The sequence below is a fragment of the Mycobacterium ulcerans subsp. shinshuense genome (assembly GCF_002355775.1).
GTDB classification, from domain to species: domain Bacteria; phylum Actinomycetota; class Actinomycetes; order Mycobacteriales; family Mycobacteriaceae; genus Mycobacterium; species Mycobacterium marinum.
Genome location: NZ_AP017624.1, coordinates 2,766,689 through 2,881,681 on the forward strand (window position 1 = coordinate 2,766,689; position 114,993 = coordinate 2,881,681).

97 protein-coding genes, 16 pseudogenes and 1 riboswitch (2 of these 114 only partly in view) are annotated in these 114,993 nt (G+C 64.3%); of the genes and pseudogenes, 50 read left to right on the plus strand and 63 right to left on the minus strand.

Annotated elements, in window-relative coordinates; all coding sequences use genetic code 11:
* Positions 1-411, plus strand: partial view of a sulfurtransferase gene (locus SHTP_RS12325; RefSeq protein WP_096370742.1) — the 3' portion only. The gene continues 444 nt to the left of window position 1, outside the view; 411 of the gene's 855 nt are visible here — the last part of the coding sequence; the start codon falls outside the window, past its left edge; its stop codon occupies positions 409-411.
* A gap of 33 nt (positions 412-444) precedes the next feature.
* Here SHTP_RS12325 and SHTP_RS12330 read toward each other — a convergent pair.
* Together SHTP_RS12330 and SHTP_RS12335 are read right to left on the minus strand one after the other, a co-directional pair.
* Positions 445-1,260: pseudogene (locus SHTP_RS12330) on the minus strand (DUF1906 domain-containing protein).
* A gap of 221 nt (positions 1,261-1,481) precedes the next feature.
* Positions 1,482-1,931 carry a nitroreductase family deazaflavin-dependent oxidoreductase gene (locus SHTP_RS12335; RefSeq protein ID WP_096370743.1) on the minus strand — a complete coding sequence of 150 codons (450 nt, stop codon included), beginning with the start codon at positions 1,929-1,931 and terminating at the stop codon, positions 1,482-1,484.
* 329 nt (positions 1,932-2,260) lie between these two features.
* Between SHTP_RS12335 and SHTP_RS12340 the strand changes: the two genes are divergently transcribed.
* Both SHTP_RS12340 and katG read left to right on the plus strand, forming a co-directional pair.
* Entirely contained in the window at positions 2,261-2,713 is a 453-nt protein-coding gene (locus SHTP_RS12340; RefSeq protein WP_036426550.1) for a Fur family transcriptional regulator, read from the plus strand.
* A gap of 36 nt (positions 2,714-2,749) precedes the next feature.
* Positions 2,750-4,981, plus strand: a complete 2,232-nt coding sequence (katG, locus tag SHTP_RS12345) for a catalase/peroxidase HPI (protein WP_096370744.1) — start codon at positions 2,750-2,752, stop codon at positions 4,979-4,981.
* A 94-nt stretch (positions 4,982-5,075) separates the two neighbouring features.
* On the opposite strand, the gene SHTP_RS12350 is transcribed toward katG, so the two are convergent.
* A complete protein-coding gene (locus tag SHTP_RS12350) occupies positions 5,076-6,887 on the minus strand; it encodes a BCCT family transporter (protein WP_096370745.1) in 1,812 nt (603 codons plus the stop codon).
* Between the two features lie 303 nt (positions 6,888-7,190).
* Here SHTP_RS12350 and SHTP_RS12355 point away from each other — a divergent pair, with 303 nt between their 5' ends.
* Positions 7,191-8,393, plus strand: coding sequence for an ISAs1-like element IS2404/ISMul1 family transposase (locus SHTP_RS12355; protein WP_420873000.1), 1,203 nt, complete (start codon positions 7,191-7,193; stop codon positions 8,391-8,393).
* Here the strand turns inward: SHTP_RS12355 and SHTP_RS12360 are convergent.
* Together SHTP_RS12360 and SHTP_RS12365 are read right to left on the minus strand one after the other, a co-directional pair.
* Positions 8,390-8,620, minus strand: a complete 231-nt coding sequence (locus SHTP_RS12360; protein ID WP_096370747.1) for a hypothetical protein — start codon at positions 8,618-8,620, stop codon at positions 8,390-8,392. The genes SHTP_RS12355 and SHTP_RS12360 overlap by 4 nt on opposite strands.
* 309 nt (positions 8,621-8,929) lie before the next feature.
* Positions 8,930-9,787, minus strand: coding sequence for a class I SAM-dependent methyltransferase (locus SHTP_RS12365; RefSeq protein ID WP_096370748.1), 858 nt, complete (start codon positions 9,785-9,787; stop codon positions 8,930-8,932).
* 98 nt (positions 9,788-9,885) lie between these two features.
* On the opposite strand from SHTP_RS12365, the pseudogene SHTP_RS30695 reads away from it, so the two are divergent.
* From SHTP_RS30695 to SHTP_RS12375, 3 genes and pseudogenes are all read left to right on the plus strand, one after another.
* Positions 9,886-10,148, plus strand: a pseudogene (locus SHTP_RS30695) (NADP-dependent oxidoreductase); the annotation flags it as partial.
* Between the two features lie 153 nt (positions 10,149-10,301).
* Positions 10,302-10,898, plus strand: a complete 597-nt coding sequence (locus tag SHTP_RS30700) for a zinc-binding dehydrogenase (RefSeq protein WP_231991797.1) — start codon at positions 10,302-10,304, stop codon at positions 10,896-10,898.
* A 68-nt stretch (positions 10,899-10,966) separates the two neighbouring features.
* Positions 10,967-11,800 (plus strand): annotated as a pseudogene (locus tag SHTP_RS12375) (glycoside hydrolase family 16 protein).
* A gap of 31 nt (positions 11,801-11,831) precedes the next feature.
* Here the strand turns inward: SHTP_RS12375 and SHTP_RS12380 are convergent.
* Complete coding sequence (locus tag SHTP_RS12380) at positions 11,832-12,200, minus strand: hypothetical protein (protein ID WP_096370749.1); 369 nt, start codon at positions 12,198-12,200, stop codon at positions 11,832-11,834.
* A 64-nt stretch (positions 12,201-12,264) separates the two neighbouring features.
* Between SHTP_RS12380 and SHTP_RS12385 the strand changes: the two genes are divergently transcribed.
* Together SHTP_RS12385 and SHTP_RS12390 are read left to right on the plus strand one after the other, a co-directional pair.
* Positions 12,265-12,534, plus strand: coding sequence for an EF-Tu/IF-2/RF-3 family GTPase (locus SHTP_RS12385; protein ID WP_011740756.1), 270 nt, complete (start codon positions 12,265-12,267; stop codon positions 12,532-12,534).
* A 159-nt stretch (positions 12,535-12,693) separates the two neighbouring features.
* On the plus strand, positions 12,694-12,960 hold the full coding sequence (locus SHTP_RS12390) for a hypothetical protein (RefSeq protein WP_015355636.1): 267 nt from the start codon (positions 12,694-12,696) through the stop codon (positions 12,958-12,960).
* A gap of 71 nt (positions 12,961-13,031) precedes the next feature.
* On the opposite strand, the gene SHTP_RS28950 is transcribed toward SHTP_RS12390, so the two are convergent.
* The 3 genes from SHTP_RS28950 to SHTP_RS12400 all read right to left on the minus strand — a co-directional run bounded on the left by SHTP_RS28950 (position 13,032) and on the right by SHTP_RS12400 (position 14,668).
* Positions 13,032-13,607 carry a PPW family C-terminal domain-containing PPE protein gene (locus SHTP_RS28950; RefSeq protein WP_231991420.1) on the minus strand — a complete coding sequence of 192 codons (576 nt, stop codon included), beginning with the start codon at positions 13,605-13,607 and terminating at the stop codon, positions 13,032-13,034.
* Positions 13,529-14,146, minus strand: coding sequence for a PPE family protein (locus SHTP_RS28955; RefSeq protein ID WP_231991769.1), 618 nt, complete (start codon positions 14,144-14,146; stop codon positions 13,529-13,531). The genes SHTP_RS28950 and SHTP_RS28955 overlap by 79 nt, the downstream gene beginning before the upstream one ends.
* Positions 14,147-14,512: 366 nt before the next feature.
* Positions 14,513-14,668: a PPW family C-terminal domain-containing PPE protein gene (locus tag SHTP_RS12400; protein WP_157756323.1), complete on the minus strand. Its 156-nt coding sequence runs from the start codon at positions 14,666-14,668 to the stop codon at positions 14,513-14,515.
* A gap of 1,191 nt (positions 14,669-15,859) precedes the next feature.
* On the opposite strand from SHTP_RS12400, the gene SHTP_RS12405 reads away from it, so the two are divergent.
* The 3 genes from SHTP_RS12405 to SHTP_RS12420 all read left to right on the plus strand — a co-directional run bounded on the left by SHTP_RS12405 (position 15,860) and on the right by SHTP_RS12420 (position 17,952).
* The gene (locus SHTP_RS12405) at positions 15,860-16,549 is read left to right on the plus strand and encodes a type VII secretion system ESX-1 target, MMAR_2894 family (protein ID WP_015355632.1); all 690 of its coding nucleotides are present in this window, start codon (positions 15,860-15,862) and stop codon (positions 16,547-16,549) included.
* Positions 16,550-17,080: 531 nt separating this feature from the next.
* On the plus strand, positions 17,081-17,491 hold the full coding sequence (locus SHTP_RS12415; protein WP_096370751.1) for an NYN domain-containing protein: 411 nt from the start codon (positions 17,081-17,083) through the stop codon (positions 17,489-17,491).
* Between the two features lie 92 nt (positions 17,492-17,583).
* A complete protein-coding gene (locus SHTP_RS12420) occupies positions 17,584-17,952 on the plus strand; it encodes a DUF732 domain-containing protein (protein WP_096370752.1) in 369 nt (122 codons plus the stop codon).
* Between the two features lie 80 nt (positions 17,953-18,032).
* Here the strand turns inward: SHTP_RS12420 and SHTP_RS12425 are convergent, their stop codons facing one another.
* From SHTP_RS12425 to SHTP_RS12490, 14 genes and pseudogenes are all read right to left on the minus strand, one after another.
* Positions 18,033-18,698, minus strand: coding sequence for a CAP domain-containing protein (locus SHTP_RS12425; protein WP_096370753.1), 666 nt, complete (start codon positions 18,696-18,698; stop codon positions 18,033-18,035).
* 61 nt (positions 18,699-18,759) lie between these two features.
* On the minus strand, positions 18,760-19,332 hold the full coding sequence (locus tag SHTP_RS12430) for a hypothetical protein (RefSeq protein WP_011740761.1): 573 nt from the start codon (positions 19,330-19,332) through the stop codon (positions 18,760-18,762).
* Positions 19,329-19,892 carry an Rv1363c family protein gene (locus SHTP_RS12435; RefSeq protein WP_096370754.1) on the minus strand — a complete coding sequence of 188 codons (564 nt, stop codon included), beginning with the start codon at positions 19,890-19,892 and terminating at the stop codon, positions 19,329-19,331. Before SHTP_RS12435 ends, SHTP_RS12430 begins: the two co-directional genes overlap by 4 nt.
* A 43-nt stretch (positions 19,893-19,935) precedes the next feature.
* Complete coding sequence (locus SHTP_RS12440; RefSeq protein WP_096370755.1) at positions 19,936-21,399, minus strand: MCE family protein; 1,464 nt, start codon at positions 21,397-21,399, stop codon at positions 19,936-19,938.
* On the minus strand, positions 21,400-22,569 hold the full coding sequence (locus tag SHTP_RS12445; RefSeq protein ID WP_096370756.1) for a virulence factor Mce family protein: 1,170 nt from the start codon (positions 22,567-22,569) through the stop codon (positions 21,400-21,402).
* Positions 22,569-23,852: an MCE family protein gene (locus tag SHTP_RS12450; RefSeq protein WP_096370757.1), complete on the minus strand. Its 1,284-nt coding sequence runs from the start codon at positions 23,850-23,852 to the stop codon at positions 22,569-22,571. The genes SHTP_RS12445 and SHTP_RS12450 overlap by 1 nt, the downstream gene beginning before the upstream one ends.
* Positions 23,849-25,132, minus strand: a pseudogene (locus tag SHTP_RS12455) (virulence factor Mce family protein). Before SHTP_RS12455 ends, SHTP_RS12450 begins: the two are co-directional and overlap by 4 nt.
* A pseudogene (locus tag SHTP_RS12460) lies at positions 25,129-26,157 on the minus strand (virulence factor Mce family protein). Before SHTP_RS12460 ends, SHTP_RS12455 begins: the two co-directional pseudogenes overlap by 4 nt.
* Positions 26,158-26,232: 75 nt before the next feature.
* Positions 26,233-27,618 (minus strand): MCE family protein, encoded by a 1,386-nt coding sequence (locus SHTP_RS12465; RefSeq protein ID WP_096370758.1) that lies wholly within the window; start codon positions 27,616-27,618, stop codon positions 26,233-26,235.
* Between the two features lie 4 nt (positions 27,619-27,622).
* Positions 27,623-28,477, minus strand: a complete 855-nt coding sequence (locus SHTP_RS12470; RefSeq protein WP_096370759.1) for an ABC transporter permease — start codon at positions 28,475-28,477, stop codon at positions 27,623-27,625.
* A 9-nt stretch (positions 28,478-28,486) separates the two neighbouring features.
* Positions 28,487-29,320 carry an MlaE family ABC transporter permease gene (locus tag SHTP_RS12475; RefSeq protein WP_085981917.1) on the minus strand — a complete coding sequence of 278 codons (834 nt, stop codon included), beginning with the start codon at positions 29,318-29,320 and terminating at the stop codon, positions 28,487-28,489.
* A gap of 324 nt (positions 29,321-29,644) precedes the next feature.
* Positions 29,645-29,839, minus strand: coding sequence for a ferredoxin (locus SHTP_RS12480; RefSeq protein WP_096370760.1), 195 nt, complete (start codon positions 29,837-29,839; stop codon positions 29,645-29,647).
* Complete coding sequence (locus tag SHTP_RS12485; RefSeq protein WP_096370761.1) at positions 29,836-30,252, minus strand: nuclear transport factor 2 family protein; 417 nt, start codon at positions 30,250-30,252, stop codon at positions 29,836-29,838. The genes SHTP_RS12480 and SHTP_RS12485 overlap by 4 nt, the downstream gene beginning before the upstream one ends.
* Positions 30,249-31,532, minus strand: coding sequence for a cytochrome P450 (locus tag SHTP_RS12490; protein WP_096370762.1), 1,284 nt, complete (start codon positions 31,530-31,532; stop codon positions 30,249-30,251). The genes SHTP_RS12485 and SHTP_RS12490 overlap by 4 nt, the downstream gene beginning before the upstream one ends.
* A 116-nt stretch (positions 31,533-31,648) precedes the next feature.
* Between SHTP_RS12490 and SHTP_RS12495 the strand changes: the two genes are divergently transcribed.
* Positions 31,649-32,845 carry a helix-turn-helix transcriptional regulator gene (locus SHTP_RS12495; RefSeq protein WP_096370763.1) on the plus strand — a complete coding sequence of 399 codons (1,197 nt, stop codon included), beginning with the start codon at positions 31,649-31,651 and terminating at the stop codon, positions 32,843-32,845.
* A 2-nt stretch (positions 32,846-32,847) separates the two neighbouring features.
* On the opposite strand, the gene SHTP_RS12500 is transcribed toward SHTP_RS12495, so the two are convergent.
* Together SHTP_RS12500 and SHTP_RS12505 are read right to left on the minus strand one after the other, a co-directional pair.
* On the minus strand, positions 32,848-34,371 hold the full coding sequence (locus tag SHTP_RS12500) for an aldehyde dehydrogenase family protein (protein ID WP_096370764.1): 1,524 nt from the start codon (positions 34,369-34,371) through the stop codon (positions 32,848-32,850).
* Positions 34,368-34,787 carry an SCP2 sterol-binding domain-containing protein gene (locus SHTP_RS12505; protein WP_011740773.1) on the minus strand — a complete coding sequence of 140 codons (420 nt, stop codon included), beginning with the start codon at positions 34,785-34,787 and terminating at the stop codon, positions 34,368-34,370. Before SHTP_RS12505 ends, SHTP_RS12500 begins: the two co-directional genes overlap by 4 nt.
* Before the next feature lie 482 nt (positions 34,788-35,269).
* Between SHTP_RS12505 and SHTP_RS12510 the strand changes: the two genes are divergently transcribed.
* Positions 35,270-36,472, plus strand: coding sequence for a TetR/AcrR family transcriptional regulator (locus tag SHTP_RS12510; protein ID WP_096370765.1), 1,203 nt, complete (start codon positions 35,270-35,272; stop codon positions 36,470-36,472).
* Positions 36,473-36,798: 326 nt separating this feature from the next.
* Here SHTP_RS12510 and SHTP_RS12515 read toward each other — a convergent pair whose 3' ends face one another.
* Entirely contained in the window at positions 36,799-37,113 is a 315-nt protein-coding gene (locus SHTP_RS12515; RefSeq protein WP_012394573.1) for a DMT family transporter, read from the minus strand.
* 10 nt (positions 37,114-37,123) lie between these two features.
* A riboswitch (guanidine-III (ykkC-III) riboswitch) is annotated at positions 37,124-37,189 on the minus strand.
* Between the two features lie 306 nt (positions 37,190-37,495).
* Positions 37,496-37,846: a helix-turn-helix transcriptional regulator gene (locus tag SHTP_RS12520; RefSeq protein ID WP_012394572.1), complete on the minus strand. Its 351-nt coding sequence runs from the start codon at positions 37,844-37,846 to the stop codon at positions 37,496-37,498.
* A 140-nt stretch (positions 37,847-37,986) separates the two neighbouring features.
* Here SHTP_RS12520 and SHTP_RS12525 point away from each other — a divergent pair, with 140 nt between their 5' ends.
* Positions 37,987-38,904: a YoaK family protein gene (locus SHTP_RS12525; RefSeq protein ID WP_172900542.1), complete on the plus strand. Its 918-nt coding sequence runs from the start codon at positions 37,987-37,989 to the stop codon at positions 38,902-38,904.
* An 18-nt stretch (positions 38,905-38,922) separates the two neighbouring features.
* Here the strand turns inward: SHTP_RS12525 and SHTP_RS12530 are convergent, their stop codons facing one another.
* Genes SHTP_RS12530 through SHTP_RS12555 form a run of 6 tightly spaced genes read right to left on the minus strand, consistent with a single transcriptional unit; the run spans position 38,923 to position 46,074 of the window.
* Complete coding sequence (locus tag SHTP_RS12530) at positions 38,923-39,693, minus strand: SDR family oxidoreductase (RefSeq protein ID WP_096370766.1); 771 nt, start codon at positions 39,691-39,693, stop codon at positions 38,923-38,925.
* A 3-nt stretch (positions 39,694-39,696) separates the two neighbouring features.
* Entirely contained in the window at positions 39,697-40,794 is a 1,098-nt protein-coding gene (locus SHTP_RS12535; RefSeq protein WP_096370767.1) for a 3,4-dihydroxy-2-butanone-4-phosphate synthase, read from the minus strand.
* Positions 40,791-41,324 (minus strand): flavin reductase family protein, encoded by a 534-nt coding sequence (locus SHTP_RS12540; protein WP_096370768.1) that lies wholly within the window; start codon positions 41,322-41,324, stop codon positions 40,791-40,793. Before SHTP_RS12540 ends, SHTP_RS12535 begins: the two co-directional genes overlap by 4 nt.
* A complete protein-coding gene (locus SHTP_RS12545) occupies positions 41,321-42,379 on the minus strand; it encodes an alpha/beta fold hydrolase (RefSeq protein WP_096370769.1) in 1,059 nt (352 codons plus the stop codon). Before SHTP_RS12545 ends, SHTP_RS12540 begins: the two co-directional genes overlap by 4 nt.
* 11 nt (positions 42,380-42,390) lie before the next feature.
* Positions 42,391-44,910 carry an FAD-binding oxidoreductase gene (locus SHTP_RS12550; RefSeq protein WP_096370770.1) on the minus strand — a complete coding sequence of 840 codons (2,520 nt, stop codon included), beginning with the start codon at positions 44,908-44,910 and terminating at the stop codon, positions 42,391-42,393.
* A 27-nt stretch (positions 44,911-44,937) separates the two neighbouring features.
* Positions 44,938-46,074 (minus strand): LLM class flavin-dependent oxidoreductase, encoded by a 1,137-nt coding sequence (locus SHTP_RS12555; protein WP_096372445.1) that lies wholly within the window; start codon positions 46,072-46,074, stop codon positions 44,938-44,940.
* Between the two features lie 234 nt (positions 46,075-46,308).
* On the opposite strand from SHTP_RS12555, the pseudogene SHTP_RS12560 reads away from it, so the two are divergent.
* The 3 genes and pseudogenes from SHTP_RS12560 to SHTP_RS12570 all read left to right on the plus strand — a co-directional run bounded on the left by SHTP_RS12560 (position 46,309) and on the right by SHTP_RS12570 (position 49,596).
* Positions 46,309-47,259 (plus strand): annotated as a pseudogene (locus SHTP_RS12560) (enoyl-CoA hydratase).
* A gap of 17 nt (positions 47,260-47,276) precedes the next feature.
* Positions 47,277-48,506, plus strand: a pseudogene (locus tag SHTP_RS12565) (acyl-CoA dehydrogenase).
* A gap of 1 nt (position 48,507) precedes the next feature.
* Entirely contained in the window at positions 48,508-49,596 is a 1,089-nt protein-coding gene (locus tag SHTP_RS12570; RefSeq protein ID WP_096370771.1) for an acyl-CoA dehydrogenase family protein, read from the plus strand.
* Positions 49,597-49,617: 21 nt separating this feature from the next.
* On the opposite strand, the gene tpx is transcribed toward SHTP_RS12570, so the two are convergent.
* The 4 genes from tpx to SHTP_RS12590 all read right to left on the minus strand — a co-directional run bounded on the left by tpx (position 49,618) and on the right by SHTP_RS12590 (position 53,465).
* Positions 49,618-50,115 carry a thiol peroxidase gene (gene tpx / locus SHTP_RS12575; protein ID WP_096370772.1) on the minus strand — a complete coding sequence of 166 codons (498 nt, stop codon included), beginning with the start codon at positions 50,113-50,115 and terminating at the stop codon, positions 49,618-49,620.
* Positions 50,116-50,202: 87 nt separating this feature from the next.
* The gene (locus SHTP_RS12580) at positions 50,203-51,285 is read right to left on the minus strand and encodes a radical SAM protein (protein WP_096370773.1); all 1,083 of its coding nucleotides are present in this window, start codon (positions 51,283-51,285) and stop codon (positions 50,203-50,205) included.
* A 43-nt stretch (positions 51,286-51,328) separates the two neighbouring features.
* Complete coding sequence (locus SHTP_RS12585) at positions 51,329-52,531, minus strand: ISAs1-like element IS2404/ISMul1 family transposase (RefSeq protein WP_420811867.1); 1,203 nt, start codon at positions 52,529-52,531, stop codon at positions 51,329-51,331.
* A gap of 61 nt (positions 52,532-52,592) precedes the next feature.
* Entirely contained in the window at positions 52,593-53,465 is an 873-nt protein-coding gene (locus tag SHTP_RS12590; protein ID WP_231991423.1) for an alpha-L-fucosidase, read from the minus strand.
* A gap of 177 nt (positions 53,466-53,642) precedes the next feature.
* Here SHTP_RS12590 and SHTP_RS12595 point away from each other — a divergent pair, with 177 nt between their 5' ends.
* The gene (locus tag SHTP_RS12595) at positions 53,643-54,374 is read left to right on the plus strand and encodes a peroxiredoxin (RefSeq protein ID WP_020725361.1); all 732 of its coding nucleotides are present in this window, start codon (positions 53,643-53,645) and stop codon (positions 54,372-54,374) included.
* Between the two features lie 421 nt (positions 54,375-54,795).
* On the opposite strand, the gene SHTP_RS12605 is transcribed toward SHTP_RS12595, so the two are convergent.
* Complete coding sequence (locus tag SHTP_RS12605; protein ID WP_172900543.1) at positions 54,796-56,184, minus strand: 8-oxoguanine deaminase; 1,389 nt, start codon at positions 56,182-56,184, stop codon at positions 54,796-54,798.
* A 350-nt stretch (positions 56,185-56,534) separates the two neighbouring features.
* On the opposite strand from SHTP_RS12605, the pseudogene SHTP_RS12610 reads away from it, so the two are divergent.
* A pseudogene (locus SHTP_RS12610) lies at positions 56,535-57,533 on the plus strand (antibiotic biosynthesis monooxygenase).
* 75 nt (positions 57,534-57,608) lie between these two features.
* Positions 57,609-58,460 (plus strand): bile acid:sodium symporter family protein, encoded by an 852-nt coding sequence (locus SHTP_RS12615; RefSeq protein WP_231991607.1) that lies wholly within the window; start codon positions 57,609-57,611, stop codon positions 58,458-58,460.
* 36 nt (positions 58,461-58,496) lie between these two features.
* Here the strand turns inward: SHTP_RS12615 and SHTP_RS12620 are convergent, their stop codons facing one another.
* Entirely contained in the window at positions 58,497-59,168 is a 672-nt protein-coding gene (locus SHTP_RS12620) for a GAP family protein (RefSeq protein WP_231991608.1), read from the minus strand.
* 184 nt (positions 59,169-59,352) lie between these two features.
* Positions 59,353-60,786, minus strand: coding sequence for a sulfatase-like hydrolase/transferase (locus tag SHTP_RS12625; protein ID WP_231991425.1), 1,434 nt, complete (start codon positions 60,784-60,786; stop codon positions 59,353-59,355).
* A gap of 155 nt (positions 60,787-60,941) precedes the next feature.
* Between SHTP_RS12625 and SHTP_RS12630 the strand changes: the two genes are divergently transcribed.
* From SHTP_RS12630 to SHTP_RS12640, 4 genes and pseudogenes are all read left to right on the plus strand, one after another.
* Positions 60,942-61,466, plus strand: a complete 525-nt coding sequence (locus SHTP_RS12630; protein ID WP_231991427.1) for a hypothetical protein — start codon at positions 60,942-60,944, stop codon at positions 61,464-61,466.
* Positions 61,467-61,556: 90 nt separating this feature from the next.
* Positions 61,557-62,162 carry a hypothetical protein gene (locus SHTP_RS12635; RefSeq protein WP_096370776.1) on the plus strand — a complete coding sequence of 202 codons (606 nt, stop codon included), beginning with the start codon at positions 61,557-61,559 and terminating at the stop codon, positions 62,160-62,162.
* An 80-nt stretch (positions 62,163-62,242) separates the two neighbouring features.
* A pseudogene (locus SHTP_RS30130) lies at positions 62,243-62,677 on the plus strand (GNAT family N-acetyltransferase); the annotation flags it as partial.
* Positions 62,678-62,800: 123 nt separating this feature from the next.
* Positions 62,801-64,105, plus strand: coding sequence for a GNAT family N-acetyltransferase (locus SHTP_RS12640; protein ID WP_338101610.1), 1,305 nt, complete (start codon positions 62,801-62,803; stop codon positions 64,103-64,105).
* A 3-nt stretch (positions 64,106-64,108) separates the two neighbouring features.
* Here the strand turns inward: SHTP_RS12640 and SHTP_RS12645 are convergent, their stop codons facing one another.
* On the minus strand, positions 64,109-65,983 hold the full coding sequence (locus SHTP_RS12645; RefSeq protein WP_096370777.1) for a fatty acyl-AMP ligase: 1,875 nt from the start codon (positions 65,981-65,983) through the stop codon (positions 64,109-64,111).
* Between the two features lie 154 nt (positions 65,984-66,137).
* Between SHTP_RS12645 and SHTP_RS12650 the strand changes: the two genes are divergently transcribed.
* From SHTP_RS12650 to SHTP_RS12660, 3 genes are all read left to right on the plus strand, one after another.
* Positions 66,138-66,518, plus strand: a complete 381-nt coding sequence (locus SHTP_RS12650; RefSeq protein ID WP_015355582.1) for a hypothetical protein — start codon at positions 66,138-66,140, stop codon at positions 66,516-66,518.
* Positions 66,519-67,124: 606 nt separating this feature from the next.
* Positions 67,125-69,743 (plus strand): TetR family transcriptional regulator, encoded by a 2,619-nt coding sequence (locus SHTP_RS12655; protein ID WP_096370778.1) that lies wholly within the window; start codon positions 67,125-67,127, stop codon positions 69,741-69,743.
* A gap of 215 nt (positions 69,744-69,958) precedes the next feature.
* On the plus strand, positions 69,959-70,708 hold the full coding sequence (locus SHTP_RS12660; RefSeq protein WP_172900544.1) for a maleylpyruvate isomerase family mycothiol-dependent enzyme: 750 nt from the start codon (positions 69,959-69,961) through the stop codon (positions 70,706-70,708).
* Between the two features lie 20 nt (positions 70,709-70,728).
* Here SHTP_RS12660 and lipD read toward each other — a convergent pair.
* The 3 genes and pseudogenes from lipD to SHTP_RS12675 form a co-directional block, all read right to left on the minus strand.
* Positions 70,729-72,012: pseudogene (gene lipD / locus SHTP_RS12665) on the minus strand (lipase LipD).
* Positions 72,013-72,133: 121 nt separating this feature from the next.
* The gene (locus SHTP_RS12670) at positions 72,134-73,327 is read right to left on the minus strand and encodes a serine hydrolase domain-containing protein (RefSeq protein ID WP_096370780.1); all 1,194 of its coding nucleotides are present in this window, start codon (positions 73,325-73,327) and stop codon (positions 72,134-72,136) included.
* A 266-nt stretch (positions 73,328-73,593) separates the two neighbouring features.
* The gene (locus tag SHTP_RS12675) at positions 73,594-74,418 is read right to left on the minus strand and encodes a lysophospholipid acyltransferase family protein (protein WP_231991430.1); all 825 of its coding nucleotides are present in this window, start codon (positions 74,416-74,418) and stop codon (positions 73,594-73,596) included.
* A 137-nt stretch (positions 74,419-74,555) separates the two neighbouring features.
* Between SHTP_RS12675 and SHTP_RS12680 the strand changes: the two genes are divergently transcribed.
* Entirely contained in the window at positions 74,556-75,023 is a 468-nt protein-coding gene (locus SHTP_RS12680) for an SRPBCC family protein (protein WP_096370782.1), read from the plus strand.
* 58 nt (positions 75,024-75,081) lie between these two features.
* Here SHTP_RS12680 and SHTP_RS12685 read toward each other — a convergent pair whose 3' ends face one another.
* The 3 genes from SHTP_RS12685 to SHTP_RS12695 all read right to left on the minus strand — a co-directional run bounded on the left by SHTP_RS12685 (position 75,082) and on the right by SHTP_RS12695 (position 78,715).
* Entirely contained in the window at positions 75,082-76,245 is a 1,164-nt protein-coding gene (locus SHTP_RS12685; protein ID WP_096370783.1) for an LLM class flavin-dependent oxidoreductase, read from the minus strand.
* A gap of 144 nt (positions 76,246-76,389) precedes the next feature.
* A complete protein-coding gene (locus SHTP_RS28170; protein ID WP_041299155.1) occupies positions 76,390-76,800 on the minus strand; it encodes a hypothetical protein in 411 nt (136 codons plus the stop codon).
* A gap of 712 nt (positions 76,801-77,512) precedes the next feature.
* On the minus strand, positions 77,513-78,715 hold the full coding sequence (locus SHTP_RS12695) for an ISAs1-like element IS2404/ISMul1 family transposase (RefSeq protein ID WP_420811867.1): 1,203 nt from the start codon (positions 78,713-78,715) through the stop codon (positions 77,513-77,515).
* Between the two features lie 166 nt (positions 78,716-78,881).
* Here SHTP_RS12695 and SHTP_RS12700 point away from each other — a divergent pair.
* Positions 78,882-79,514, plus strand: a pseudogene (locus SHTP_RS12700) (PPE family protein); the annotation flags it as partial.
* A 95-nt stretch (positions 79,515-79,609) separates the two neighbouring features.
* Here the strand turns inward: SHTP_RS12700 and aceA are convergent.
* A complete protein-coding gene (gene aceA, locus SHTP_RS12705; protein ID WP_096370784.1) occupies positions 79,610-81,898 on the minus strand; it encodes an isocitrate lyase ICL2 in 2,289 nt (762 codons plus the stop codon).
* A 134-nt stretch (positions 81,899-82,032) separates the two neighbouring features.
* Between aceA and SHTP_RS12710 the strand changes: the two genes are divergently transcribed.
* Positions 82,033-82,401 (plus strand): hypothetical protein, encoded by a 369-nt coding sequence (locus SHTP_RS12710; RefSeq protein WP_011740823.1) that lies wholly within the window; start codon positions 82,033-82,035, stop codon positions 82,399-82,401.
* 6 nt (positions 82,402-82,407) lie between these two features.
* Here SHTP_RS12710 and SHTP_RS12715 read toward each other — a convergent pair whose 3' ends face one another.
* Positions 82,408-83,130 carry an MBL fold metallo-hydrolase gene (locus SHTP_RS12715; protein ID WP_041299148.1) on the minus strand — a complete coding sequence of 241 codons (723 nt, stop codon included), beginning with the start codon at positions 83,128-83,130 and terminating at the stop codon, positions 82,408-82,410.
* A 115-nt stretch (positions 83,131-83,245) separates the two neighbouring features.
* Here SHTP_RS12715 and SHTP_RS12720 point away from each other — a divergent pair, with 115 nt between their 5' ends.
* Genes SHTP_RS12720 through SHTP_RS12735 form a run of 4 tightly spaced genes read left to right on the plus strand, consistent with a single transcriptional unit; the run spans position 83,246 to position 86,161 of the window.
* Positions 83,246-84,304 carry a hypothetical protein gene (locus SHTP_RS12720; RefSeq protein WP_231991773.1) on the plus strand — a complete coding sequence of 353 codons (1,059 nt, stop codon included), beginning with the start codon at positions 83,246-83,248 and terminating at the stop codon, positions 84,302-84,304.
* A 58-nt stretch (positions 84,305-84,362) separates the two neighbouring features.
* The gene (locus SHTP_RS12725; RefSeq protein WP_015355573.1) at positions 84,363-84,689 is read left to right on the plus strand and encodes an ArsR/SmtB family transcription factor; all 327 of its coding nucleotides are present in this window, start codon (positions 84,363-84,365) and stop codon (positions 84,687-84,689) included.
* The gene (locus SHTP_RS12730; protein WP_011740819.1) at positions 84,686-85,114 is read left to right on the plus strand and encodes an SRPBCC family protein; all 429 of its coding nucleotides are present in this window, start codon (positions 84,686-84,688) and stop codon (positions 85,112-85,114) included. The genes SHTP_RS12725 and SHTP_RS12730 overlap by 4 nt, the downstream gene beginning before the upstream one ends.
* A gap of 42 nt (positions 85,115-85,156) precedes the next feature.
* Positions 85,157-86,161, plus strand: coding sequence for a zinc-binding dehydrogenase (locus tag SHTP_RS12735; RefSeq protein WP_096370786.1), 1,005 nt, complete (start codon positions 85,157-85,159; stop codon positions 86,159-86,161).
* Between the two features lie 50 nt (positions 86,162-86,211).
* On the opposite strand, the gene SHTP_RS12740 is transcribed toward SHTP_RS12735, so the two are convergent.
* The gene (locus SHTP_RS12740) at positions 86,212-87,792 is read right to left on the minus strand and encodes a phytoene desaturase family protein (protein WP_096370787.1); all 1,581 of its coding nucleotides are present in this window, start codon (positions 87,790-87,792) and stop codon (positions 86,212-86,214) included.
* A 114-nt stretch (positions 87,793-87,906) separates the two neighbouring features.
* On the opposite strand from SHTP_RS12740, the gene SHTP_RS12745 reads away from it, so the two are divergent.
* Both SHTP_RS12745 and SHTP_RS12750 read left to right on the plus strand, forming a co-directional pair.
* Entirely contained in the window at positions 87,907-88,506 is a 600-nt protein-coding gene (locus tag SHTP_RS12745) for a TetR/AcrR family transcriptional regulator (protein ID WP_096370788.1), read from the plus strand.
* 334 nt (positions 88,507-88,840) lie between these two features.
* A complete protein-coding gene (locus tag SHTP_RS12750; RefSeq protein ID WP_015355570.1) occupies positions 88,841-90,082 on the plus strand; it encodes a PPE family protein in 1,242 nt (413 codons plus the stop codon).
* Positions 90,083-90,665: 583 nt separating this feature from the next.
* Here SHTP_RS12750 and SHTP_RS12760 read toward each other — a convergent pair.
* Positions 90,666-91,868 (minus strand): ISAs1-like element IS2404/ISMul1 family transposase, encoded by a 1,203-nt coding sequence (locus SHTP_RS12760; RefSeq protein WP_420873001.1) that lies wholly within the window; start codon positions 91,866-91,868, stop codon positions 90,666-90,668.
* Between the two features lie 172 nt (positions 91,869-92,040).
* Between SHTP_RS12760 and SHTP_RS12765 the strand changes: the two genes are divergently transcribed.
* From SHTP_RS12765 to SHTP_RS12775, 3 genes and pseudogenes are all read left to right on the plus strand, one after another.
* A complete protein-coding gene (locus SHTP_RS12765) occupies positions 92,041-92,466 on the plus strand; it encodes a hypothetical protein (RefSeq protein WP_020725328.1) in 426 nt (141 codons plus the stop codon).
* Positions 92,467-92,529: 63 nt separating this feature from the next.
* Positions 92,530-92,985 carry an Rv1352/Rv1906c domain-containing protein gene (locus SHTP_RS12770; RefSeq protein ID WP_096372450.1) on the plus strand — a complete coding sequence of 152 codons (456 nt, stop codon included), beginning with the start codon at positions 92,530-92,532 and terminating at the stop codon, positions 92,983-92,985.
* Positions 92,986-92,997: 12 nt separating this feature from the next.
* Positions 92,998-93,789, plus strand: a pseudogene (locus tag SHTP_RS12775) (FAD-dependent oxidoreductase); the annotation flags it as partial.
* A 17-nt stretch (positions 93,790-93,806) separates the two neighbouring features.
* On the opposite strand, the gene SHTP_RS12780 reads toward SHTP_RS12775, so the two are convergent.
* Positions 93,807-95,009: an ISAs1-like element IS2404/ISMul1 family transposase gene (locus SHTP_RS12780; protein ID WP_420873002.1), complete on the minus strand. Its 1,203-nt coding sequence runs from the start codon at positions 95,007-95,009 to the stop codon at positions 93,807-93,809.
* A gap of 129 nt (positions 95,010-95,138) precedes the next feature.
* Here SHTP_RS12780 and SHTP_RS12785 point away from each other — a divergent pair.
* A pseudogene (locus SHTP_RS12785) lies at positions 95,139-95,357 on the plus strand (FAD-dependent oxidoreductase); the annotation flags it as partial.
* Positions 95,358-95,371: 14 nt separating this feature from the next.
* Here the strand turns inward: SHTP_RS12785 and SHTP_RS12790 are convergent.
* The 3 genes from SHTP_RS12790 to SHTP_RS12800 all read right to left on the minus strand — a co-directional run bounded on the left by SHTP_RS12790 (position 95,372) and on the right by SHTP_RS12800 (position 97,582).
* Entirely contained in the window at positions 95,372-95,803 is a 432-nt protein-coding gene (locus tag SHTP_RS12790; RefSeq protein ID WP_011740808.1) for an anti-sigma factor antagonist, read from the minus strand.
* A gap of 293 nt (positions 95,804-96,096) precedes the next feature.
* On the minus strand, positions 96,097-96,498 hold the full coding sequence (locus SHTP_RS12795) for a phage holin family protein (protein WP_015355564.1): 402 nt from the start codon (positions 96,496-96,498) through the stop codon (positions 96,097-96,099).
* A 16-nt stretch (positions 96,499-96,514) separates the two neighbouring features.
* Positions 96,515-97,582: an amidohydrolase family protein gene (locus SHTP_RS12800; RefSeq protein WP_096370791.1), complete on the minus strand. Its 1,068-nt coding sequence runs from the start codon at positions 97,580-97,582 to the stop codon at positions 96,515-96,517.
* Between the two features lie 66 nt (positions 97,583-97,648).
* Here SHTP_RS12800 and SHTP_RS12805 point away from each other — a divergent pair, with 66 nt between their 5' ends.
* A complete protein-coding gene (locus tag SHTP_RS12805; RefSeq protein WP_096372451.1) occupies positions 97,649-98,917 on the plus strand; it encodes a sialate:H+ symport family MFS transporter in 1,269 nt (422 codons plus the stop codon).
* Positions 98,918-99,012: 95 nt separating this feature from the next.
* On the opposite strand, the gene SHTP_RS12810 is transcribed toward SHTP_RS12805, so the two are convergent.
* Positions 99,013-100,284: a competence/damage-inducible protein A gene (locus SHTP_RS12810; RefSeq protein ID WP_096370792.1), complete on the minus strand. Its 1,272-nt coding sequence runs from the start codon at positions 100,282-100,284 to the stop codon at positions 99,013-99,015.
* 125 nt (positions 100,285-100,409) lie between these two features.
* On the opposite strand from SHTP_RS12810, the gene SHTP_RS27190 reads away from it, so the two are divergent.
* Together SHTP_RS27190 and SHTP_RS12820 are read left to right on the plus strand one after the other, a co-directional pair.
* Positions 100,410-100,778, plus strand: a complete 369-nt coding sequence (locus SHTP_RS27190; RefSeq protein WP_157756329.1) for a hypothetical protein — start codon at positions 100,410-100,412, stop codon at positions 100,776-100,778.
* Between the two features lie 199 nt (positions 100,779-100,977).
* On the plus strand, positions 100,978-101,472 hold the full coding sequence (locus tag SHTP_RS12820) for a macro domain-containing protein (RefSeq protein ID WP_096370794.1): 495 nt from the start codon (positions 100,978-100,980) through the stop codon (positions 101,470-101,472).
* Here SHTP_RS12820 and SHTP_RS12825 read toward each other — a convergent pair.
* Positions 101,469-101,795, minus strand: a complete 327-nt coding sequence (locus SHTP_RS12825) for an MTH1187 family thiamine-binding protein (RefSeq protein ID WP_012394498.1) — start codon at positions 101,793-101,795, stop codon at positions 101,469-101,471. The genes SHTP_RS12820 and SHTP_RS12825 overlap by 4 nt on opposite strands.
* 296 nt (positions 101,796-102,091) lie before the next feature.
* On the opposite strand from SHTP_RS12825, the gene dtd reads away from it, so the two are divergent.
* Both dtd and SHTP_RS12840 read left to right on the plus strand, forming a co-directional pair.
* Complete coding sequence (dtd, locus tag SHTP_RS12835) at positions 102,092-102,523, plus strand: D-aminoacyl-tRNA deacylase (RefSeq protein ID WP_011740834.1); 432 nt, start codon at positions 102,092-102,094, stop codon at positions 102,521-102,523.
* A gap of 41 nt (positions 102,524-102,564) precedes the next feature.
* Positions 102,565-103,470 (plus strand): annotated as a pseudogene (locus SHTP_RS12840) (class I SAM-dependent methyltransferase); the annotation flags it as partial.
* On the opposite strand, the pseudogene SHTP_RS12845 reads toward SHTP_RS12840, so the two are convergent.
* From SHTP_RS12845 to SHTP_RS30420, 3 genes and pseudogenes are all read right to left on the minus strand, one after another.
* Positions 103,351-104,491, minus strand: a pseudogene (locus SHTP_RS12845) (zinc-binding dehydrogenase); the annotation flags it as partial. The pseudogenes SHTP_RS12840 and SHTP_RS12845 overlap by 120 nt on opposite strands.
* Before the next feature lie 10 nt (positions 104,492-104,501).
* Positions 104,502-106,433 carry a flavin-containing monooxygenase gene (locus SHTP_RS12850; RefSeq protein ID WP_096370797.1) on the minus strand — a complete coding sequence of 644 codons (1,932 nt, stop codon included), beginning with the start codon at positions 106,431-106,433 and terminating at the stop codon, positions 104,502-104,504.
* A 164-nt stretch (positions 106,434-106,597) separates the two neighbouring features.
* Positions 106,598-109,334, minus strand: a pseudogene (locus SHTP_RS30420) (PE family protein).
* Between the two features lie 264 nt (positions 109,335-109,598).
* On the opposite strand from SHTP_RS30420, the gene SHTP_RS12860 reads away from it, so the two are divergent.
* Both SHTP_RS12860 and SHTP_RS12865 read left to right on the plus strand, forming a co-directional pair.
* Entirely contained in the window at positions 109,599-110,060 is a 462-nt protein-coding gene (locus SHTP_RS12860) for a hypothetical protein (RefSeq protein WP_096370798.1), read from the plus strand.
* A 149-nt stretch (positions 110,061-110,209) separates the two neighbouring features.
* Positions 110,210-111,337 carry a nitronate monooxygenase gene (locus SHTP_RS12865; RefSeq protein ID WP_096370799.1) on the plus strand — a complete coding sequence of 376 codons (1,128 nt, stop codon included), beginning with the start codon at positions 110,210-110,212 and terminating at the stop codon, positions 111,335-111,337.
* A gap of 50 nt (positions 111,338-111,387) precedes the next feature.
* On the opposite strand, the gene SHTP_RS12870 is transcribed toward SHTP_RS12865, so the two are convergent.
* The 3 genes from SHTP_RS12870 to SHTP_RS12880 form a co-directional block, all read right to left on the minus strand.
* On the minus strand, positions 111,388-111,606 hold the full coding sequence (locus SHTP_RS12870) for an Rv1893 family protein (protein WP_011739344.1): 219 nt from the start codon (positions 111,604-111,606) through the stop codon (positions 111,388-111,390).
* Between the two features lie 73 nt (positions 111,607-111,679).
* Entirely contained in the window at positions 111,680-111,973 is a 294-nt protein-coding gene (locus tag SHTP_RS12875; RefSeq protein ID WP_036449915.1) for a hypothetical protein, read from the minus strand.
* Positions 111,974-111,990: 17 nt separating this feature from the next.
* On the minus strand, positions 111,991-112,395 hold the full coding sequence (locus SHTP_RS12880) for a hypothetical protein (protein ID WP_020725313.1): 405 nt from the start codon (positions 112,393-112,395) through the stop codon (positions 111,991-111,993).
* 453 nt (positions 112,396-112,848) lie between these two features.
* Here SHTP_RS12880 and SHTP_RS12885 point away from each other — a divergent pair, with 453 nt between their 5' ends.
* Together SHTP_RS12885 and SHTP_RS12890 are read left to right on the plus strand one after the other, a co-directional pair.
* Complete coding sequence (locus SHTP_RS12885) at positions 112,849-114,135, plus strand: cytochrome P450 (protein WP_096370800.1); 1,287 nt, start codon at positions 112,849-112,851, stop codon at positions 114,133-114,135.
* Positions 114,136-114,159: 24 nt separating this feature from the next.
* A protein-coding gene (locus tag SHTP_RS12890) for an alcohol dehydrogenase catalytic domain-containing protein (RefSeq protein ID WP_015355549.1) crosses the window boundary here: on the plus strand, positions 114,160-114,993 show its 5' portion. The gene runs 180 nt beyond the window's last position; the window shows 834 of its 1,014 coding nt (coding positions 1-834); its start codon is at positions 114,160-114,162; its stop codon lies beyond the right edge, outside the window.

Genomic DNA, 114,993 nt, shown 5'->3' on the forward strand with positions numbered 1-114,993 from the left:
TCTGTGCTGCATGAGGATTTGTACGTCGGAAGCCGTCCGACATTGGCGGCGAGCCAAGTTGGCGCAGGAGTCACGACACTGCTCGATGCCCGCGCGCCCGAGCGCTTCCGTGGTGATGTCGAGCCGATCGACCCGGTCGGCGGCCACATTCCCGGCGCGAAGAACCTTCCCAGCGGCGCCGTCCTGACCGCGGACGGAACGTTTGTGGACACCGGCGCGCTCGACGAACTCCTGTCCGGATGTGGCATTGATCGGGACGGCGCCATGGGCGCCTACTGCGGCTCGGGCATCACCGCCGCAGTCACCGTGGCGGCCTTGGTCGCCGCGGGCGGCGACGCGGCGCTGTACCCGGGTTCATGGTCGGAGTGGTGTTCGGATCCCAATCGTCCCGTGGAACGCAGTACCGAATGAACCCACGGCCACCCCGCAGGTTCCGCTAGCCGATCACCGCGCCAGATCCCACTGCCCGAAGTCGGCGGCGAGGACCTCGTTCACGTCCACACGTATCTCGCCTAACAGCGGACTTGGGTGTGTGGGACTGTTGACGACCTCTTGATACAGCACCGCGGCGGGCTCGCGCTGACCATGCGACCAGGACCTGGTCTGCTATGCCCACCGATGCTCCGGCGTGGTCGAGCTTCCGATCACCCCGTCTCTGACCGCCCACGCGCAGGCCCGGTAATGTCCATAGATACCGGTGCGCTCGACGCCGAGTACCGAGTTGATTCCCCGGAACCACTCCACGGCAGCGGTGTCCCAGGTGTGCGAGTCGATGTCTTCATCGACACTGAAGAAGATCGGGGCCGACGCTGTGCCCCCTGCCGCGCTGTGCAGGCGTAGGGCAGTCTGGGCGTCTTGCACACCACCGGAACGGCCGCGGGTGAAATCCGACGGCGCTGAGCCACCGGGCTTGCCGTACTGGTAGTTGCTGACGATGTGCAGGTCCGCCGCTCGCAATTCGTCGGCGTATTCGCGGGTGATGGGTTTTGCTTGGAAGTTCGCTCCCGGGCGCGATTCGGATACGTAGTCCACGATGCCGTCATAGCTTGCCGATTTGATCAGCTCTGGTGAGATGCGCTGCTTGGCAAAGTCGATCAACCTCACGCTGGTGGCGCCGGCCCGGGGTGCGTCGACGCTTTCGGCGAGTGTCCCGAGGCCGAACAAAGCCGGTGCCAAGGCAAACTTGCAGACCTTGAGGACGTCGCGCCGGGACACCGATTGCGCTCCGATGCGGCTACTCGGTGCAGCCGGCTTGTGCACCGCGCGATGGTACCAAATTCCGGTTCCCTCGGTGTCGTGCCGCGGCGACCGCATTCCGTTCGGGTGCATTTGCCGGGGCAGTCGAACTGGATCGAAAGGTTAATCAGTCCAGAATATTTCGTGCGGGAAGCGAGACTCGCTGCGCGGACTTCCGGGCGGATCTTGGTCGACATCGCCCGAAGCCGGCACCACGGTGGCGGCGACGAGGCTCGTGGATCGGGCTAGTTCTGCGCGGTGGGGTCGAGCCGGAAGACGCCGCACTGCCCGGCCAGTGCGGCAAACTCTTCGGCCGTTCCTTGCCGCACCAAGCCGGAGCGCTTGAAGAAGCCGACGCCCCGAGGAACTTTGTGCGGAAACGCGGCCAGCACGGGAACCGCCTGGGCTGCGGTGAGTTCGGTGAAGACCACCTGTTGCTTCTTGCGTCCCCGGGTAACGGTTCCGCTGCCGGCCGCGCGAGCGTTGCGCACCCAGTCCGCACCTGGATATCCGCCGACCACATACACGCAGTCATCGAGTACGAACGGGGTTGCCGGGGTGCTGCGCGGCAGCCCCGTCTTGCGGCCGGTCACGGTGAGTACCCGTACCGGGCCCGCGACGACGCCGATCTTCTGCAGGGTCACCATGGCTTTGTTCATCGGCTTGAGCCAAGCCGGTGGCTTCGGATTGGACATTTCAGATCCCGTCTCTGAACATTGCGGCCCCAGCTATATCAGGGTGTCTGATATCAATCTACCTGATAGATGGCCGGTGTTCGGAGTGGCTTGACGGTGTTGTCGTCAACCCTGCCGGCGCGTGACCGCGTGGCGGCACCGGTGTCTGAGTGTGCTTGTTGTGCAATCGTTTTCAACTGGCAAACGGCCGCGGGCGCGACCGTCGCAGGGCGCGATGTGATGCGGGCCCGAAGGTGTCGGAGCAAGGGGCTGAGCGCGCCGGCCCAATTGTGCGTTGATGGCGAGCGGAAACTCTTGACCGATTCAAGATAGTGAGTCATAGTGGCGAAGTGGGGTCAACGGCGGACTACACAGAGAAGCTGCGTATGGCCGATCTGCGCGTCACCCGGCCGAGGCTTGCTGTGCTCGAGGCCGTGGGCGATCACCCACACGCCGACACCGAAACGATCTACTCGGCGGTTCGCGAAATCCTGCCCGACGTGTCCCGGCAGGCCGTATATGACGTGCTCGGCGCACTTACCTCGGTGGGCCTGGTCCGTCGCATCCAGCCGTCGGGATCGGTCGCCCGCTATGAATCCCGCGTCGGCGATAACCACCACCATGTCGTCTGCCGATCCTGCGGAGCGATTGCCGACATCGATTGTGCCGTCGGTGAGGCTCCGTGTCTGGCCCCCTCGGACGACAGCAATGTGCTGGATGGCTTCGTTGTCGACGAGGCCGAAGTCATTTTTTGGGGCATGTGCCCCGATTGTTCAACCGCAATGCCCCGGTCACAGCCGTGATCGCAGCCCGATTCACCCACCCCTGAAAGGAATGCTGTGTCATCCGATAGCCGCCCACCTCAACCCGACACCTCGACCCAGAGCAATAGCGAAAGCGAAAGCCCCGCAATCTCCTCCCCCACCCCGCAGGATCACGCGCCGATGACCAACCGGGACTGGTGGCCCAACCAGATCGACGTGTCGATGCTGCATCCGCACCCGTCTCAGGCCAGCCCGCTCGGTGCTGATTTCGACTACCCGAAAGAGTTCGCCAAGCTCGACGTCGATGCGCTCAAGGCCGACGTCATGTCGGTGATGACCACCTCGCAGGACTGGTGGCCCGCCGACTATGGCCACTACGGTGGCCTGTTCATCCGGATGAGCTGGCACGCCGCCGGTACCTACCGCATCCAAGATGGTCGCGGCGGCGGTGGCCAGGGCATGCAGCGATTCGCTCCGCTCAACAGCTGGCCGGACAACGTCAGCCTGGACAAGGCACGCCGACTGCTGTGGCCGGTCAAGCAGAAGTACGGCAGCGAGATCTCCTGGGCGGACCTGATTATCTTCGCCGGGAACTGTGCCTTGGATTCGATGGGATTCAAGACCTTCGGCTTTGGGTTCGGTCGTGAGGACGTCTGGCAGCCCGAAGAGGTCATGTGGGGCGAAGAGGACGTCTGGCTGGGCACCGATAAGCGCTACTCGGGCAAGCGCGACCTCGCCCAACCCTACGGCGCGACCACCATGGGTTTGATCTACGTCAACCCCGAGGGGCCCGAGGGCAAGCCCGATCCGGTTGCCGCCGCGCACGACATTCGGGAAACCTTCGCCCGCATGGCGATGAACGACGAGGAGACCGCCGCACTGATCGTCGGCGGCCACAGCTTCGGCAAGACCCACGGTGCCGGCGACGCCGACCTGGTCGGTCCCGAGCCGGAGGCCGCCCCGATCGAACAGCAGGGGTTTGGCTGGAAGAGCTCGTTTGGTAGCGGCAAGGGCAAGGACGCGATCACCAGCGGTCTCGAAGTGGTCTGGACCCCGACCCCCACCCAGTGGGGTAACGGATTCCTGGAGCTGCTCTACGGCTACGAGTGGGAGCTCACCAAGAGTCCGGCCGGCGCGTGGCAGTTCACGGCCAAGGATGGTGCCGGCGCAGGCACGATCCCCGATCCGTTCGGCGGGCCGGGGCGCGCCCCGACGATGCTGGTCACCGACATATCGATGCGCGAGGACCCGATCTATCGGCGGATCACCCAGCGCTGGCTGGAACATCCGGAGGAGCTGACCGAGGCGTTCGCCAAGGCCTGGTACAAGCTGTTGCACCGGGACATGGGACCGGTCAGCCGCTACCTCGGACCCTGGGTTGCCGAGCCGCAGCTCTGGCAAGACCCGGTGCCCGACGTTGACCACGAGCTGGTTGACGCCAAGGACGTTGCGGCGCTGAAGAGCAAGGTGCTCGCGTCCGGCCTGACGGCTGCGCAGCTGGTCAAGACGGCATGGTCGGCGGCGAGCAGCTTCCGGCGCACCGACAAGCGCGGCGGTGCCAATGGAGGGCGGTTGCGTCTGGAACCGCAGAAGAGCTGGGAATCCAACGAGCCCGCAGACCTCGACCAGGTGCTGTCTGTGCTGGAGGGAATCCAGCAGGACTTCAACAGCTCGGCGGCCGGCGGCAAGAAGATTTCGCTTGCCGACCTGATCGTGTTGGCTGGCTCGGCAGCGGTCGAGAAGGCGGCCAAGGATGGCGGTCACGAGGTCTCGGTGCCGTTCTCCCCCGGGCGCACCGACGCATCGCAGGAGAACACCGACGTGGAGTCGTTCGCGGTGCTCGAACCGCGCGCGGACGGATTCCGCAACTATGTCCGGGTCGGTGAGAAGGCTCCGCTGGAGCACCTGCTGATCGAACGGGCGTATCGGCTCGGGGTGACGGCTCCGGAGATGACGGTGCTGGTTGGTGGGTTGCGTGCGCTGGGCGCCAATCACGGCGGCTCCAAGCATGGCGTGTTCACCGACAAGCCGGGCGTGCTGTCCAATGATTTCTTCGTGAACCTGCTCGATATGGGCACGGAGTGGAAGGCCTCGGACGCGGCGGAGAACGTCTACGAAGGGTGCGACCGCTCCTCGGGGCAGCTCAAGTGGACGGCCACCGCCAACGATCTGGTGTTCGGTTCGAACTCGGTGCTGCGCGCACTGGCCGAGGTCTATGCCCAAAGCGACGCCAAGCAGAAGTTCGCTGAGGACTTCGCCGCGGCGTGGGCCAAGGTCATGAACAACGACCGGTTCGATCTCGAGTAGTCCGGTATCGATTGCTGACTCGTAGTGACCCCCGTGAACCAATAGCTCGCGGGGGCCACTGCGAGGAGCGGCGTCGGCCGGTTGGCTTCGCGGCCTACGCCGACGATGTTGGATTTCTTTGGCCGTCTTGCTCGCTGGTGTCAAACATGTGCCCGCCCAACGGATCTGGTGGAGTTATGACGGTTAGCGCGCCGGTGTCGGGGTGCACGCTGCAGGTACCGCTATCGACGTCGCGAACCGCGATAAGCCCGGCCAGGGTCGCGGAGATGTCGCGGCGCTGCCGGTTGCCGTCCGATACCACGTCGGGCACGGTGACATGCAGCAGCCTGGGCGTGGTGAGTAGATCGAAGCGGAACGCTTTTAGCATGGCGTAACACGCCACCACCATGACGATGGAGAACGGCAGGGCGGTGGCAATGGAAGCGGTCTGCAACGCGGTCAGCGACCCGGAGCCGCCAACCAGCAGCAATATCGCGGCGGCGGTCCCCTCGAGCACCGCCCAGTACACCCGGGTCAGCTTGGGCGGATCCAGCTCGCCACCCGCGGACAAGATGTCGATCACGAGCGAACCCGAGTCCGACGACGTGATGAAGAAGAACACGATCACTAGCACCGCAAGCACTAGCACCGCAAGAACGCTGGTGATGACGCCGATGGGCAGATCGCCGAGCAATCGGAACAGCGACGTGTTGGTGTCCACGGCGCCGTTGACCAGCATGTCGCCGTCGTTTCGCTGGCGCAACAGCGCGGCGTCACCAAAGATGGTGAACCACAGCGAGGCAATCACGGTGGGTACCAGCAGCACCGCCCCAATGAACTCTCGGATCGTGCGCCCGCGCGATATCCGCGCGATGAACATCCCGACAAACGGCGCCCAGCTGATCCACCAGCCCCAGTAGAAAATGGTCCAGTTGCCGAGCCGGCTGTCGTGCGAGAACGGCGCGGTGCGCAGCATGAACTGTGGCAGGGACTGGGCGTAGCCGCCCAAGTTCTGCACCCACGACTGCAGCAAGAAAAGTGTCGGTCCGAGTAACAGCACGAACAGGGCCAATAGGGCCGCCAATGCCATGTTGATGTTTGACAGCCACTTCAAACCCTTGCTGACACCGCTGACCACCGATGCCGTCGCGGCGGCGGTGGTCGCGCCGATCATGGCGATGATCCACCAGTTGTTCGTCTCGATCCAGCCGAGATACTCCAGGCCGGAGGCAATCTGGGTGATGCCAAAGCCCAGTGATGTGGCGACACCGAACAGTGTTCCCACGATGGCAACGACATCGACCGCGTGTCCCAGCACGCCTTCGACTCGGCGCCGCCCCAAGACCGGCTCCAGCAGCCACCGCACCGACAAGGGGCGTCCCCGCCGATAGGTCATGTAGGCCATGCCGAGGCCAGCCACCACGTAGATCGCCCACGCGTGCAGACCCCAGTGGAACAGGGTCAGTGCCATCGCCTGGTTGGCCGCCGCATCGGTGAGTGCGGGCACGCCGCGGGACTGAGGTGGATGGGCGTAGTGGCTGAGCGGCTCGGCCACACCGTAGAACACCAAACCGATGCCCATACCCGCGCTGAACAGCATCGCCAGCCATGCCCAAAAGCCGTACTCGGGTACCTCGTCGTCGCTGCCGAGCCGGATGGTGCCGATCTGCGAGATACCGCAGTAGAGCGCGAACACGACAAAAGCCGTGGCGACCAGGATGTACCACCACCCGACCCCAGCGGTGATTGCGGCGTTGAGCTTCACGAATGCATTGGCGGCGGTCTGCGCGTAGACGACTGAAACAACGATCATGGTCACGATCACCAATGACGCCGGAACGAAGACCGAGGGTTTGATACTTCGCCAAGCCTCGGCAACCACATTCGGGCGACCCGGATCGCTATCGGGCAGGTCGGGCAACGCCATCACACTCCCTTCTAGGCACGTCCTGGTCACCGACGTCGCTTCGCGGCTAACGCGAACGACCGTGACGAACGTGCGTGTCGAGTGGCCTCCGGCCGGAGCTCGCGAGCCTGATCTGTCACCGCCGTTCGAGCGGCCACGCGAGTAGGGAGACCCTCTTGGTCAGGGCTCCGGCGTTGTTGATTAGCAGGCTTGTGAGCTGGGTTGATGATCTTTGGTGCCGCGCTATTGGGGCCGGAGTGTAGGCACGGGCTATCTGGAGAACGATCGAGTTGGTTACTGTTCGTCGTTGGTCTGGAGTTGCCCGTGCCTACCGTTTCAGTATTGCCTGTGTCGTCGGTTCCAGAGGTGTTCGACCGCTGGAGTCCTGGTGAGCGCAGCGAGCTCATCGGATCGGAGTTTCTCGATGTGTTGGCCTCGGTGCCAGACCCGAGGGACCCACGCGGTCGGAGGTATTCGCTGATGGCTTTGTTGGCGATCGCGGTTCTGGCCACTGCCGCGGGGATGCGCGGCTATGCTGGTTTTGCCACATGGGCGGCCACCGCTCCCGATGATGTGTTGGCCCAATTAGGGGTCCGGTTCCGGCGGCCCAGTGAGAAGACCTTCCGCGCTGTTTTGTCTCGGCTAGACCCCGCCGACCTCAACGCCAGGATGGGCAGTTACTTCACTGCACACGTGGCCAGCAGCGACCCCAGCGGATTGGTGCCGATCGCGTTGGACGGCAAGATGCTGCGTGGTGCTTTACGCGCCAAAGCGACAGCCACGCATCTCGTGTCGGTGTTCGCCCACCGTGCCCGATTGGTGCTCGGTCAACTCGCTGTCGCCGAGAAAAGCAATGAAATTCCCTGCGTACGTGCCCTGCTCACGCTGCTGCCGGGTAGCTTGCGGTGGCTGGTCACCGTGGATGCGATGCATACCCAGGTCGTCACCGCGAAGTTGATCTGCGCCACCTTGAAGTCGCACTACCTGATGATCGTCAAGTCCAACCAAGCCAAAATACTTGCGCGTATCACCGCGCTGCCCTGGGCCGAGGTGCCCGCAGCCGCTACCGACGACTCCCGCGGCCACGGCCGTGTCGAGACCCGCACCCTGCAAATCATCACCGCTGCACGAGGAATCGGCTTCCCCTACGCAAAACAAATCATCCGGATCACTCGTGAACGCTTGATCACCGCCACCGACCAGCGCAGCGTGGAGGTGGTCTATGCCATCTGCAGCCTGCCGTTCGAGCACGCCCACCCTACCGCGATCATGACCTGGATGCGTCAACACTGGGGAATCGAGAACAGCCTGCACTGGATACGCGACGTCACCTTCGACGAAGACCGTCAAAGGGCACATACCGGAAACGGCGCACAGGTCCTAGCAACGCTACGCAACACCGCGATCAATCTGCACCGCCTCAACGGCGCCGACAACATCGCCGAAGCCTGCCGGATCACCGCTTTGACCACCAACCGCCGCCTAGACCTCCTCAATCCACAATTCCCCAGCTCACAAGCCTGCTAATCAACAACGCCGGAGCCCTGCCAGGCCGGCGAATCCGCGCTGAGCCATGCCCGGGCGGCGCTACCCATGTTGCTGACGTCGACTCCCATCGCGGCAGCACGCTGACGGCCCAGGTAGGCGGGGTGTCGGCGCATCTCTTCACGGCGCTGATTTTCGCGCTGCCGAGCTGCAAGCCACATCGGATGTGACTGCAGATAAATGACCTCCGCCTCTGGTGCATTCGTCACTGCTCGTCAACTCCTCTCGTTCAACCCGAGTTCGGTACATACGCCGCGAACACCTGTCCGTTAAGGATTGACAGCAAACCTGTGATCAAACCGTGTCTTAATGTAAGAATTAGCCGTGAATTCCACGCATTCCTGACGGTTCCGTCAAACCGTCGGGGTCTGGGCGAGCGCCCGAAATTCTCTGGAAAACGCGAATGACCTGCTTGTTTAGGGTCGGGTAACGGTTCGGGCCGGGCAGCGGCGGATCACTGCGAAATGCACGCAGGCGTTAATTGACAGTTCTCCGAACTCAACGAGTCTCTCAGGTACTCATTGAGTAAGGAGCGTAACCGCGCTCCAGGGCCTGCGGCCCGGATGGCGCGGATTCGGCTGCGGAAGCCACCCGAGTGAGCGCATTGATATCGGCAGGCGGCGGAACCGCTGCGCGGCCGTAAACAGGGATTCCGCCTCTGCTACGTGCCAACCCAGTCCTTCAAAGAAGGCCAAACCGTTGTCGGGTGCAAACTTGAACGGCGCGTTCTGCAGCATGCCGGCCATCTTCTTGTTCATCATTTTCTTGAGGGCAGGGCCGGCTAAATCAAGCATCCACCAACCCACTTGGGGTTGTCGTATCGCCTCAGAGAGGGCAATCACATCCGGTTCGTCGAGGTACATCAGCAGGCCCTCGGTCAGGACAAGTGCCTTGGCGGCACCGGCCAGTGCCTCGGTGCAGAAGGCATCGCGAGCGGCTGGATCGGCTAGATCCACGGCGCTGCGGGTCAGCTGGCATCGCGGGGTTTCGCCGCTGAGCAGCTGTGTTTTTTCCGCCAACAGCAGCGGTAGATCCGCTTCGATCCAGGTCAATTCGGCGGGCAGATCCATCCGGTACGGCCGGGTATCCAGGCCGGCAGCCAAGTTCAAAACTCGGTCACAACCGTTGGCGATCGCGCGGGCAATGGCGTCGTCAATGATTTTCGTCCGCGCGACGAGCCACCAACCGTTACGGGTGGTGCGCGGAACTGTGGCGACGATAGCGCGGCCATGCTCTCCGGCAAGCCGATTGGCGAGGGGGTCGCTGAACAATGCATCCGGACGCGCCGATTCGGTGGCCCGATATAGGGCCGTCCATCGGGCCGTATCGGAGACGTGGGTAATCACTTGCCCTTCGCCGGAATCCAAGCCTGCCATGTATGCGTTATAGCACCGGCAGACGAAACCACCCACCGCCCCAATCGGAATGGTGCCGATCGCGATGTCGCACTATCGGTCTGGGGTAGCGTGCGCTCATGCCCGATCGAAACCGCCGATTCCTTCTTCGCGAACGTCCCACTGGGCGCATCGGTCCGAATACTTTCGAGCTCAGCGAAGCCCCGATCCCCGAAATCGGCGATGGCGAGGCGCTGGTACGCGTCACCTGGATATCCCTGGATCCGACCAACCGCGGCTGGATCAACGACATGCCGTCGTATCTGCCCCGGTTGGCATTGGCGAGGTCATGCGCGCGGCCGGGCTCGGCGAGGTTGTCGAGTCGAGGAATCCGAATTATCCGGTGGGTTTGACCGTGCAAGGTCTGGTCGGTTGGCAGGACTACGCGGTGGTCTCGGACACGACGCCGCTCTTTCCGGTCGAGGTCGCCGACGGCGTCTCCCCCAGCGCCTACCTCGGCGCACTCGGGATGACCGGGCTCACGGCATGGATCGGGATGCGCGAGATCGCCAAACCACGGCCCGGCGAAATAGTCGTCGTATCCGCCGCGGCCGGCGCCGTCGGTTCGGTGGCGGGCCAGCTCGCCAAGGCGGATGGTGCGCGGGTAGTCGGGATCGCCGGTGGGCCGCAAAAGTGCGCTTTGCTCACTGAGCAGCTCGGTTTCGACGCGGCCGTCGACCATCGGGCCGACGACTGGGCAGCTCAGCTTGTCGCCGCGACACCCAACGGCATCGACGTCGACTTCGAGAACGTCGGTGGCGACATCATGGACGCGATCTTCGCGCGGCTCAACGTCCGCGCGCGGGTAGCGCTGTGCGGCCTGATTTCGGGATACAACTCCGCCGATCCGCCACCCGGACCGCGAGCGTTCGGAAACCTGCTGGTCCAACGCGCCACACTGCAGGGCTTCATCATTCTTGATCACCTGGGCCGCGCGGCCGAGGCGACCGCGGAGATCGCCGGTCTGATCGCGCAGGGCAAGCTCACGCCGCTGGAAACGGTGGTGACCGGCTTCGAACAATTGCCCACGGCGATCAACATGCTCTTCGACGGCACCAACGTGGGCAAGCTCGTCGTGCGGACCTCCGAGTAGTCGGCTGAGCGGTTGACGCCGTTCGTGCTTTAGCGCAGCAGGTGCCGGGCTGCTATCGTCGCTGGCTTATGCCCGAGATGGACCGTCGTCGGATGATGCTGATGACCGGATTTGGTGTGCTCGGGGCGGCACTGCCCGTCCCGGCGGCCAGCGCCGACTCGTCTCGACGGGACATGCCTCTGGCGCCGGCGCCCAATGGCCAATCGGGCCCCTACCTGTTTCACGACGAATTCGATGGTCCGGCCGGCTCTGCCCCCGACTCGTCGAAGTGGACGGTGGCGCGAGCCCGCGAGGAGATGAAGGACCCGACGTACTGGGAACGGCCCGAGAACGTCGGCCAGTACCGCGACGACCGGCAGAACGTCTTCCTGGACGGTAAGTCGAATCTGGTCATCCGAGCCGCGAAGGACGGCGGCACCTAATACGCCGGCAAGATCCAAAGTCCGTGGCGGGGCGGCATCGGCCATACCTGGGAAGCCCGTATCAAATTCGACTGTCTGACCGCCGGCTGCTGGCCGGCCTGGTGGCTGGGTAACCAGGATCGCGGCGAAATCGACATCATCGAGTGGTACGGCAACGGGAGCTGGCCGTCGGCCACCACTGTCCACGCGAAAGCAAACGGTTCGGAGTGGAAGACCCGCAACGTCGCGTTGGACAGCGGGTGGCACACCTGGCGATGCCAATGGGGCGAGACCGGTATGCGGTTCTGGCAGGACTACGCCGAGGGGGCGCAGCCCTACTTCACCGTCGCGGCGCATTCGCTACCCGACTGGCCGTTCAACGATCCCGGCTACACCGTGTTCCCCGTCCTCAACCTCGCGGTTGCCGGATCCGGCGGCGGGGATCCCAGACCGGGCAGCTATCCGGCACAGATGCTGGTCGACTGGGTACGCGTCTGGTGACCGCGCCGGGAACCTGAGTATCTTCGGGAGCCTAAAGCGGCGCGACGATCAGGACCTTGGAATGGTCCGTGGGGTCAACCCGGACCGGTAGGTCCAGACCAACCCTGAGGTGTGGAGCGCTCGACAGTTCGAGCGCGATGCGCCGAATGGCGCGGTATGGGTCCTGCTGCGGCAGTGTCACGTCCAATTCGAGCTCGTGCCAAGAACCCAACGTCGTGCTCGCGACATTGCGCCGAATGCTGACGATGGTTGCTACGTCTTCCAGCCCCTCGCGCAGCAGTCGCTCGCGCTCGGTGGTGAGTGCGCTGAGTTCGGCGGCCGCGTTATGAGCCGCGGCCTTGTCCGCGCGCGTCACCCGTTGTCCGACGCTGGCTCTGCGCACTCGCTGCAGCCAACCCATGCGGGTCAGCGTACGGCGGCCAGCCGACACCCGTCGATGGCGTCGGGCGGGTAGCGTGCCGCACATGTTTCGCATGACTGTTCAGGACGTGTTCTTCATCCGGGGGCGGGGCATCGTGGCTACCGGGCGCGTGGAACACGGCGAGTTGCGGGTCGGCGACGAGGTACGAATCAACGATGGTTCAGGCGTGCGAGTCGACGCCATCGAGGCATTCCGCAAGAAGCTGGACACGGCGAAAGCCGGGGACAACGTCGGCCTGCTGTTCAAGAAGCTCACCAAGAGCGATCTGGCCGCGGGAGACGTCATCACCGCGGCGGGTGCATTCCTGGCCTAGCGCCGAACCTGCGCTGCTGGGCAGCCCCGCCCCGCTCCCCTGGCCTGGGGCGATGCCCTCGCGGGCCGACGTTGTTGGGATCGGTAGCTACCCCGTCGATCTGTACTTGTGCCAACGACGACGCCACCGAGGCGGCGCTCCACGGAAGGAATAGCGCAGATGAACATCGTCCCCGCCAGCATCGAGGAGAAGATCAGCCGGGTCGATCGGCAACGAAGCCTGGCGATCGGAATCAGCTGTGGAGTCTTGGCGGCGTGGTCCTTCTTCCGGTTGGTATGGCTGCTCTACGTGTCGATGACGTTTGGTTGGTTCATGGGGGCGGTGGCCTTCCAGTTCGTGCTGTGGGCAGTCGTCGGCTCCGTGGCCACCATCGCCGCAGCCGGGTTCTTGGCCCGCTACTTCAAGGACTCTGACCCGGATCTCTGACAGCCGGGTTGGGCGAATCGTTTCGGACCGGGTTCACGCTGGTACCCCCGTGGACACCCGCCCTTAGCGGGTCACACAGGATGTGGTGCCCAGGTGGCCGGCAGCATCGGCACACGTGGATCGCCATCGCACTGATCGCCAGCCAGGGTGATCAACCCGCCAGGTCGCGGGAGTGTTTCCTGGCCGGCGGTCCCGGAAAATCCCATCGACTCCGCTCCCCTGTCGCTCACCTCTACGGCGGCCGGCGACAGTGCATGCACTTCCCGGACCAGTGAAGATGCGACCGCCCGCCGGGCCGGTTCGCCATCGGATGCCTTCTTGGCCTCCTCCGCCAGCCGCGCGTCATGAACCACCCGATCAACACCAAGTGGCACGCTGACCGGGACGGCGATGGCGGTCGCCACTTCGGGCGCCAGCGCCGGAGGAAGGGCGAATAGCGCCAGCAGGCCGGCCGGCACGAGCCACGGATTCGCGATGATAAAACCAATAAAGGTGAAGAAAGCGATGAACACTTCGACGTAAATGGCGAATAGCGCTACCTGGATTGCAAGTATGATTCCGGAAAGGCTTAAGGAAAACGCTGCAATAACGATGCCGATAATCGCCTCGATAATGCGCCAAACGATGTTGAACAGCGCGGTGAGCAAGACGGTGAGTATGCCCCCAGCGTGCCGACGGCCGCCGCTTCGGCGCCGTCGACTGCGGCGGCGGCTTCGCCGGCGCCGGGGGCCAGCAGCATCGGTGCGGGGGTGTTGGGTGGTGCCGAGAGCACCGCCGCGTCACAGGCCGCGCCGTAAGCGATCATCGCGAGCGCGGTCCGGATCCACTGCGCGGCATACCATGCCTCATTGACGGCGGTCGGGATTGTGTTGATCCCGAAGAAGTTTGTCGCGATCAGTACGCCGCGAAGAGTGCGGTTGGCGATCAGCTCGGCCGAGGTGGGCGTGGTGGCCAAGGTGAGTTCATAGGCCGCAACGGCACTTTCGTATGCGACGGCTGTTTGCGCGCAGTCGGCGCTGGTCTTTTCCAGCCGCGCCACATACGGCAGGTGCGCGGCTTGATACCGCCCTGCGCTTGGGCCCTGCCAGGTGTCGGCCTGCACCTGGGCCAAGAGGGCGGTCAGTTCCGTGGCCGCGGCGGCGTGTTCTGCGCTCAACGCGGTGTAGGCCCCGGCGGCGGCGAGCATCGGGCTAGGGCCCACACCGCTTTCCAGTTGCAATCGGTGCAACTCCGGCGGCAAGGCCATCGCATAAAGCGCTGTCACCGACATCTGGCTGCCCCCGATCCACATCGAGCCGTCGTCTCCAAGAGGACGGCAAGCCCCAACCGCAACGTCACTTCGCAATCCCCCTCTGTGGCTCAGCTGCTACGCCATCGAAAACTTGCTGTCCCGACTCGTTGCCCATCGGGCATCCTCGGCAGAAGGCTAATATACAGTACGGTAGCGTTCCTTCGGGTCGCATTTGCTGCGGCGCGTCTCCGGCGAGGGGAATTCGGGACGCAATGGCGTGTCCCGGTTGGCGTGGCGGTAGCGATACGCACCGTTAGCGCGTCAGGCGGGAGGTGCGGCCCGGCTCGCCGGAAGCATCGGCATATTTGGATCGCCATCGTGGTTGGCGGCCACCGCGACCAACCCGCCGGGATGGGCGAGATCCGCCCCGTCGGCAATGCCGGTGAGCCCCATCGTGCCGGCACCCCTATCGCTCACCCCGGCCGACGCCGGCCGGGTTGTGGGCACTTGTCGAACCGTCGGAGATCCAACCGATCGCCGGGCCGGCGTGTCTTTGGACGCCTTTGGATCTTCGTCCGTGCGCGACACGGCGGCCGCGTCCTGGACTACGCGCTCTTGGTCGCCGACCCCATCGGAACGGAGTGAATGTACACGACAGGAGGGGTTCTCCTGGGGGCTGTCTTGTCACCCCGTAGCACCGCTCTGAACAGTCGGTTTGCCTCGCTTGCGAATCTGACCGGCGATGCTCGCAACCGGTGGCGTGACTGTCGGGCTGCGCTACGGCACCGGCAGATCGCCCGGGCAAGAACCTGTCGGGATCAACGACCAAACACCTCGGTGGGCCGTCGAATTGTGTCCGTGATCGCCACGACTATTTGCGCCCGTTGATTTTCCCGGAGGATTCCGCGGGTGCCGGTGAAGTGAACCCAGTCGTGGCCGGTTCCGATTACCGGAAAAGGCCGGGAACCCGTTATCGGAAAGCGGGTGAATGGGCCATTGCCGACGGCGAGCTGGTCGGATTCGGGGCACCCGCGGGCGATGCGTGCAACGGCCATTGAGCTGGCCGCACGCTGGTCGGCAGCCGGTACCGTCCGCGCGACGTCCGCAAAGCCGGACGAGCGCAAGGCCGGTGCGACGATTTCGTCCCGGGCCGGGCGGAATGACCGCCATCGTCTCTACCACGCGAAGCCGGCATTTGATATGGGAGAGAAACTTGCAGGTTGCGAGGTTCTTGGTGGGGTCTTGGGCCACCACATATGGTTCGGTCGCACACCCGCAGCGCCTGTGAGTGGATAGTCGGAGTAAGCAGTGGCTTCCTGGTTCTGTGCATTGCGCTCACCCGCGAACCCGCCGGTGCCGGCGGCGCCGATCGTCCTCGTTGGCGAGGGCGGGCACTCGGCGGTGATTTACACGACAATTCGCCCGTAATTGCGGGAGCGGTCACACTTGGCACAGTGAATTTCCTGCATGTTCTCAGGTGTTGGCCCTGGTAATCGTCCTGATCCAGAAAACCTGCTGGCTAGTGGTCCAGTCCGTCGTAGAATTGAGCAATCGTCCAGCAAAGCTGGGACGGTGTGTGCGGCGACAGTCGCGCGACGGATAAGTTGGTCGTTGGACTGCAAGGGCACGAACGATTCGTGCAGCGCACAATTACACAGGAGCGTGCAAATGGATCCCATGTCACACGACCCGGCCGCAGGCGACATTGGCTCTCAGCTGGTCGACATCGGTACCCAGGGCATCAGTGCTGGTACCACGGCAGCGATGACTGTGCTGACCGGTTTGATCCCGGCGGGAGCTGAAGAAGTCTCGGCGCAGGCCGTCCTGGCCTTTGCTCAGGAGGCGGCCACGATGTTGGCGTCCAATGTGGCGGCTCAAGAAGAGTTGATGCGGACCGGCACGGCGCTCAGCGACATCGCGCGCATGTACGGAGACGCCGATGATGTTGCCGCGGACGCGTTGACCTTCCGTGGCGCGGCAATGTCGAACCCCGCTGCCGCGGGCAGCTCTGGTTTTGCGACTGGTGCGGGCCTGCGCGCCGGCGCGTTTGCCACCGAAGCGGGACCCGCGGCCCAGCCGCTGGTGTCCCAACTGATTGGGTCGCAGTCCTCGCCGATGGCGGCCGCGGCCGCCAACGCGGGATCATCGGCGATGAGTGGTGCCGCGCCGATGGGAAGCGGGATGGGCGCGGGCTCGTCGGCAGGCGGCGCATCCAAGCCAGGGCTGGTATCAGCCACCGGGCCCGCCGATGAGGAAGAACGTAAGGACTCCGCGGCTGCGGGCGAACAAAACGGGCTGGCGGACGTGGGCCAGCGAGAGGACGCGAGCGGCTCTCACCCGGTCGAACGCTTGATGTAGCGGGCCTTCGGCAACCAGCGCGGGGCCGGCGCACTGTTGTGCGCTGCGGTGGTGGGTTCAAGACCGTCGCCAAGCCGTCGAGAATGCTGCGCTGCCCCACAGACACTTCGGGGCGCCGGTCTCCTACGCTTGCGCTGTGACGTGCTAGTCCCGGAAGCGAAAGAGAGGCTGTTGTGACCGACCCCGACATGGCCACAGTCCTGCGGAACATGAAAGTCCCGGTGCGGATGACCGGCAGCCAGGCGCTTCGTGACTTCTTGCTCATCTACGTCGACGACGAAGAGTCGCTGGCGACCCCAGAACGGCTCAAGCAGTTGAACGGCCTGCTGATCCTGTCCCACCTCGAGGTCGTCAATGCCCCCTCGGTGCGATGGAAGCGGCGGCCACCGAGCAGCATGTTGAGCGATTCCGCAACGAGATCAACAGGAAGTTCCGCAAACGCAGATGGTGGTAACGGGCTCGGCGCCGCCGCGAGATCGCTAGGCGAGGATTCGGCGGACGCGTCCCACGCTCGTCGTCGTACGGTGAAGTGTGCATTGGATCATCGACGGCATGAACGTAATCGGCTCGCGGCCGGACGGATGGTGGAAGGACCGCCACGGCGCGATGGTCGCGCTTGTGCACAGACTCGAGCGTTGGGCATCGGAGCAGGACGGAGCCGGCGGAAAGGACGTCACCGTGATATTCGAGCGGCCTCCGTCAGCGCCGATCTGCTCGTCGGTTCTCGAGGTAGCGCATGCGCCCAAGGCGGCGGCCAACTCGGCTGACGACGAGATCGTGCGCCGGGTCGCAGCGGAACCGCAACCGCGCGACGTTCGGGTGGTGACGTCGGACAAGCTATTGGTCGAGCGGGTCACAAACCTGGGTGCATCAACCTATCGGGCGGAACGTTTTCGTGACCTCATCGATCCGCGTGGTGCCAAGCATGGGGGCGAGCGCTGAGGCCGCGTTCGCCAGCGGCCCGGGTGGTCAGCGCCAAATTGGCCTGCTAGATCCTGTTTATCCGCCGGTCGTTGCTGGATAGGATGGCAGCCATGGCGCATCGCAGTTGGCCGATTGCCTTGGCAGCCGCCACAGTTGCCCTGGGCGCGATCCCCATGGGTATGGCCACGCGAGCATATGCCGCGCCGGCTCCAGAAGTGGAATACGTCTACAACGTGATGGTGCGGCGCTACTACGATTTTCCGAACAATGACGCGATCGGCTACGGACACGGGATCTGCGGCAAGGTCAGTGGCGGTCAAAGTTACGCCCAGGTGATGGGTGACGTAAAGAATGATGTGACCCCTAACGACGAGTTCGCGGCCAACTACCTGGTGTCCTACGCGGTCAATCTCCTTTGCCCCGAGCAAGTCTGGCAGCTGCGGAACTCGGCGGCGAACTACCGGCCACCGGCGGAGTAACTCGAGACCCAACGTTGGCGCCGGTACGGCAGCCGTGGGCAGAAGTGCGAGTCAACTTCTGAAGGTGTTGCACCCCTAGCCTATTCGGGTGGCATGGCGGGCGGCGGGTAGACGCCGCGCAGAATCCAGGGAAGCCAATTGATCCCGTATTCGATCTCGTCGCTGGCATCGTAGTCAGGGCTGGGGTCGATCGGAACGTTCTCGGGCAAAGCCACCGGTGGCGGCGGCTCGGTTGGCGCTGTAACCGGTGGTGTCGCCACCGGGCGGTCGAGCTGTCCGTACATAGCCACCACGACCGTGCGATCCGGGCTGTTCTCTGACCACACCCCGATTTCGGTGTTGGCGCAATCCGACATGATCGCGAAATACGCCGGGTTGTAATACCACTGGTTGAGCAACTCCACGCCGCTGATCGCCAGGGCAGGATTGATGGCCACGGTTTCGGCGACTTGGCCGTGGAAGCCGGCGGCGCTGGCGCGGTCGGAAGGTGCGGATCCGTCAGAACCAATGCCGCCACCGAGGTCGCGGTTGTTCAACACATCGAGGGTGTGCCATTGCGCGGCCAGCTGCAGCTGCGGGTTGATTCTCACGTCATTGGTGCAGCCGGCTTGATGCTGGACGGTGTAGACATTGGCGAACACTCCGTCATTGAGGCGCTTGTTGTCGGCGCGCGCCGCGGGCATGCCCAGCGCAGCGCCGGACACCATGGCGACCGATGCGGACAGAATCAGGTATCGGTGTCGCATTGTCGTCTTCCTTCCCATACTGGCCCTTCGTGACCGGTCCGCCCCCTCGTGTCTGGCCGACTCACACCGGGTCAAATCGCGAAATCAGCCACCGCCCGTCGACCTTGTCGAGGGTGACCCGAACGCTGGATGCGGTGCTGGTGGGCGGGTCCTGGCTCACGATGATGGTCTGGTTCACAAACAGCAGAACGATCGCGTGCTCGCCGGTTGCCGACACCGAGGCCGCGGCTGGCACGGTGGCCACCGCCGAAATATCCTTCTGTTTGGCCCCCGGGATGACCACATCGCGGGTCAGCGATGTGTAGTCGCTCAGGAATGCGCCGGTCAATTTGGCTCGTGCGGCCTCGAGGTCACTGCGCACGGTGTCAGGCCGGTAGGACAGCAGCGCGATGGTCCCCGCGGTGGCGGCCTGGACGGATTCCGCACGTGCCTGTGCCGCATCGCGAACGGCGCAATCCTGCCACTTCGCAAACCCGGTTCCGCCTGCCAGCAGGAGCGCCAGGGCGGGCAGCAGGCCGTAGGCGATCACCGGCCACCAGCGAAGTCGACGCCGCACCACCGCCGGTGGTTCGCCGCTGCCCGCGGTGTCGGTGTCGCCGCACTCGCCCGCGCCGGGCCGGCTGACGGCGGTCACGGTACGAATCCGACCTTGGCGGCTTTGAATCCGTCGTCGACCCTCTCGAGGGTGATGCGTATCCGCCATATTCGCGGCATCGGGTCGGGTTCACCGCCATTTGAGGTCTGCACCGAAACCGCCACCAGCGCCTGGGCCGTGTCGGCTGTCTCCGACTCCAGTCCGGCCTCGGTTACGGTGCCCACCGTGGTGGCCTTGGCCTGCCGCAGGACCTCGATGAAAGGCTTTGAGCGTTCGGCGAAATCGTTGTAGAATTTCCCCGTCGCGCTGTCCAGAATGCGGTGCACGTCGGAATCGCCATGTTGCCAGTCGATGGTCGTCAGGTTCAGCGCAACCTGCCTGGCGACTCGCAGAGCTTGGCCTTGTCGGGCTTGCGCCTGACCGGCTAGATGAACGCGAAATCCAAACCACTCCAGTGGCGCTGCCAATGCAACAACCACGGCCAGGCCGAAGAGCGTGGCGCGCAGCGGCGCGGACCGGTGTTTCTCGGCGGCGGAGTCCGCGCATCGGTGTTCGAGTGCTACGGCTGGGGGCGGTCCGGGACTGGTCACCACGCTCATGAGGCCCTCCGTTCTATCGGGGTGATCGTGTGCACCCTTGGCTTCAGGGCACCGGTGGTGGCAACAGCATCGATTGCCATGTCTGGTCTTTCGGAGCGGTTTGGGCCAGTTCGGACCGGGTGTACTGGCGGCCGTCCGGTCCCGTGTAGGTGCCGGTGGCCGGGTCGTACTCGGCGGCGGCGATGGGCGGCGGAGGAGCCTCCCCGGGCCCAGCGGCGGCAGGCGGCGGCGGGCCGGGTGGGAGTTGTGGGATGTCTTGGCCGGAAAGGGTGGAGTTGGGGTCGCCCTTCCAGTTGTAGCCGTCATTGAGCGGCACGTATTGTTCGTTGCTCTCGCACAACTTCACCGTTGGTGCACGCTTGCTGGGAACGGTTTCGCACGGGATATTGCGCGCCCCACGCACATTGAGCGGCGAATCCTGCGGCACCCGGCAGTACAGGTCGCCGGCCGGACGGTTCGGGTAGTCCTCGAAGGTGGGGACTCGCTGCTGCTGGGCTGGCAGGAATCCGGTGGAGCACGGCGGTGGCAGGTTGAGGTTGAGGTTAAAGCTCAGATACTGGCCGTGGTAGGCCTGTTTGGTGTTGACGTTGGCCAGGATTCCGGCTTGTTCGGCGCTGATGGCCATCGGGAACACCACCAGCAGCTGCTCGATGTCGTTCTGGTAGGCCAGCGCGACCTGGCCGACGCTGACGAGGTTGGCAAGCAGGATCGGCAAGGTGGGTTGCACCCGTTCGAGCAGTGAGTTCACCTCGTCCAATGCTGGGCCGCCATTGTCGATGGTTGCGGCGACGGCTTGGTCGTGGGTCTGCAGTTCGGTGGTGACCGCGGCCAGGTGCGACGCCCATCCGGCTATCGCATCCGAGCTATGGGTTTGTGAATCCAGCACCGGCGGGGTCTGGTCGATCAGTGCGATCAGCGGGTCGAGGTTCTTGCGCGCGTCGATCGCCAGGTTGGAGGTGCCCGTGATCAGACGGGAGAGTTCGGGACCGAGGCCGCCGACGGCTGTGTACGACTCATTGATGACGGTTTGCAGGTTCTCGTGCGGGATGGCTCCCAGGGCGGTGTTGGCCGCGCTGAGCAGGGTGTTGATGTCGGGCGGAACCGAGGTGTTGACCAGTCTGATCACGTCGCCGTCCTTGAGCGGGGGCGAGGTGGCGTTGCGGGGCAATAACTCGACATAGGTTTCGCCGATGGCGGTTTGGCTATGCACTTCGGCTTTGAGGTCGGACGGAATGTCGATGCCCGACTTCAGCGGTAGGACGGCCACGACCCCGGTGTCGGTCAGCTGCACCGACTCCACCCGGCCCACTTCGGAGCCGCGATAGGTGACATTGCCGGAGGTGTACAGCCCACCGGACTTCGTCAGCTCCATTGTCACCGTGTAGGGGCCGACGCCGAAGAGCATGGCCGGCAGTTTGGCGAAGTGCAGGAACGTGATCGCCAGTACGCTCAGCGCGATGACGGCGAAGATGGTCAGCTGAATCATGACGCGGCGCTCTAGATGCATCTAGGGCCCCTGGTCCCAGTGGTACGGCACGGTGAGTGGATTGCCTGGGGTTCCGCGGTATCCGGCGGTGCACGGGCTCGGGAACTGACCGATGGTGCGTCCCCACTGCAGTTCGAGTTCGGTGAGGTGGCATGCCCAGCGGGTGCCGGTCAGTAGCCCTTGGTCTATTCGACTCAGCGTGAGGTCGACGATCGCCGTCAAGTTGGCGTAATCACCACGCTGGAAGTTCTGGAACGTTTCGTTCGGAAAGGGAAAGGTCGCCAGCAGTGATAGCGACCGGGTCAGGCTGGGTCCGGCGTTGGCCAACGATTTCAAAACCGGTCCGAGCTGCCGCAGTTCGCTGACCAGGTTGGCCTTGGTCTTGTTCACCGAGTCGGCGGTTAGGGCGCTGAACTTGCTGAGCTGGTCGGCTGCCGTAACGAGCTTGTCCCGCTCGTCATTGAGCACGGCTAGGGCGTCCGGAATGGTGGCCAGCGCCCGATCCAGGACGGGCTGCTGTTGGGCGAACTTTCCCACCAACCGGTTCAAGCTCTCAGTGGCTTCGATGATGTCATCGGATTGGTCGTCGAGGGTCGCGGTGAAGCTATCCAGCTGTGCGATCAGGCTGCGCACATCGTGCTCGCGCCCGCGGAATGCGGTGCTCAATGCCTCGGTGATGTCTTGGACTTGGCCCAACCCGCCCCCGTTGAGCACCAGCGACAGCGCCGCCAGGGTCTGCTCGGCGCTCGGGTAGGCTCCGCCGCGGGACAGCGGAATCAGCGATCCCTCGCGCAGCCTGCCTTGCGGTGCATCATGTTTCGGGGCAGCCAGCTCGATGTGATAAGAGCCGAGCAGGCTGGTGGTCCCGATCCGGGCGGTCGCGTTGGCCGGCAGCGCGACGCCGGCATCCAGCCGGATCGTCACCAGCGCGTGCCAGCCCTGGCGCTCGATTCTTGCCACATGGCCGACCGTCACGTCGGCAACCCGCACCCTCGAGTTCGGCTGGATGTTGTTGACGTCCGGCATCTGCGCCTGGATGACAAACGAACCCGGCCCGTTGCCCTCGGTGCCCGGCAGTGGTAGCGAATTCAGACCGCGCCAGCCGCAGCCGGATACTGCGGCCAAGGTAACCATCGTCACCAGGACTGTGGCCAGACGCGACGCCACCCGGCGCCGGTGGCGGACGCGCATCAGCCACCTCCCGGCGGGACCATCATGCCGCGTAGCCCGGCGGCGGGGTCGGGTTCCACAGTCACATCTGCTGGCGGTTCCGCAGGCGGCATATCCGGCTGTGGCGGAACGTAGTCCGGTCTCATCCAGTCTTCGCTGTAGGTGACTTCGTTGGGCCGGGCCTGGGCGCCGACGAACAGGTTCTCCCCGAGCGGGGGAAAGTTGTATTGGCGGTTCTTCAGGATCGGAGCCAGATATTGCACGCAGAGTTTGGCTGCCTGTTCGCCGCCCAAGCGGGAGGCGGACTGAATTGCACCGCACAAAAACGAGATTGGGTTGGCGAAGTCGTTGGCGGCCAGCGCGCCGGTGAGCGCCCCGTTGGCCGGTTCGAAGATGTTGTTGAAGTTCTGCAGCACCGTGGGCCCGATGTGCAGGGTCTGCTTGATGTCGTCGAGGCTGGCCACCAGCGCGTTGCTGATCGACGCCAGCTTGTCTGAGGCGGTGTCGACCGCCTCCCGGTTCTCGGCGGCGAAGCTCTGCACATCGGCGACCACCGCGTTGATGTCTTTCACGGCCTGACCGACCTTGTTCGGATCTGTGGCCAGCAGCGAGGAAACCGCGGAGAGGTTGTGGTTGAGTTGCTCGAGCAGGTCGGCACTGTCGTGCAGTGCAGACACCAGCGTGGACAGGTTTCGTACGGTGGAGAAGATGTCATTCCGGTGATCGCTGAGAGTCGAAACCGTCTGTGAAAGTTCGACAATCGCGTCACGAATGGTGGATCCCTGGCCACGTAGATTGTCCGCGGCGGTATTGATGAGGGCACCCAACGTGCTGACGCCGCCCGGCTCGGTGGGCTTGAGCAACTCGGTCAGTCGTTGTAGCTGGTTGCGTAGGTCATCCCACTCCACCGGCACCGCGGTGCGCTGCTGCGAGATGATCGCGCCGCTGGCCGTGGTGGGTCCACCTGAGTAGGGCGGGGTGAGCTGGATCGCCCGACCCGTCACCAATTGTGGCGACAGGATCGCCGCCTTGGCGTCGGCGGGAACCTTGTACTTGCGGTCGAACCAGAACGAGATCTTGGACCGCAGCGGCTGCGGCTCGATCTTGACTATCTTGCCTACTGGCACGCCCCGGATGAGGACGTCGTCACCGGCGAACACCCCGTTGCTGTTGTCGAAGTAGGCGACCACGAGCGTTCGGGTCGCGTCCCCGGCGGTGCGCATTGCCGCGATCACTCCGGCGACCAACACCAGGATGAGTGTGGTTGCCAGCACCGAGCGGGTCCGCCGCAACCTCGTGGTCATGACGCACCACCCGGCTGCGGGCCCGGCACCTGGACCGGTCCCGGGGTGGACGCCAAGCCCGGCGGTGCGACCGCGGGCGGCCCCGGTGGTGGGCCCCCGGGCGGTGGAGCCGGCGGTGGCTCCCGGTATGGGTAGCGCGGATCGCCGGGGTTGCCGGTAATCGCGTCCGGCAGCGTCAACCGCGGCTCGCCGCCCTGACCGGTGCGCGGGTAGGGCATCGGCAACGGCGGGATGCCGGGTTGCCCAGTGGGCGGATCGGTCAGCTGCGAGGGCAGCAAGGTGGCCGGGTTCAGCCCCAGATCGGAGAATGCGGCGCCGATGAACGGTTGCACGAACTGGCCCGGTAGCAGGTTGACCACGTAGGCCTTGAAGAAGGGACCCGAGGACACCGATTCGCCGAGTGACATGACGTAGGTGTTGATCAACGGAATCGCTTGCTGCAGGCGCTCTTTGCGACTCTCGACAATGTCGAGCACCCCGTTGAGTTTGTCCAGCGCCGGCCGTAGCTCCTGGCGGTTGTCGGCGATGAAGCCCTTCAATTGCCGTGCTACCGCGGAGATGTTCGCCCAGATCTGGTCCAGGGCCGCACTTTGGGTCCGAAGCTGCACCAGCAGTGCATTGGTGTCGCGTACCAGGCCCGCGATCTGATCGGTGCGCTTGGCCAGCACGCCAGTGGCTCTGGCCGCGTTGTCCAGCAGGCTGCGCAGTTGCACGTCACGCTGGTTGAGTGTTCGTGCGAGGCGGGCCACTCCCTGTACCGCGTTGCGGAAATCGGCCGGGGTGTCGGCAAAGGTCTGCGCCAGGGTGTCCAGTGATTCGGACAGCTGACCGGTGTTCAATCCGCTGATGGTGCTGGCCAGGTCGCCCAGCGCGTCGGGCAGCTGGTAGGGCGACATGGTCCGCTCGACGGGGATCGGGCCGGTGAGATGGCCCTCTCCACGCGGCATCACCTCGACGAACTTGCTACCCAGCAGGCCTTTGGTCTTGATAGCCGCCTCGGTGCGCTCACCGAGGCGGATGTTCTTGTCGACCTTGAACGTGACCCGGACGCCGGGCTCGTCGAGCTCGATGCTGGACACCTTCCCGACGGGATAGCCGGAGACCTCCACCGTGTTGCCGGTCCGCAACCCACCCACATCGGCGAAGTATGCGCAGACGCTGGTGCCCTGGTCGAAGAACGGGAGCTTCTGATATTACAGGGCACCCCCCACGACGCCAGCGGCGGTAAGGATGCCCACGGTGCCGACCAGCAGCAGGTTGCGTTCAGCGAATGACTTCATTTCGGTGTGCACCGACCTGTGGCCTGACCGGCGACCTTGATGTACACCGGCTGCCCACCTTTGCCGTTGACCTTCAGCACGACGTCACACAGGTAGAAGGCGAAGAAGTCGCCGTACATGCCCTGCCGTACCAGCGCCTGGTATCTGTCCGGCAACGTGTTGAGCAGATTGTCGAGGTAGTCATGATCGGCCAGCGCGATGGTCGCGACCCGGTCGGTCTCGTGCAGCGCCTTCGAAAACGGTGCGCGGGCCTGCGAGAGCAAGTCGGCGACCGATCCGGCCGCGGCGTTGGTGTATGCCACCGCGTTGGATATGTCGGTTCGGCGTTCGGAGAGCCCCGCAATCAGCTGCGACAGCGACGCCACGGCCTTGTCCAGCCGGTCGCTTTGACCCCCCAGCGAACCAAGCACCACGTTGAGATTGGTGACCACCTGACCGATCAGCTGATCCCGATCGGCCAATGTGTTGGTCACGGCCGCAGCCTGGTCCAGAAAAGTTCAGATGGTGGGGCCCTGGCCCTGAAATGCTTGCAGCAGTTGGTCGCTCAGCGCATTGACCTGGTGGGGGTCCAGGGCGCGAAACAGTGGCCGGAAGCCGCCGATCAAGGCGTCGAGATCCAGTGCCGGTTTGGTGTTGGCCAACGGAATTGTCTGACCGGGCTTGAGGATCGTGAGCCCGCCGGCTCCTTCCTCGAGTGCCAGATAGCGGTCGCCGAAGAGATTGTCGTAGCGGATCACCGCCTGGGTCCCCTGGGTGAGGGTGACCGAATTGTCGGCGGTGAACTCGACTTTCACGGTCGCATCGGGATTGATGGAGATCTTCTCGACCTTGCCGACCTCACCCCCTGCGATGCGGACCAGCTTGCCTTCTCTGAGGTTGGAGACATTGCTGAACTCGGCGTAGTAGGTGTTGCCGTCGCCGAAGCGCACCTGACCGAAGACAGCGACCAGCAGAAAGACGGTCAGCGCGCAGACCGTCAGGAACACGCCGAGGCGGATCACGACGCCTCTGAGGTCTTCCCGCATTGCTACTCCCCTGCTTGTCTTGACCGGCACGCACCGGCGCCGCCCTGGTGCCGTCCCGGTGCCGTCATGGGTCTGTCATGGTGATGGAGTCCCCGTCTCCTGCTGGGGTGCAGGGGGTTCGGGTATCGATGCGGGCTCAGTGGGAGCCGGCGGGACCCCCGGCCATAGCGGCACCCCGCCAGGGCCGTACAGCGCGGCCCCATACGGCGGCCCCCCGGGGTTGGGGCCGATCGCCGGCCCCGGCAGGCAGGGGCGCACCGAAGGAGGCTGGGGCACAGCGCGGGTCACGGGCAAGTAGTCGGCCCAGCAAGGATGCCCGATTCCGGGGTTGGGCCGGATGTCGAGTCCGGTTCCCCAACCGGTGTCGGTGACGAGCTGACGCACTGGGAAGTTCTTGGTCGCATCTGGCAATGATCCGCAGCCCGGCGCACCGCCGGGGCCGCCTTTTGCGGCGACGAGCGGCAGGTTGTCGGGAAAGACATAGGGGTCATTGCCCAGCAGCAGTGCGACATCGAGCTGCAGGGTGCGTCCGTCGGCGCCACCCCAGGCCGCATAGCCGCCATTGTCGAGGTACCACTTGGTGCCCTGTAGCAAGCAGGTGTATTCGGGGTTGTACTTGAGTAGCAGATTCGTGGTCGGCTCGAGGATATTGATCGATGTGGTCAGGTTCTCTCGGTTGTTGGCGTGCAGATTGGTCCCGGTGTCGGCCAAGCCGATCACGTTGAGCAGCAGGGAATGCAGCGACCTCGCGTGGTCCACCACGGTGGTGCTGGTGGTGCTGGCCGCATCGAGGATCGTCAAGATGTCGCGCGCGGCCGTGTCATAGGTGTTGCTGAAATCTCGCAGCGACCGCCAGTTCTGGCGCAGCGTGTCCCGACGTGCATTGAGTCCCTGCAACACCTGGTTCAGATCGGTGGTTGCCTGACCGATGCGTTCCCCCTGTCCGCGAACGCCTTCGGCCACCGCGCTCAGCACGGCGTTGAGCTTCAGCGGATCGATCATGTTGAGCAGGTCGACGACGTTCTCGAAAACGGTGTTGATCTCGGTGCTGACGTTCTTGGAATGCAATACCGCCCCGGCAGCCAGCCGAGCGCGACTCGGGGTCGGCGGTATCACCAGGTCGACGAACTTCGCGCCGAACGCGGTGGTGGCGCTGATCTGCGCCTCCACATTGGCAGGGATGTAACGGATCTGGTCGGGGTCGATTTCCAGTTCGAGACTGGCGCCATGGTTGCTGTCGATCTGACGGACCCGGCCGACCTGCACCCCACGCAACATGACCTTGGCGCCGGCGTCCATCACCAGCCCGGATCGTTCCGAAGTCAGGGTGACCGCAACATACGGTCGCAAGGTGCCGGTGAAGGACACGGTCGTCACGAGGATGGCCGCGACGATCGCCGCGAACAGGATCACGGTCCACCAAGCATCGTGCAGACGGTGTTTTCCTGGCCCGCGACCCATGCCACTAGCTCGCCAGGTGGAAGTTGGGTGACTGGCCGTAGATGGCCAGCGTCATGATGACGATTGCTATCGAGGCGACGACCATTGACGCGCGTACGGCCCGGCCGACGGCCTCGCCGACCCCGGCCGACCCGCCGTGCGCGTTGTACCCGTAGTAGGTGCAGACCAACATGATCATGAGTGCCACCACGACGACTTCGAAGGACGACCAGAGCACGTCGGTGGGGCGCAGGAACGTATTGAAGTAATGGTCGTACACACCGGACCCCTGGCCGTAGATGGCGGTGGTGCCAGCCCGCGCGGCCAGATATGCGGTGATGAGTCCGACGCAGAACAACGGGATGGCCACCACCACTCCGGCCAGCACCCGGGTGCTGGCCAAGTAGCTGACGCTGCGGATACCGATCACCTCGAGCGCGTCGATCTCTTCGTTGATCCGCATCGCACCCAGCTGCGCGGTGGCGCCGGCGCCGACGGTTGCGGTCAGCGCGACCATGACGGTGCCCGGCTGAATTTCGCGAGTATTGAAGAAGGCCGACGCAAAGCCCGTCAGTGCTTCCACACCCACCGACGCAAACTGGTTGTAGCCCTGCACCGCCACGATTGCGCCGGTCGTCATCGCCAAGAACCCGACGATGACGACCGTCCCGCCGATCACCGCGAGCGTCCCCGCGCCAAAACCCATCTGCGCGATCACCCGCAGCAGCTCGCTGCGATAGTGCATGACCGCATCGGGGATCCGGGTCAGCGTGGTGACATAGAACCGCATCTGTGAACCCAGCCGATTCCACTCGCGCACCAGGCTTTTCGCCGTGCGTCGCAGGCGATGGCGGGAGCTTCTCGAAGCGCTGACTGTCATGGTTTCACCTCACGACACCATGAACGGGATGCCGACGGCGGTCACGACGATGTTGATGACGAACAGCACCACGAACGCGAAGACCACGGTCTCGTTGACCGCTCTGCCGACGCCCGCCGGACCGCCGCCCACCGATATGCCCTTGTAGCAGGCGATCAGCCCGGCCATCAGCCCGAAAAGGGTCGCCTTGATCATCGAGATGACGACGTCGACCGTGTGAGTGAGTGTGGTGAGTCCGGTGACCCACGCACCTGCCGAAACATGCATGAGGAACACCGAACACAAGAATGCCCCGATGAGTCCCGTCGCGATCACCAGCGAACTCAGCGCCAGGGAGACGGTGGTGGCGGCCAGCACTCGGGGAACCACCAGAGCCTGGATCGGGTTGATTCCCATCACCCGTAGCGCATCGAGTTCCTCGCGGATGGTCCGCGCACCCAGATCGGCGCACATTGCGGTGGCGCCCGCGCCCGCGACCACCAGGACGGTGACGATGGGAGCGCTCTGGTCCACGGTGAAGATCGCGCAGCCGGTGCCGGAGAAGTCCGCGGCGCCGATATCGGTGAGCAGCACGTTGAAGAGGAACCCCGAGATCACCGCCCACGGGATTGTCATCAAAACCCCGGGCAGCGTGGATACCCGCGCCACGAACCAGCATTGGAGTAGATATTCACGCCATGCGAACGGCGGCCGGAACATCGACACGAACGTGTCGAGCGTCATGGCGAAGAAGTCGCCGAGCGCTCGGACCGGCTTGGTGACCGATCCGGCCAGCGGGCGTGCGACCGGGTCGGCTACCGGATCTGCTACCGGGCTGGCCGCCCGATCGGTCAGAGTCACCATGGTGTCGCGCACCATCTGGCATTGATGCCGAGGCCTCGGGTGGGGTTGCTCACGCTGACCATCCGGACAGGTCGAGTTGGACGGGTGACATCGGTGAGGGTACGCGGCGCAAGCTGCACATGTCCATAGACAATACGCGCTATTGAAGCCTCGGTATCTGTAAATATCGAAGCAAGATGCCAGTTATGGCTACTGATGTATCTTGCTAGTACCCTAATGATAGGCGCGCTTGAGGGAGATCGAGTGTGGCGGATGTCCGCGGCGTTCGCGCGCTCTGGGCCGGTGCTGACTTCGCCGTCGAATGCGGCGCCGGGCCACATCCCCTCAGTCCGACATCAGCTCGAGCGCCCCCGACGGGCACAGTTTGACCGCATTGCGCACCCGGCGTTCTTCGTCGGCGGGCACCTCATGGGCGGCCAGTACCACGATGCCGTCGGCGTCCTGATCGAAGAAGGCGTCGGCCGCCATTACGCACATGCCGGTCGCCATGCAGATCTCCCGGTCGGCGGCGACCCTCATGAGAAGGCCTGCAGGGTGAGGGCGGAATTCATGAAGTCCCGGAAGTGCAACCAGTGACCGTCGCGCAACGTGATGATGTGCGCGAACTCCGATTCCCATTCGTGTCCGGTGGCCAGCCGCCGGAACCGCTGCCGGCCCCAGGTCGCGAGATCGTCACCTTGCGCGATGAACTTCCACGGCTCCATCTCGACGATCTCGATCGCCTGGCCAACCTTGGCGAAGAATGTCATCGCCTCGTCGATGCCGCGGTAATCGCCCGCGTAGGGGATCTTTTCGGTCCCGTAGTAGGTGATGCGCACGTCGGGGTCGAGGTGGTGCAGCGCGGTATCCAGGTCGCCGGCCGGCACCGCGGCATAGATGGCCTTGGTTGCCTCGATGTTGCGCGACTCCCGTGACTCGGTGGTGACCGTCATGACAGGTGCAGGGGTAGCCGGACAAATGCGTGGGTCAGCAGGCTGGCCGTCTGCTTGGTGCCGGGGTCGTCGGTTAGCGCGATCTTCTGATAGCGATCCAGCACGGCGTTGAGGACGGCGAGCACCTCCAGTCGGGCCAGTGAGGCACCGAGGCAGAAGTGCAGGCCATGCCCCAGCGAGAGCTGCTGGCGAATGTTCGGCCGGTCGATGTCCAATCGTCCCGGGTCGGGGAACACGGCGGGGTCGCGGTTGGCCGAGCCGAAGAACAACGCGACCCACTCCCCCTTGCGGATCAGCTTGTCGCCGACCTCGACGTCGCGCGTGGCGATGCGGAACAGGCGCTGTGGCGGCCCGTCGAGCCGAAGCGTCTCCTCTACGAAAATGTTCAGCAAGGTCCGATCGGCGCGGACGCGTGCCTGCACCTCGGGCTCTCGGGCCAGCGCGTGCAGCAGATTTCCGATCAGGAATGTCGTTGTTTCGCTGCCGGCTACCACCAGCGTCACACAGAACCGGACGATCTCTTCGGGGGTGAGCCGCTGCCCGTCGACCTCGGCGCGCAACACCGCCGAGATGAGATCTTCGGCATCCTCAACGTCATCGCTGGCTTCGCGTTCGGCCAGCCGGGCGGTGTGTTCGGCGAGCCGGGTGGCGAAGGTGCCCACCATCTCCTGGTTGCTCGCCATGCGTTCTTCGGGGGTGAGCGACGAGGACAGCATGAAGGCGTTGGCCCACCGTCGGAACCGCACGTGGTCGCCATCGGGCAGGCCCAGCAATCGCACCATCGCCCGGGTGGGAATCTCGGCGGCGAAGCCCATGACTTCTACGACCCCGTCCGGTGAGCCGTCTTCGGCCCCATCCCGAGAATCCTTTTCGAGATCGTTGAGCAGCTGCGGGATCAGGTCATTGAGCCACCCCTCCAGTCGTTTGACCCGGCGCGGCGAAAACGCCTGGCTGACCAGTTTGCGTTCGACTTCGTGCTTGGGCGGATCGGTGTTGACCAGCATCAGGCTCGGCGCCGACGACGCCTCCTGCAAGGGATCGCGGGACGAGAAGGTTGCCGCGTCGCGCGCCGCGGCAAAGACCTGGTTGTAGCGGAACAGCGCCCAGGCGGTAACCGGTTCGTCGGCGCCCGGGACGGTTCCAGGGGGCCAGTCCCGATACCCCGCAACGGGCGAGAGCCCTCTGAGTTCGTCATAGAGCGGATAGGGATTGGCGATGCCTTGCGGGGTAGTCAGAAGTTCGACGGCTGGCACCGTCCCTGAAACGGTCTCTGTTGACATGTCATCCAGCCTCTGACAACCCCGGTGGCAGGTCGATCCCCCGTTGGGGAGGACTCTTGCCCCCGTAGGAGGGGAGTTTGGGCTTTTCGCCGCGACGGGCCATCCCGGAGAGGACAGTGGGAGGGGTGATCGATGTGGTCGATATGCCCGATCCCCCCGCATTCCCCACGTTGGCCGACGACGAGCACCCCGGCTGGGCGTCGCGTCCGATACGGGAAAGCGATGCCACTCGTCACTATCGGGAAGTGTTCGGCGATTGCAACGTCGATCCCACCGACGACCCCATGGCGGTGGTTGCCGAGGCCATCGACGTCAACGCCGCCGCGGTGCGCCACGCCCTGGAGTCCCTCGGTGACGTGCATGCGGTCAACGCCCTCGAAACGCTGTTGGATTTGTCCTCGCTGGAACGGGAGATGATCGAGGACGGTGCCGCACGCCGCACGCTGGCGCTGTTGCAGGTGCAGGAGGCCTTGAGCAAGCTGCGCGCCGTGGACGACGTCGCGATGATTGTCGACCGGGCGCCGCGTGAACTGGTGGAGTCGTGCGGGTTCGATCGTGCTGTGCTGTTTCGAGTGCACGAAGGCCGAATGGTGATGGAATCGGCCTACTTTGGGGAAGACCGTGAAGGTGCGGAGAAGATGGTCGCCTTCGCGCAATCGGTGGCACCGCTGTTGGATCACATGCTGATCGAAACCCAGATGATTCGCCGGCACGCGCCCGCGATCGTGCGCGATGCCCGCAATGATCCGCGGGTGAATCGACCGATCGTGGACTTTTCGCTGACGCATTCCTATGTGGCGGCCCCGGTGATGCCGACCGGCAAAGTGATCGGTTTCCTGCACTCCGATCGGTTGTACTCCGGGCGCATAGTCGACGAGATCGACCGAGACACGGTGTGGGCGTTCGTCGAAGGCTTCGGATATGCCTATGAGCGAACGGTTCTGCTGGAGCGCATGCGGCGCCAGCACGCCGAGGTGCGCAGTGCGCTTGCGTCCGCGGACGAGGCGGCGCGCGCTCTGCAGGATGCCGATCTGGACCTGCGCAAGATCGAGCCGGTCGAACGTAGCCCCGCGGCAAGGTCGTTGGCCGAGGTGCAGACGCGAGTGATGGCCATGCTGACCCGCCGGGAAGTGGAGGTGCTGCGGCTGATGGCGGCCGGCCGCACCAATCAGCAGATCGCCGACGAACTGGTGATCTCGGCCGGCACGGTGAAATCTCATGTCAAAAGGGTGCTGCGGAAGCTGCATGCGACGAATCGGGCCGAGGCGGCCTCGGCGTACGTCCGGTTGGCCAGCGTTCCCGAAGTTGGTTGACGTCAACCGGTTTCGGGGTGTCCGAGTAGGACGTCGTAGGGTTTTGCTTCGCGTCCGCCGGACAGGTCCAGATGGATCGTCTTGACCTCCGTGTAAGCATCGAGCGCATCGGGGCCCAGTTCGCGACCGACGCCGCTCTGCTTGTAACCGCCGAACGGGAGACGACAGTCGATCTGGTGGGCATCGTTGATCCACACGCTGCCGGATTGGATGCGTTCGGCCATCGCCAGTCCCCTGGCGTTGTCGGACGTCCAGATGCTGGCGGCCAGTCCGTAGTCACTGTCGTTGGCGATCGCGATGGCCTGTTCGTCCCCGTCGTAGCCGATGACCACCAATACCGGGCCGAAGACTTCCTCCCGGGCGATCGCCATGTCGTTGTGCACGCCGGTCAGGATCGTCGGCGCCACCCAGAACCCCTTGTCGAACATTCCGCCCGTCAGTGCCTCTCCCCCGAGCGCCACGGTCGCTCCGTCGGTCTGCGCACCACGGATGTAGTTCAGGATGCGAGTGCGTTGTGCGGCGTCGATGACCGGCCTCAGGTCGGTGTCCCAGTCCCTGGTCGGGCCTACCACGATGGTGGCGGCGCGCTTGACCAGCCGATCGACGAATTCCTGGTAGAGCGTCGTGGGGACCAGTGCGCGGGTGCCGGACTCGCAGACCTGACCCGAATAGGCGAAGCATCCGTAGAGCACACCTTCGACGGCCATCTCGAGATCGGCGTCGTCGAGGACGATCGTCGGGCCCTTACCGCCGAGTTCGAGGGTCACCTGTTTGACGGTGCCGGATGCCAGCCGCATGATCTCGCGTCCGACCGCGGTGGAGCCGGTGAACGCAATCTTGCCCACGTCGGGATGCGAGGCCAGTCTGGCGCCGGCCTCGGGCCCCTCGCCGGGGACTACGTTGATCACTCCGGGCGGTAGTCCGCTGCGTTCGGCGATACGGGCGAACTCGAGTATCGACAGCGGTGTGTGCTCGTCGGGTTTGACCACCACGCTGTTTCCCGCCGCAATCGCAGGTCCGACCTTCCACAGGGTCAGTAGTAGCGGAAAGTTCCATGGCGTGACCGCGCCTACCACCCCGATCGGCTCGCGGTGCACGACACTTTGACTGAGCACCGGGAAGGTCTCGATCGGTGCCGGACGCTGGTAGGCGTAGCTCTCGGCAAGGTCTGCAAAATAGCTGAAATGACTTAGTGCGTGACCGATATGGAATCCAGTGGCCAGCCGGATGGTCGCGCCGTTGCACGCCATCTCCAGCTCGATCAGCTCATCGGTGACCTGGTCGGCCGCGGCGACGATGCGGCGCATCACGGCGGCGCGCTCCTGTGGCGTGGCCCGCGACCAGCTACCGTCCTCGAAGCCGGCTTTTGCGGCCGCCACGGCGGCATCGACGTGCGATGCATCACCGCAGGCCACCGTGGCGACCGGGCTCTCGTCGCCGGGGTCGACCAGCGACAGCCGCCGATCGGAGTCCACCGACTCGCCGCCGATTAACATCGCATGATGCGGAACAGTCACCGTCGTCATCGGGTCAGGCCACCTCGGGACTGTTCGCGATCTTTCTCGGCGATCTTTTCGCGGTAGCTGCCGAACAGCGGTTTGGTCAACGGGATCAGCCGCAGGATCTTTCCGATCGGCCCCTTGGCCTTGACCTGGCCCTTGGCCAGGCCAATGGTGAGATTGTAGTTACCGCGCCAGAATTGGTCGGCGACATCGGCGGGCATGGTCATCGTGACGTCGGGTGTGAGATTGCTCGGGCCGCAGACGACTCGGAAATCGTCGCGCAGTGCGACGGTGAGTTCGCAGTCGGGATTTGTGTAGACCACCCGCATGACGATGTTGGCGGCGCGGAATTTCGGCCCCGACTGTGGGTGGTCGCCGGCATCGCGAAAGACCCCGCCGATGTACTTGTCGATCTCGCTGCAATCCTTGAAGAAGCCCATGATTGGTCCTGCTCCTGCGCGATGTGCGGTGCTCGATGGCACCGGATGCTGCCTGGATGGTGCGTGGATGGTGCTCACGCAATGCAATCACCGGGTCGAGGCCGTGGTCAGCCCCCAACGGAGAAGTCTTGGTGCCCCGAAGGGGGGAAAGCGCGGATTGGCAGCTCTTGGCCGACACCGGTGCAAGTGGGCCGCGCAGTCCCATGGATAGCCGGCATGTCTATAACCGATACGCAATATTAGCCAAGGCGTGGACGTTAAACATCCATGTAATGTCGTTTTAGTATCGGATGATGTATCTTGATAATCCGATGTTATCTGTCGCGACCGGGGTGTTGCGGCCACGACCGGAGGAGCTATCCACATGATCGATGCCAGGCGAGCTGACAACAAGTTTGTCCTGACCCGGCGCGGGACGAAGCCCTAGGCGGTGCTTCTGGCAGGATTTGTAACCCCGATGCGCAAGAAGGGAGTTCGAGTCGATGGACTCCGTCGTCGCGCCCGTTAGGCGCCGGCCGAAGGATCGAAAGCAGCAAATTCTGGAGCAGGCCGTTGGGCTCTTCATCGACCGTGGCTTTCATTCGGTCAAGTTGGAGGACATCGCCGAGGCGGCGGGAGTCACCGCGCGTGCGCTCTATCGCCACTACGACAACAAGCACGCGTTGCTCGCCGAAGCCATCCGGACCGGTCAGGATCAGTACCAAAGTGCGCGCCGACTCACCGAGGGCGAGCAAGAGCCGACACCTCGCCCGTTGAGTGTTGATCTTCCGGACCTGATTGCCGCGGCTGTTGCGTCGCGGTCCTTGACGGTGCTGTCGCAGCGCGAGGCGCGCTATCTCAATGACGCCGACCGTATCGAGGTCCGGCGCCGCATCAACGCGATCGTCGCCGGCATGCGCGAAAGCGTCTTGCTGGAGGTGCCCGGTCTGAGCCCGGCGCACTCGGAGTTGCGGGCATGGGCGGTGTCCAGCACGCTGACCAGCCTCGGTAGACATAGTCTGACGCTTCCCGCCGAGGAGCTCAAAGAGCGCCTGTACCAGGCGTGTATGGCCGCTGCCAGGACGCCCCCGGTGTGCGAGCTGGAGCCACTTGGAACGGCCGCTGGCGGGCGCGACGGGCAGGACGTGCTGTTCTCCCGCTATGAAACCCTGTTGGCCACGGGTGCACGGCTATTCCGTGCGCAGGGCTATCCGGCCGTTAGCACCAGTGAAATCGGCAAGGGCGCCGGAATCGCGGGACCCGGGTTGTATCGCTCGTTCTCGTCCAAGCAGGCGATCCTGGACGCGCTCATCCGCCGCCTTGATGAGTGGCGAAGCCTGGAGTGCATCCGCGCCTTACGCGCGAATCGGCAAGCGGCGCAGCGGCTACGCGGGCTGGTCGAGGGACACGTCCGGATCAGCTTGGACGCACCGGATCTGGTTGCGGTGTGCGTGACCGAGCTGAACCACGCCTCCGGCGACGTGCGGGACGGATATCTTCGGAATCAAGCCGACCGTGACACCCTCTGGATTGATCTCATCGGCGAGCTGGTTCCACAGACCAGTTCGGTCGAAGCGCGACTTTTGGTCGCGGCGGCCATCAGCTTTATCGAGGATGTGGCGCGTACCTGGCATCTCACGCGCTACGCCGCGGTGGCAGACGAAATCACCGAGATCGCACTATCAATCCTGACCAGCCGGTCCTGACTTCGAACTTGGTAGCGCACTGTTTGCGCGGTGGAACGGGAGTGTCGCGACCCTCATCGGATCGGATTCTCTTCGGGTGATGTTTTGGATTGGGTTGGGGTCCTTCGCGATCCAAGTGCACAGGTGGGATCCACACGGTCTCACGAACAATTCGGTCGGCGGGTACAGCTCGGTGCCCTGGTGCATTTCGTGCCTGCCGATCGCCCTGGCCGCGCGGTAGCAACGAGAACACGAACGGGCCAGATGATTCCAGAGGGAGCCGCCCGCCGGGGCCAGACGTCGCGTTGGGTGAATGGCGAGCAGACCCCGGTCAGGCTCGAACGGAATCAGTGTGCGAGCTTGAGGCCGATCACGCTTCCAATGATCATTGCCAAGAACGCCACCTTGAGAAGCGACGCCGGCTCATCCCCGGTGGCCATCGCGTAGACCACGGTGAGAACTGCCCCAATGCCCACCCAGACGGCGTATGCGGTCCCGACCGACAGGTCCCGCATGGCGTAGGCCAACCCGGCCATGCTGACGATGAAGGCCACCAGAAACACCACGCTCGGCGCGGGCTTGCTGAACCCTTCGGACCTGCCAAGGGCCGTTGCCCACACAGCTTCTAGAACACCAGACATGACCAGCACGATCCACGACACGGCGTTTCACCCCGGGCCGTCTTGTCGCACACCGGGTACGGCACCCATCGTCCGGAAGCCTTGATCAAGGCTCTGTCACGAACTTCTCACACCCGCGGTCGGGTGGCAATGTTAGCCCAGTCACCACAGCGGCCCGCGGAACCTGTCAACCGGAATCAGGCACCGTTTCGGGTATTGACAGGGCATCCCGCGCTGGTTGCTTGGGGGCCAGCCACTCGACCGTGAGGTGGTGAACACGCCAAAAGTCAACTCGCACAGGCGCTCCAGACTCACACCGAGAACTGCCTTGTTGTGACCTCTGAAGCCACAGTGGCACAAGGAATTACAGTGACCTGTAGGCGCGCGGCGGTAACGTTGGCCGAGCGGTGGAGGTGCAAACGAACTATGACAACGCTTCTATGAGTTCGCCCACGGTGTGGCTGGCTTCCAGGGGGTGGCGCAGTCTGCCCTTGGGATTGAGGGTGTAGACATTGCGTCTGCCGTCCTTGGACTTGATCAGGTAACCCTCATCGGTCAAGTCCGCCAGGATCGTCTGTACTGACCGCTCGGTGATGCCGATTCGCATCGAGAGTTCACGGGCGGTCAAATGTTCACTGACTGATACGCACAGCAGTACATGTCCGTGGTTGGTCAGGAATGTCCATCCGCGTTCGGAGTCGCTATTGCGCGGTCGGCTTTGCTTCCCGGCCCTGGCAGCGCTCACAATTTCGATGTTACTACACCGAGCTTTCATGTAAATTACTTCGCTAATTCAAATAGACGAAAGATTGCGCGACTTTGCTGTCACGATCACCCTGGCGCGCCCGCGCCGTCTCGCGGCCCGCTCGGCGCCAAGGCTGAAGTCGGCGATCCCGGGTTGGCGGCGCGTCATCGGTGTGGGCGCTCTGGCCAAACTCATACGAAGAACTATTGGCGAAGATGATTTCGTCATATTACCTTCGTAGTAGTCCGATGATGCTCCAGCCCGGAAAGCGAAGCCTCATGAAACCCCACCCCGGCACACGACCGCAGTCGTTGGCCACGGGACACGACGGCCACCCCTCCTCCAAGAGGGTCCTGCTCAGCTACAGTGGCTCACTGGCCTTCATCGCAGGCTTTGTCAATGCGGTTGGCCTGCTGCTGCTGGCCTTCCCGGTCGGCAACCTCACGGGAGTGACAACCCAGCTTGGCATGAACACAGCCAATCCCTGGCTGTATGAGGGTCACATCCTGGCCGCGATCTTGATGGGGTTTTGGATTGGCGCGATCACGGCCGGAGCGATTCTCGGCAATAACCAGCATCCCCGGGGGTCGCACCACGCCATCGTGCTGACCGTGGAGGCGATATTGCTGATGCTCGCCTCGCTCGGTGTGGAGGAAACTCAGGTCAAGGCGGGCATTCAGGCGCTGGGCGTCGAGGAACCCGTCGTGCAGGCCCTGTTTATCGCGGCGGCCCTTGGAATGCAGAACGGCCTGACGTCAAGCTTCCGCGGGATGGCGGTTCGCACCACCCACTTCACCGGCACGGTGACCGATCTCGGCTTGATGCTTGGCCGCGCCCGTCGGGAAGGAATCGAGAGCTGGAAGGCCGCAGTCCTTGCGCTGACCTTGGTGCTCTTCTTGGTGGGTGGCGCCGCCGGCCTGCTGATCGGAACCCGGCTTGGCGGATATGCGCTGCTTCTTCCGGCGGCGGCGTGTGCGGTCTTTGCGGCGACGTATTTGCTGCGTAGCCGGAAGACCAAAGTGGCCACGGCGACAACGGCCGAGAACCCAGCGCGAGACGTCGGCGAAACCGCAACAGTGACCGTGTGAGTGCTGGGCGAGCGACGCTCACCACAGTGCGGCGTTGGTTCCGCCGTCCGCGATCTGGGTTGTTCCGGTAATCATCGACGAATCGTCGGACAGCAGGAACGCCATGATGCTAGCCATCTCCTCGGGTCTGGCCATGCGGCCCTGCAGCCTGGCAATCATGGTGTTCGCGCCCCCCGTTCCTAGGGCCTCGTCGAACATCGCCATCGCACTCTGTTGCATGGGGGTATCCACGAACGCGGGCAACAACGCATTGGAGCGCACATTGGCCGAGCGCAGTTCGGCGGCAGTGACTCGGCTGAGGTGGCTGATCCCGGCCTTCGACATGCCGTACGCCGCGGTTCCGCCCACCCCGATATGGCCCGCCAGTGACGACATGTTGACGATCGCTCCCCCGCCGCGCTCGACCATCTTGGGTGCCGCATGCTTGGTGCACAACCAGGCTCCACGCAGGTTGATGCCGATGACCCGATCAAAGTCCTCGACCGCGGTGTCGAGGATCGGGGCCAGATGAACGACTCCGGCATTGGCGACGAGCTTGTCGAGCCCGCCGAACGATGTGACGCAGGCTTCGACCATGCCGGCGACCTGTTCCTCGGCACTGACATCGACCTGATACCCGACTGCGCCGGAGCCGATTTTTGCCGCTGCTTGCTCGGCCGAAGCGCCGTCGATGTCCGCGCAGAGTACCGCGGCGCCTTCGGCGGCCAGCCGCTCGGCGATCGCGAGGCCGATCCCGGCCCCGGCCCCGGTCACGATCGTGGCTTTGCCGGCCAGGTCCGGGTACCTCACGGGCTAGCCCGCGGCCGCGAGTGGCGTGTCTGCAGGCCCGGCGGCCGCACCAGCCTCGCGAATGGCTCCGAACATCACAAGGCCAAATCCTGGCATGTCGTCGGAGAGTTTGATCGCATACACCCCAAGATCGCGCAGCATCCAGGTCACGGTCTCGGACATGAAGTCAGCGGGGGTCTCCTCGTCAGAGGCGAACAGGCCGCATGCGCGCGGCGGTCCCGGGGGCCGCAGGTATAGGACCACGCCGCTGCCCTGGGCTGACATTGCGCTGAGTGCGCCGTTGAGTTCCCCGCCGCATCGGCACCCGGTCGACCCGAAGACGTCGCCGGTCAGACACTCGATGTGGACGTGCAGTGCCACGGGCACGCCGGAGTCGGGGGCACCGATGATCACCGCCAAATGCTCGCCTCCGGGGTTGGCTGGCCCCAGATCACGAAAGCCGATGACGCGGGAATTGCCGGCCCACGTGGGTAGGGTTGTCTCGGTCAGCCGGATGACCTGCGGTTCGGTCCGTTGCCGATAAGCCAGGAGTTCGGCGATGGACACGACGGCCAATCCGTGTTCCACGGCGAATTCGACCAACTCGGCGCCGTGCGCCATCAGAGTGGGGTTACGGCGAGAGACAATCTCACACAATGCGGCGGCCGGCCGGTGTCCGGCTAAGCGGGCAAGGTCTACGGCGGCTTCGGCGGGCTCGCACTTGGCGAGCACCCCGTGCGGCTCGGCCAGTAGTGGGGCCACGTGCCCGGGCCGGAGAAAATCCGCAGCTTGCGAGCCCGCCGACGCGAGAGCCGCGATGGTGCGGGCGCGGTCGCGCGCCGAGATGCCGGTGCCGGTTGCTCGCACATCGACCGATACCCGATGTGTCGGGTTGTGATGGCACATCGGCGGTAGGTTCAACCGCGCACACTCGGCGCCCGGCAGCGCGACGCGGACATATCCCGTCGTGTGCCGGACGGTGAAAGCGACCAGAGACGAGGTCGCGGCCTCGGCCGCGAAGACCAGATATCCCTGGGCGGCGTGATCGTGGGTGACAACGACGGGGCGTCCCGCCGCTATCGCGGTGATCGCCCGGCGCACCCGGACATCGGTGGTTTTCATCCAGGCTCCGTTACAGGGTGAGCGGCCAACCGGCGGAACCGGCTGCCATGAAAAACCAGTGGCGGTGTCTCGGGATCGGCTCCCAGCGAGCAGATTTCGAGCAATGCGATGGTGTGATCCCCCGCCGGGACCTCGGAGTGCAGCCGGCACTCCAGCCAGGCGCTGGCTCCGAGAACGACCACGCCCCCGCCGGGCAGCTCGCTGTGGAACACCCCGGCGAATCGGTCACCTTCCTTGCGCGAGAGGCTGATACATGCCTCGTCGTGGCCCTCGGCAATTACGCTGACGCCGAGGCGCGGACGGTTGCGCAACTTCGGCCACGTCGTGGAAGTGTTCTGCACGCAGATCGACACCAGCGGCGGGTCGATCGAAACGGAAGTGAACGAGCTCGCCGCCATCCCGACCGGGGCATCGCCGACCATCGCACAGACAGCAATCACACCGGAGGGGAAGCAGCCGAAGGCGTAGCGCAACGCGGCGCCGTCGAGAGGGTCGACGGTCTGCGGAATCATGTCGAAGGTGCAACTCACTGCCGCAGCCCCCCAAGGAATTCGAGTAGCAGCCGGTTGGTCTCATCGGGCGCTTCCTGCTGAATCCAGTGCCCGACGTCGGCCACCATGTGGGTGCCGCGGTAGTCGGACATGACCTCGTGTGCCCGCGCTATGGCCTCGGCTCCCCAGGTGGTGCCGACATCGTATTGACCACCGATGAACAGCGCGGGCGCAGACAGCGGCTTGCCTTCCTGGTCGGCGAGGTCGTGCCAGTCGTTGTCGATGTTGTGATAGAAACTCAGCGGTCCACCGAAGCCGGAGCGTTCGAACTCGCCAGTGTAGAAGTCAAGATCGGCATCGGTGAACCAAGCGGGCATCGTCTCCGGGTAGACGAACGCGTCCTTGAGCCGCGCCCCATCGGCCATGCACAAGGGGCCGGCCCGGATAACGTCGATCGGATCCATGGATGCCAGATCGACACCCGCATCGGCGGCCGCCTTGGTGGCCGCGATCATGCCGTCGCCGGACACCGTGTAGGTCAGCCCGAGTAGCCAGGTCCGCACATCTTCCTCGATCTCGGCGATGATGCCATCCTGAGCGGAGAAGTAGTCCTGATACCAAACCCGGCCTTCGCCCGCCAGCTCGAGGTGGTAGTCATTGGGCCGATGCTCGCCAAAGGGGCTGCCCGGCAAGCCGATCACACCACGCCCGGCGAATGGAACGCTGATCCCCACCACCCCGGCGCATCTTTGCGGATATAACCAGGCGAAGGTCCAAGCGACCGGCGCGCCCCAGTCGTGACCGATAACGAATGCCTTGTCCGCACCATAGGCATCGACGACACCAAGCACGTCACCGACTAATTCTTTGATGCGGTAGGCCTTTTGCACCCGGTACTTCGACGATCTGCCATAGCCACGCTGATCGACGGCCACCACCCGGTAACCCGCGGCGGCCAGCGCCGGAATCTGATGGCGCCACGAGTACCAGGATTCTGGAAACCCGTGCAGCAGTATCACCAGCGGTCCCTCGCCGTCTTCGACGGCATGGATGCGGGTGCCCCGGCAGTTCAAGATCCGATGAGCCTGCGCCATGGTCGCCTTCCTTATCTCAGATCACTCACGGTCACCAGCTGGTCCGCGGGTTCGGCAGGTGCGGTGTGGTTTTCGTAGTTGCGGGCGATCAACGTCTTCTGGCCGGACAGCCTGGTTCGCGCCCATTTACCGATGACGCGGCTGGCGATTCCGGGCTTCATGAACGCCAGCGGCGGTTTGACCAGGTGGACGACGGCCAGAAACTCGCGGTAGGCGTCGAGGTCGTCGTGCACCAGCTCCAACAGCCGATCCATGTACCAGGTGAGCGCACCGAAATAGAACGGGCGTTTCTTGTCGACGTCCTTGAGCCAGTTGAAGCGCAGGTTCTGCTCGCGGATCACGAACCAGGCGGTGTCGGCCATCTTGGCGATCGTTCGGTAGTACTTGCGCGGTAGCTCCCGGTGCGTGGGACCGTATTTGGACAGCGGCAACTGCATCTCCCGAACTTCCTTGAGCGCCAGACTCATGCCCAGCCCGGAAACGGGGTCCGCACTGGTGTAGGCGTCGCCCACCGCCAACAGAGCGCGCGGCAGGTTGCGCTTCTTTTCGTAGTGCAGCCGCAGCATGTTGGGATATCGGAAGTTGTAGATCGGCGAGGCCGGCTGAAGTCCGTCGATGTTCTCTCCGATGACCGGTGACGGCATCAGATCGGCGAACTCGCGAAATTCTCGGACGGTGCGTGGCGGCGAGTAGCAGTTGTAGGCCACCAGTGAGGTGGACAGGATGGTCCGGGAGCTGTCGGTGTAGTACTGCGCGGCGTAGGTGTCTTCGTAGGGCCGGTACGCATAACAGATCACCATCACCTTGTCTTGCCACTGCCGCTCCGGCGGCACCTGGTGTTGCATGGTGGAGTAGAAGCAGTTGATGATGTCCTGCTCGACCTCGGGGGCTCCAATGCCGATGCGCTCCAAGAACTCCGGCACGTGGGTGTTCTTTCCCGAGGCATCCAGGACGAACTCCGCGGGAATCACCTCCGGTTCGCCGCCGTCACCCGGGACGGCAACCCCGATGACGGCGTTGGTGGCGCGATCGAACACCAGGTCGGTGACCTCTGACTCGTAGCGGAAGTCGATGCGCGGTTCGTCGTCGAGTCGACGGCGCACGCACCATTCCAGCAGCGGCCGCCCGGCGCACACGATCTCGATGTCGCTCGTACCGGGTTTCTTCCAGGTTCCGCCCAGCCGAATCCGGTACTGGGCTGCCATGTCGACCTTGAATGCGCCCTCGCGCACCATGTCGTCGACGATGCCGGGGAAGAAACGTTCGAGTTCGATCTGCCCGGCGGTGAGGAGGTGGTGCAGGTGCCAGCCCTGCGCAGCGCCCGGTCTGCCCTCGCGGCGGCGGTGGGCGTCGTCCTTCTCGAGCACGATGACGCGGTCAAAGGTGTCGCTGCAGACCTTGGCCGCGGCGATGCCCGCGATGCTGCCGCCGATGACCACAGCAATACCGCGACCGCTGCGCCGCACCGCGGCGAGATCCAGGGCCGAGTAGTCCAGGCGCGCCGGCGTGCGGCGGCGCGCCGCCCCGCTGGCCGCGAACTTTTCGTGGTAGAGCCCAGCTCGGTGAAAGCCATTGGCCGACAACCAGGTGCGGGTAGCCTCGACCATCGCAGCGGGGCCGCACAGGTACGCGTCGGCGTCGCCGCCGGCCAGCATCGCCTCGTCGAGCAAGTCGGTGACCAGCCCGGTGCGCCCGGACCAGTCGTCGTCGCGGCGCGCCACGGTGACGTGCACCTGCAAGCCCGCAACACGGTGCTCGAGCTGTTCGAGTTCGTCGAGCTTGCACAGATCTTCGGCCGAGGTCACTCCATAGAGCAGACTTACCGGTTGGCCGGGATCGGCCGGCAGACTCTGGGCCATGGCCAGGATTGCTGACAGGCCGGTACCGCCGGCGACCAGCACCACCGGCCGTACAATCGGGCGAAGATAGAAGTTTCCCTTGCTGCCCCGCAACGCAATTCGATCACCCTGTTTGGCGTGGTCCCGCAGATAGTTCGACATCGCGCCGTCGGGCAACAATCGGATGATGAACTCGAGCTCACCACCTCCGTCGGCCGGATGCGCATAAGAGTAGTTGCGCCACTGGTCGCTACCGGGAACCTGCAGCTGGGCGAACTGGCCCGCTCGATATCCGATCGTGCCGGCCATGGCCGAGACATCGACACGCAGGACGGCGGTGCCCGGTGACACCATGTCAACACCGGTCACCACGCCGTCGCCGCTTACCAGCAACGCCGCGTTGTCGTCGACGGGGTACTGCAGTTCGATCTCGCAATCGGACTCGGCAAAGGTCTGGCAGGTGAGGATCTTTCGGGCCGCTCGCTCCACATCGGAGAGGCCCTCGGTACGTCCCATGTCGTACCGGCCGGCGGTGCAGGTGGCCACGCAGGTGCCGCAGATTCCGCTTTGGCATTCGTTGACGATGGCGACACCGTGTTCTTCGGCGACCTCCAGTATCGACTGGTCGGGCCGCACCGGCATGGTCTTGTGCGTTCCGTCCGAGTAGCCGACGGTAACGTGCCGAACTGTCATGGCGGTGCCCTTCTCGCCTTTGGTTCGCTAGACGATCGCGGCTTCGGGCTTTGGAGGTTTGTGGGGTCCCCCCGGCTTCTTGGCGATGCGAGCATTGAGCCGGGGCATGACTTCCTCGGCGAGCAGCCGTAGTGACTCTTTCCATGGCCCCGGGTTCTCCCGGTAGTCGAATCCGAGAACCAACAGGTGACCGAATCCGCCGACCTGGTCGTAGGTGGCTTCGAGTTTGTCGACCACGGTGTCCACCGAGCCGACCACGAAGGTGTTTTCGGCGAGGTACTCCGGGGTCACGTCGTCGTCGGGCACCGAGGGGTTGTGCTTGTAGAACTTGGTCATGCCGAACATTCGGAAGGTCGGCAGGACGTACTCGCGCATGGCTCGCCCCATGGTCCCGTCGACGGCGTACCGGAATGCTTGCTCATCGGTCTCCGCCACCAACACCTCACGCACGAGTCGCCAGTCGCGGCGGTCGGGCGTCCGGCCGCTGCGGGCGGCGCCTTCGAGGACCGCATCCCAGTGGGTCGCGACATACTCGGTGTTCAGGTCCAGGCTCATCGGAAGGTAGCCCCGCTCGCCGGCCAGTTTGAGGGTTTCCGAGCCGGCGCTGAACCCGGTTACTCCGATCGGTGGGTGGGGTTTTTGGTAGGGCTTGATGTGGCGCCTCATCAGACCTTCGAACATCGGCGCAATACCGTTGGCGTTCCAGTACTTTCCGCGATGTTCCCAGGGTTGGTCTTCGGTCCAGATCCGCAACATGATTTCGAGGGCTTCGCGGGTCATCTCGCGATGCTCGCCATTCTTGCCGTCCACGTCATAGAGCGCCCAGTCTCCTGGGATACCGCTGGCTCCAACGCCCAGCATGAAGCGGCCCTGTGCCAGGTGATCGAAATACGCTACGCGATGGGCAAGTTCGACCGGGTGATGATAGGGCAGCAGGTGCGCGCCGGGTGCGAGCTTGATCTGCTTGGTACGCAGCAGCGCCTGGGCCAACAGTAGATCCGGGGCGCAGATCGGCTCCCACGGCACGGTGAAGTGTTCGCCGACCCAGGCTTCGACGTAGCCGAGTTGGTCGGCCAGTTCGATGACGTCGAGGTCCCACTGGGTGGCGTCGTAGAGAGTGCGTTCCGGCGGATGGGCCGGCATGAGGAATATTCCGATCTCCATCATTAACCCTTCTGGTCTGTCCCCGGCCCTGATGTGTGGCGCCGTGATCGCGTCTTCTGTAGGTATACCACAGTACTAGCAAGATACTTGACTGCGCATAAGACCCAATTTGCATGCGAGTTTATGTGTCATGGATCCCCGATAGGCCGTATTGGCTATGGACATACTGGTCCGTAGCCGCGTAACCTCGCACAGATCACCCGTTCAGCGCCCAGTGAGCAGTAAGGAGCCGCCATGAACGTCGCCGGTGTCAGTCCAGTCGATCGCCGGTCCAACGGGGAGCGTGCGGCGCCGGACTTCACATACGTCCGGTACGAAACGATCGACGACGGCCGTATCGCGACGATCACCCTGAATCGTCCGAAACAGCGCAACGCGCAAACGCGCGGAATGCTGGTGGAGTTGGGTGCCGCCTTCGAACTTGCCGAAGCTGACGACACCGTCCGGGTGGTCATCCTGCGCGGCGAGGGGCCCGCCTTTTCCGCCGGGCACGACCTGGGCTCGGCCGATGATGTCCGGGAACGCGCCCCGGGGCCCGACCAGCACCCCACCTATCAGTGCAATGGCGGCACCTATGGCGGGGTGGAGTCACGCAACCGCCAGGAGTGGCACTACTACTTCGAGAACACGAAGAGGTGGCGCAATCTGCGCAAGATCACCGTCGCCCAGGTGCACGGGACGGTGCTGTCGGCGGGTTTGATGTTGGCCTGGTGCTGTGACTTGATCGTCGCTGCCGATGACACCGTATTCGCCGATGTCGTGGGCACCCGTCTCGGCATGTGTGGAGTCGAGTACTTCGGCCACCCGTGGGAGTTCGGCCCGCGCAAGGCCTAGGAGCTCTTGCTTACCGGCGACTCGATCGGCGCGGACGAAGCCCACGCGTTGGGCATGGTGAGCAAGGTATTTCCGGGCGAGGATCTAGCCGATAGCGCGATCGAATTTGCGCGCCGCATCGCCAAGCTACCGACGATGGCTGCGCTGCTCATCAAGGAATCGGTGAACCAGACCGTGGACGCCATGGGTTTCACCACGGCGCTGGACGGGTGCTTCAAGATCCATCAGCTCAATCATGCGCACTGGGCCGAGGTCACCGGCGGAAAGCTGTGCTACGGCACCGTCGAGTATGGACTCGACGACTGGCGGGCCGGTCCGGAGATTCTGCCCGCGACCAAGCGGCGGCCCTGAGCAAGGGAGCGCCGCACGTGGACGTCGCTTACCCGCCCGAGGCGGAAGAGTTTCGCGAGCGGGTCCGCGCGTTCTTGGACGAGCACCTGCCGTGCGGCTGGTCGGGGCCCGGCGCTCTGGCGGTGCAGGACCGCAAGGCCTTCGCTGCGAGGTGGCGCCAACTCCTGGTGGCGGCCGGGTTGATCGCGGTGTCCTGGCCCAAGGAGTACGGCGGGGGCGGTTACTCCCCCGTCGAGCAGGTGGTGGTCGCCGAAGAGTTCGCCCGCGCGGGAGCACCCGAGCGCGAGGAGAACGATCTGTTCGGGCTCGATCTGCTGGGCAACACGTTGATCGCCCTGGGAACCGAAGCGCAGAAGCGGCATTTCCTGCCGCGCATCCTCACCGGCGACGATCGCTGGTGTCAGGGTTTCTCTGAGCCCGAGGCCGGCTCGGATCTGGCCTCCGTGCGGACCCCAGCCGTACTCGATGGTGACTAGTGGGTGATCAACGGTCAGAAAATCTGGACATCGGCCGGATCCACCGCCAATTGGATCTTTGTCTTGGCGCGAACGGATCCCGTTGCGCCCAAGCACCAGGGGCTGTCGTTGTTGTTGGTGCCGATGGACCAGCCCGCCGTGGTAGTTCGGCCGATCGTCAATGCCGCCGGACATTCCCTGTTCAATGAGGTCTTCTTCGCCGACGCCCGAACCGGCGTTGCCAATGTAGTGGGCGAAGTCGGCAGCGGCTGGACGGCCGCCATGAGCCTGCTGGGTTTCGAACGCGGCGCGCAGGCGACCACGGGGGCGATCGACTTCGCCCGTGACCTGTCGCGGTTGTGCGATCTGGCCCGAGCGCGGGGCCTGGACAGCGACCCGCGCATCCGAGACCGGCTGGCGTGGTGTTATTCCCGCACCCAGATCATGCGCTACCGCGGCTACCGCAGCCTTACCTGGGCACTGAACGGGGTGTTGCCAGGCGCTGAAGCGGCGATCAGCAAGGTCATCTGGAGTGAATACTTCCAGCGCTATACCGAGCTTGCCGTGGAAATCCTCGGGTTGGACGCGCTCTGCCCCAGCGGCCCGGGCAATGGTGAGGCGCGCGTTGTTCCGCAGGCCGGTACCGCCAACTCCCCTGCCTGCTGGATGGACGAGTTGTTATACGCGCGCGCCGCGACGATCTATGCCGGCAGTTCGCAGATCCAGGGCAATGTGATCGGCGAGCAATTGCTCGGGCTCCCCAAGGAACCACGCCGAGAAGCCGTGCACTGACATGGATTTCCGCTATAGCACCGAGCAGGACGACTTCCGCGAGTCGTTGCGGGGCTTTCTTCGCGATCAGGCCCCACCGGCGCGGGTACGTCAGGTTGCCGCCGTGGGTGGCCATGACAAAAAACTGTGGCACCGGCTTTGCGCCGAACTGGAACTGCCCGCGCTACACGCCCCGCCGGAGTACGGCGGAGCGGGCGGCACGCTGGTGGAGACCGCGATCGCATTCGGTGAACTCGGCCGGGCACTGACCCCGGTTCCCTTCGCCGCAACGATCTTCGCGATCGAGGCGATACTGCGCATGGGTGATAGCGAGCAGCGCAAGGGCCTGCTCAGCGGTCTGCTCTCCGGCGATCGGATCGGGGCGCTGGCGGCGGCCGGACCCGACCTATCGGTGACCTCGGTGCGAGCCGGCCGGCGCGACGGTCGCCCGGTACTCACCGGCGAGTGCGCCCCGGTGTTGTATGGCCATGTCGCGGACCTGTCCGTCGTCCCGGCCGAATCCGACGGTGCGGTGATCCTCTACGTGGTGGACGCCGCTGCCCCAGGGGTCGCCGTCGTCGGACTCCCCTCGTTCGACATCACCCGTCCGGTCGCCAAGCTGCGACTGGTTCGGGCCCGGGCGGAAGCCTTGGCCGCGAGCTCAGCCGACGAGGTAGCCCGACTACTGGACGTGGCCCGGGTGCTGCTGGCCGCTGAGATGCTCGGTGGTGCCGAGGCATGCCTGGATCTGGCGATCGAATACGCCTGCAGTCGCAAGCAATTCGATCGGCCGATGGGCTCGTTTCAGGCCGTCAAGCACCGCTGCGCCGACATGATGATCGAGATTGATGCCACCCGCGCTGCGGTGATGTTTGCGCAGCTGTGCGCGGCCGGCGGGGACGAACTGCACGCCACCGCCCCGCTGGCGAAGGCGCAGGCCGCGGACACCTACGTATTGTGTGCGGGCTCGGCTATCCAGGTTCACGGCGGGATCGCCTTCACCTGGGAACACGACCTGCATCTGTATTTCCGCCGGGCCAAGACGACCGAAGCCTTGTTCGGCAGCAGTGCGCATCACCGGTCGCTGTTGGCCGATCGTGTCGGCCTCTAGCCGGTGAGCGACGGTGCCGATCTAGGTGCCGACTGCTGCCAGCGCCGCTTCGTAGTTGGGCTCTTGCGCGATTTCCGGCACCAGTTCGGTGTAGGAAACTTTGCCGTCGGCGCCGATGACCACGATGGCCCGGGCAAGGAGTCCGGCCATCGGGCCGTCGGTGATGGTGACGCCGTAGGCCTCACCGAAGCCGTCGCGGAACGCCGAGGCGTTTGTCACGTTCTCGATCCCCTCCGCCCCACAGAATCGCTTCTGCGCAAACGGCAGGTCTTTCGACACGCAGAGCACGTTCACTCCGCTGGCGGCGGCACGCTCGTTGAAGGTCCGAACACTGGTTGCGCACACCGGTGTATCGATGGACGGGAAGATATTCAGCACGACGGCCTTGCCGCGGAACTGGTCGCTGCTCACCGTTCCCAGGTCATCACCGGTAAGGGCGAATGCCGGGGCAGGAGATCCGACGACGGGCAGTTCGCCGACAGTGTTGATCGCATTTCCACGCAGGGTTATCTGTGCCATGGGCACAGTCTGCCAAGACCGTCAAAGCGACCCACGATCAGGTCCAGACCGGGCTGACCCGCCGCTGTTGGTGCCCAAAGGACACCTTCAGCATGAATACGAAACCCGCGCTCCGAACGCCTCGACCACATGGGTCGCTGTGACCTCATGGACCATGGTGCTGAACTGTTCGTCGAAGAAGCCCCGATCCTCGAGGTGGGCCTCGATGCGCGGCAAGATATATCGATCGATCGGGCAGTCTTGCAGGATGTGGCTGTCGAAATTGCGTGCGATCGGGCTGGTGTCGCAGGCGCCGAGGAACGGGCACTGCGTGCAGACCGAATCCTTCAGTGCTGTCTCTTCCGCGACAAGGTAGCCGTAGGTGGCGCCATCCACGATGTCCTCGATGGTCGTCTCGGTGATATTGCCGAGGTCCCCATGTTCACGGTAGGCGTCGCAGCTGAGTCTGCCGTCACGGTCGATGACGAGGACGTCGTTACCCAACAGCGCACGGTCTTGGCCCGGGCGCTCCAAGCCCATGCGCTTGAGGATCACGGTGCGCAGATACTGATCAAGAGGATCGACCCGCGGGGTCATACCGGCCGAGACCCACAGGTCGAAGAACACCATCAACGCGTCGAGGATGTCGGACTTGTCGACGGTGACGCCGTTCATCGGACGCGCCGCGGGACCGCTGAACAGTGGGAGCAGTCGTGTCGGCTTCTGGAGCTGGCTGATCTCCTCGAATACGCGCTGAATCTGGCTGACGGTGTGCCCAGCCAACACCGTGATGATGCTGAAGGGTAAGCCCCGGTCCTGCAGACGGCGGATGTTCGAACGTACCGCCGCCTCTGTCCGCTTGCCTCCCGCCGTCAACCGCACGCCTTCGGCGAAATCTACCGAGATACCCAGTTCAACGTCATGTTCTTCGAAGACGTCGAGGTGCTCGTCGCGAACGGAATACAGGTTCGTTTGCAGGACATTTCTGACCCGGCGGCTTTGTAGCCAGTCGCTGGGGAAAACCTCTCTCTGCAATGCGAACACTCGTTCAAAGTATTCACGCGGCAACAGTGTGGGCTCGCCCCCGTGCCAAATGATGTCCACGGGGATGTCGTAGCCGCAGCGCCGGGTCGTCAGATCGGCGTAGTCCCGGATGGCGACTAAAGCGTCCCGCCAGACCGACTCTGACATCCTTGTCGGGTCCGATAGGTGCTCAGGGCTCCGGCGTTGTTGATTAGCAGGCTTGTGAGCTGGGGAATTGTGGATTGAGGAGGTCTAGGCGGCGGTTGGCGGTCAAAGCGGTGATCCGGCAGGCTTCGGCGATGTTGTCGGCGCCGTTGAGGCGGTGCAGATTGATCGCGGTGTTGCGTAGCGTTGCTAGGACCTGTGCGCCGTTTCCGGTATGTGCCCTTTGACGGTCTTCGTCGAAGGTGACGTCGCGTATCCAGTGCAGGCTGTTCTCGATTCCCCAGTGTTGACGCATCCAGGTCATGATCGCGGTAGGGCGGGCGTGCTCGAACGGCAGGCTGCAGATGGCATAGACCACCTCCACGCTGCGCTGGTCGGTGGCGGTGATCAAGCGTTCACGAGTGATCCGGATGATTTGTTTTGCGTAGGGGAAGCCGATTCCTCGTGCAGCGGTGATGATTTGCAGGGTGCGGGTCTCGACACGGCCGTGGCCGCGGGAGTCGTCGGTAGCGGCTGCGGGCACCTCGGCCCAGGGCAGCGCGGTGATACGCGCAAGTATTTTGGCTTGGTTGGACTTGACGATCATCAGGTAGTGCGACTTCAAGGTGGCGCAGATCAACTTCGCGGTGACGACCTGGGTATGCATCGCATCCACGGTGACCAGCCACCGCAAGCTACCCGGCAGCAGCGTGAGCAGGGCACGTACGCAGGGAATTTCATTGCTTTTCTCGGCGACAGCGAGTTGACCGAGCACCAATCGGGCACGGTGGGCGAACACCGACACGAGATGCGTGGCTGTCGCTTTGGCGCGTAAAGCACCACGCAGCATCTTGCCGTCCAACGCGATCGGCACCAATCCACTGGGGTCGCTGCTGGCCACGTGTGCAGTGAAGTAACTGCCCATCCTGGCGTTGAGGTCGGCGGGGTCTAGCCGAGACAAAACAGCGCGGAAGGTCTTCTCACTGGGCCGCCGGAACCGGACCCCTAATTGGGCCAACACATCATCGGGAGCGGTGGCCGCCCATGTGGCAAAACCAGCATAGCCGCGCATCCCCGCGGCAGTGGCCAGAACCGCGATCGCCAACAAAGCCATCAGCGAATACCTCCGACCGCGTGGGTCCCTCGGGTCTGGCACCGAGGCCAACACATCGAGAAACTCCGATCCGATGAGCTCGCTGCGCTCACCAGGACTCCAGCGGTCGAACACCTCTGGAACCGACGACACAGGCAATACTGAAACGGTAGGCACGGGCAACTCCAGACCAACGACGAACAGTAACCAACTCGATCGTTCTCCAGATAGCCCGTGCCTACACTCCGGCCCCAATAGCGCGGCACCAAAGATCATCAACCCAGCTCACAAGCCTGCTAATCAACAACGCCGGAGCCCTGGGGACCCTGGGGAGCTGCAACTGCGCCCACCGGTCGTTGATGACACCGTCGGGCACCTGGTTGTAGTAATGCGCGAACAACTCGGCCAGGTTCGACTTGGGTGGGTAGCCGATGTCGTTCCACAGCACAGACGGCTGGTACCGGTTGATGAGCTCGCGGATGTGATTGTCGGCGTACTGCGCATACTCGTCGGTCTGTACGAGCGAGGATGCCATCCCCGGTAGGTCGGTGATGACGGTCGGGTTGAACGTCCAGTCGTAGCCACCCGAGTAATAAAGGCCCATCTTCATGCCCCGGTCGCGGACCGCGCTGGTCAGGTCTCCGACCAGATCGCGGCCGGCATGCCAGGAGTCCTTGTGCGGGTAGGGATGCCGGCTGGGCCACATGGTGAATCCGTCGTGGTGCTTGGTGGTGAGCACCACGTAGCGGGCGTTGGCCCGGACAAAGAAATCGGCCCAGGAGTCGGGATCGAACTGCTTGACCGCCTTGATGAACATCGGCTTGAAGTCGTCGTAGGTGAAGTTGGAGCCGTAGGTCTTGAGGTGGTACTGCTGCGACGGGCTGCCGGGGATTCCGATGGTGTTCTGGTACCACTCGGCATAGGGGTTGTGCTTGAGCCAGTACGCCGGCCCCCTGGTGGCCATCAACTCTTGGGTGTCGGCCTCGAGTGGGGCCCACCCCGGCACCGAATAAAGACCCCAGTGGATGAAGATGCCAAACTTCGCGTTCTCAAACCAGTCGGGCACACGATGGGTGGCGACCGAGTCTTTGGTCGGCTGGTATTCGGGCACTCCCGCACCCTACTAGCACTATCGGCATCGTGCCTGGTCCCATCGTGGTTGTCGGCGGTCACCCCGCGCTGCGGCGCCGGCCATCAACAACCCCGATGTGTGGAAACTCGGAGGGCTTGAAATATACCCCTATGGGTATTTGTTGAACGGGCTGAGATACGCGAAAGGATCATCACGATGACCATCCCCGACACCCCGGCCCCAGCCGCAGTCATGCCACGAATCGGCGATCCGGCTCCGGAGTTCACCGCTGTCACCACACAGGGGCCCATCAATTTTCCGGCCGACTATGCGGGCAAGTGGGTCATCTTCTTCTCTCATCCGGCCGACTTCACCCCCGTATGCACAAGCGAGTTCATCACGTTCGCGTCGATGCAGCAGCAGTTCGCGGCCTACAACACCGAGTTGGTCGGACTGTCCGTGGACGGGCTCTATAGCCACATCGCATGGTTGCGAACGATCAAGGACAAGATCAGTTTTCGCGACATGCACGATGTGCAGGTCAACTTCCCGCTCATCGAGGACGTCTCGATGGAGATCGCCGGCAAGTACGGGATGATCATGCCTGGTGAGGACTCGACCAAGGCCGTACGAGCGGTGTTTGTCATCGATCCCACCGGCACGATCCGGGCCATCATCTACTACCCGCTCAGCCTCGGCCGCAATTTCGACGAGCTCCTTCGTGTGATCAAGGCCCTGCAGACTGCCGATCACTACGACGTCGCGACACCGGCGGACTGGCGCCCGGGTGACCCGGTGATCGTGCCCCCCGCGGGCTCGTGCGGCACGGCGAAAGAGCGCATGGAAGGTCAGGTCGACGGCGTTGAATGCGAAGACTGGTTCTTCTGCACCAAGGAACTCAGTGCTGAGACCGTCGAGTCGGCGATCACAGCCGGCGCCCAACCGTGACGGGCGCCGGCATCGGTTCCGAAAAAGCCGCGGGCCAGATGGGTGAGACGACCATGGACGAGTCAGCGAAATGCCGAGAGCCAGCCGGCCCGCGCCGGAGCGGGAGCGCTGCGGCCCCCGCGAACGCAACGACCCCCCCCGCGCGCGCCGAGTCGGCCAACATGTCGGGAAGTACCCGACGATGACCCCTATGACTTGGGGTGCCAACCCGCTGCCGAGCTGGGTCCTGCGCCGTCCGTCGCCGACTGAGCACCAAGCGGCCCTAACTCGGCATTGGCGGCGTTCCTCATTCGGCGACGGGCACGGGCTGCGGCTAGCCGGATCCCCCGGATCCCACAGCTCCCAATGGATTTGCGTCAAAAGGGATCTGAGGGCTACTGGCAGGTCCGCCGAGGGGCTCAGTGGCCGGCGCCGGCCAGGCCTAGCCGCGTTCCCGCAGAGTCACCGCGGCGTTCTTGGCGTCTGTTGCCAAGGTCTCGGTGTCGGCGGTGCGCAACTCGCCGTCTTCGACGACGGTGTTTCCACCCACCAGGAGTAGCCGCAACGGCGCAGGCGGACCATAGATCAGCGCCCATACCGGGTCTTCGACATCGGAATGGCCGAGCCCGTCCAGCTGCCAGAGTGCGATGTCGGCCAGCTTGCCGACCTCGAGGGACCCGAGGTCTTGGTCGCGGCCCAGGCACCGGGCGCCGCCAACGGTCGCCATCCACAAGGCCTCGCGCGCGTCGAGCGCCTGCGGGCCCAGTCGGAATCTGGCCGCCAGCGCGGCCTGGCGCATTTCGTTGGCCAGCCCACGGTGTTCGGCGCCGGCGCCGTCCACGCCCAATCCGACCGCGACATCGGCGGCCAGCAGTTCGGGGATCGGGGCGATCCCCGCGCCAAAGCGGCCATTGGAGGTCGGGCAGTGGGCTACCCCGGTTCCGGTAGCGGCGAGCTTGGCGATGTCGCCCTTGGACAGGTGCACGCAGTGCGCCATCCAGACGTCACTTCCCAGCCAGCCCAGCGATTCCACGTAATCAATTGGCCGGGAACCGAATTGGGCGAGACAAAACTCGTCTTCTTCGACGGTCTCCGAAAGATGAGTGTGCAGCCGCACCCCAAGGTCGCGGGCCGGCAGCGCGGACTGCTTCATCAATTCACCGGTGACCGAAAACGGTGAGCAGGGAGCAAGGGAGATCTGCACCATCGAGCCCTTCGTGGGGTCGTGGTGCTCGCGTACGGCGTCTTGGCAGGTGGTCAGGATCGTGTCGATGTCTTCGACGGTGTGCTCCGGCGGGAGTCCCCCCGATGCGACGCCGAGGTCCATCGAGCCGCGGGTCGGATGAAAGCGGACGCCGATGCGCTTTGCTGCGGCGATCTCCGCGCCCAGCATGTCTCCCCCGGCATGCGGGAAGACATAGTGATGATCCATGGTCGTGGTGCAACCGGTCAGGGCGAGCCCGGCCAGCCCCGCGCTGGCGGCAGCGAACTCCAGCTCAGCGTCCAGGCGTCCCCACACCGGATACATCTCGGTCAGCCACTGAAACAAGGTCCCCTTCTGGGTGTAACCACGGGTGATCCACTGATAGAGGTGCTCGTGGGTGTTGACCAATCCGGGAGTTGTCAGGCAACCGCGTCCATCGATGACAGTTGCGCCGGGGACCTCGGGCGCGGGTCCATCGCCAACCGCGACGATCAGATCGTCCTCGACGATGATGTGGCCTTCGGAGAACTCGGCGGCCTTGGGGTCAACGGTTGCTATGGATACGCGGTCGATCACGAGTTTGGGTACGCGACACTCTAACATCAGCGTGAGCAAAATGGTTGACATGGGAGGGGTCTACGTAACGTTGACACGACCAGCTCGAACATGCTCCAGCGGTGCACAATTGGTTCGGCCGTACCAATTTGGATTCCAATTTCGGATTGTTTTCCGGTCGTCGTGGCGCCATCGCGCTAGGGTTGAGCCGAAGTTCACCGGCCTGAACCGATTGTTGTTGGCGGGAACAGTTGTTGACGGGAACAAACGATGACACCTGAGCGGTCCGTGGCCATGGCGATTCGGCTGGGCGGTGTATCGGTTGGCGCCGGCCGGGCAGGCGGGCACAACCACGAGTTGCGATATTCCGACTCAACCCCAGGCGATGTCCGGGGCCGTAGCGCGAACGAAGGCAGCTGTTGATGGGACAGAAGGCGCCCGGCGGCGACCGGTCGGGGTCCTACCGTGCGGTCGCGCCACGTGACAACGCGGTGACCGTGATCATCGGTCAGGCAATACATTCCGGTCGCGAAGACGACTACGTCGCTTGGCAGCAGAAGCTTCACAAGGGGCTTTCGCACTATCCGGGCTACCTCGGCTCCGAGCTGCGGCCACCCGGCGGGGCGCAGTCCGAGTGGATTGCCGTCTATCGCTTCGATTCGGCTCCAAACGCGAAAAGTTGGTTGGACAGTTCCAGCCGCCAGCTCATGGTCAGTGAGGCGGCGGGGATTTTTGCCGGACCAGCCAGCTGTCAGGTGATCGCACGCAGTACCGAGGCTGATGACGCGCTGATGACCGTCGTTGTGTCGCACCGGGTTCCCGAAGAACGGGTGGATGAGTTCCTGGCTTGACAGAAGGACATCGTGGCAGCCGAAAGCAAGTTCGCGGGCTTTCGCGGTGCCGAGATGTTCCGCCCGGCCGCTGGCATCCAAGACGAGTGGACAATCTGCTATCGATTCGACACCGCCGAGCATCTGGATGCCTGGCTGACGTCGGAGGCGCGCAAGCAGCTCATGCACCACCCGCACTTCCGGGACTACAAGATGCGCAAGATCGATCAGTCATTCGGCAGCTGGTTCGTACTCGGTGACGAGACAGCCCCGCCACCTTCGGATTTCAAGACTTCGGTGGCGGTGTGGTTAGGGCTCTACCCCACCGTGGTGTTGTTGACGATGCTGCTCAGTTCGCTGCGCATGCCACTGTGGTTGGGGATGCTGGTGGGCAACCTGTTGTCGAGCTTTGTGATGAGCTACATCACCATGCCCTACTACAGCATGCCGATCATCGGGTGGTGGCTCAGGCCGAAGGCCAGCGCTCGTCAGCCGCGTACCAACGTCGGCGGAATGCTGTTGGTGGTGCTGGTCAACGGGGCCTGGGCCGTGGTGTTCTACCTGGTTACGGTCCGGCTTTGGCACCCATAGGCTCGCTATTGCTTTAGCCGGCAACGCATTCAGGTCTCACCGATCTGCCGGTCGTGGCAAGCTGGCGCGGTGACGATGGTCGAAGCGGCGAAGATCGCCTTTCAGTTGAGCCTGTTCGTGGTGATCCTCGGCTACGGGTTGACAGCACACTTTTCCGACGTGCTTTATGTGCTGAGACGCCCGGGTCTGCTGGCCCGTTCGGTGTTGGCCGTGCTGATCGTTGCACCCGTGCTAGCAATACTGCTCGTTCGCTTGCTGGAGCTGCGTCCACAAATTGCGATTGCGCTTGTCACACTGTCGTTGTCACCGCTGCCCCCGTTGTTGCCGCGTCGCGGAGAAAAAGCGGGCGGGCACGTTCAGTACGCCCTGGGTCTGGTCATCATCCTCGCCGTCCTCGTCGTTCCCGTGCTAACCGTGGCCGCGATGTTGCTCGATGACATCTTCGGGCGCCAACTCGTCTCCAGACCCGGGGCCATCGGAGAGCTGATGGCCATATCTGTGCTGGTCCCGCTGGGCGCCGGGATGGCGATCAGAGCGCGCTGGCCGGATGCGGCAACCCGCATCGCGCCACCCATCCAGCGCGCGCAGAAGTGGGTGCTGCCGATCGCAATGATTGCGCTGCTGATCTCAGCTGCGCCCGAGATGTGGAAGCTCATCGGTGAATCGACCTTGGTGGCCATGTTGGCATTCATCGCTGGCACCTTCGCCATTGGTCATCTCTTGGGCGGCCCCGACCGGGAATCGTCGACGGTGTTGGCGTTCGCCAGCAGCTGCCGCCATCCCGCGACCGCGTTGGCGATCGCGTCGGCCAATTTTCCCAACGCTGACGAGCGCGCCGCCGTGGCGCTCTACGGTTTGCTCACCGCGGTGTTGGGGATGCTCTATACGTTGTGGACGCGCCGACGCGCGGTCACCTCACCATCGTGACTGGCCGTCCGTTGGCGCATCGCTGGGCTGCGGGATCTAGATCACCCCGAGGCCGTGCAGGGCCTTGAATCCGAACCAGATCCCAAACCCCAATCCCACCACGATCATGATCGGTCTGTCGTTGTCCTGCAGCCAGCGCTGGATCCGGTCCAGCAGGGCGCGCGACTGATCAGGGAACAGTGCGGCCATGGCTACCACGAGCAGATTTGTACTCAGGGCAAGCAACACGAAAAGCACGTAGGAAGCCATGTTGCCGACTCGTGGCAGTCCCGCGTTGCCGATCACGCTGATCGCCGCCAGCGTGAAGACCCACGATTTCACCGATACGGTCACCAGGCCCGCGCCGATGAGAAACGCCCTGGTGGGTGTCGCCGACATCAGCATCGCCATCCACTTGGGCGGTGGCGCCTCCGGGTCGTTATCGTCGAAGAACTCTCGGGCCGCGGTGACCAGAAATATCAGCGCCACGATCAGAAGGACGGTCGACACAATCCAGTGGTGCGCGTGGTTGGGTGCAGAGCGGCGAGCTCCCCAGTGCAGGATGGTGCCGAAGACCAGGCCCTGCAGTAGACGTGTGCAGCCATGGCCGGCGATCCAAGCGCCGGCGGTTCGAGTACGCGCGGGCGTGCCCAGCAGCATGATGGTTATGGCAAGTTCGATCGGTTCCAGCAGACTGCCAAGAATCAACGGCAGCAGGCTGCTCCACATGGCGGACACCGGGTGAGAATAACCAGCCGGCGCGCCGATGGGGCCAAACCTGGCGCCGGTGTCCACGTTCGGTTGTGAAACTTGAGCCACTAACGATGCGAGCGCTTCAGGCAGCACGGCAACGCGGTGGGTGCGTTGCCGCTGATCACCGACGGGTGCGGTGTAGGCCACCGACCAGCGCGATCTATTGGGAGCCCAGTGCCGCGCGCATCTCGATGTCGGAAAGGGCGGCGGCAAGGTCGGCCGGACGCGGGCTCACACTGGCATCGATCCGGTGGATACGGCCGGTGAACGGGAAACTGTGCTCGTAGGGCGCGACGGGTGAGCCGGTGTCGAGTCCAACATCGAGGGTTTCTCCGCTCATTGAAAATCGGAACGGAACCGTCTGCTCAACGCGTCCGCTGGTCACCGTGGTGCCGTCGACGAGCAAGGTGACCAACGCGCCCTTCCCCAGTCCCCCGCCGTCGTAGTCGAACGAAAGCGCCAGGGTTATCTGGCCCTCGGGAAGCGGATCGGTGGCGGCGACCGTGGTGAGTTCGTGGCCCAAGTAGTTGTAGGCGAACGTGGGGATGCCGTCTTGCAGATACAGGCTCCACCCGCCCATTGACCCACCGATGCAGATGACCACCCCCTGGGCGCCGCCGCGTGGGATCTGCAGCTGCGCCCGCAGTTCGAATGAGGTGCTGGTGTAGGGCAGCGTCGAGGTCTCGGGGATCCGCACATGGCTGGGGTAATAAGTAGCCGAGGTGCGGCCGGCGAGCAGGTTCGGCCGGTTAGCGGGCAGCGCGCGGGCCAGCGTGGCGTCGCTGAGCGGGTAGACGTCGTACTTGCGCGCTTCGGTGTCGAACACGGCCTGCAGCTCGGCGAGCTTGTCCGGGTATTGCTCGGCGAGATCTACCCCCTGGCTGAAGTCGTCGGCGAGGTGATAGAGCTCCCAGCGCTCGGAGTCGCCGAAGGGGTTGGTTCGCTGGGTGCGGACCCGCGGCAGCCGGCCATGGAAACAGGACGCGATCCAACCTTCGTGATAGATGGCGCGATTGCCGAAGATCTCGAAATACTGGGTCCGGCGTCGGCTGTGGGCATCGGCCTCGTCGAAGGAGTAGCGCATGCTCACACCTTCGATCGGCTCCTGCTCGATACCGTTGACGCGCTCGGGCATCTCGATTCCGGCGGCCTCCAAGATCGTCGGAACGACGTCGATGACGTGGTGAAACTGGCTGCGCTGCTCCCCCGCGCAGGTAATCCCGCGGGGCCAGGAGACGGCCATCCCGTTGCGAGTTCCGCCGAAATGGGATGCCACCTGTTTCATCCACTGAAACGGTGAGTCCAACGCCCAGGCCCAGCCGACGTTGTAGTGGTTCTCGCAGCGCGCCGTGCCGAAATCGGCCAAGTGGGCCAGCAGCCATTCGGGGTCCTCGGGCAACCCGTTTTGAAACGAAGGAGAGCTCCAGGCGCCGTGCACCGTTCCTTCGGCCGAGGCGCCGTTGTCGCCGCAGATGTAGATGAACAAGGTGTTTTCCCACTGCCCCAGGTCGTCGATCGCATCGACGACACGGCCTATCTGGGCATCGGTATGGGCCAGAAAACCGGCATAAACCTCCATCAGGCGACGCGCCACCGGCTTGTACCGATCGTCGTAGTCCGCCCAGGCCGGAATTTGTTCGGGTCGTGGTGTTAGTTGGGTCCCGGAGCCCTGGGGTCCCTAGAACGGTTGCTGTTTGACCGGCACGGTGCGGGCCTGCCCGCTCGCACCACGGCCCTATCGTGGTTGCCGTGGGCCCTTCACGGAAGCGAGGCAGGCTCGCGGCCGGTGCGGCATTGGTCGCGGTGACGGCACTGTTCGGAGCCGGCTACCCGCTGTGCGGGCGGCCATCGGCAGAGGTCGGATGCGCCGGCGGCAGGCCTGTCACCAGGCCCGTTGATGAAGGCGAGCGGGTGATCGTGGACTACTTCAACGCGGTCAACGACCGCGACTACGGCGCGGCTTGGGGGTACCTGGGCCGGCCGATGCGTGCGATTTATGGCGCAACATCGCCGGATCACGACCGAGACGGGCTGGCGCAGTTCTCATTACGCATGGACCAACGTGTGAGGTGCGTGCGGGTCACCGAGATCGTCAACGTCGGAAGCGCCGACCCGCAGATGTCTGCATCGATGGGTATCCAGTGGTATCGGGTGAAACTTGATGCCGAATACGTCGCCGCGGCCGGCGCATTGCCGGCGTTCTACAAGGCCAGCGCCGATCCGCACGCCGGGGCGCCACCGCCGCTGATCATGGGGCAGGCGACGAGTCTGTGAAAGCGCACGACCGCATGCCGGTGCGAAGTTCAGCACCGTCGGCTCGACCAGCCGGGGCCGCCTTGGGCGCGGTAATGCCACCATGGCCGTATGCGAATCAGCGGTACCGGCGTCGGGAGATGGGCAGCAATTCTGTTGTTGGCGAGCACGGCGGGGTGTGGCGATGGGCCGGGCGTTACCACCGGAGAGAGCTCTCCGGCGCCAACCGGCACCACGATTTCTACGCCCACACTGCCGACTCCCAGTAATAATCTGCAGCTGGCGAACGCGGCCGACTACTTCTTGGACACCGGCAACGCTCGCGCGGGCTACTACTTCGAGTCGCCCAGCGGTCGCTGGCGTTGCGCGATCCTGCCCCATGTCCAGGCCGGTTGTCAGTCTGCCAGTGGTTCGGCGATCGGGATCCACGGTGCGCCAGACACGGTGACCAACTCCGATGGGACTACCGACGCGCCGAATGCGATCGTGGTCGAGGAGACCGGTGAGGCGCACTTCGCCGTGCTGAGCAAGGCACAATCCTTTGCGACCGTTGAGCCGGCGAAGGTTCTGCCCTTCAACGAAGTCCTCGATGCGGCCGGTTTCCGGTGCAACTTTCAGGAATCCGTCGGTGTCTCCTGTGCAAGTGAAGCGAGCGCACAAGGCTTCACGTTTTCCAGCGACGGCTACACCCTGCAGTACACGGACATTCGGCCGTGATATCGCTGGTGGTGCGAGATGCGTTGCGGCCCCCGGAATATTCGGTTGCCCCGGCACACGTCGGTGGCAACAATCGCTGGATGGTCGACCCACCGCTATCGGATGGCACGGTCACGCTCTCGCCGTTTCGTCCCGATGAGGTGAGTGCGCACGTCGCCGGCCAAGACGAGCTGACAGCGCGCTGGCTCAGCGGCGGGGTGGTGACCCCGCACAGCGCGGCGGCGTACTTCGAACACTGCCGTGACCAATGGGCTACCGGCGGACCACTGCGGGCCTTCGCGATCCGAGTGGGGCCGCAGCAGGTTCCGGCGGGGACGGTCGACCTGCGATTTGCCGGTGAGGGACTGGCCTTCGGCGAGGTCAACGTCGCCTACGGCCTCTACCCGGCCTGGCGCGGGCGCGGCCTGGCCACCCGCGCGGTCGACCTGGTGTGCCGCTATGCGGCACAGCTGGATGCCACCGTTGCGGTGGTCAAGGTGGAGCCGGAGAACTCGGCTTCGGCGCGGGTCGCGCTGCGGGCTGGCTTTGGCCGCACCAGCCGGATCCGCGAGCCGGACGGAAACGTCTTCGACCGCTACGAGCGCACCCTCAGCAGGGGGGTTTGGGTCAGGATCGCCGGCGAGGCCGATATCGACGCGGTGTTCGAGATCCGCACCAGTGTCACCGAGAACCATCTGTCGCTCGAGCAACTCGCCGAACTCGGCATCACCAAAGAATCGGTGCGAGAGGCCATGCGCGCCTCGCCGTGCCTGTGGGTCGCAGATGTCGACGGGGTCACCGCGGGTTTCACGATGGCCGATGCGACCGCCGGCAGCGTGTTCGCCTGCTTTGTTCGACCGCAGTTTCAGGGTCGCGGTGTGGGAAGCGCGTTGATGCGGCGCGTGGAAGCAACGCTGTTTGAACGGCACGCGGCGATCTGGCTGACTACCGACGGCTCGAGTCGTGCCGCCGGCTTTTACCGCAAACTGGGCTGGAGCGCGGCCGGGGATCTACCCGACGGCAGTATCAGGTTCGAGAAGCGGCTGAGAGCTCCCGCCGCCAAGATGCACGCCGACGAGGTGGACATCGACGCATCGCTGGTCCGGCGGCTGGTGTCCACCCAATTCCCGCACTGGGCGGACCTGCCGCTGACACCGATCGACTCGGCCGGCACAGACAACGCCATGTACCGGCTCGGAACCGACATGGCGGTTCGGCTTCCGCGGATCCACTGGGCGGTGGCGAGCCTGCGAACCGAGCAGCGCTGGCTCGGTCGAATCGCCCCGCAGCTGCCCGTTGCCAGCCCGGTCCCAGTGGGGCTGGGTGCCGCGGCGCAGGGGTTCGCTTGGCCGTGGTCGATCTGCCGTTGGGTCACCGGTGAGAATCCGAAGGTCGGCCAGCTTGTCGATCCCATCGGACTTGCTCGGGATCTGGCCGACTTCATCGGCGCCCTGCGCCGCATCGACCCCGCAGGCGGGCCGGACGCGGCGCGGGGAAAGCCCTTGGCCGAGCAGGATGAGCAGGTCCGCGGCGCGTTGGCGATGCTGGACGGACGCCTCGACGTCCATGCCGTTACCGTCGCGTGGGAACGAGCGCTGCGCATCCCCGGGTACGCGGGGCCGCCGACGTGGTTCCACGGCGACCTGTCCCCGTTCAACATCCTGACCGTCGACGGCCGGTTGGCGGGGGTGATCGATTTCGGCTTGATGGGCGTGGGCGACCCCAGTGTCGACCTCATCCCCGCGTGGAATCTGCTGTCCGCGCCGGCGCGCGAGCAGTTCCGCACCATGCTGCGGGTAGACGCGGAAACCTGGGCACGCGGTTGCGGTCGGGCTTTGTCGATCGCCCTCGTTGCCCTTCCCTACTACCAGACCACCAACCCTCAGCTGGCCGGCAGTGCCCGCCATGTCATCAGCGAAATCCTCGCCGATCAGCGGCGCAGCGGATCGCTTGGCTCGTGGTGAGTGCTAGTGCACTCCCAATACCCCGCCGACGTATTGGCCGCGGCATGCCCGCCGAGCCAACTTGCCGCTGGTCGTGCGCGGAATGGCGCCGGCGGGAAGGAAACGCACTTCGGCCACCGCCAATCCATGGCGGTTTGCCACCGCGGCGCGGATGGCTTGGATCGCGGGCTGTGGATCGTCGCGGCTGGTTCCGGCCGCCCGTTCGGCGATGACGACCAGCTGTGGGCTGGTGTTGTGGCTATCCGAATCTTGGGCCGTAGGCAATTCGTTGGCGGGTGCCGCGAACGCTGTCACATATCCCCGCCGGACCATGGGTGAGGCCTCGGCAACGGTGGCCTCGATGTCCTGGGGATAGTGGTTGTGTCCATCGATGACGATCAGATCGGCGATTCGGCCGGTGACATACAGTTCGCCGTCGAGGTAGACGCCCAGGTCACCGGTTCTTAGCCAGGCGCCGTCGACCGCGGCGCCGGCGGCGTGGCTAGCTTCGTCGAGCTGCGAATGCAGCTTGGCGCCAAACACCCGCTCAGTGTCTTCGGGCCGTCCCCAGTAACCGCGACCGACGTTGTTGCCTTGCAGCCAGATTTCGCCGACTTCGCCGTCACGCAATTCGGTGCCGGTATCGGGATCGACGATCACGGCCCACAAGCTGCGGGCGACGCGGCCGCAGGACACCTGAAGCACCGCGTTGGGTGCCTCGGCGGCCACGCGTACGGCGTGACCGGCGCCCAGCTGTTCGCGGTCGAGGTAGACGACCGTGGGCTCAGCGGCATGGTCGATGGTTGCCACCAGCAGCGTCGCCTCTGCGATCCCGTAGGAGGGTTTGAACGCTGTGCGCGGTAGCCCGTAGGGCGCGAACGCCTTGTTGAACGTCGTGACGGCATCGATGCTGACCGGCTCCGAACCGATGATCAGTACGACATTGCTCAGATCGACGTCGTCGCCGGGTGTGAGTAGACCACGCTGGGCCGCCCATTCGTAGGCGAAGTTTGGCGCCGCGGTGACCACGCGTCCGGTGCGCGATCCAGCCGACAAGGCATGGATCCATCGTTGCGGTCTGCGGACAAACACGGTTGGCGACATGAGCGTGGAGTGCCCGCCGTACACCGCGGGAAAGCCAATCATGGACAAACCCATGTCGTGGTACAGCGGCAACCAGCTGACGCCATGCGTGTTGCGGTTCAGCAGATCGATGGACAGGATCATCTGCACCAGGTTGGTGCCCACGGCACGGTGGGTGATCTCCACACCGACCGGTGGACGTGTCGATCCGGACGTGTACTGCAGGTGCGAAACGGCATCGATGTCGAGCTCGACCGGAACGAAAGACTCCCCCGCCGAATCCGGCACATCATCGATGGTGATGATGTGCGGCCTGCGTAGGTGGGAAAGGTTCGCCAGAAACTCCTCGATGGCAGGCTTTGCCGCGCCGGTGGTGAGCACGACCGTCGGTTCCGAGTCGCGCAGCGCGGTATCGAGACGTTCAGCGTGGCCGGGGAGTTCGGGTGCGAACAGCGGTACCGCGATCGTGCCCGCCTTGATCGCCGCATAGAACCCGGCGACGTAGTCAATGCCCTGTGGCGCGAGAATCGCAACCCGATCACCGTCGCCGGCGAACTTCTGCACATGGGCACCGATGGCCTGCAACCGGACGCCAAATTCTGACCAGGTGACCTCCAGGGCGTGCCCCTGCGCCGTCCGATTGTGGTCCAGGTAGCGATACGCCACCGAGTCGCCGACATTGGCAATGTTGCGTTCAATGAGAGAGATCAGCGTGGTGCCCGGCGGCAGCTCGATGTTGCCGCCGGCATCCAGGCAGTCCTCGATCTCTAGCAGGCCTTTTGGAGCTGCGGAGTCCTGCCGGGAACCGTCATTCATAACCGCAGTCTAAGCAACCGCGCAGGTCTGGCACCGCAAGCACCTTGTGGCCTCGGCCACCCCGGCGACGCACCGATCACCCCTTGGCTGGCCTATCGGTCCACTAAAGTCCGTGCCTAGCGGGCCCGTCGACCGGCTCGAGGCAGGGGTATCCGTGGACTCAGGAGACTGCAACCCCGCGGCCACGACTCGCGATGCGGCATTCGCGCGCGTGCTCGCCTACCGAGACCGAGCGCGGGCCAAGCCGATGGTGCTTCGCGTACTGCTCGCCGTCTTCGGTGCGGCGCTGCTGATCGCATCCGTACCTCTCATGGTGCTGCTGCCGGAGCTGGGCATTCCCGCGGTCCTGGTCGCGTTCCGTGTCCTGGCGATCGAGTCCGATTGGGCCGCGCGCGCGTATGCCTGGACCGATTGGCGGTTCGCCCAGCTGCGTGACTGGTTCCACCGGCAGTCCGCGATTGTGCGCGCGGCGATTCTGACGGCGCTGTTGTTGGTGGCAGCCGCCCTGGTGTGGGTACTGATTGTTGAGTTCTAGCGTCGGGCGATGGTGGTTGGTGCGGGGCTCAATCTCGCCCGCAGCGCCACCATACGCCGCGCCCGCTGCTGCATCCTCGTTCTTCTTGCGCGGCCTGGGAAGTCCAACTGTGTTGTGGCTCAGTGGGGTTGGTTTGTGTGTCGACCTTGGCGGAGTTGGTCGCGGTTGGACCGGCCGTGACGTCGGGGGTGGGTGGGAGCCATGCGGTTGCCGCCATCAGCGCTGGTGCGGCAAGTAGCACGCGCGGCCAGTTGCGCCTGCGGGCCCGGCTGGGCTGAGCAGCAATTGGAGATGGCAGAGCTGGCACCGACATGGTCTGGCCCAGTTTAGCTGGTGGGAGCGGATTCAGACGGTGCGTGTTGGACCTGTGTAGATGGCTGTGCACGCGCGCGGTGCGGCGAAGTCACCCAGACTCGCCGCGAGAGGCAAGCCTGGAATCTAGACTGAGGTCTTCAAAAAGCACCCGCCTTACCAGGCGGATACACGGTTTCACTCCCGCGCGTGGTCCAGGCCGGGTGGCAACCGGTGAGCAGGCACGGAAGGGTGCTCTGTATGACCAGTAGCACCGAATGCCATAGACGAAGTAGAGACCAAGTGAGAGTCTGAATGGAAACCGAGCGTCTGCTGCGCGCCGCAGCTGACTTTCTCAGCACGCGGCCCAACGCCACCCTGGATGAGATCGGCGCTGCCGCGGGGGTCAGCCACTCAACGCTGTACCGCCACTTCGACGGACGTACCGCATTGCTCGAGGAGCTGGATCACGCGGCCATCGAGCAGATGCGTGATGCGCTGAAAACCTCTCACTGCCAGGAATATTCACCTACTGATGCGTTGCGGATACTGGTTGCGGCTTGCGAGTCGGTGGCGGGCTACCTGACGCTGCGCTACGTGCAAGGTCAAAGCTTTGAGACCCGGAAGTCGGTTGCCGAGTGGCGTGAAATCAACTCCGAGATCGAGGAGATTTTTCTGCGCGGCCAACGCGCCGGAGAGTTCCGCACCGACGTGACCGCAGACTGGCTGACCGAAGCGTTTTTCAGCCTCGTCTCTGGCGCAGGGTGGTCTGTCCAGCTTGGGCGGGTCGCTCGTCGCGAATTCACCCACATGATTACCGCTTTGTTGCTTGACGGAGTCAGAGCGCCGGCACAGGGGAATCTGCCGCCACCGCTTGTTGGGTTTGTCGGTCGTGAGGCCGAACTTGCCGAACTCAAAGAGTTGATCTTGAATTCGCGATTGGTGACGTTGACCGGGATCGGTGGAATCGGTAAGTCGACCTTGTCGGTGTGGGCCGCCCACGAATGTGTCGGGGAATTTCGCGATGGCGTGTGGTTGATCGAGCTGGGCGACCTGAGCAATGGTGAGCTGTTGGTTGCGGCGGCGGCCGCGGCGCTGGGCATTCGCGATCAGACCGCCAGGCCGCTGTTGGAGGTGATGGTCGAAACTCTGGCTGACCGTGAGGCACTGCTGGTGCTCGACAACTGTGAACACATCATTGACGCGGCGGTCCCGTTCATCCAGACACTGCTGGCACGCTGCCCGAGGCTGAAGATTCTGGCGACCAGCCGAGAGTTCTTTGACATCGATACCGAAGTGGTGCTGCCGGTTCCTCCGCTGTCGGTTCCCGATACCAGTCACCTGCCTGGTCTGCAGGATTTGGCCCGCTGCGATGCCGTGGCGTTGTTTGTCAAACATGCCCGTGCCAGCCAGCGCAGTTTCAAGCTCACCGAGCGCAATGCTGCGGCCGTCGCGCACATCTGTGCTCAGCTTGACGGGCTGCCATTGGCCATCGAACTGGCCGCTCCGTTGTTGCGGACGATGGCCGTCGAACGGATCGCCGCGCGGGTTTCGGACCGGGCGGGGCTCTTGACCCATGGCAAGCGCGGGGCGCCGGCTCGCCAGCGCACGTTGAACTGGTGCATCAGTTGGAGTTATGAGCGTTGTACCCCGGCCGAGCAACAACTGTGGGCACGGTTGTCGGTGTTCGCCGGTGGCTTTGAGCCAAACGCCGTTCAACGGATTTGCGCGCCAGAGATGTCCGACGATGAGCTACTCGAGGCGTTGTGTGCCCTCGAGGACAAATCGATCCTCATCCGCACCGCGGCCCAAGACGTGCTGCGTTTTCGGCAGCTGGCAACGCTGCGTGAATTTGGATACGCCAAGCTCAGCGTGCAAGAGCAAGCCGAGCTGCACCGCAGCCACCTTGATTGGTACCGCCAGCTCGCCGAGAAAGCCTGCGAGGAATGGTTTGGCGAACATCAACTCGACTGGCTTCACCGCCTGCGACGGGAGATGCCCAACCTGCAAGAAGCGCTGCAGGTTGCGCTGACCGTTGCACCTGCCGATGCCGTGGAAATGGCCACCAACCTACGCGATCCCTGGACCGCTATCGGGATGCTCCAGCAAGGGCGCCGATGGATCGAAAAGGCCCTCGACGCCGCCCCCGCCGAACCCAACGCGGCGCGACTGCAGGCGATCGTCGCAGCGGCCGAACTAGCCTTTTTGCAGGTCGATATGCCCACCATGGCCGCTCGACAGGCAGAAGCTCGTGAACTGCTCACCACCGTGACCGACCACAACTCCCTCGCCTACTTCAACGCCAACGAAGGAGCGCTCGCCCTGCTGCGCGGCGAGCTAGACCTGGCGCGGAGCTTGGCCGAGCAGTCGCTGGCCAGCGCCGACGAATTCCGGGTGCAAATCTATGCCCTCATAGTGATGATATGGACGTCGGCCGCCGCCAATGACGCCCACACCGCGGTGGCCCACGCCGAGCAGGGCCTCGCCCTGTCCAAAGCCCACGGCCAGGACATCGTCTTGCGGACCTACCTCTTGGCGGGCCTGGCGGCTAGTCGCCTGGCGCTGGGGCAACTGGACCTGGCTGAGCACGCTAACCGGGAAGGCCTGCAACTGTCGCGGACGATCAACGACACCTTCACCTGCGCGACATTTCTGGAGACGGGTTCCTGGATTGCCGCGGCCAGAAACGATCCGCGGCGCGCCGCGGTTTTGATGGCCGCCGCAGCCGCCGTGAGCCGCGCTGCCGGCGCCGGCGGCGCCGTCTCGGCACACGTGGGGCCATTCCACGAACAATGCGAACGCCAAGTCCGCAAGCAACTTTCCGAAGCCGACTATCGCACCGCCGCCAACGAGGGCAGACGCCTATCCCTGGACGAGGCCGCCGCCCTCGTTCTGGGTATGGAGGTGCTGCCCGATCGAGGGTATGGCGGGTGAGGCCGGGCGGTGTAACTGGCCGGGTGCACAGCAACACGAATCAGCCATCGCCTAGCAAGTTCGCCGGGGACCGGTGCCAACCCCAGTGACCGCGGCCAATCGACCCGCGCAAGAGCGCGATGCACTGTTTGTCATGTCAGTAGACCGTGATCGGATATGTCCATCCCCAACACGGAGCTAGCGGCTGCGGCCTGATTCTGGGAGCGGGCTTCCCGGTGCTGCCGTGGCGAGGGCTGGCGGTACCATCGTCAGGCATGGGGGTCGACTACCTGGCCGCGCTGCGGCGCGACGGCGATCGGATTGTCGCCGTGTCGGAGGCGGGCCTGGATCGTCCGGTGCCGAGCTGCGCCGGATGGACCATCGCAGACCTGATCTGGCATGTCGGTGTCGTGCACACGTTTTGGCGGCAGGTGGCTGTCGGAGCCATTACTGGACCGGAGACCTACCAGGAGCCTGCGCGGCCGCCGAACCTGGTGGACTGGTTTCGCGACGGTGTGGCCGAGACCAGTGACACGTTCGCAGGTATCGATCCCGCCGTACCGGCATGGACTTGGGGACGTCGACAAGACGTGGGATTTATCCGGCGCCGAGTTGCGCACGAAACCGCGGTGCACTGTTGGGACGCCGTAACTGCGGTAGCGCCCGAGGAACCGATCGAATCAAACTTAGCCGCCGATGGCGTGTCAGAGTTCATCGATGATGTGTTGCCGGCGATGTCGAAGGATTTGGCCGGGCCGTTTCAGACAATCTCGTTACGCGCCTGCGATACCGATACCCAATGGACGGTCCGAGTCGGGGATGGGCATTGCCATGCCATGCCGATCGAGACCGTGGCCGATGCCACGGTCAGTGTCACCGCGTCGGATCTGGTTCTGCTGCTGTGGGGGCGTCGTCGCCCAGATCGGGTTGATGTCGACGGCTCGGCCGAGGCACTGAGACGATTCTTGGCCCGGGCGACCTTCTGAGCCACACCGACCGGCTGGTTTCAGCTGGTTTCTCCGGCCGCCAGCGGTTGCTGACCAGTCTCGCGGTAGGAAGCACCGAAGTGCGGTACCTCTAGCGGACCCTCCCGCCGGGCGGTCGAGACAGCACTGCTCAACAGCGGAGCCAGCCCGGCGAACGAACCGATGTCAAAGAGCAGCAAGGTCAGCAGCCGGTTGTGTACGTAGCCGAAGGCGCTGCCGCTCTCGGGGTCTGCCCATCCGATGGTTCCGCCCAGACCGATGTGGCCGTATCCCCCCAGCAGTCCTGGGACGGGAGAGGATTGGTAGCTCTGGTGGTAGGTAAAGGGAAGACCAAGATTGAGATCTGGCCACAGCTCGGCCTTGCCGGTCAGTCCGCTTACCGCGTCCGACGACAACAGTCGCATGCCGTCGATGACACCGTCATTGGCCAGCGCCGCATACGTCTTGGCCAGGGCGCGCGCCGTCACCACGCCGTTGACCGCTGGGATCTCGCCGTCCAGAAATGGCATGTCGTCCTGCAACATCGACAGAATTCCCGGGAAGTAGACGGCGCCAAGTAGACCAGAAAAGGACAGTCCGGCGACTTTTGGCGCGATGAAGTCCAGTAGTGGCGTGGGGATCTTGGATTGTGGTAGCAGCGTCTGTGCCGCGGTGGTCGGCGCATCGCCCGGCGGGCGGCCTAGATGGAGACCATCCGTGTCGAGCGGGCGGGCGAGTTCTTCACGGAACAGGTCACGCATACCTTTGCCGGTCACCGCGCGGGCCAGACCGGACAGCAGCCAACCGTAGGTCACTGCGTGGTACTCCATCTTGCCGTGCGTGCGATCCAGCGGTGCCGCCGCCAGCTTCTCCTCCATCCGGAGGTGATCCAGTATTTCCTTCTTACCGACACCTTTGAGGTGCGATAGCCCGGATCGATGCCGCAGCAGGTCGCTGACGGTGATTGCCGACTTGCCCTTGACACCGAACTCCGGTCAGTAGTCGGCCACGGGGGCGTCGTAATCCAGCAGCCCGCGATCCACCAGGCGGTGAATCACGGTGGCGGCCAGGCCCTTGGTGGCCGAGAACACCATTGCTCCGGTGTCAGCAGTCCAAGGGACTTCGCCGTTGCGATCGGCCCAGCCCGTCCAGACGTCGACCACTTGACGGCCCTCGATGTAAACCGATAGCGCCCCGCCGCCGAACTTGCGTCCCGGGTACAACCCCGCGAAGGCACGCACGACCCCGGAGAACCGGGAGTCGCAGGCACCCGCTACGCCGGACGGTAGGCCATCATCGGTGGTGAGGACAGAAGGTTGCGCCATACCGTGAATGATTGCAGCCCGCTCTGGCTCTGTTACATCAGAATGACGTTTTGGTCGTCGTTGGCCGGGTTTGACACCCGAATCCGGTGCTCGAGCGGCCGTCAACCTGGGGTGCCTGCGGCTACATCCACAGGCGTCCGATTGCATCGGCCAGGCTTTCGGGATCTTGTCCTTCCGTGTTGCAGCTGACGGCCACCGAAGTACGCCGGTCGCTGCTGATCCGGAATTCAGTGACAAATCCGGCCCAGCTGCCGTCGTGGTCGAGGGTGCCGTTGGCACGGGAGAAGATGCCGGCGCCATACCGGTCGCCGCCGCCGGGTTCGGTTTCCACGGAACCGGCGAGTTGCTCGTCAAGCAGCTTCTGGCCGCCCACTTTGCCGGTTCGGTAGTTGTCGGCCCAGAGCACGAGTTGGCTGGGCGTGGTCTGGATAGCGCCATCGCCGACCTGCTCCCAACCTGAGTGGAGCACCGGGAACTGCGGTGGGTTGCCGGTGTCGCCCTCGCCGTAGGAGACCGCCTCATCGGGATCTGCCGAGATCGGATCCACGACCATGGCCAGATCCAGCGGGCGGAATATCTCGATGCTCAGGAAGTCAGGTAGCGATTTGCCGGAGACCAGCCGCACGATCTCGGCGAGCAGCAGATAGTTGGAGTTCGAGTACTCGAAGCGGGTACCGGGCTTGAATTCCAGCTCAGGTGCCCCTTGTATCGCGGCCAAGGCTTGAACTTGGGTTGTCCGGTCACTCATTTGGTACCCCTGAGCCTCGAGCAAGCCGGTGTAGTCGGGGATGCCGCTGGTGTGGTGCATCAGTTGCGCGACGGTGACGGCGGACGACCAGTCCGGAAGGTCGGGAACATAGTGGGCCAACGGGTCATCGAGCGTCAGCCTGCCCTCGTTGACCAGGAGCAGCACCGCGGTGGCGGTGAACTGCTTGGAAACCGAGCCGATGTCGAACACGGTGTCCTTGGTGACCTTCTTGTTGGTAGCCAGGTCCGCAATCCCGAGGACACCGGTCCACATGACAACGCCCTCAACGCCTACTGCGGCCGAGCAGCCCGGTTCATCGGGATTGACGGCGCCGTCGAGCACCCGCTGGCTGCGGGTCTTGAGATCGGAATTGTCCGTAGTAGGCGGCGGGGTGACGGCAGGGGGCGGGCCGCCGCAGGCGCCGAGCATCACCGCAATCACCAGAAGTGGTACCCACTTGCTTCGCCATCCGCGCCGATGCGTCGAGGAAACCGGATTCCACCGAACCAAGCCCACCTGGTCGGGTGCAGACGACGCCTGAGCCTCAGCCTCATCACGCGCGATCACCGTTGTCGAATCCCCTTCACCACATAAAGACTCGCACACGCCCGCGTGCTGCCCGTAAACCTCGTCGGATCGGACGGTCCATCGGATAAGCGAGTCGCACAACCAGGAATCTCTCCCCCGGCTGCGCCAGCGATTGAATGCGCTAGCGAGTGGAGGTCGGCGGCGCCACGACTCAGCCAGCGTCATCGACGGACGGCCAGGCGGCCAGCGGCCGGCTCGCGGGTCCAATCACAGCGCCGAATTTTCGGGTGCGACTCGCGTATTTATCAGGCGTCCGACCGCAACAATCGGCGGACCACCGAGCGAGTCGGATCGCGTTCGCGTTCGGCGAGCATCAGCTCGATACCCTCCTCGATCGCAGCCGCCGCACGCTCGCGCACCTTGCGCGCGGCGCTATCGTCGGCTTCCCGGCCGGCGAACTCCGTGGTGTCGATCGGCTCGCCGAACCAGTAGTACTGCCGCTCGGGCCGGGGCACCGGAGTCAGCCCGACGCCGCGGACCAGAGGCGGCCCTTCGCGCATGCCGAGCAGCTTGTCGGCCAGGAACTGGGTCGGTGCCATCAGCGGTGAATCTGTATCGAGCACGATGTCGATGCCGTGCTTAGCCCCGACCGAAGCGAACGGCACGATGGGATATGCGTGTTGGATCGCTAAGCGTGCGAACGCCAGTCGGTTCTTCCACACCAACTTGTAGCGCTCGTTCTTGCGCTTGTTGACCTCCCGGCCGCCACCGGGGAACACCATGATCAGCTCGCCGCGCTGCATCAGCTCCGAGGTGATCTCTCTGGTTCCTTCGACGACGCCCATCCGCATCAGGGCCTCGCGCCACCCCGGAATTCTGAAGTGTGCGTGATCTCCGAGGGAGCGGACCAGCCGGCCCCGCTCCCACAGCTCCGCGACCAGCAACGGGGCATCGACCATGCCGAGTGTGTTGTGGTTGCCGACGAGCAACGCATGCTCGGTTGGCACATTCTCGATGCCATATACCTTGGGCTTGATCAGTTTTCGCAGCGGCTTGATGATCCGCAACGCCGCGTCGACGTCGGCTTGTGACGGCGGGGGCGGAACAGCGGGGGCTTCGACGTTCGACACAAGCTGAGTATGCCCTCGAGATTTGGGCAAGGGGGCCATTTTGCCTGGTCGGCGTTGGGCCGGACGGATCAGCGTCGGGCGTGCCGGTAGGGTACGCGGCAGCACCGTTGCAGGCATTCGTGAGATCGGGAGTGGGTATGTCGGGTCGCAAGTTCTCCTTCGAAGTCACCAAGACCAGTAGCGCGCCTGCCGCGACGCTGTTCCGGCTCGCGACGGACGGCGCCAACTGGGCTAACTGGGCCAAGCCAATCGTCATGCAGTCGAGCTGGGCGCCGCAAGGTGACCCGGCACCGGGCGGTGTCGGGGCGATTCGCAAGGTAGGCATGTGGCCCATGCTCGTGCAGGAGGAGACCGTCGAGTACGAGCAGGACCGCCGCCACGTTTACAAGATGGTTGGGTCTTCGACTCCGGCCAAGGACTATCACGGCGAAGTGGTCTTCACCCCGAACGCATCCGGCGGCACCGACATCCGCTGGAGCGGCTCTTTTTCCGAGGGAGTTCGCGGAACGGGGCCGGTGATGCGTGCGGCGTTGGGCAACGCGGTCAAGTTCTTTGCAGGTCGACTCGTCAAGGCGGCCGAGCGGGAGGCCTCCAGCACCGGCTAGCGCTTGCCCTAATCGGTGAGTGCTGAGCTTCAGCTGCAACGGCTTTCGGCCCCAGCGGCTACTTGCCGTCGAGTTCTTGCTGATATTTCTTGGTCATGTGGTCGATGGCCTGCAGCTGCGTCTGGGCCAGACCTTCCCGCACTTCGCCGGCACGCACGGCAGCGTCGAGGGTGGGCTGGGCTTGTCCCTGAAAGTGCGGCATCGCTTCGGCGGCGAACAGCTCGGCGGAACGTCTGGTCGCCGCGGGATTTGCCCATTCGTGGCCCATCTGCAGCATGCAGCCGAATCCGCCAGATTGATCCCACAGTCGCTGGACCTGTGCCCGCGCCCGCTCCGGGGTACCGATCACACCGGCGCCGTTCTCGTTGATGATGTCGATCATCTCGTCAAGTTGTTCTCCAGGCATGGTCATCTGGGGGAACGCGGCAACTTTTTGGAAATATCGGAACCAAGGCTCGATGCCGAATTTCACGTCGGCACGGGCTTGCGCATCGGTCTCGGCGATGTGAAACGGCCCGACCAGGGTCCAGTTCTTGCGGTCGGCGTGGGTGCCGAACGCCGCGGCGCGCTCTTCGACGATGCCCCAGTGATAGGCCAGCGCATCGAAGCCCTCGATCGTCAGCGTCGCTCCGATCGACAGCAGGCCGATGCCATGCCTGCCGGCCAGCCGCGCACCGGTCGGCGACGCGACGGCGGCGACCGCCAGTGGGATCCCCCCTTCCGAGAAGGGCGCAAGCTGTAATCTCGCGTCGAACAGTTGATGTGTTGCGGTCTTGGCGGTGACGGTTTGCCCAGCCAACAGCCGGACGACGATGTCGAGGTTGGTTTCCAGCAGCTCGCGGGTGTCGGTGGGGGTAAGCCCGATCATCGCTGAATCGGTGGGCAGTGAACCTGGTCCCATGCCTCCGATCACCCGACCGTGAGTGAGATGATCGAGCAGCATCAGCCGGTCAGCGACCCAGAGCGGGTTGTGATAGGCCAGCGATATGACCCCCGTGCCAAGGCGGATCCGCTTGGTCCGTTCGGCGGCGGCGGCGATGAAGACCTCCGGTGAACTGATGATCTCGCTGCCGGCCGAGTGATGTTCCCCGATCCAGGCCTCATCAAACCCGAGGGCATCCAGATGTTCGACGAACTCCAGATCGCGTTGCAGGGCCAGCGTTGGATTGGTGCCGGCACGGTGGAACGGGGCGATGAAATATCCGAACCTGAGCTTGGCCATGTCGAGGCTCCCTTGCGATCGGCCTTGACCGAACCATAACGCGGACCGACCGTCGCCGGAACGCATCAACTAACGCGCCTGGGCCACCATGGCCGGGGCGAACGTCGCCGCAAAGTTCAAGAAAGTCTCAGTGACGTCTCGCGATCACGGGTAGCTGCCGCAGATGTTGCCGATGCAGCCGCCGCCGCCGCCCGGCCCGCCGCCGCCCCCACCCACGCCGGGAATGGTGCCGCCGCCACCGCCTGGTCCACCGCCGCCGGTGGGCCCACCCGGGATGCTGCCGCCTCCCCCACCCGGACCGCCGCTGCCGGTGGGACCGCCGGGCACGCCGCCGCCCCCGCCCTCTGGGCCTCCAGTGCCGGACGGACCGCCCGGCGCCGGTGACGACTCTGTCGTAGGTGAGCTGGATGGGCTGGATGGGACTGTTGTTGTGGGTGTCGTGGTCGGCGTTGTGCTACTTGGCGCCTTGTTTTCGCCGCCACCGCAGGCCACCGCCAGAACAAGCATGGCGCCGCCGCCAAAAACTGCGAATGTCGTCCTGGCTTGGGATCTCATGTCACTCTCCGCTCTCGTCGCCACTGTTGGTCGGGCCTTGTTTGGTCGGGCCTTGCTGCAACCATTCGTTCCCATACCCGATCGGCTGTGGATGGAAACGAAGCATCCTGACGGTCGCTGCGGTCGTCGCATGCCCGTTGGCACCAAGCCAGCTTCCGTCATACCGCCTCCCGCCGCCCCAGTTGCCCGTTATCGGCGCCATCGTAGAAGTCTGCGCGGCGTCGCTGGGGGCTGTGGCCGCACTGGGTCTGAGCACCGAGACGCCTGCAATCACGTCTGTGGACCGGGTCCGCGGTTTGCTGCCATGGCGACCATGGGGTGATTCGCCGTTAGTTGCGCTGTCGCCGGACGAGCCTAGCTGCATTGTTCTGCATTGTTGAGATTTTCCGGGCGTTGATGGCGCAAATTGCCGGTTTGCGGCAGCTGAATTTAACGCATACTCGGCGAGGAAGTTCCGCGCGAAAGGGGCTTGGATCCGCTACCGAATTCCCTTGCACCTCCCCCCACTTCGGGAGGTCAACGCCTGATTCGGGCTTGACATCGAGACCGCTGGATATGTCCTGAACGGCCCGTGTAAAGAAATTTGGCAATAGCCCGGATATGGAATCACGAGCAGATAACAGCATGATCTCGTTATGATAAATATGTCAAAGTCTCTACCGGTTATGCGCGTAGTTTGTCCGCTACGAGGTCAGGGCTCCGGCGTTGTTGATTAGCAGGCTTGTGAGCTGGGGAATTGTGGATTGAGGAGGTCTAGGCGGCGGTTGGCGGTCAAAGCGGTGATCCGGCAGGCTTCGGCGATGTTGTCGGCGCCGTTGAGGCGGTGCAGATTGATCGCGGTGTTGCGTAGCGTTGCTAGGACCTGTGCGCCGTTTCCGGTATGTGCCCTTTGACGGTCTTCGTCGAAGGTGACGTCGCGTATCCAGTGCAGGCTGTTCTCGATTCCCCAGTGTTGACGCATCCAGGTCATGATCGCGGTAGGGCGGGCGTGCTCGAACGGCAGGCTGCAGATGGCATAGACCACCTCCACGCTGCGCTGGTCGGTGGCGGTGATCAAGCGTTCACGAGTGATCCGGATGATTTGTTTTGCGTAGGGGAAGCCGATTCCTCGTGCAGCGGTGATGATTTGCAGGGTGCGGGTCTCGACACGGCCGTGGCCGCGGGAGTCGTCGGTAGCGGCTGCGGGCACCTCGGCCCAGGGCAGCGCGGTGATACGCGCAAGTATTTTGGCTTGGTTGGACTTGACGATCATCAGGTAGTGCGACTTCAAGGTGGCGCAGATCAACTTCGCGGTGACGACCTGGGTATGCATCGCATCCACGGTGACCAGCCACCGCAAGCTACCCGGCAGCAGCGTGAGCAGGGCACGTACGCAGGGAATTTCATTGCTTTTCTCGGCGACAGCGAGTTGACCGAGCACCAATCGGGCACGGTGGGCGAACACCGACACGAGATGCGTGGCTGTCGCTTTGGCGCGTAAAGCACCACGCAGCATCTTGCCGTCCAACGCGATCGGCACCAATCCACTGGGGTCGCTGCTGGCCACGTGTGCAGTGAAGTAACTGCCCATCCTGGCGTTGAGGTCGGCGGGGTCTAGCCGAGACAAAACAGCGCGGAAGGTCTTCTCACTGGGCCGCCGGAACCGGACCCCTAATTGGGCCAACACATCATCGGGAGCGGTGGCCGCCCATGTGGCAAAACCAGCATAGCCGCGCATCCCCGCGGCAGTGGCCAGAACCGCGATCGCCAACAAAGCCATCAGCGAATACCTCCGACCGCGTGGGTCCCTCGGGTCTGGCACCGAGGCCAACACATCGAGAAACTCCGATCCGATGAGCTCGCTGCGCTCACCAGGACTCCAGCGGTCGAACACCTCTGGAACCGACGACACAGGCAATACTGAAACGGTAGGCACGGGCAACTCCAGACCAACGACGAACAGTAACCAACTCGATCGTTCTCCAGATAGCCCGTGCCTACACTCCGGCCCCAATAGCGCGGCACCAAAGATCATCAACCCAGCTCACAAGCCTGCTAATCAACAACGCCGGAGCCCTGCCATCCCGGGTATCAACGTTCCGCCCATTCACCTCGCCGATTTCACATTGCCGGCGATTACCACTCCCGAGTTCACGACTCCCCCGTTGAGCATCGATCCGATTGCGCTTGATGGCTTCACGCTTCCGCAGATCAGTACTCCGCAGATTACGACTGAGCCGTTCACCATCGATCCGATTGCGGTTGGTGGGTTCACCCTCCCGCAGATCAACATTCCGCCCACGACAACAGGGGAACTCACCATCCCGCCGATAGGCCTGGCGTCTTTCACCACGCCTGCGCTCACCATCCCGAGCATTCACGTGCCGGCCGGTACGTTGGCGCAAGTTTCGATCCCCGCCGGTTCAGGTTTCCTCAACTCGAGCACTGCGCCGTCATCGGGCTTCTTCAATGCCGGAGCGGGCGGCAGTTCTGGGTTTGGCAACAACGGATCAGGGCTGTCGGGCTGGTTCAACACAAACGCCACCGGACTGATTGGTGGCTCGGGCTACCAAAACTACGGCAGCGTGTTCTCGGGCTTCTCCAACCTGGGCACCGGTGTTTCGGGCTTCGCCAACACCGGCACGTTGCCGTTAGCGATGACCAGTCTGGTGTCGGGCTTCGCCAATGTCGGCAGCAGCCTGTCGGGCTTGTTCTTCCAGAGCGTCACCCCGTAGCCGTCGTAGCTCCTGCCGGATGGCACGGTCAATCCATCGCGCCATCCGGCTGACTGGAACCTCGCTGGGTGAACTCCCGAGCGGCAGATGTACGCCTAGTCGCCCTTGGTGATCAACTGTCGCAGCGCCACCCGGTCCGCCGTCAGCAACTCCTCGATGCGCGGGCGGTTGACCTCCGCGACAATGATCTCGCCCACGTCCTGGTTGACCTCGCTGAAGATCCCATGCGACTTCATCTTTGAGCTCTGATACTGGTTGTCTTCGGTAGGCGTGACGTAGTAGACCGCGTCAGCCTTGAACCGGTGGACCAGCCAGAGGTGGATCAAGGTCATCAGCCGCTTCTGGCGAAGCTTGTGAGCGAACGTGTTCTGGTCACGCACGGTGAGAATGCTGCGGCCGTGGCGGTCCTTGATGGGATCGAACACGACGTTGGCCAACTGTTCGTCGTCGTTGCCGTAGATTCCCAGTTCCAGCACGTCGGAGCCGGCGCGGCGAGGCCGCAGCTGAACGCGCAGCTTTTCGCCCAGCTGGTAGTGATCGCTCCACAGCGCCAGCCACTCCTCCAGCAGCTTCTTGGGCACCTCGGTCTGCACGAGATGTTGGTGCTGTGTGGAGCCCTTGCCCATCGCCTTGGTAGTCGCCGTGCGTCCGGACGAGGCTTGCAGCGCAGCATCGCTGCGCGGGCCGGCGACCAGGGTCTGTGGTGTGCGATAAGGGGACTCGACGAGGCGCATCTTGCGCTGCAGCCGAGCCAGCGCCAGCATGCCGTCCTGTCGCAACGCCGTTGCGAATTCTTCGGAGGCAACACCATCGATCTGATGCCCACCGTAGGTGATGAAGTTGAAGACGAAGCCCATCTTGCCCAGCTCTTCGGGGAAGCGCTTCATCTCCTCGTCGGTCATGCCGGTGGTATCCCAGTTGAACGACGGCGAGAGGTTGTAGGCCAACATCTGGTCCGGGAACTCGGCATGGATCGCCTCGGCGAACTGCCGCGCGTCGGCGAGGTCGGCCGTCTTGGTCTCCATCCAGAGGATGTCGGCAAATGGTGCCGCCGCAAGCGACTTGGCGATTGCATACGGTATGCCGCCCCGGATTTGGTAGTAGCCTTCTGGCGTTTTTGCCAACTCGCAGTCCCAGCCGGGGTCGACGCCCATTTCCTTCGCCTTTTGCCGAGCCGCATAAAGCGATGCGCGCGCGGCGAAAGCCCGCCATTCTTCGGGGCTCATCGGCACCGGATCGCCTTCGCTTTGACCGAACGCGAGCACCTCGGCCACGGCCTCTGCATAGGTCATCAGGCCGGCGTCGTCCTCCCACGCGGCCACGAACCGGGATTCGACTTGGTCGAAAAGGTCGTCGATGGTCTGCATCCCGTCTTCGCGCCAGGAGTTAACGGCGTCGGAGATCAGGCCCATGATGCCGTAACGCTCGAGCCAGCCGTTGGCGGCGGCGTACTCGGCATCGGCGAGAGCGTAGAGCAGGTGACCGTTGAGTTCCTTGACGCCCAGTTCGTAGAAGCGCCGGAGCATGGCCAGGAAGCAGGACTTGTAGGAGGGGATATCGAGTTTGGTGGCGCCCAGCAGGAAAGGCTGGTCCCGTTCGTCGGCGCGGCAGTCGATCAGATTGGCTGCTTCGGCATCGGTGCGCGCGACGATGATGCCCGGGACTCGCATCACGTCGAGCTGGAAACGAGCGGCGTTGAGACGCTTGATCTGTTCGTCGGACGGCACCAGAACCTTGCTGCCTTGGTGGCCGCACTTCTTGGTGCCCGGGCGCTGGTCCTCGATGTGGTAGCCAGGCACTCCAACCTCGACGAAGCGGCGGATGAGGTTGCGCACGTGTGGATCACCGCCGTGGCCGGTGTCGGCGTCGGCGATGATGAAGGGCCGAAAATCGTAGGCCGTGGTGGTGGCGCGCTGGTGGTCGGTCATCTGCAGGCGCAGGTACTCCTGATTACGGTCGGCGGTAAGCAGGGCGCGTACCAGTACCGCCGCATCGTCGGGCACCTGACTCAGCGGGTAGCTGGCCAGGTCGGGTCCGGGATCCTCGGTCGTGGAACCCTTGGCCGAGGTCGCCCATCCGCCTAGGTAGATCGCCTCGATGCCCATGCGCTTCATGCTCACGGCCTGGCCCGGCGAGTACGGGCCGAAGGTGGTTACGCTCTTCTTCTCGGCGTAGAGCTCGCGTAGGCGCTGGTAGAAGGCGCCCGCGGCGGTTCGTGCGACGGTGTAGTCGTTCGGAATCGTGCCGCGCTGCTCTACGACTTGTCGCGCCGTATAGAGGCGAACAATCCCGGCAAAACGGGAACTGTCGAAGTATCGCTGTGTGTCGGCGACTTCTTGCTCGAACGGTGTGCGGACCTCAGTGTCCGTTTCGGCGATAGCCATGGGCTTGCGCTCCTTTGTGCGCCCGGTTACCTCAACGGACCGAGTGCATCCCCGTAGCACGCGACAAAATCATCGGCTAAGCGAGTCTCTGAAATCGCTCGCAGCCGGGCGGGCGGCGCCGGTATCGTTTTTCTGTGAAAACGCAATTGCGGTTCGAACGGTGGTTCCTGCCCCTTTCGGTGCCGCTGGGCCTGGGACCCAAAAACTGCGCGGTTCGGGTCGAGGCAGGCAACCTGCACGTGCGGATGGGTTGGGCGTTCGCCGCCGACATTCCCGTAACGTCGATCAAGAGTGCCGCGCTCACCAATGCCAGGGTGTTCGCGGCGGGGGTCCACTATTCTGGCGGCCGGTGGTTGGTCAACGGGTCCGGAAAGGGCCTGGTGGCGCTGACGATCGAGCCGCCGGCGCAAGCCAAGGCGGTGTTCATGTCGGTGCGGGTGCGCTCCTTGTGGATCAGTGTCACCGATCCGGATGCGCTCATTGCCGCATGCGCTACTCCCTAGCTGCGCTCAGCGCAGGCCGGGGTGCGCCCGCTGCTTCAGCCAATCTCGCTGCCCGCGGATGAAGTCGGCGTCAACGACGCTGCCGTGACCGGGGACGTAAATGGCGTCGGGTCCGCCGATCGCCAGTAGACGCTCGAGTGTTGCGGGCCATGCCGCGACGTCAGAATCGGCGTCGATGGCGGGGTCGGCGGACTCCTCGACAAGGTCACCGGTGAAGACGACGACCGGTCCGGTCTGAGCAGCCGGCGCGGTCGCCACGACCACCAGGTCTGCGCTGGTGTGGCCACGGCCGAGATGGGTGATCCGCACGCGGCGGTCGCCGAGGTGGAGGTCGGCGTCCAAGATCGGGTGCCGAGGCGGTCGCAAGGCTGCGATTGCGGTATCGATCTCCCCAGCATCGGCGCCGTGGTGCAGCGCGTCCTCGCGCAGCTGGTGGCCAGCCGAGGAGAGGTATTCGGCGACTTCGGGCGCGCAGCATATTTCGGCGCCGACAAAAGCCGAGGAGCCCAGCACGTGGTCGAAATGCTTGTGTGTCAACGCGATGTGTGCCACACGGCGGTCGGTGAGTTGCCGGATGTCGGCCTGAATTGCGGCCGCTTCGCGCAGCGTTGAACCGGAGTCGACGAGCAGTGCGTCGTCGCGGCCGATCACCAAACCGACTGTGACGTCGCAGAACGGCAGCCGACAGCGATAGACGCTGCCGGGCAGCTGTTCCCAGTCGTAGTTCACAGCTAGCAACGTAGGCCGTCGCGGGCGTGCGCGGGCCGATTGCGGCATGCGTCTTGCCGGTCGGTCTGGCTGGGAGTCGACGATTGCAGCGCCGGGCGCCAACTTACTACGGGCGATGCGCGGCGGAGTACGGCTGTGTTATGACGGAAAAGTGTTCGAGGACGCGAGTGCCGAGCAGGCCCGGGCGATCCTGGCGGCCGCGCATTGTGTCACCCAGCAGACCATCGATCCCGCCGATCCCCGCTCCGGCCGCGGCGAGGGAGTCGTCGTCGCCGCGGGCCGGTTGTTGTTTCGCCCCGCCGTGGAGATAGAGCCGAGTGGATTGGGGCGCATCGAGCCGCAGGAACTGGCTCGCGCGGTGGGGCCGGATCGTGATCTGGCCGAACACGCCGCGGCGCTGATCGCCTGCGCCTCGCTCTCCGATGGCCGGATCGATCCTGGGCGGCTGCGCAAGGTGGTCGAGTACGCCCACGCGATGCATGTTCGGGCGGGCTGGGTGCGAGACGTGCTCCAGGTGGCTCGTGGGCATCTCGCCTGGGCGATGGCGGACATGACGCGACGCAACAGGTCGACCTTCCCCGGCTGGGCAAGCCCAGACGACACGCTCACCGTGATGATGCCCTACCGGGCGCAGACCGATGAGGACAAGAGGCTGGCCGCTCGGTTCCTGGCCTTGGAAGGATTGCCCAAAGGAACTTTCGGGCACCAGTTTTGGGCTCACTTCCGGCGGCACGGTTTCGGATTTCCCGGTGAAACGGAAGCGTTCACGGGATTGTTTGCTGTTCCTCATGACGGTCTACATGTGCTGTCCGGTGACAGCACCTCGATTCAGGGTGAACTGCTGGTGAGTACCTTCACCGGTGCAATGCACCGCCGCGATGCGCTGCGCGCGCATATCTTGCCGGTGATCTTCGAGTGGCACGTGGGCCACGAGGTCAACGGTATCGGCGCGCGCCGAGGAGCGCTGGACCCGGTCAAGTTCTTGGTCAGCTGGCAGCGCGGGGATTCGATGACCACCGATGTGCTGGCGCCGAATTGGGACTTCTGGTCGGTCGTGGATGCCGAACTCGACGAACTACGAGTCAGGTACGCCATTGCTCCGTTGCTGCCGGCCGACGCCGCGGCGGGTGACGAGGTCATCGTGGCGGATAAGGCGGACCCCTACGCGAACTAGCCGAGCATTATGTCGGAAAAAGTTGACATGTCGGAAATCTCCGACATATATTCGTCGGGTGTGTACCCCGGAACGCATTTGCGACCGCATCTTCGTCGCGCTGGCTAGTCCGGTGCGGCGCAAGCTACTTGAGATTCTGACCGGGCAGCCGCTATCGGCAGGTGAACTCAGCGACCGGTTCGAGCTGAGTCGCCCTGCCATCGCAGAACACCTCAAGGTGCTGCGCGAAGCCGGGCTGGTCAGTGACGAGGCGCAGGGGCGCCGTCGCATCTACCGGCTGACCGCCGAACCGCTGGCCGAGCTGGGTGAGTGGCTGCATCCATTCGAGAAGCTCTGGCGAGAAAAGTTGTCCGCACTTGCCGAAGCGGCCGAGGAGCAGCAGTGAGCCCGACGATTTGCGTGGACCAGTTCGTGGCTGCGCCCCCGGAGAAAGTGTGGCGGCTGCTGACCGAACCCGATCTGCTGCGGCGCTGGTGGGCCGAGGGCGAGGTGGCCGCGGTGGTTGGGCACCAGTTCGAACTCGACATGCCGGGTTTTGGAAAGCAACCCTGCAAAGTGCTCGAGGTGGACCCGCCGCGCCGCTTCGTCTACACCTTCACCGCCGCCTGGACGCTCGCCTGGACCTTGGAGCCCGAAGGCGCAGGCACCCGGGTGTTCTTGGAGCACAGTGGCTTTGATCGCAACGATAAGCGTATGGCCGATGCGTTCCTGCGCATGGGGCCCGGCTGGCGCGATGTGGTTCTCCCCCGCCTGGCGGCGGCCGTCACGGCGACTGCCGATGGGGCCGAGAAAGCAGCCATCGGCGAGTAATTCCGCAAGCTGCGGTTCGATGAGTCCTGATATGGAGGAACAATGCGTGCTGTCGTAATCACGAAACATGGTGACCCGTCGGTCCTGCAGGTGCAGCAGCGGCCCGACCCGCCGCCGCCCGGCCCGGGTCAGCTGCGGATCGCGGTTCGCGCGGCGGGGGTGAACTTCGCTGACCACCTCGCCCGCGTGGGTCTCTACCCGGATGCACCGAAGCTTCCGGCGGTGGTTGGCTACGAAGTCGCCAGGACTGTCGAGGCGGTGGGCGCCGGCGTCGACGAAAGCCGGATCGGCGAAAGAGTTTTGGCTGGGACACGATTCGGCGGCTATTCCGAGATAGTGAACGTCACGGCGACCGACTCGGTGGTGCTCCCCGAAGGATTGAGCTTTGAACAGGGGGCCGCGGTCCCGGTGAACTACGCAACCGCGTGGGCGGCTCTGCGCGGGTACGGGTCGTTGCGGGCCGGAGAGCGTGTGCTGGTGCACGCCGCGGCCGGTGGTGTTGGCATCGCGGCTGTTCAATTCGCCAAGGCGGCGGGTGCTCAGGTGCACGGAACCGCATCTCCTGGGAAGCATCAGCGGCTTGCCGAATTGGGAGTCGATCGGGCCATCGACTACCGCCGGGACGGCTGGTGGAAGGGCCTGGACTCCTATGACCTCGTGCTCGACGCGCTCGGGGACACCTCCCTGCGCCGATCGTATGAGCTGCTGCGGCCGGGAGGCAGGCTGGTCGGCTACGGGGTTTCCAACATGCAGGAGGGCGAGAAGCGCTCGCTGCGCCGGGTGGCCCCACATGCGCTATCGATGCTGCGCGGCTTCAACCTGATGAAGCAGCTCGAGGAGTCCAAAACCGTGATCGGTCTCAACATGCTGCGATTGTGGGACGACCGTGGCACGCTCGAGCCTTGGATCGCGCCCCTGAGTGAGGCGCTCGGTCAAGGTACCGCTGCGCCGATCGTTCACGCGGCGATACCGTTCGCCGAAGCGCCTGAAGCGCACCGCATTCTGGCGGCCCGGGAGAACATCGGCAAGGTTGTGCTGGTGCCATGAGCGTTCGGCGTGCATCGGTACACGTATAGCCAGTCGCCAATGCTGTTGCGCTATCCCGATGTTTGCCGTGTGGCCACATCCTCGAGCACCTGATAGGCAGCGTTGTAGCCCGGTATGAAGGTGATGCCCGGGCCGTCATGGCATCCAGCGCCGCCGAGGTAGAGGCCGTCGATGGGAATCGGAAAGTCGAGAAATCCCCTGGGGCCGGGGCGGTTAGGCCCCATCAGATCCGGATGCAACAACCCGTGGCAGAAGTCACCCGAGGGGGCCCCGAACATTGTTTGCATGTGATACGGCGCGAACGTGATGTAGCGGATCACAATGTCTTTGAAGTTGGGGGCGAATCGGGTGATCTTGTCGATAACGCGTTGGGCCATAATGCGTTTCAGATGACCATGTTGGTCGCGGTCGACCTCCACCGGAAACGCGTACGCATAAGCGCTGGCGGCGTGCTTGCCCGGCGGTGCGAGGCCGCTGTCGTGGACCGAGGGAATCTGCATCCCCATCGAGGGATTCTCCGGCACGATGCCTCGCCGGCAGGTTTCCCATTGCTGTTGCTGTTCCTCGGGCGTTCCGAAGATGCCGACCGACTGCTGCATTCCCGGCTCATTCAACAGCTCATAGGGTGGTGCGAATTCGGGTAGCGCGTCGAGGGCGAAGTGGATCTGTACGAAGGAGGCCCGATGGTCGCGCCCGGCCAACCGTGCCAGCAGATCTGCCGGGACGTGTTCCGGCCCGACGAGCTTGGCTAGGGTCACGTCCGGTGCCAGGTTGGACACCACGACCGGCGTGCCGATCACCGAGCCGTCGGGCAGTCGCACACCAGACACCGCCCCACGGTCAACGACGATCTCCACTACTTTCGAGCGGAATCGGATCTCGCCGCCGGCCGATGCGAAACGCTCCCGCAGATGATCGGTCAGGGCACCGATGCCGCCCCTGAGCTTGGTCATCATCGCGGTGCTGTCGTCGGGCACTGCAAGGGCAAACGCCAGGCAGGCGGCACTGCCAGGAGTAAATGGTCCACGGTAGGTGGAATTGACGGCCAGAAACGCCAACATTCCGCGCATCACCGCATGTTTTTCCTTGTGCGGCAGGAATCGGTCAATCACGTCCATCGCGGAGCCGAATAGCATTTCGTGAATAGCCCTGCGCTCGGCCTGGTTGGTGGCGCAGGCATACATCTCGTCGAGGGTCCGGGGCGGCGTGCGCACCTCGAAGCGGCCGAGTGCCCGGCCCGGCCCCTGACTCCAGCCGATCAGCTCGGCCATGCCGGTGACAGCCGCCGAGCCGTGCTTTTCGCCTAGGTGTGAGATCAGTTGCAGCGGATCGCGATAGAAGATCATCGCCTCTTCGCCGGATTCGCCGATGTTGGTCGACATCACCTCGGGTGCCACGGTGGGCAAGGTGTCCAGCCCAAGCTCTTTGCTGATTTGGCTGGCCGTCGGAAATTGCATCGATCCTGCGATCTCGAAGTGGAAGCCGTCGATCAGTTCAACCGTTGCGGCCATTCCTCCGGCGTATGTGTTGGCTTCCATGCATAGGGTGCGAAGTCCCGCGCGTTGCAGAACCGCGGCGGCGGTCAACCCGTTGTGCCCAGCTCCCACCACGATCGCGTCATAGTCCGTCACGGCTATTTCCTCCCGAGTAGGCAATACGCACGTCCCAGGTTATGTCAGTACTGACATATTTTGAAGATGTCAGCCCTGACATCTTTTGCGCCGCTGAGATAGCATCGGTGCGAGATGACCGTGCCCACCAACCGTCACGAACTGCGTCGACGATCCACCCACGAAGCGCTGCGGCGGGCTGCATTAAAGAGCTTTGCGCGTAAGGGATTTGCTCAGGTGACGGTGACCGAGCTGGCACGAGAGGCCGGTGTTACCGAACGGACGTTCTTCCGGCATTTTCCGACCAAAGAAGCGGTGCTGTTCCAGGACTATGAGAACCAGCTGGAGTGGCTCGCGCGGGCGCTTGCCCAACGCCCGGTGTCCGAGCCGCTCTTTGATGCGGTCTTGGCCAGTGTCGCCGCCTTTCCGCATGATCTGGAAGTGGTGCGCCAGGCCGCAACCGCTCGAAGCGAGTTGATCAGCGCGGATCGGATCGCTAACCATCTGCGGGTGGTGCAGTCGTCGTTCGCGCAGGTGCTGACCGCGTTCGTCAGAGACCGGTATGCGGATGTGGCCAATGTCGACCTTGTTGCGGAGGTCGCCGGCGCGACGATTGCAGCGGCTCTTGTGGTGGCGGTGGAAAATTGGGGCCGCTACGGGTGTGCCGAAGACCTCGGCGAACTGGTGGCCGCGAGCCTGGATCTGGTGCGGTCCGGTTTGGCGCCGCTGTCCTAGCGACGGTGAAGGTGTCCGGTATTGTCAACGGCGCTGCGTTGCGCCAGTCGCGGCTTCTGGTCTACGGCGCCTTGGAGCATGGCAGGCCAGGGCAACCGAAATTCGTAGGCGGGCAGGACAAGTCCAGTATTTCTGAAGTGTGAGTGTTACGCCAGGGATCGGCCATGGCGGGGCTGCCCTTGATGTGCGTGATGCATTGGAGGTGCATTGTTGTGAGCCTGCGGGTTCGTGCAGGGGTGGCGAGCGCCGGTACGGCCGCTCCCGCGCTGGCCGATTACGGTGTCGCGGGGTTGGGTCGGATCGGTGAGCCTGGCTGTTGCGGAGGTAGTCGGGCATGACATCGCCGCTCTGGATGGCTTCGCCGCCTGAGGTGCATTCGTCGTTGCTGAGCACTGGACCGGGGCCCGGAGGAATCCTGGTGGCCGCCGCCGGGTGGCTATCGCTGGGTGCGCTTTTCGAGGCAACAGCGGCAGAGGTCGATCATCAAATTTGCGAAGCGATACGCCTCTGGCAGGGCCGTGCTGCCGATGATTATGTAGCAGCGCACACCCCTTACGTGGTGTGGCTCGACCACGCCGCAATCGTCTGTCAGCGGGCTGGTGCTGCGCTCCAGATGATGGTGGCGGCATATGGCGATGCCTTAGCCGAGATGCCCACGATGGCGGAATTGCAGGAAAATCATGCTGTACACGGGGTGCTGGTCGCGACGAATTTCTTTGGCCTAAACGGGGTTCCCATAGCTGTGAACGAGGCGGACTATGTGCGGATGTGGATCCAGGCCGCCGGCGTGATGGGCGTTTATGAATCCTGCACGAGTGCGGCGCTACTCGAGGTGCCGCCGACCTGCCCATCCCCGGTGTTGGTCAATCCCGGCGTCGAGGGGGTTGGCAATGCCACCAGTTGGTCCGGCTTCGCCGACAGCGACGAATTCTCCGTCTCTTCCTTCAACGACGGCGTTCTTGGGCTGGACGTTGCGGGGGAACTATGCGAGTTTGACCCGTTCGACGGCCTTGATCTTGACGGTTGCCAGTTGGTCAGCGTCTCCACGACTCAGGGATTCGGCGCAGCTATGGATGTGACCGCAGCACCGGGCTCGCCGCTTTCGGGAGCGGCGTTAGCTCCCACCGGCCACATCTGCGCTGGGGTGCCGTTGGCGACCAGCACGCCGTTGGGGGTCACCCGTCACGTTGGCGACCTTCAGATGATGGCAGCACGAGACAACTCCGATCGCGCTGTGGTGGACGCACCCCACGAAATACTCGTCAGTGATTCTCGCGGGGGCACAGCCCAGTCGGGGGCGTCAGGTTCGGTGCGTCCCGGAGTGGGATCGGCCTCCGTGGTGCAGGCAGCGTCCGATGGGAGGCCGGTGTCGGAGCTGGCAGGCGGCCGTGGTGCAGGAACGGTGGGCTTCGCGGGGGTCTCCGCCACCGGCACCAAGGTGCGGCCCGCGGGTTTGTCGGCGACCGGTGGTGGTGAATTCGGCAGTGGTGCCGGCGTGCCCGTCTTGCCGGCTACCTGGCCGCTGCAGGTTGTCGGCTCCACTAGCGGTAGCGGGGTCTCGCCGCCGGCCCTGTGAGAGCACACCACCGACAACTACCGACGACCCAGAGCGCAACAGCTGGCAGCCCTTCCCGCCGGCCAGCGCGGGGGCCATGGCTTCCCGTTCGTGGCCGCCGACCGGGATCCGATGCGCTTCGGGGTATGCCGCCGTCCTCGGCCACTATCAGATATGAGATCGCAAACCCTGCTCGGTGAGCATCGACTCGTCGACGGCTATGCGGCGTATGTCTTCGTCGACCCCGAGGCTGTCAAACATCACAAAATTGACGTGCTGTCAAGTGAATTATTAGCGCTATTCGGGCGGGCGTGCCATGACTCGCCGCTGCGATTGCTGGTTACAGCGAGGTAATTCCGTCTCTCCATATCGTGCTACATCACCGCAGGCTAACGTGCTATATGGGCAAATGCGTGTTCGGCGCTTATGCGAACTCCCCGGAGCAAAATTTCATCGCATCATGAAATGTAGATTCTAGAATGTAGTTTTGAATTCAAAATGAGCTTCATTTGTTAAACGTGTGCGAAAATTCCGCCATTTTGTGCTCACATTTCTCTGGTCGATGTCAGGATTGCCTACGTGGCCAGGGCTCCGGCGTTGTTGATTAGCAGGCTTGTGAGCTGGGGAATTGTGGATTGAGGAGGTCTAGGCGGCGGTTGGCGGTCAAAGCGGTGATCCGGCAGGCTTCGGCGATGTTGTCGGCGCCGTTGAGGCGGTGCAGATTGATCGCGGTGTTGCGTAGCGTTGCTAGGACCTGTGCGCCGTTTCCGGTATGTGCCCTTTGACGGTCTTCGTCGAAGGTGACGTCGCGTATCCAGTGCAGGCTGTTCTCGATTCCCCAGTGTTGACGCATCCAGGTCATGATCGCGGTAGGGCGGGCGTGCTCGAACGGCAGGCTGCAGATGGCATAGACCACCTCCACGCTGCGCTGGTCGGTGGCGGTGATCAAGCGTTCACGAGTGATCCGGATGATTTGTTTTGCGTAGGGGAAGCCGATTCCTCGTGCAGCGGTGATGATTTGCAGGGTGCGGGTCTCGACACGGCCCCGGCCGCGGGAGTCGTCGGTAGCGGCTGCGGGCACCTCGGCCCAGGGCAGCGCGGTGATACGCGCAAGTATTTTGGCTTGGTTGGACTTGACGATCATCAGGTAGTGCGACTTCAAGGTGGCGCAGATCAACTTCGCGGTGACGACCTGGGTATGCATCGCATCCACGGTGACCAGCCACCGCAAGCTACCCGGCAGCAGCGTGAGCAGGGCACGTACGCAGGGAATTTCATTGCTTTTCTCGGCGACAGCGAGTTGACCGAGCACCAATCGGGCACGGTGGGCGAACACCGACACGAGATGCGTGGCTGTCGCTTTGGCGCGTAAAGCACCACGCAGCATCTTGCCGTCCAACGCGATCGGCACCAATCCGCTGGGGTCGCTGCTGGCCACGTGTGCAGTGAAGTAACTGCCCATCCTGGCGTTGAGGTCGGCGGGGTCTAGCCGAGACAAAACAGCGCGGAAGGTCTTCTCACTGGGCCGCCGGAACCGGACCCCTAATTGGGCCAACACATCATCGGGAGCGGTGGCCGCCCATGTGGCAAAACCAGCATAGCCGCGCATCCCCGCGGCAGTGGCCAGAACCGCGATCGCCAACAAAGCCATCAGCGAATACCTCCGACCGCGTGGGTCCCTCGGGTCTGGCACCGAGGCCAACACATCGAGAAACTCCGATCCGATGAGCTCGCTGCGCTCACCAGGACTCCAGCGGTCGAACACCTCTGGAACCGACGACACAGGCAATACTGAAACGGTAGGCACGGGCAACTCCAGACCAACGACGAACAGTAACCAACTCGATCGTTCTCCAGATAGCCCGTGCCTACACTCCGGCCCCAATAGCGCGGCACCAAAGATCATCAACCCAGCTCACAAGCCTGCTAATCAACAACGCCGGAGCCCTGTATCGCCAGGTAAGGCTGCGCGTCTTCCGATGGTCGCAGTAGTTCGCAACGGCTGGACACGCGAGGGCGCCCGCCAGGTGCTACTCGCGGTAGGTGCCGGTGTGTTGTATGGCAGCTGGGCGGCGTTTGCCAATCAGGCGGGCGGCGCCGCGGTGGCGCTGCGCGCGGCTTTGACACAGATGCTGTTGAGTATGGCCGCGACCCTGATGTTGGAGCTGGTGCTGGAGCGGCTATTTCGCTTGGGGCGCACTCCCAGACGCGGCTTTTGGCTGTCGTGGCTGGGGTCGTCGATGCTGGCCGCGACCGCATTGGTGACGGGGCACGTCCTGGTAGGTACGCCGCACGTTGCCACCACGATCGCGCCGTCACTGATGGTCGGCACCGCATTCTGCTATCTATATGCGCGCGGGATGCTCGCGCGCCGCGGACGCGGGCACCCGAGTCTGGCGGCGTAGATACCAGCAGTTCGAAATGCGCTGCTCACCCCGGTAGGCTGCAGTGCTGTGGGCTCGAAGGTAATGGCATCCCACGCGGCGCGCCTTGGCGCTGCGGGATTGCTGCTTGCGGGCTGGGCGGGGTCGACGGGCGTTGCCGCGGCCGATCCCCAACCAGCGCCGCCCGCGCCGAAGACGACGATGGATCACGACGGCACGTATGCCGTGGGCACCGACATCGTTCCCGGTACCTATACGTCGGCGGGGCCGGTCGGCGACGGGACCTGTTATTGGAAGCGCATGAGCAACCCCGATGGCGCCCTGATCGACAACGCGATGACCAAGAAGCCTCAGGTAGTGCAAATCGAGCCGACCGACAAGGCGTTCAAGACGAGCGGCTGCCAACCCTGGCAGAGCACCCCTGACGCCGATGTGCCCGCCGAGCTTCCCGGCCCGGCCGCCGGGGGCCAGCTGCAGATGAATCTGGGGATACTCAACGGGCTGCTCGCTCCGAATGGTCAGCAAGTACCCCCGTCCTAATTGAGGTCGATCTTGGGCAGCGGTCGCACCGCGGCAAGTGATGCGCAACAAGTCGTCGTCATCGGTGCCGGCGTCAGCGGGCTGACGTCGGCCCTGTGCCTGGCCGAAGCGGGTTGGCCGGTGCGGGTGTGGATCGATCTGCTGCCACGGCAAACCACCTCCGCGGTGGCGGGTGCGGTGTGGCGACCGCGATTTGTGGAACCCGTCGTCAAGACCCGAAAGTGGGCCGAGCAGTCACTGCATCGGTTTCGCGAGCTGGCCGACGATCCGACCAGCGGTGTGCAGCTGATGCCCGCTATCAGTGTTGGGGAGATAGCCGAGGTGGACGTGACGGCGTCTGGGGAGGACATGATTCCCGGCCTGCGTCCGGTCGCCGACACCGACGTTCCGGACGGCTTTCCCGCGGCCACTGCAGCGACCCTGCCGATGATCGATATGCCCCGCTACCTTGATTACTTGACGACGCGGCTTGCCGCGGCGGGTTGTGAAATTGAGATACACCCGGTGCGGTCGCTGACCGAAGCCGCTCAGAGCGCACCGATCGTGATCAACTGTTCTGGTCTGGGTGCCAGGGAGTTGGCCGGCGATGACAGTCTTCGGCCGCGATTTGGCCAGCGTGTTGTGCTGGCCAACCCCGGCTTGGACCAACTGTTCATGCAGCTAGGTGATGGCCCGGAATGGATCTGCTACTTCCCTCACCCGCACCGGGTGGTGTGCGGCGGCATCAGCATTCTTGATCGCTGGGACACCACTGCGGATCCCCAGGTGACCGACCGTATCCTGCGAGACTGCCGGCGGATCCAGGGCTCCGGCGTTGTTGATTAGGAGGCTTGTGAGCTGGGGAATTGTGGATTGAGGAGGTCTAGGCGGCGGTTGGCGGTCAAAGCGGTGATCCGGCAGGCTTCGGCGATGTTGTCGGCGCCGTTGAGGCGGTGCAGATTGATCGCAGTGTTGCGTAGCGTTGCTAGGACCTGTGCGCCGTTTCCGGTATGTGCCCTTTGACGGTCTTCGTCGAAGGTGACGTCGCGTATCCAGTGCAGGCTGTTCTCGATTCCCCAGTGTTGACGCATCCAGGTCATGATCGCGGTAGGGCGGGCGTGCTCGAACGGCAGGCTGCAGATGGCATAGACCACCTCCACGCTGCGCTGGTCGGTGGCGGTGATCAAGCGTTCACGAGTGATCCGGATGATTTGTTTTGCGTAGGGGAAGCCGATTCCTCGTGCAGCGGTGATGATTTGCAGGGTGCGGGTCTCGACACGGCCGTGGCCGCGGGAGTCGTCGGTAGCGGCTGCGGGCACCTCGGCCCAGGGCAGCGCGGTGATACGCGCAAGTATTTTGGCTTGGTTGGACTTGACGATCATCAGGTAGTGCGACTTCAAGGTGGCGCAGATCAACTTCGCGGTGACGACCTGGGTATGCATCGCATCCACGGTGACCAGCCACCGCAAGCTACCCGGCAGCAGCGTGAGCAGGGCACGTACGCAGGGAATTTCATTGCTTTTCTCGGCGACAGCGAGTTGACCGAGCACCAATCGGGCACGGTGGGCGAACACCGACACGAGATGCGTGGCTGTCGCTTTGGCGCGTAAAGCACCACGCAGCATCTTGCCGTCCAACGCGATCGGCACCAATCCACTGGGGTCGCTGCTGGCCACGTGTGCAGTGAAGTAACTGCCCATCCTGGCGTTGAGGTCGGCGGGGTCTAGCCGAGACAAAACAGCACGGAAGGTCTTCTCACTGGGCCGCCGGAACCGGACCCCTAATTGGGCCAACACATCATCGGGAGCGGTGGCCGCCCATGTGGCAAAACCAGCATAGCCGCGCATCCCCGCGGCAGTGGCCAGAACCGCGATCGCCAACAAAGCCATCAGCGAATACCTCCGACCGCGTGGGTCCCTCGGGTCTGGCACCGAGGCCAACACATCGAGAAACTCCGATCCGATGAGCTCGCTGCGCTCACCAGGACTCCAGCGGTCGAACACCTCTGGAACCGACGACACAGGCAATACTGAAACGGTAGGCACGGGCAACTCCAGACCAACGACGAACAGTAACCAACTCGATCGTTCTCCAGATAGCCCGTGCCTACACTCCGGCCCCAATAGCGCGGCACCAAAGATCATCAACCCAGCTCACAAGCCTGCTAATCAACAACGCCGGAGCCCTGCCGGCGGATCGAACCCAGATCGGCCGACGCGCCGGTCATCGAAACAATTACCGGATTGCGGCCCGATCGGCCGTCGGTGCGTGTGGAAGTCGAACAGATTGGGGCGACGCGGTGTATTCACAACTACGGTCACGGGGGCGATGGTGTGACTTTGTCGTGGGGTTGCGCGCTTGATGTTGCGCGGCTGGCCGGCCTCGATTGCTGAAGGGCAGGGCCCGCTCAGTGCCCGTTGGGAACGGGCGACAACGCGGCTTCGACCGACGAATACATCGGCAGCAGACGGCGCAGTCCACACGCGGCAATGGTGCGGGCAACGATGGGCTGGTTGCTCACCAATCGCAGATTCACGCCGCGCCGACGGCACCGCACCGACTCTTGGGCCAAAACCGCATAGGCACATGAGCCAATGAAATCCAGGTCACGAATATCGATCACGAACGGACCCGGCGCGATGGCGATGGCAGCGCTGCGATTCACCAACCGCTGCCAGACCACCTCATTGCTGGCGTCAACGTCTCCTCCGACGTGAACAACCACTGCCGAGCCGGTGCACTCGGTGACCGCCCGTAGACCGGTATGCGGATCCCCGGCGGGTGAACTCAGCCGGGTGCTCGATGAACTAGGCGATGACCCCATCGCGACGGTGTTCACTCTTCGCACTATCCCGTCCTAGTGTGCCGTTAGGTAGCGCCGACCTGGATCCGCGAGGACAAACCATCGGTCCTCGCAATCGCAGCAGAGCTACTGTCTCCGAGCGCGTTAGCGAGCTGTGTTCGTAAGCATATGTGCAACTGTGGCTGACAACATAGGGTGTCGCGTGCGGTAATTTTGGGCGCTCTTGCCCGGCAAGTTTGTCACATCGATCGACGTAGGTGGCTGAACTTCAATTTATGGTCGTGTTCTACCTGCCCTCAGCAACCTAATCGAAGGCCAACTAATAATGGCTAGCCGCGCGCTACGCGGCGCAAATCACGAGTCAGCAACGACAGAAGCCAGCTCACGATCGACAAGAGGATGGCGGCCCAGACGGCGGTCCACCAGAAGTGGTCGATCTGCAGGCCCCACCTGGTGGTGTCTTCGGTGATCCGGGCGGTGATCCACAACATGAACGCGTTGATGACGACGTGAATGAGGCCCAGCGTCAGGATGTAGAGCGGGATTGACAGAAATTGCACGATGGGCTTGATGATGGCGTTGACGAGGCCGAAGATCACCGCGACAACGAAGATGATCCCGATCTTCTCCAACGTCGTGTCGCCACCGACAAATCGGATCCCCGAGATGCAGAGCGTGACCACCCACAATGCAAATCCTGTGACGGCGGCGCGTAGCAGAAAAGGTCCCATGCGCCGATCCTGCCATTCAATTCAGCTCGTAGAAGCGCTGGGCGTTGAGTCCAGCGATCTTGTTCCGAGACTGTTCACCGATGTCGGTCCTGGTGCGCAGCTGCTTCGTGCTCTCGGGCCACTCGCCGTCCCAATGCGGGTAGTCGCTGGCGAACATGATGAAGTCATCGCCCAGCACGTCAATCACGCCAGGCAGGATTGGCTCGTCGGGCTCGCAGGTCACCCAGACGTTGCCGGCGCGCAGGTAGTCGTGCGGGTCGCGGCGCCAGCCTTCGTCGATCCAGTCACCGCGTTTCTCGTAGTGCTCGTGCAGGCGGTCGACAAAGAAGGGGACCCAGCCGACGCCCGCCTCCAGAAAGGCAACTCGCAATCGGGGATGACGGTCAAAGACACCGCCCGAGACCAGCGCGGTCATCGCCGTCATCTGGTCGAAAGGGAAGCTGATGCAGTGCACCTGGATGTAGTTGGTGAAGCGGTCCACGCCGATTTTGGGCAGGTGCATACCGGGGGCGCCGTGAATTCCCAGCGGCATCCCCTGCTCGACGGCGGCGGCGTAGAACGGATCCAGGTCGGCATGGTCAAGGTTGCGGGACTTGAGCGCGGGTGGGACCAACGTTGCGACCAGCCCCAGCTCGTTGGCCTCTTTCATGATGTCGATGGCCACTTGCCCGTGTTCGATGGGAGTGACACCGACACCGCGTAGTCGCCCGTTTGTCGGGGCACAGAAGTCCGCGATCCACTCGTTGTAGAGGCGTGCGAAACCGGCGGCGAACGCCGGGTCTTTCAGGCTGGGAACGCAGAGCCCGACGCTGGGATAGAGCACCATCGTGTCCAGGTGATCGCGATCGGCGTCGGCGAGTACCCCATCGGCTGTCGCACAGTTGATTCCGGGAGCTTTGCTGATGCCGTGTTGGGGCGGACACCCGGCCCCGGGACCGTTGTCCTGCGGGTAGTGCCGGCCCTCGATCATCAGATGCGGTCGACCGCGCGTAGTGAGTCGCACCCGGTCCGGCCGACGACGCAGCGCTTCGCCGGTCAGCGACGCGTTTTCGGCGACATGTCCATCGGCATCGATGATTCGCATATACGCCCAAGCTACTCGCGAGTGGCCGCCACCCCAGGTGCGCGGACCGGCGTGCGGTACGCCACGATGCAGAACGTGAAAACACCGTGGCTGAACGTCGACCAGCGGAATTCGTTTATCGCGGCGTTCTTGGGCTGGACGATGGACGCGTTCGACTACTTCATCGTGGTGCTGGTCTACGCCGACATCGCCAAAACCTTTCATCACACCAAGACCGAAGTCGCGTTCGTGACCACCGCGACGCTGGCCATGCGGCCGGTGGGTGCGTTGATCTTCGGGCTGTGGGCAGATCGGGTCGGCAGGCGCGTTCCGCTCATGGTCGACGTGGCCTTGTACTCGGTGGTCGGGTTCTTGTGCGCCTTTGCCCCCAACTTCACGGTGCTGGTGATCTTGCGCCTGCTCTATGGCATCGGCATGGGTGGTGAGTGGGGATTGGGTGCGGCGCTTGCCATGGAGAAGGTTCCCGTCGGTCGGCGCGGATTTTTCTCGGGGCTGCTGCAAGAGGGCTATGCGTTCGGCTATCTGCTGGCCACGGTGTCGAGCCTGGTGGTGATGAACTGGCTGGGTCTGTCCTGGCGCTGGCTGTTCGGGTTGTCCATCATCCCCGCGTTGATCAGCCTGATCATTCGGTACCGGGTGAAGGAATCCGAGGTGTGGGAGGCTGCGCAGGACCGGATGAGGCTCACCAAGACCCGAGTCCGAGACGTGCTGCGCAACGCGGCGATCATCCGGCGGTTCGTCTACCTGATGTTGCTGATGACCGCCTTCAACTGGATGAGCCACGGTACCCAGGACGTCTACCCGAGTTTCCTCACCGCCACCACCGACCACGGTGCCGGATTGTCGTCGGCTACCGCCCGCTGGATCGTGGTCGTCTACAACGCGGGCGCCATCATCGGCGGGCTGATGTTCGGCACCCTTTCACAGCGCTTCGGCCGGCGGTACACGATTGCGTTCTGCGCGGTATTGGCGTTGCCGATCGTGCCGATATTCGCTTATTCGCGTACCGCCGCGATGCTGTGCCTGGGTTCCTTCTTGATGCAGCTATGCGTGCAGGGGGCCTGGGGCGTGATCCCGGCGCACTTGACCGAGATGTCGCCGGACGCCATTCGCGGCCTCTACCCCGGGGTCACCTATCAGCTCGGCAACCTGCTGGCGGCGATGAACCTGCCCATTCAGGAACATCTGGCCGAAACCCACGGGTATCCGTTTGCCTTGGCCGTGACAATCGTGCCGGTGTTGACCGTGGTCGCGGTGCTGGCGCTGATCGGCAAGGACGCGACCGGTGTCCACTTCGGCACTGCCGAGACCGCCTTTTTACCAGGGAAGACATGACGCAGACAGCGTCGGGATCGCGAAATGCGCGCTCCGGCTAGCCCGACTCGGGGGCGGTCGCCGCACGATCGACCGGCGGCGAATCGTCGGCCGAGTTATTCGCTCAACGCACGCCGCAACAGGTGCATGGCAACGGTCGTTGAGCGTTCGCGGATGTCGGACCGATTTCCGGGCAGCCGCAGCGTTCGAGTGACGTTGCGACCGTCGCCGACCAACACGCAAAAGCAGACTGTCCCGACCGGCTTTTGCTCGGTTCCCCCACCGGGACCGGCGATTCCGGTAATCGCGACCGCGGTGTCGGCGCCGAAGCGCTGCAATGCCCCCGCCGCCATGGCCTGCGCCACCGGTTCTGAAACTGCCCCGTGCATCTCGATCAGTGTTGGGTCGACGCCGAGCAACTCGGCCTTGGCCTCATTGGAGTAACTCACCACACCGCCCATGACATAGGCCGAAGAGCCAGGGCGGTCGGTGAGCCGAGCGGCCAGGAGTCCAGCGGTGCACGATTCCGCGGTCGCGATGCGCCGGTCGGCAAGCAATCGTGCCACCAGATCGTCCACCTGCGAGCCGTCTTCGGAGTAGATTTGATCGCCATGGCGATCGCGCAGCAGTCGCGCTACTTGCGCATAGGTGTCTGCCGCGCCCGGTTCGTACCGCGTGACCATCTCGATTTCTCCGCGCCGCAGGCATGTCGTGATCTCTAGCGCGCCAAAATCGGGGATGGTCGTCTCGGCACTGCGCAAGGTCTCGGCCAACCCGGACTCCGGCAGTCCGAACATCCGTATTGTCTCTTGCCGGTAGGTCGTTCGGCCGGCGATCGCCTCCTGCGCCCCGGGCATCTGAATGGCACTGTGCCACATGGGCTGAAGCTCGCGCGGGGGTCCTGGAAGCACCATGACCGTCGGCTTTCCCGGCACCACCAGACCAGGCGCGGTACCCACCGGATTGATCACTTGCGCACCAGCCGGGATCATCGCTTGCTTCTGATTGGCGGCCAGTACCGAGTCGAAGTTGCCGGGGTCGAAACCCGGGTTGCGCGCCATCAGCCTCTTGAGGATGTTGGCGATCGTGTCTTCCAGTTCCGTGTCCAGTATCAGCTCGCGTCCACAGAAACGGGCGACCACCTCGACGGTCATGTCATCGGCCGTAGGTCCTAGGCCACCGCTGGTGATGATCAGGTCGGGGTCCTGGTCTGCCATGAATCGCAGCTGCGCTTCGATGTCGGCAGGGCGGTCGCCGCAGATGGTGATGTGGGCCAGCTCGACACCCAGCTCGAGCAGCTGGTCGGCGATCCACGGGCCGTTGCGATCTTGGACACGGCCGGTGAGAACCTCAGTTCCGGTGACCACGATGCCCGCACGTGCGCTCACCGGCCTCAGCCTACGCACCGGCCGATCCGGCGACGAAAGTGCCTTCTTGGCAAGTCGATTAATGCCCAGCTGGGGTGCGACGGCCGGGGCCGCACATTCGGCGCTCAGCGCCTGCAGGTGATCTAGTGGCCCGGGGCGCCAGGTTGACCCGGCTGACCAGGCTGGCCGGGCTGACCGGGGGTTCCGCCGGGGCCCGGTTCGCCGCCGGCGCCGCCCGGACCACCCTCGCCGGGCCGACCACCTATGCCAGGTGCACCGCCCGGTCCGCCGTCGCCGCCCCGGCCGCCTTGACCTCCAGGACCGCCGACACCGCCCCTGCCGCCGGCGCCGCCTCGCCCACCGGCACCGCCCCTGCCGCCGGCACCACCGGCTCCGCCGGCGCCACCGGCTCCGCCGGCGCCACCGCGGCCACCCGCCCCGCCTTGGTCGTCTTGGCCGCCGGGCTCACCGGTATCGCTACTCATGCGATTCGCGCCGGTAGGGGTGTGCAGTGACGAGCCATCGGTGTGCCTCCTGGTGGGCCAGCCAAACTTCCTCGGTTCTGTCACGTTATCTCAGCGGCCGCCTCGACCGGCATCAGACTCCAGGCCGTGCCGCGGCAGTCCCTCCGCTTTGGTCCGCGTCGTCGCGGCTGGCTGGCCGAAGCCGGCCGGTTGATGGCGTTTCCGGCGGTGCGCGACGGACAATGGGCCCATGATCGAGCTAGAGGTAGTCCAGGCTGACGGCACGAAGCTCGAACTCGACGCGATCACCAACGCCGCCAATACCCAACTTCGCCATGCCGGTGGCGTCGCAGCGGCCATCTCCCGCGCCGGTGGGCCGGATATCCAGCGTGAATCGAATGAAAAGGCGCCGATCGGGCTCGGAGAAGCGGTCGAAACCACGGCCGGCGAGATGCCGGCGCGCTACGTGATCCACGCGGCGACAATGGAGCTGGGCGGTCCTACCTCGTCCGAGCTCATCTCTCGGGCCACCAGCTCTGCCTTGCGCAAGGCCGATGAGCTCGGTTGCCGCTCGCTGGCCTTGGTGGCATTTGGCACCGGCGTCGGCGGCTTCCCGCTCGAACGGGCGGCACGGCTGATGGTCGAAGCGGTGCGGCGACACCACCCGGGTTCGCTAAAGCGGGTGGTTTTTGCCGTGCACGGAAATGCGGCCGAGAAAGCATTTGTCGCTGCAGTGCAGGCCTAAGGTGCTGGCTGATCGCTGCCGGGCTGAGCTAGGTAACGCTCTACCGACGCGACTTTGCCGGTCATTGCGTCACTGGCTTCCCGGCGCCAGTCCGCCTTGATCACGGTGCTGACTCGCGGCGCGCGGGCCGCGACGGCCTCCACCGCGCGCTGTACCACCGCCATGACCTCTTCCCAGGTATCGCCTTCGATCACGGTGAACATCGAGTCCGTCTGGTTGGGCAACCCGGAATCGCGAACCACCCGAACCGCTTCGGCCACGATCTCGCCAACGCCTTCACCAACGCCCATCGGGGTAACGGAAAACGCGACAAGCACAGACACGCTTTTCTCCTATGCCAAGCCGCTGTCGGTCGGCACGGCCGTACTCGGCACCGCGACGGCCAGGACCGCAGCCACGGCAGCAAGAATCCGGCCCTCAGCACGATACGCCCCGCAGTGGGAGAACAGCCGTCCGCAATTGGCGAGATCGGTTGCTTCCACCAGTGCCGCCGCTACCGCCAGACCAAGCGATCGGATTTCCGCCACCGCAACACGTGGCACCCGCACGCTCACAGCGACATGCGCCTACCCAGACCGGCCCCTTGGCGCTGCGACCCGACCTGGCAGCATCGAGGCCCATGCGGGTTCTGGTGCAACGGGTGTGCTCGGCAGCGGTGACGGTCGACGGTGACGTGGTCGGCGCCGTCCGGCCGCCCGGCCAGGGACTGCTGGCCTTCGTCGGTGTGACTCACGGTGACGACGGCGACAAGGCCCGGCGGCTTGCCGAAAAGCTCTGGTATTTGCGTATTCTCACCGATGAGAAATCGGCTTCTGACCTTGGCGCGCCGATTCTGGTGGTCAGTCAGTTCACGCTCTACGCCGATACCGTCAAGGGACGGCGGCCATCGTGGAACGCTGCGGCGCCGAGGGCGGTGGCCGAGCCGCTGGTGGCCGCGTTCGCTGAGGCCTTGCGGGCGCTGGGCGCCCACGTGGAAGCCGGTGTCTTCGGGGCCCACATGCAGGTTGAGCTCATCAACGACGGTCCGGTGACCGTCATGCTGGAACTGTGATCGCGTGCGGCGGTAGGTTGGCGCCGTAGCGGGAGGTATCGATGACTACATCCGAATATGGATCTCGTCGTTCCGACGATGACCAGTGGGACATCGTCAGCGGCGTCGGTTACACCGCATTGCTGGTGGCGGGATGGCGCGCGCTGGACACGGTCGGGCCGCAACCGCTGGCTCCCGACGAGTATGCGAAGTACTTCATCGCGGCGTCCGGGGATGCGTATTTGAACGACCAACTCGCCCATCCGCCAACCTCCGTGGACGAAACCGCGTTCCCCCGCCTCTACGGAGTCCAGACCCGGTTTTTCGATGACTTTTTCCGCTCCGCCGCCGCCGCGGGAACCAAACAGGCGGTGATCGTCGCCGCCGGTCTTGACTCGCGGGCCTATCGGCTCGAATGGCCATCCGGAACAACGGTATTCGAAATCGACCTGCCACAAGTTCTCGAGTTCAAAGCACGGGTGCTGCAGCGCCATGGTGTCGAGCCCAAAGCGCGACGAAACGAGGTAGCGGCGGATCTGCGCACCGACTGGCCGGCGACGCTGCACGCAGCGGGGTTCGAGCCGGGTCAGCCCAGCGCCTGGTCGGTGGAAGGACTGTTGCCATATCTGACCGCTGACGCGCAAGATGCCCTATTCGCGCGGATCGATGACCTTTGTGCGCCGGGCAGCCGAATCGCCACGGGGGCCCTGGGGTCGCGGTTGGATCACGATCAGCTCGTCGCCCTGGAGCAGACGCACCCCGGGGTCAATCTGTTTGGCGACGTGAACTTCTCTGCCTTGACGTATGACGACAAGACCAATCCGGCCCAATGGCTGGCGGCGCGCGGGTGGGTCGTCGAACCTGTTCGCAACACGCTCGAGTTGGAAGCCGGCTATGGAATGACGCCCCCCGCGGTGGATGTGCGCCTCGACGCCATCATGCACTCCGAGTACATCGTCGCTACTAAACCTTGAGCAGCACCTTCACGTCATTGCCGGACCGGGAACCGGCAATCGAGTACCCCTTGGCAGCTTCGTCCAGTGGCAATGAAGTGGTGAAGATCCCGTCCACATCAAGGCGTCCCGACTCGAGCAACGGAATCAATTCTGACCAGGTGCGCTGCACGGGTGCGATGGTCAGTCGCAATGTGATGCTGCGCAGCAGGCAGGTCAGGGCGGGAAGCGGAAACGGCTGCAGATCGTGAACGCCGACAACGGACACGGTGCCGCCGGCCCGAACGGCGTTGAGCGCGTCGGTCATTGATGCGTCGGTGTCCACGGCATCAATCACCGAATCGGCGCCGCGCCCACTCGTCGCTGCGACAATGGCCTCGGCCGCCGGAGAAGCGACGGCGGTCGCTCCCCATTCGGCGGCCCGCTGCAAGCGCCCCTGCACTCGATCCACCGCGAACACGGTCGCAGCGCCTTGGGCGAGGGCACTGCGCACCGCGCACAGCCCCACCGCGCCCAGGCCGATGACTGCCACCGTTGCGCCAAAGGGGATATCGGCCCGGCGTGCGGCCGCCCAGCCGGTTGCGAGGTTGTCGGTGAGCAGCAACGCCTGCTCGGTCGTGATTGCAGCGGGAATCTTGAGCACCTGGAAGTCCGCGGCCGGGACCGCGAGCAGGTCGGCCTGCGCGCCGCCCAGCGCGCCGGATCCGAAGATCTGTGGCCCGGAAACACACATCGCCGGATCGCGGGTGGCGCAACCCGCGCAGGCGCCGCATCCGGCCACCGAGGACACCATGACCTGGTCACCCACTTCGACGGTGTGGACGTCGGGTCCTTTCTCCACCACCGTGCCAACCGCCTCATGGCCCAGGGCCACCGGCTCGGCCAGGGGGTATTCGCCCTCGTAGAAATGCAGGTCGGAGCCGCAGATACCCGCGGCGCTCACGACGACTATGACTCCGTCAGATCCGGGCAGTGCCGGGTCGGGACGGTTGTCGACGCGGATACTGCCCGGCCCGTCGATGACTACGGTGCGCATGTCGGCGTGCTCACTTTCTTTGTCGGAGAACGAACTTAGACCAATCGGGCTGACGTACCGCGGCCCAATACTCGTTGAGCCGCCACGGGCTGACCGTATGAATTTCCCCGTCGGCGTTCTTGAAGTAGGAATGCTTGACGGCCGGGTGTGACCACACCATCTTCTTGATCTCGGCTTGCGTCCGCTCGTGCCAGCCCGCGGCCGTTTCGTCAGTCGGTTCCAGTGAACCAATGCCATCGGCCACCAAGCGTTCCAGGCACAGGTTGATATAGCGCATTTGAAGTTTCGATTGAATGATCAGGCTGCCGCCGTGAGCGAGATGCGTGCCGGGCCCGTAGATGAGAAAGAGATTGGGAAATCCCGGAACCGTGATCCCCAGGTAGGCGTAGGGCCGTCTCCCCCACACGCGGTGCAGGTCGATTCCATTGCGGCCGATGACCTGCAGCGGCCACAGCACATCGGTGTGCCGAAAGTCGGTGGCGTAGACAATCACGTCAACGCTGTGCGTCACGCCGTCTTCGGTAACGATGCCGGTGGGTGTGATGCGTCGAATCGGAGTGCGCACCAAGTCCACGTTGTCGCGCTGCAGCGTGGCCAGCCAGCTACCGTTGTCCTGCAGGGTCCGCTTGCCGGTAGCCGGATAGTCGGGCAGCACCTTGCTCAATAGCGCGTCGCCGTCGGCGACTTGGCTGCTGATCCACTGGCTGAACATCATCCGCGCCGCGGCGTTGATATCGCTGACCGCATAGTCCTGGTCGGCGTAGTTCGGATCGGTACGGGCGGCGTCGAGGCCCTTGTCGGCTCCCGGCCAGAGCAGCAGGAATCGGTACCACCTGCCGTAGAACGGCAGGTGGCGCATCGCCCAGCGCACGCCGTCTCCGACTTCGTCGTGATACATGGTGTTGGGAAACATCCATTGGGCCGTGCGCTGAAACACGGACAGCTGCGCCACATCCTCGGCGATCGCCGGTGCGATCTGGAAACCGCTGGCGCCGGCGCCGACCAGGGCGACCCGCTTACCGGTCAGGTCCACCGACCGGTCCCAGGCTGCGGAGTGAAACGATGGCCCGGCAAAGGTGTCGGCACCGTCGAATTCCGGGACATAGGGACGGTTCAGCTGACCCACGGCGGTGATGAGCGCCCGCGCGGAGAGGGTGCGCGTGGTGCCGTCGGCCGACCGCAGCCGAACGGTCCAGACTCCGTCGTCATCGTTCCACTCGGCCCCCAGGGCTTTGGTATTCCACTGGATATGCCGACCCAGATCGTGCGTGTCGATCGCCTTTGCGAAATAGTCCTGCAGCTCCCACTGTTCGGCGAAGAAATACGTCCAATCGTTGTTGGGTTCAAAGCTGTAGCAGTAGAAATGGTTGGCTACATCAACACGCGCGCCGGGATAGCGGTTTTCCCACCACGTTCCGCCCGGTCCGGCGTTCTTCTCCACAATCGTGAACGCAATGTTGGCTTGCTCGAGGCGAATTCCGGCCAGGATCCCCGATTCGCCGCAGCCGATCACGATGACCGGGAACTCCGCCGCGCTCTCCGAAGGCAGGGCTACTGGCCGGCGTGGGTCCAGCCCCTCGAGGTCCATCTCTTCAGCGAGCAGAGGCAAGTAGTCATCGGGGACGTGCTCGCACGCGGCCCAGTCCAGCATTTCCCGGATGAGCTCACCGCTCAGGGGCTTGGGCTCGGGGCAGCCCTGGTCGCGATACTCGCTGATCACCGCCAGAGCCTCAGTGCGTGCTCGGGCCTTGTCGTCCTCCGACATGAATCCCTGCACTTCGTTGAGAAATAGACCCATGGGCTTGAAGTCACGGATGAAACGGGCATCGCCGGTGATGTGCACCAGGGAGAGCAACAGTGTAGGGATGCTTACGTCCTCGAGCGCGGCGGCGATCTCCGCTGTGGTCGTGGCGAACGGCAGGCCGGCGTAACGACGTCGCATTTCGGCCTTTCTCTCGGCGGACCGCAATTACGCTACGCGACGTGTCGTAATTAGCAGCACAACGCTACCGTTGCTTGCGGTACCTGAGCAAGAGTCGCCATTTCTTGCGCACCGAGGCGCGTCATCCAGATGGTGGCAACCGCTATCAATAAGCGGCAGGCATCTCAGTCTCCGTCGGACCCATCGTGGCCGGCCAGAGATCCACCTGTGCCGCCGGCGCCACCGGTTCCGCCGGAATCCCCCCGGCCGCCGTCGCCGCCGTCGCCGATCAACTGGGCGTTGCCGCCGCTGCCGCCGTTGCTGGGGAGGACACCGGTGGGGCTGACCCCGGCGCTGCCGCCGGCGCCGCCATTGCCGATCAGCGCTGACATTCCGCCATTGCCGCCGTCGCCGGCAGGATGAACACCCGCGGTGGAACCACCGGACCCACCTGCTCCGCCGTTGCCGAGCAGCCAGGCCCCGGTCCCGCCATTGCCGCCGTCACTTCCTAGGGCAGTGCTAAAGCCGTCCGCCCCGGTGCCGCCGGCTCCGCCGTTGCCGATCAGCCCCACCGCATTGCCACCGTTGCCGCCACCGCCCGCACCGAGGATGAACCCGCTGCTGACAATGTTGGCGCCGCCGTCGCCACCGTTGCCGATGGCTGTCCCCCCTGAACCACCATCGCCGGCGAAGCTGTTGTAGATCGCCCAGCCACCATTGCCGCCGTTGCCGACCAGCCCGGCGTTACCGCCGTCGCCGGCGGTGCTTTGAAAGCCGGCGGACCCGCCGTCGCCGCCATCGCCGAACAGCGATCCCCCGGCGCCGCCATGGCCGCCTATGCCGTTCTGCCGAAGAACACCCGCGGAGTCGCCGTCGCCGCCGTTGCCGATCAGGCCAGCGTCACCGCCGGCTCCGGCAGCGGCTCCGCCCCAGGAGGTGCCACCATCGCCGCCGTTGCCGTACCACTGGCCGCCAGCGCCCCCGGCGCCGCCAACCCCGCTGACCGCGCCGAAGGCTTGGTTGTAACCCCCGGTTCCACCGGTACCGCCGTTGCCGAACAATCCAATCGCGGCGCCACCGGCGCCGCCCGCGCCCCCCGAATCCCCGATGCCGATGCCGAGCCCGCCGATCCCACCATGGCCGCCATTGCCGATCAGCCACCCGCCAGCACCGCCCGCGCCGCCGGACATTCCGGTGGTACCGGGCCCGCCGATCCCGCCATTGCCACCGTTGCCAATCAGCCCCGCGGCGCCACCGGCGCCCCCGGCCTGACCGGATAGACCGTTGCCGCCGTTGCCCCCGTTGCCATACAACAACCCGCCGTCCTGACCGGATTCACCCGGCGCTCCGTCGGCGCCGTCCCCGATCAATGGGCGACCCAGCAGCGCCTCGGTAGGAGCATTGACCACGTCAAGCGGATTGCCGATCAACCCGCCCGCACCAGCCGCGCCGGCGGACCCGCCCGAGTCGCCCAGGCCGCCGCTGCCGCCGTCGCCCATGAATTGGGCGCTGCCGCCGGTGCCGCCGGTACCAGGGGCGCCGCTGAGGCTCACCCCGGCGGCACCGCCGGCACCACCGTTGCCGAACAGCGCGGCCATGCCGCCACTGCCGCCGGTTCCCCCCGACGCAAGCTGGCTTTGTCCGCCGGCCCCTCCCGCCCCGCCATTGCCGAACAGTTGAGCGCCATTGCCGCCGTTGCCGCCGATCCCGCCCGTTACGCCAGAGAGGCCGGCCGCGCCGGCACCGCCGGCGCCGCCGTTGCCGATCAGCCCGACAGCGTTGCCGCCGTCACCTCCCGGGCCAGCGCCGGGAGTAAAGCCAATCGTTGCCCCGCTGGCGCCACCATCGCCGCCGTTTCCGATCACGCCCCCCGGAGCCGCCGTCGCCTCCCCGGCCATCAAAGCCGGCCCACCCGCCGTTACCGCCGCTACCGAACATTCCGGCGGCGCCGCCGTCACCGCCAGTGCTATATGAGCCGGCGGAGCCGCCGTCACCGCCGTTGCCGACGAATCAACCGCCGCTACCGCCGGCGCCAGCAGTCCCCCCGCTCAGGACACCCAGGCTGCCCTCGTAGCCGCCGCCTCCGCCGTTGCCGATCAGCCGAGCATCACCCCCGGCCCCGCCGTCCGCGCCGCCCCACGGGGCACCGCCCCCGGCCCCGCCGTTGCCGAACAACAGCCCGCCGGTACCGCCGGACCCGCCGGCCCCACCAGCGATGAAGATATCGGGGCCGTTACCGCCTGTTCCGCCGGTTCCGCCGTGACCGAACAGGCCGACGGCGTCGCCTCCGGTCCCGCCGATGCCGCCGAAACCTGTGGTGCCGATGCCGCCCCGCCCGCCGGTGCCGCCGTTTCCGAACAGCCACCCACCGGACCCGCCGGCCCCGCCAGCCAAACCGGTGGTCCCAGGCCCGCCGATACCACCGCTACCGCCGTTACCGATCAACCCCGCGGCCCCGCCAGCGCCGCCGGCCTGGCCCACTCCGCCGTTGCCCCCGTTGCCGCCGTTTCCGTACAGGAGTCCGCCGTCGCCGCCGGATTGCCCGGGCGCCCCGCCAGCGCCGTCGCCGATCAGCGGGCGTCCGAACAGTGCCTGGGCAGGCGCATTCAGCACGTCGAGCGCCGCCTGCAGGGGCGAAGCATTTACGGCCTCGGCGCCGGCATAAGCCCCCGCGCCGGCGGTCATTGCCTGCACAAACTGCAGGTGAAACGCGCTGGCTTGCTCACTCAACGCCTGATAGGCCTGCGCGTGCGCACCAAAGAATGCCGCGATTGCAGCCGATACCTCATCAGCGCCGGCGGCCAGGACCTCGATCGTCGGGGCCGCCGCCGCCGCATTGGCTGTGCTGAGCGCAGAACCGATGCCGGCCAAGTCCGACGCCGCCGCTGCCACGTACTCAGGGGAGGCCACCACAAACGACATCACGTTCTCCTCGCACCGATTGCCTTCGACCAGACCGGAAGCGGTGGAGCGCGGTGCGCCCTGCAGCCAACTCCGAAACTGACATTACCATATGGTACGGTATGTCCAGTTGTCCTGCCGACACTAATAATTGGATGACTGCGGGGTGGGTCGGCGGTGATCGCGATGAGTTCTAGCGCGCACCCGACGGCCCGCGTAGCCTGCACATTGGGATGCGCGACAGATCGATGATGGGCGGCATTGTGTGCCTGGCGGGTAACTATCGTGGCGACGGTACTCACCGCTTGTAGCGGCTTTCTGCTCGCGATCTTGTGGATGGACCTGATATTCGACAGTCAGGTTGTGTTCCGGCGAAATTCCCCCGATCGACTTCCCGAGTCGGTGCTGGAATCGATCTCGAGCTATTACCGGCGCGCGACCACCACATCGCGGCCGATGGGGCATCTGATTGCTCTGGTGATGTTGATCCTGTTGGGCACCTTAGGATTTCGTGCGGCTCTGGGACACGACCCCGGCTGGCTGCTGGTGCTATCGGCGGCGCTTGCCGGTGGCCCGATCGTCTTGGCGCTCACCCGTACCTTGCCCAACGCGGTTCGGCTCGGTAGGCGATCGGGTCCGCCGTCCGCGCAGGCACGTGTTGCACGGTCGATCCTGCGGGATCACCTGTTTTGCTTTGGCTGCATGTTGGCGTTCCTCATTCTGTGGGTGGTCAACGACATGTCGTAGCCGAATCGGGTCGGGTCATCGGTGCTCAGCGCCGGTTTGCCGGCCCGAATCCGGCCTGAACCTGGGCCGCTGGTCAGGCCGCCGGTGGGCGTACTAAACTAGAACATGTTCCAATTCCGTCATCGTCCGTTAGTTTCCGGGGAGCAGGCATGCACACCGCCATATGCGACGAACTTGGCATTGAGTTTCCAATCTTCGCGTTCACGCACTGCCGCGATGTTGTCGTCGCGGTCAGCAAGGCCGGGGGCTTCGGCGTCCTGGGGGCGGTTGGATTTACCCCCGAACAGCTAGAGATCGAGCTCAACTGGATCGACGAGCACATCGGCGATCACCCCTACGGCGTTGACATCGTCATCCCCAACAAGTACGAGGGCATGGACTCGCACCTGTCGGCGGAGGAACTGGCCAACACGTTGCGGTCAATGGTTCCGCAACAGCATCTGGACTTTGCCCGCAAGATCCTCGCTGATCACGGTGTCCCAATTGAGGACGCCGACGAGGACAGTCTGCAGTTGCTCGGCTGGACCGAGGCGACGGCCACTCCCCAGGTGGAAGTGGCACTCAAGCACTCGAAGGTGACGATGATCGCCAATGCGCTCGGCACCCCTCCGGCGGAGATGATCGCGCATATTCATGAGCGAGGCCGCAAGGCTGCCGCCTTGTGCGGCTCGCCCTCGCAGGACCGCAAGCACGCGAACGCGGGCGTCGACATCATCATCGCCCAGGGTGGCGAGGCCGGCGGGCACTGCGGTGAGGTGGGCTCGATTGTCTTGTGGCCGCAAGTCGTCAAGGAAGTGGCACCGGTCCCCGTCCTGGCTGCCGGCGGTATCGGCAGTGGCCAGCAGATCGCCGCGGCCCTGGCGCTGGGATGCCAAGGGGCATGGACGGGTTCGCAGTGGCTGATGGTCGAGGAGGCCTCCAACACCCCAGTGCAACAAGCGGCATACGCCAAGGCATCCAGCCGCGACACGGTCCGTAGCCGCTCGTTCACCGGAAAACCGGCCCGGATGCTGCGCAACGATTGGACCGAGGCGTGGGAGCAAGCGGACAACCCGAAGCCGCTAGGCATGCCACTGCAGTACATGGTCTCCGGCATGGCGGTGCGGGCCACCAACAAGTACCCGAACGAAACCGTGGACGTCGTGTTCAATCCGGTTGGTCAGGTGGTCGGACAGTTCACCAAGGTCGAGAAGGCTGCCACCGTCATCGAGAGATGGGTGCAGGAATATCTCGAGGCAACCAACAGGCTCGACGAACTCAACGCCGCCGCCGTCTGACGGCAGTCGCGCGGCCCGCCGAGCCTGGTGTCGGTGACTGCCAGCCGGGACTAATCCAGGTCGTCGTCCTTGCCGATGAGCACCTCTTTGACCTTGTCGACTGCGTGGGTCGCGATGTCGATCGAGTTCTGCACAATGCCGCTGGCTCCCCCGGAGACGTCGCCGCGGATGATGTCACTGGCGTTCTCGACAATGTCGGAGGCCTTCTCGACGGCATTGGTCGCGATGTCCCTGGCCGCGTTGACTGCATCTTTGGGATTGATGGCCATCGGAGGCTCCTTTTCGTTGGTGGATGCTTGATACGACTGTAGTCCCGGCGAATTCGCCTCGAACATGCCAGAGTCAGTAGTCGACCAGGGTGCGCCAGTATTGTTCCGGGATCTCGTCACCGGACCGCAACACCCGGGCCAGCCCAACCGCCATCGCTATTCCAAGCAGACCCAGCCACAGCCCGGCGAGCCCGATGATCCACCACAGGACCGCGGTAGCCGCCGGCCACGGGGACAACAAAACCAACACTGGCGCGAAAAAGAATCCGGCCCCGATGTACCACGCCGAGCCCGCCCGATCCGACGCGAGGACAAACCGTAACCACCGCGGGATCGGCGATTCGGCTTGCTGCGCCTCGGGCGTCATCGGATCAGGTCACTGGATCACTCGGGGGGAAAGAAGCCCGCTCCGGTAAACCATCCGGCCTGCCATCCCTGGGCACCCCGACAGAGCATCGGCAAGCCGTCTTCGGTCTGGGCGGCGGAATTCGGACCCGGGCACGACGCTCCGGTCTGCTGGACCCCGTACAGAGGATAGGAGATTACCCAGTAGCCGGTGGTGGCGGCCGGGAACTGGTTGGGCGGCGGGAAATGGCACGCCTCGGCTTGGCCGCTGGTGCCGCGTCCGAAGATAAAGCGTTCGTAGTTGTCGCAGGGCGCACCCAATGAGGCGTCGTAGTTCATCCCTGGCACGTCACCCTCGTAATGCGGCTGGTCGGCCACGGCGACAGGTGCTACACCGATCGCGGCACCCGTGATTGCCGCGGCGGCGAGCAGTTCCCGAATCATCTTCCACCCCTTCGTGGCACCGGCAAGCTTTCCCAAAGCATAACGATTGTGGCCTGGCCCACAAGATTGGATAGCAAAGCCGACGGTGTGGGACAAGGCGGCGACCATCCGCCGTCACCGGCGGCGAGGCCGGGGGCTCGGGTGGCCTGCCAGACGGATTTGACCAGTGCCTTCGGTGTACTGCGACGCCGATATCCGTCGTGTCGGGCCGGTCGGCGCTGGCCGCGATGGGCAAGCGCGCTCGTCGCCATGGGAGGTTCGCGCGGTGTCTCTTCGACGCCGGTCGGGACTCGTGAACTCGTTTCGGTCTCGGACGTGTCAGGAAATCCTGGCGGCTGAACGCGTTGCAATTTCTCTTCGCGGATCTGGTCGGAGTTCTTCCCAACCGCGGTGGAGCAATGGATTATGGGCAATAGACGACGACTAACAGAATTCGCATCGAGGAGTGGCCTTATGCCAGCTGCCGAGCCAACCGCCACGTCGGTCCCCAATCTGCCTCCCGGATTCGATTTCACCGACCCCGACATCTACGCGGAGCGGTTACCGGTAGCCGAACTCGCCGAGATGCGTCGATCCGCGCCCATCTGGTGGAACGAACAGCCGACGGGCTGCGGTGGGTTCGACGACGGCGGTTTTTGGGTGGTGACAAAGCACAAGGACGTCAAGGAGATCTCGCTGCGCAGCGATGTCTTTTCCAGCCTGCAAAAGACCGCGCTCCCCCGCTATAAAGACGGCACGGTTGATGAGCAGATCGAACGCGGCAAGTTCGTGCTACTCAATATGGACGCACCGCAACACACCCGGCTGCGCAAGATCGTCTCGCGCGCATTCACCCCAAGGGCGGTCGAGCGGCTGCGCGACGACCTCAGAGAGCGCGCTCGGCGCATCGTCGAGGCAGCCGCGGCCGAGGGGCGGGGGGACTTTGTGGAGCAGGTGTCTTGCGAACTGCCGCTGCAAGCCATCGCTGGCTTGATGGGCGTACCGCAGGAAGACCGCAAGAAGCTTTTTCACTGGTCCAACGAGATGGTCGGCGACCAAGATCCAGAGTTCGCTACCAACGATGCTCTGACCGCTTCCGTCGAACTCATCATGTACGGCATGCAGATGGCGGCTGACCGGGCGAAGAATCCGGGCCAGGATCTGGTCACGAAGCTGGTCGAGGCCGACATTGACGGCCACAAGCTCTCCGACGACGAGTTCGGCTTCTTCGTCATCCTGCTGGCGGTGGCCGGCAACGAAACCACCCGCAACTCCATCACCGAGGGCATGATGGCCTTCACCGACTTCCCCGATCAGTGGGAGTTGTACAAACGGGAGCGTCCTGTCACCACCGCCGACGAGATCGTGCGCTGGGCGACTCCGGTGACCTCGTTCCAGCGCACCGCCCTGGAAGACTATGAACTGTCGGGGGTGCGGATCAAAAAGGGCCAGCGGGTGGTGATGTTCTACCGCTCCGCCAATTTCGATGAAGACGTATTCGATGACCCGTATACGTTCAACATCCTGCGCGACCCCAACCCACACGTGGGTTTTGGCGGCACCGGCGCGCACTATTGCATCGGGGCTAATCTGGCCCGGATGACGATCGACCTGATGTTCAATGCGATCGCCGATGTGATGCCGGATCTGGAATCGATCAGCCGGCCAGAGCGGCTACGGTCGGGCTGGCTGAATGGAATCAAACACTGGCAGGTCGACTACCACAGCGATTCATCCGGGAAATGTCCTGTCGCGCACTGACAAACGAATAGTAGAGGCGAGCTGATGGCAACCCACAAAGCTGTCCAAATTGGTGCGGCGGGCGGGCCCCTACAGCTGGTTGATGTCGATACTGCTCCGCCGGCTGATGGCGAGGTGCGTATATCAGTTTCTGCGTGTGGTATTTGCGGCACCGACCGGGCATTTGTGCACGGGGCCTTTCCAGGCCTGGGCTGGCCGCTGACGCCTGGACACGAGATCGCCGGAAGAATAGCCGAAATCGGAAATGGGGTTGAGGATTTCGCAGTTGGCGACCGCGTCGCTGTCGGTTGGTTCGGCGGAAACTGTAACCACTGCGATCCCTGCCGCAAGGGAATGTTCATCCACTGCTCCAAGATGAAGGTTCCAGGCTGGCAGTATCCCGGTGGCTATGCGGAATCGGTGACGGTGCCGGCCACCGCGCTGGCTCGCATTCCGGCAGAGCTCTCCGACGCCGAGGCGGCTCCAATGGGTTGCGCCGGCGTCACGACGTACAACGCGTTGCGTCACACCCGGGCACGGCCGGGCGATCGGGTGGCGGTGCTCGGTGTCGGAGGTCTGGGCCATCTGGGGCTACAGTTCTGTCGTGCCATGGGTTTTGAGACTGTGGCGATCGCTCGCGGTAGTGCCAAGGCCGAGGATGCACGCCAGCTGGGAGCCCACCATTACATCGATTCCACCACGGGTGACGTAGCGGAAGGATTGCGACGGATCGGCGGTGCCGCGGTCGTGTTGGCGACCGCTGGCAATTCGGCAGCTATGGCTGAAACGGTGGGCGGACTTCTTCCCCGCGGCGAGCTGGTCGTCATCGGCGTGACGGCTGATCCGCTACCGATCAGCCCGGTCCAGCTGATCAACCCC

Excerpts from the sequence above, each read along its gene's own strand:
- SHTP_RS12735 (WP_096370786.1), top strand. The coding sequence starts at position 85,157 with ATGCGTGCTGTCGTAATCACGAAACATGGTGACCCGTCGGTCCTGCAG.
- SHTP_RS12545 (WP_096370769.1), bottom strand. The coding sequence starts at position 42,379 with ATGGCGCAGGCTCATCGGATCTTGAACTGCCGGGGCACCCGCATCCAT.
- SHTP_RS12580 (WP_096370773.1), bottom strand. The coding sequence starts at position 51,285 with ATGTCAGAGTCGGTCTGGCGGGACGCTTTAGTCGCCATCCGGGACTAC.
- SHTP_RS12605 (WP_172900543.1), bottom strand. The coding sequence starts at position 56,184 with ATGTCAACCATTTTGCTCACGCTGATGTTAGAGTGTCGCGTACCCAAA.
- SHTP_RS12620 (WP_231991608.1), bottom strand. The coding sequence starts at position 59,168 with ATGTGGAGCAGCCTGCTGCCGTTGATTCTTGGCAGTCTGCTGGAACCG.
- SHTP_RS12745 (WP_096370788.1), top strand. The coding sequence starts at position 87,907 with ATGACCGTGCCCACCAACCGTCACGAACTGCGTCGACGATCCACCCAC.
- SHTP_RS12615 (WP_231991607.1), top strand. The coding sequence starts at position 57,609 with ATGGTCGAAGCGGCGAAGATCGCCTTTCAGTTGAGCCTGTTCGTGGTG.
- SHTP_RS12550 (WP_096370770.1), bottom strand. The coding sequence starts at position 44,910 with ATGACAGTTCGGCACGTTACCGTCGGCTACTCGGACGGAACGCACAAG.
- SHTP_RS12680 (WP_096370782.1), top strand. The coding sequence starts at position 74,556 with ATGTCGGGTCGCAAGTTCTCCTTCGAAGTCACCAAGACCAGTAGCGCG.
- SHTP_RS12440 (WP_096370755.1), bottom strand. The coding sequence starts at position 21,399 with ATGCATCTAGAGCGCCGCGTCATGATTCAGCTGACCATCTTCGCCGTC.
- SHTP_RS12770 (WP_096372450.1), top strand. The coding sequence starts at position 92,530 with ATGGCATCCCACGCGGCGCGCCTTGGCGCTGCGGGATTGCTGCTTGCG.
- SHTP_RS12535 (WP_096370767.1), bottom strand. The coding sequence starts at position 40,794 with ATGAAAACCACCGATGTCCGGGTGCGCCGGGCGATCACCGCGATAGCG.
- SHTP_RS12720 (WP_231991773.1), top strand. The coding sequence starts at position 83,246 with ATGCGCGGCGGAGTACGGCTGTGTTATGACGGAAAAGTGTTCGAGGAC.
- SHTP_RS12875 (WP_036449915.1), bottom strand. The coding sequence starts at position 111,973 with ATGACGCCCGAGGCGCAGCAAGCCGAATCGCCGATCCCGCGGTGGTTA.
- SHTP_RS12655 (WP_096370778.1), top strand. The coding sequence starts at position 67,125 with ATGGAAACCGAGCGTCTGCTGCGCGCCGCAGCTGACTTTCTCAGCACG.
- SHTP_RS12385 (WP_011740756.1), top strand. The coding sequence starts at position 12,265 with ATGTTTCGCATGACTGTTCAGGACGTGTTCTTCATCCGGGGGCGGGGC.
- dtd (WP_011740834.1), top strand. The coding sequence starts at position 102,092 with ATGCGGGTTCTGGTGCAACGGGTGTGCTCGGCAGCGGTGACGGTCGAC.
- SHTP_RS12880 (WP_020725313.1), bottom strand. The coding sequence starts at position 112,395 with ATGATTCGGGAACTGCTCGCCGCCGCGGCAATCACGGGTGCCGCGATC.
- SHTP_RS12505 (WP_011740773.1), bottom strand. The coding sequence starts at position 34,787 with ATGGGCTTCTTCAAGGATTGCAGCGAGATCGACAAGTACATCGGCGGG.
- SHTP_RS28170 (WP_041299155.1), bottom strand. The coding sequence starts at position 76,800 with ATGAGATCCCAAGCCAGGACGACATTCGCAGTTTTTGGCGGCGGCGCC.
- SHTP_RS12645 (WP_096370777.1), bottom strand. The coding sequence starts at position 65,983 with ATGAATGACGGTTCCCGGCAGGACTCCGCAGCTCCAAAAGGCCTGCTA.
- SHTP_RS30700 (WP_231991797.1), top strand. The coding sequence starts at position 10,302 with ATGCGCGAGATCGCCAAACCACGGCCCGGCGAAATAGTCGTCGTATCC.
- SHTP_RS12475 (WP_085981917.1), bottom strand. The coding sequence starts at position 29,320 with ATGGTGACTCTGACCGATCGGGCGGCCAGCCCGGTAGCAGATCCGGTA.
- SHTP_RS12470 (WP_096370759.1), bottom strand. The coding sequence starts at position 28,477 with ATGACAGTCAGCGCTTCGAGAAGCTCCCGCCATCGCCTGCGACGCACG.
- SHTP_RS12390 (WP_015355636.1), top strand. The coding sequence starts at position 12,694 with ATGAACATCGTCCCCGCCAGCATCGAGGAGAAGATCAGCCGGGTCGAT.
- SHTP_RS12380 (WP_096370749.1), bottom strand. The coding sequence starts at position 12,200 with ATGGGTTGGCTGCAGCGAGTGCGCAGAGCCAGCGTCGGACAACGGGTG.
- aceA (WP_096370784.1), bottom strand. The coding sequence starts at position 81,898 with ATGGCTATCGCCGAAACGGACACTGAGGTCCGCACACCGTTCGAGCAA.
- SHTP_RS12500 (WP_096370764.1), bottom strand. The coding sequence starts at position 34,371 with ATGACGACGGTGACTGTTCCGCATCATGCGATGTTAATCGGCGGCGAG.
- SHTP_RS12450 (WP_096370757.1), bottom strand. The coding sequence starts at position 23,852 with ATGACCACGAGGTTGCGGCGGACCCGCTCGGTGCTGGCAACCACACTC.
- SHTP_RS12685 (WP_096370783.1), bottom strand. The coding sequence starts at position 76,245 with ATGGCCAAGCTCAGGTTCGGATATTTCATCGCCCCGTTCCACCGTGCC.
- SHTP_RS12820 (WP_096370794.1), top strand. The coding sequence starts at position 100,978 with ATGATCGAGCTAGAGGTAGTCCAGGCTGACGGCACGAAGCTCGAACTC.
- SHTP_RS12445 (WP_096370756.1), bottom strand. The coding sequence starts at position 22,569 with ATGCGCGTCCGCCACCGGCGCCGGGTGGCGTCGCGTCTGGCCACAGTC.
- SHTP_RS12765 (WP_020725328.1), top strand. The coding sequence starts at position 92,041 with ATGGTCGCAGTAGTTCGCAACGGCTGGACACGCGAGGGCGCCCGCCAG.
- SHTP_RS12800 (WP_096370791.1), bottom strand. The coding sequence starts at position 97,582 with ATGCGAATCATCGATGCCGATGGACATGTCGCCGAAAACGCGTCGCTG.
- SHTP_RS12885 (WP_096370800.1), top strand. The coding sequence starts at position 112,849 with ATGCCAGCTGCCGAGCCAACCGCCACGTCGGTCCCCAATCTGCCTCCC.
- SHTP_RS12335 (WP_096370743.1), bottom strand. The coding sequence starts at position 1,931 with ATGTCCAATCCGAAGCCACCGGCTTGGCTCAAGCCGATGAACAAAGCC.
- SHTP_RS12480 (WP_096370760.1), bottom strand. The coding sequence starts at position 29,839 with ATGAGGGTCGCCGCCGACCGGGAGATCTGCATGGCGACCGGCATGTGC.
- SHTP_RS12485 (WP_096370761.1), bottom strand. The coding sequence starts at position 30,252 with ATGACGGTCACCACCGAGTCACGGGAGTCGCGCAACATCGAGGCAACC.
- SHTP_RS12520 (WP_012394572.1), bottom strand. The coding sequence starts at position 37,846 with ATGAAAGCTCGGTGTAGTAACATCGAAATTGTGAGCGCTGCCAGGGCC.
- SHTP_RS12510 (WP_096370765.1), top strand. The coding sequence starts at position 35,270 with ATGGACTCCGTCGTCGCGCCCGTTAGGCGCCGGCCGAAGGATCGAAAG.
- SHTP_RS12425 (WP_096370753.1), bottom strand. The coding sequence starts at position 18,698 with ATGCGACACCGATACCTGATTCTGTCCGCATCGGTCGCCATGGTGTCC.
- SHTP_RS12850 (WP_096370797.1), bottom strand. The coding sequence starts at position 106,433 with ATGCGACGTCGTTACGCCGGCCTGCCGTTCGCCACGACCACAGCGGAG.
- SHTP_RS12595 (WP_020725361.1), top strand. The coding sequence starts at position 53,643 with ATGACCATCCCCGACACCCCGGCCCCAGCCGCAGTCATGCCACGAATC.
- tpx (WP_096370772.1), bottom strand. The coding sequence starts at position 50,115 with ATGGCACAGATAACCCTGCGTGGAAATGCGATCAACACTGTCGGCGAA.
- SHTP_RS12750 (WP_015355570.1), top strand. The coding sequence starts at position 88,841 with ATGACATCGCCGCTCTGGATGGCTTCGCCGCCTGAGGTGCATTCGTCG.
- SHTP_RS12795 (WP_015355564.1), bottom strand. The coding sequence starts at position 96,498 with ATGGGACCTTTTCTGCTACGCGCCGCCGTCACAGGATTTGCATTGTGG.
- SHTP_RS12555 (WP_096372445.1), bottom strand. The coding sequence starts at position 46,074 with ATGGAGATCGGAATATTCCTCATGCCGGCCCATCCGCCGGAACGCACT.
- SHTP_RS12465 (WP_096370758.1), bottom strand. The coding sequence starts at position 27,618 with ATGGGTCGCGGGCCAGGAAAACACCGTCTGCACGATGCTTGGTGGACC.
- SHTP_RS12570 (WP_096370771.1), top strand. The coding sequence starts at position 48,508 with ATGGATTTCCGCTATAGCACCGAGCAGGACGACTTCCGCGAGTCGTTG.
- SHTP_RS12420 (WP_096370752.1), top strand. The coding sequence starts at position 17,584 with ATGGCGCATCGCAGTTGGCCGATTGCCTTGGCAGCCGCCACAGTTGCC.
- SHTP_RS12635 (WP_096370776.1), top strand. The coding sequence starts at position 61,557 with ATGCGAATCAGCGGTACCGGCGTCGGGAGATGGGCAGCAATTCTGTTG.
- SHTP_RS12805 (WP_096372451.1), top strand. The coding sequence starts at position 97,649 with ATGCAGAACGTGAAAACACCGTGGCTGAACGTCGACCAGCGGAATTCG.
- SHTP_RS28955 (WP_231991769.1), bottom strand. The coding sequence starts at position 14,146 with ATGCTCGCCGCCGCCGGGGCCTACACCGCGTTGAGCGCAGAACACGCC.
- SHTP_RS12365 (WP_096370748.1), bottom strand. The coding sequence starts at position 9,787 with ATGGCAGGCTTGGATTCCGGCGAAGGGCAAGTGATTACCCACGTCTCC.
- SHTP_RS12350 (WP_096370745.1), bottom strand. The coding sequence starts at position 6,887 with ATGGCGTTGCCCGACCTGCCCGATAGCGATCCGGGTCGCCCGAATGTG.
- SHTP_RS12490 (WP_096370762.1), bottom strand. The coding sequence starts at position 31,532 with ATGTCAACAGAGACCGTTTCAGGGACGGTGCCAGCCGTCGAACTTCTG.
- SHTP_RS12870 (WP_011739344.1), bottom strand. The coding sequence starts at position 111,606 with ATGGCCATCAATCCCAAAGATGCAGTCAACGCGGCCAGGGACATCGCG.
- SHTP_RS12405 (WP_015355632.1), top strand. The coding sequence starts at position 15,860 with ATGGATCCCATGTCACACGACCCGGCCGCAGGCGACATTGGCTCTCAG.
- SHTP_RS12865 (WP_096370799.1), top strand. The coding sequence starts at position 110,210 with ATGCACACCGCCATATGCGACGAACTTGGCATTGAGTTTCCAATCTTC.
- SHTP_RS12435 (WP_096370754.1), bottom strand. The coding sequence starts at position 19,892 with ATGAGCGTGGTGACCAGTCCCGGACCGCCCCCAGCCGTAGCACTCGAA.